General features: G+C 70.5%; 103 protein-coding genes, 2 tRNA genes and 1 riboswitch (1 of these 106 running past the window's edge). Of the genes, 60 read left to right on the top strand and 45 right to left on the bottom strand.

Annotated features, from left to right (window positions below; genetic code table 11):
• The 3 genes from M1L60_RS28140 to M1L60_RS28130 form a co-directional block, all read left to right on the top strand.
• Nucleotides 1–621, top strand: partial view of an ABC transporter permease gene (locus M1L60_RS28140; protein WP_253240547.1) — the 3' portion only. The gene continues 93 nt to the left of window position 1, outside the view; the window shows 621 of its 714 coding nt (coding positions 94–714); its start codon lies off the left edge, out of view; its stop codon occupies nt 619–621.
• A gap of 125 nt (nt 622–746) precedes the next feature.
• Complete coding sequence (locus tag M1L60_RS28135; RefSeq protein ID WP_253240546.1) at nt 747–1,745, top strand: glycine betaine ABC transporter substrate-binding protein; 999 nt, start codon at nt 747–749, stop codon at nt 1,743–1,745.
• 93 nt (nt 1,746–1,838) lie between these two features.
• Complete coding sequence (locus M1L60_RS28130; RefSeq protein WP_253240545.1) at nt 1,839–3,590, top strand: hypothetical protein; 1,752 nt, start codon at nt 1,839–1,841, stop codon at nt 3,588–3,590.
• A 45-nt stretch (nt 3,591–3,635) separates the two neighbouring features.
• Here the strand turns inward: M1L60_RS28130 and M1L60_RS28125 are convergent, their stop codons facing one another.
• Both M1L60_RS28125 and M1L60_RS28120 read right to left on the bottom strand, forming a co-directional pair.
• A complete protein-coding gene (locus tag M1L60_RS28125) occupies nt 3,636–4,760 on the bottom strand; it encodes an NADH-quinone oxidoreductase subunit D (RefSeq protein WP_253240665.1) in 1,125 nt (374 codons plus the stop codon).
• Nucleotides 4,761–4,777: 17 nt separating this feature from the next.
• Nucleotides 4,778–5,746, bottom strand: a complete 969-nt coding sequence (locus tag M1L60_RS28120; protein WP_253240544.1) for an SAM-dependent methyltransferase — start codon at nt 5,744–5,746, stop codon at nt 4,778–4,780.
• A 119-nt stretch (nt 5,747–5,865) separates the two neighbouring features.
• On the opposite strand from M1L60_RS28120, the gene M1L60_RS28115 reads away from it, so the two are divergent.
• From M1L60_RS28115 to M1L60_RS28070, 10 genes are all read left to right on the top strand, one after another.
• Complete coding sequence (locus M1L60_RS28115; RefSeq protein WP_253240543.1) at nt 5,866–6,723, top strand: Rossmann-like and DUF2520 domain-containing protein; 858 nt, start codon at nt 5,866–5,868, stop codon at nt 6,721–6,723.
• On the top strand, nt 6,720–7,544 hold the full coding sequence (panC, locus tag M1L60_RS28110) for a pantoate--beta-alanine ligase (RefSeq protein ID WP_253240542.1): 825 nt from the start codon (nt 6,720–6,722) through the stop codon (nt 7,542–7,544). The genes M1L60_RS28115 and panC overlap by 4 nt, the downstream gene beginning before the upstream one ends.
• Nucleotides 7,544–7,969, top strand: a complete 426-nt coding sequence (panD, locus tag M1L60_RS28105; RefSeq protein ID WP_253240541.1) for an aspartate 1-decarboxylase — start codon at nt 7,544–7,546, stop codon at nt 7,967–7,969. The genes panC and panD overlap by 1 nt, the downstream gene beginning before the upstream one ends.
• 73 nt (nt 7,970–8,042) lie before the next feature.
• Nucleotides 8,043–8,948, top strand: coding sequence for a septum formation family protein (locus M1L60_RS28100; protein ID WP_253240540.1), 906 nt, complete (start codon nt 8,043–8,045; stop codon nt 8,946–8,948).
• A 62-nt stretch (nt 8,949–9,010) separates the two neighbouring features.
• Nucleotides 9,011–10,654, top strand: coding sequence for an L-aspartate oxidase (locus tag M1L60_RS28095; protein ID WP_253240539.1), 1,644 nt, complete (start codon nt 9,011–9,013; stop codon nt 10,652–10,654).
• A 14-nt stretch (nt 10,655–10,668) separates the two neighbouring features.
• Entirely contained in the window at nt 10,669–11,520 is an 852-nt protein-coding gene (gene nadC / locus M1L60_RS28090) for a carboxylating nicotinate-nucleotide diphosphorylase (RefSeq protein ID WP_253240538.1), read from the top strand.
• Nucleotides 11,521–11,533: 13 nt separating this feature from the next.
• A complete protein-coding gene (locus M1L60_RS28085; protein WP_253240537.1) occupies nt 11,534–12,292 on the top strand; it encodes a type III pantothenate kinase in 759 nt (252 codons plus the stop codon).
• A gap of 53 nt (nt 12,293–12,345) precedes the next feature.
• The gene (gene lysS, locus M1L60_RS28080) at nt 12,346–13,854 is read left to right on the top strand and encodes a lysine--tRNA ligase (RefSeq protein ID WP_253240536.1); all 1,509 of its coding nucleotides are present in this window, start codon (nt 12,346–12,348) and stop codon (nt 13,852–13,854) included.
• 178 nt (nt 13,855–14,032) lie between these two features.
• On the top strand, nt 14,033–14,389 hold the full coding sequence (locus M1L60_RS28075; RefSeq protein WP_253240535.1) for a histone-like nucleoid-structuring protein Lsr2: 357 nt from the start codon (nt 14,033–14,035) through the stop codon (nt 14,387–14,389).
• A 362-nt stretch (nt 14,390–14,751) separates the two neighbouring features.
• On the top strand, nt 14,752–17,274 hold the full coding sequence (locus M1L60_RS28070; protein ID WP_253240534.1) for an ATP-dependent Clp protease ATP-binding subunit: 2,523 nt from the start codon (nt 14,752–14,754) through the stop codon (nt 17,272–17,274).
• Nucleotides 17,275–17,819: 545 nt separating this feature from the next.
• On the opposite strand, the gene M1L60_RS28065 is transcribed toward M1L60_RS28070, so the two are convergent.
• The 3 genes from M1L60_RS28065 to M1L60_RS28055 form a co-directional block, all read right to left on the bottom strand.
• Nucleotides 17,820–19,202 (bottom strand): glycoside hydrolase family 43 protein, encoded by a 1,383-nt coding sequence (locus M1L60_RS28065; protein WP_253240533.1) that lies wholly within the window; start codon nt 19,200–19,202, stop codon nt 17,820–17,822.
• The gene (locus M1L60_RS28060) at nt 19,199–21,697 is read right to left on the bottom strand and encodes an alpha-L-arabinofuranosidase family protein (RefSeq protein WP_253240532.1); all 2,499 of its coding nucleotides are present in this window, start codon (nt 21,695–21,697) and stop codon (nt 19,199–19,201) included. The genes M1L60_RS28065 and M1L60_RS28060 overlap by 4 nt, the downstream gene beginning before the upstream one ends.
• 147 nt (nt 21,698–21,844) lie before the next feature.
• Nucleotides 21,845–22,741, bottom strand: a complete 897-nt coding sequence (locus tag M1L60_RS28055; RefSeq protein ID WP_253240531.1) for an HhH-GPD family protein — start codon at nt 22,739–22,741, stop codon at nt 21,845–21,847.
• A 21-nt stretch (nt 22,742–22,762) separates the two neighbouring features.
• Between M1L60_RS28055 and M1L60_RS28050 the strand changes: the two genes are divergently transcribed.
• The 4 genes from M1L60_RS28050 (at nt 22,763) to M1L60_RS28035 (ending at nt 25,184) form a co-directional block, all read left to right on the top strand.
• Nucleotides 22,763–23,266 carry a glycine cleavage system transcriptional repressor gene (locus M1L60_RS28050; protein ID WP_253240530.1) on the top strand — a complete coding sequence of 168 codons (504 nt, stop codon included), beginning with the start codon at nt 22,763–22,765 and terminating at the stop codon, nt 23,264–23,266.
• A complete protein-coding gene (gene def / locus M1L60_RS28045; RefSeq protein WP_253240529.1) occupies nt 23,263–23,799 on the top strand; it encodes a peptide deformylase in 537 nt (178 codons plus the stop codon). The genes M1L60_RS28050 and def overlap by 4 nt, the downstream gene beginning before the upstream one ends.
• Nucleotides 23,800–23,882: 83 nt before the next feature.
• Nucleotides 23,883–24,665, top strand: a complete 783-nt coding sequence (locus M1L60_RS28040) for an adhesin (protein WP_253240528.1) — start codon at nt 23,883–23,885, stop codon at nt 24,663–24,665.
• On the top strand, nt 24,666–25,184 hold the full coding sequence (locus tag M1L60_RS28035; RefSeq protein WP_253240527.1) for a 2'-5' RNA ligase family protein: 519 nt from the start codon (nt 24,666–24,668) through the stop codon (nt 25,182–25,184).
• 9 nt (nt 25,185–25,193) lie between these two features.
• Here the strand turns inward: M1L60_RS28035 and M1L60_RS28030 are convergent, their stop codons facing one another.
• The 7 genes from M1L60_RS28030 to M1L60_RS28000 all read right to left on the bottom strand — a co-directional run bounded on the left by M1L60_RS28030 (nt 25,194) and on the right by M1L60_RS28000 (nt 31,772).
• The gene (locus tag M1L60_RS28030; RefSeq protein ID WP_253240526.1) at nt 25,194–25,784 is read right to left on the bottom strand and encodes a DUF6518 family protein; all 591 of its coding nucleotides are present in this window, start codon (nt 25,782–25,784) and stop codon (nt 25,194–25,196) included.
• Nucleotides 25,785–25,930: 146 nt separating this feature from the next.
• Nucleotides 25,931–26,473 (bottom strand): hypothetical protein, encoded by a 543-nt coding sequence (locus M1L60_RS28025; RefSeq protein WP_253240525.1) that lies wholly within the window; start codon nt 26,471–26,473, stop codon nt 25,931–25,933.
• Between the two features lie 301 nt (nt 26,474–26,774).
• The gene (locus tag M1L60_RS28020) at nt 26,775–27,140 is read right to left on the bottom strand and encodes a hypothetical protein (protein ID WP_253240524.1); all 366 of its coding nucleotides are present in this window, start codon (nt 27,138–27,140) and stop codon (nt 26,775–26,777) included.
• A 263-nt stretch (nt 27,141–27,403) separates the two neighbouring features.
• Nucleotides 27,404–28,594: a DNA integrity scanning diadenylate cyclase DisA gene (gene disA, locus M1L60_RS28015; RefSeq protein ID WP_253240523.1), complete on the bottom strand. Its 1,191-nt coding sequence runs from the start codon at nt 28,592–28,594 to the stop codon at nt 27,404–27,406.
• A 73-nt stretch (nt 28,595–28,667) separates the two neighbouring features.
• A complete protein-coding gene (gene radA, locus M1L60_RS28010; RefSeq protein ID WP_253240522.1) occupies nt 28,668–30,086 on the bottom strand; it encodes a DNA repair protein RadA in 1,419 nt (472 codons plus the stop codon).
• Between the two features lie 31 nt (nt 30,087–30,117).
• Entirely contained in the window at nt 30,118–30,855 is a 738-nt protein-coding gene (locus tag M1L60_RS28005; RefSeq protein WP_253240521.1) for a hypothetical protein, read from the bottom strand.
• An 89-nt stretch (nt 30,856–30,944) separates the two neighbouring features.
• Nucleotides 30,945–31,772, bottom strand: a complete 828-nt coding sequence (locus M1L60_RS28000) for a UbiA family prenyltransferase (RefSeq protein WP_253240520.1) — start codon at nt 31,770–31,772, stop codon at nt 30,945–30,947.
• A 46-nt stretch (nt 31,773–31,818) separates the two neighbouring features.
• Here M1L60_RS28000 and M1L60_RS27995 point away from each other — a divergent pair, with 46 nt between their 5' ends.
• Genes M1L60_RS27995 through M1L60_RS27980 form a run of 4 tightly spaced genes read left to right on the top strand, consistent with a single transcriptional unit; the run spans nt 31,819 to nt 35,262 of the window.
• Nucleotides 31,819–32,547, top strand: a complete 729-nt coding sequence (locus tag M1L60_RS27995; protein ID WP_253240519.1) for a methyltransferase domain-containing protein — start codon at nt 31,819–31,821, stop codon at nt 32,545–32,547.
• Nucleotides 32,544–33,698 carry an acyl-CoA dehydrogenase family protein gene (locus M1L60_RS27990; RefSeq protein WP_253240518.1) on the top strand — a complete coding sequence of 385 codons (1,155 nt, stop codon included), beginning with the start codon at nt 32,544–32,546 and terminating at the stop codon, nt 33,696–33,698. Before M1L60_RS27995 ends, M1L60_RS27990 begins: the two co-directional genes overlap by 4 nt.
• 47 nt (nt 33,699–33,745) lie before the next feature.
• Nucleotides 33,746–34,807 (top strand): type III polyketide synthase, encoded by a 1,062-nt coding sequence (locus tag M1L60_RS27985; RefSeq protein WP_253240517.1) that lies wholly within the window; start codon nt 33,746–33,748, stop codon nt 34,805–34,807.
• Nucleotides 34,804–35,262, top strand: coding sequence for a DUF6023 family protein (locus M1L60_RS27980; RefSeq protein ID WP_253240516.1), 459 nt, complete (start codon nt 34,804–34,806; stop codon nt 35,260–35,262). The genes M1L60_RS27985 and M1L60_RS27980 overlap by 4 nt, the downstream gene beginning before the upstream one ends.
• 120 nt (nt 35,263–35,382) lie before the next feature.
• On the opposite strand, the gene M1L60_RS27975 is transcribed toward M1L60_RS27980, so the two are convergent.
• A complete protein-coding gene (locus tag M1L60_RS27975) occupies nt 35,383–36,153 on the bottom strand; it encodes a hypothetical protein (protein WP_253240515.1) in 771 nt (256 codons plus the stop codon).
• A 335-nt stretch (nt 36,154–36,488) separates the two neighbouring features.
• Between M1L60_RS27975 and M1L60_RS27970 the strand changes: the two genes are divergently transcribed.
• The 4 genes from M1L60_RS27970 (at nt 36,489) to M1L60_RS27955 (ending at nt 39,936) form a co-directional block, all read left to right on the top strand.
• A complete protein-coding gene (locus tag M1L60_RS27970; RefSeq protein ID WP_026206027.1) occupies nt 36,489–36,974 on the top strand; it encodes a CarD family transcriptional regulator in 486 nt (161 codons plus the stop codon).
• Between the two features lie 51 nt (nt 36,975–37,025).
• Nucleotides 37,026–37,718 carry a 2-C-methyl-D-erythritol 4-phosphate cytidylyltransferase gene (ispD, locus tag M1L60_RS27965; protein WP_253240514.1) on the top strand — a complete coding sequence of 231 codons (693 nt, stop codon included), beginning with the start codon at nt 37,026–37,028 and terminating at the stop codon, nt 37,716–37,718.
• A gap of 470 nt (nt 37,719–38,188) precedes the next feature.
• Nucleotides 38,189–38,662 (top strand): 2-C-methyl-D-erythritol 2,4-cyclodiphosphate synthase, encoded by a 474-nt coding sequence (gene ispF / locus M1L60_RS27960; protein WP_253240513.1) that lies wholly within the window; start codon nt 38,189–38,191, stop codon nt 38,660–38,662.
• 98 nt (nt 38,663–38,760) lie between these two features.
• Nucleotides 38,761–39,936: a tetratricopeptide repeat protein gene (locus tag M1L60_RS27955; RefSeq protein WP_253240512.1), complete on the top strand. Its 1,176-nt coding sequence runs from the start codon at nt 38,761–38,763 to the stop codon at nt 39,934–39,936.
• 1 nt (nt 39,937) lies between these two features.
• Here the strand turns inward: M1L60_RS27955 and M1L60_RS27950 are convergent, their stop codons facing one another.
• The 6 genes from M1L60_RS27950 to M1L60_RS27925 form a co-directional block, all read right to left on the bottom strand.
• Nucleotides 39,938–40,933 carry an N-acetylglucosamine kinase gene (locus M1L60_RS27950; protein ID WP_253240511.1) on the bottom strand — a complete coding sequence of 332 codons (996 nt, stop codon included), beginning with the start codon at nt 40,931–40,933 and terminating at the stop codon, nt 39,938–39,940.
• Nucleotides 40,930–42,186, bottom strand: a complete 1,257-nt coding sequence (locus M1L60_RS27945; RefSeq protein ID WP_253240510.1) for a family 4 glycosyl hydrolase — start codon at nt 42,184–42,186, stop codon at nt 40,930–40,932. Before M1L60_RS27945 ends, M1L60_RS27950 begins: the two co-directional genes overlap by 4 nt.
• Nucleotides 42,183–43,067, bottom strand: a complete 885-nt coding sequence (locus tag M1L60_RS27940; protein ID WP_253240509.1) for a carbohydrate ABC transporter permease — start codon at nt 43,065–43,067, stop codon at nt 42,183–42,185. Before M1L60_RS27940 ends, M1L60_RS27945 begins: the two co-directional genes overlap by 4 nt.
• Nucleotides 43,064–44,002, bottom strand: a complete 939-nt coding sequence (locus M1L60_RS27935; RefSeq protein WP_253240508.1) for a carbohydrate ABC transporter permease — start codon at nt 44,000–44,002, stop codon at nt 43,064–43,066. The genes M1L60_RS27940 and M1L60_RS27935 overlap by 4 nt, the downstream gene beginning before the upstream one ends.
• Before the next feature lie 4 nt (nt 44,003–44,006).
• Nucleotides 44,007–45,269, bottom strand: a complete 1,263-nt coding sequence (locus M1L60_RS27930) for an ABC transporter substrate-binding protein (protein WP_253240507.1) — start codon at nt 45,267–45,269, stop codon at nt 44,007–44,009.
• Nucleotides 45,270–45,353: 84 nt separating this feature from the next.
• Complete coding sequence (locus tag M1L60_RS27925; RefSeq protein ID WP_253240506.1) at nt 45,354–46,535, bottom strand: ROK family transcriptional regulator; 1,182 nt, start codon at nt 46,533–46,535, stop codon at nt 45,354–45,356.
• 203 nt (nt 46,536–46,738) lie between these two features.
• Between M1L60_RS27925 and M1L60_RS47610 the strand changes: the two genes are divergently transcribed.
• On the top strand, nt 46,739–47,950 hold the full coding sequence (locus M1L60_RS47610; RefSeq protein ID WP_274622913.1) for a chitosanase: 1,212 nt from the start codon (nt 46,739–46,741) through the stop codon (nt 47,948–47,950).
• Between the two features lie 82 nt (nt 47,951–48,032).
• On the opposite strand, the gene M1L60_RS27910 is transcribed toward M1L60_RS47610, so the two are convergent.
• On the bottom strand, nt 48,033–48,962 hold the full coding sequence (locus M1L60_RS27910; RefSeq protein WP_253240505.1) for an SDR family NAD(P)-dependent oxidoreductase: 930 nt from the start codon (nt 48,960–48,962) through the stop codon (nt 48,033–48,035).
• A gap of 109 nt (nt 48,963–49,071) precedes the next feature.
• On the opposite strand from M1L60_RS27910, the gene M1L60_RS27905 reads away from it, so the two are divergent.
• Together M1L60_RS27905 and M1L60_RS27900 are read left to right on the top strand one after the other, a co-directional pair.
• Complete coding sequence (locus tag M1L60_RS27905) at nt 49,072–49,737, top strand: TetR/AcrR family transcriptional regulator (protein ID WP_253240504.1); 666 nt, start codon at nt 49,072–49,074, stop codon at nt 49,735–49,737.
• Nucleotides 49,738–49,782: 45 nt separating this feature from the next.
• The gene (locus tag M1L60_RS27900) at nt 49,783–50,448 is read left to right on the top strand and encodes a hypothetical protein (protein ID WP_253240503.1); all 666 of its coding nucleotides are present in this window, start codon (nt 49,783–49,785) and stop codon (nt 50,446–50,448) included.
• On the opposite strand, the gene M1L60_RS27895 is transcribed toward M1L60_RS27900, so the two are convergent.
• Nucleotides 50,445–51,602, bottom strand: a complete 1,158-nt coding sequence (locus M1L60_RS27895) for a homogentisate 1,2-dioxygenase (RefSeq protein WP_253240502.1) — start codon at nt 51,600–51,602, stop codon at nt 50,445–50,447. The two genes, M1L60_RS27900 and M1L60_RS27895, sit on opposite strands and share 4 nt — an antisense overlap.
• 75 nt (nt 51,603–51,677) lie before the next feature.
• On the opposite strand from M1L60_RS27895, the gene M1L60_RS27890 reads away from it, so the two are divergent.
• The 4 genes from M1L60_RS27890 to M1L60_RS27875 all read left to right on the top strand — a co-directional run bounded on the left by M1L60_RS27890 (nt 51,678) and on the right by M1L60_RS27875 (nt 55,209).
• On the top strand, nt 51,678–52,523 hold the full coding sequence (locus M1L60_RS27890) for a hypothetical protein (RefSeq protein WP_253240501.1): 846 nt from the start codon (nt 51,678–51,680) through the stop codon (nt 52,521–52,523).
• Nucleotides 52,520–53,620, top strand: coding sequence for a fumarylacetoacetate hydrolase family protein (locus M1L60_RS27885; protein WP_253240500.1), 1,101 nt, complete (start codon nt 52,520–52,522; stop codon nt 53,618–53,620). The genes M1L60_RS27890 and M1L60_RS27885 overlap by 4 nt, the downstream gene beginning before the upstream one ends.
• Before the next feature lie 33 nt (nt 53,621–53,653).
• Nucleotides 53,654–54,112 carry an SRPBCC family protein gene (locus M1L60_RS27880; protein ID WP_253240499.1) on the top strand — a complete coding sequence of 153 codons (459 nt, stop codon included), beginning with the start codon at nt 53,654–53,656 and terminating at the stop codon, nt 54,110–54,112.
• Between the two features lie 176 nt (nt 54,113–54,288).
• Nucleotides 54,289–55,209, top strand: a complete 921-nt coding sequence (locus tag M1L60_RS27875) for a PQQ-binding-like beta-propeller repeat protein (RefSeq protein ID WP_253240498.1) — start codon at nt 54,289–54,291, stop codon at nt 55,207–55,209.
• 60 nt (nt 55,210–55,269) lie between these two features.
• Here M1L60_RS27875 and M1L60_RS27870 read toward each other — a convergent pair whose 3' ends face one another.
• Entirely contained in the window at nt 55,270–56,580 is a 1,311-nt protein-coding gene (locus tag M1L60_RS27870; protein WP_253240497.1) for an aspartate aminotransferase family protein, read from the bottom strand.
• Nucleotides 56,581–56,655: 75 nt separating this feature from the next.
• On the opposite strand from M1L60_RS27870, the gene M1L60_RS27865 reads away from it, so the two are divergent.
• Together M1L60_RS27865 and M1L60_RS27860 are read left to right on the top strand one after the other, a co-directional pair.
• Nucleotides 56,656–57,540 carry a LysR family transcriptional regulator gene (locus M1L60_RS27865; protein ID WP_253240496.1) on the top strand — a complete coding sequence of 295 codons (885 nt, stop codon included), beginning with the start codon at nt 56,656–56,658 and terminating at the stop codon, nt 57,538–57,540.
• Nucleotides 57,541–57,613: 73 nt separating this feature from the next.
• A complete protein-coding gene (locus tag M1L60_RS27860) occupies nt 57,614–58,198 on the top strand; it encodes a dihydrofolate reductase family protein (RefSeq protein ID WP_253240495.1) in 585 nt (194 codons plus the stop codon).
• On the opposite strand, the gene M1L60_RS27855 is transcribed toward M1L60_RS27860, so the two are convergent.
• The 3 genes from M1L60_RS27855 to M1L60_RS27845 all read right to left on the bottom strand — a co-directional run bounded on the left by M1L60_RS27855 (nt 58,180) and on the right by M1L60_RS27845 (nt 59,833).
• Entirely contained in the window at nt 58,180–58,374 is a 195-nt protein-coding gene (locus M1L60_RS27855; RefSeq protein ID WP_253240494.1) for a hypothetical protein, read from the bottom strand. The two genes, M1L60_RS27860 and M1L60_RS27855, sit on opposite strands and share 19 nt — an antisense overlap.
• Nucleotides 58,352–59,758, bottom strand: coding sequence for a hypothetical protein (locus M1L60_RS27850; RefSeq protein ID WP_253240493.1), 1,407 nt, complete (start codon nt 59,756–59,758; stop codon nt 58,352–58,354). The genes M1L60_RS27855 and M1L60_RS27850 overlap by 23 nt, the downstream gene beginning before the upstream one ends.
• A tRNA-His gene (locus M1L60_RS27845) sits at nt 59,758–59,833 on the bottom strand. The genes M1L60_RS27850 and M1L60_RS27845 overlap by 1 nt, the downstream gene beginning before the upstream one ends.
• A 61-nt stretch (nt 59,834–59,894) precedes the next feature.
• On the opposite strand from M1L60_RS27845, the gene M1L60_RS27840 reads away from it, so the two are divergent.
• Nucleotides 59,895–60,401, top strand: a complete 507-nt coding sequence (locus tag M1L60_RS27840; RefSeq protein WP_253240492.1) for a hypothetical protein — start codon at nt 59,895–59,897, stop codon at nt 60,399–60,401.
• Here M1L60_RS27840 and M1L60_RS27835 read toward each other — a convergent pair.
• The 5 genes from M1L60_RS27835 to M1L60_RS27815 form a co-directional block, all read right to left on the bottom strand.
• Entirely contained in the window at nt 60,375–61,037 is a 663-nt protein-coding gene (locus M1L60_RS27835; protein WP_253240491.1) for a hypothetical protein, read from the bottom strand. The two genes, M1L60_RS27840 and M1L60_RS27835, sit on opposite strands and share 27 nt — an antisense overlap.
• Nucleotides 61,038–61,091: 54 nt before the next feature.
• Complete coding sequence (locus M1L60_RS27830) at nt 61,092–61,355, bottom strand: hypothetical protein (protein ID WP_253240490.1); 264 nt, start codon at nt 61,353–61,355, stop codon at nt 61,092–61,094.
• A 103-nt stretch (nt 61,356–61,458) separates the two neighbouring features.
• Nucleotides 61,459–62,127, bottom strand: a complete 669-nt coding sequence (locus M1L60_RS27825) for a hypothetical protein (RefSeq protein WP_253240489.1) — start codon at nt 62,125–62,127, stop codon at nt 61,459–61,461.
• A gap of 317 nt (nt 62,128–62,444) precedes the next feature.
• Nucleotides 62,445–64,112 (bottom strand): fumarate hydratase, encoded by a 1,668-nt coding sequence (locus M1L60_RS27820; protein ID WP_253240488.1) that lies wholly within the window; start codon nt 64,110–64,112, stop codon nt 62,445–62,447.
• A gap of 84 nt (nt 64,113–64,196) precedes the next feature.
• A complete protein-coding gene (locus M1L60_RS27815) occupies nt 64,197–65,528 on the bottom strand; it encodes a PQQ-binding-like beta-propeller repeat protein (protein WP_253240487.1) in 1,332 nt (443 codons plus the stop codon).
• 181 nt (nt 65,529–65,709) lie between these two features.
• On the opposite strand from M1L60_RS27815, the gene hppD reads away from it, so the two are divergent.
• Genes hppD through hisC form a run of 4 tightly spaced genes read left to right on the top strand, consistent with a single transcriptional unit; the run spans nt 65,710 to nt 69,589 of the window.
• A complete protein-coding gene (gene hppD / locus M1L60_RS27810; protein WP_253240486.1) occupies nt 65,710–66,864 on the top strand; it encodes a 4-hydroxyphenylpyruvate dioxygenase in 1,155 nt (384 codons plus the stop codon).
• A gap of 10 nt (nt 66,865–66,874) precedes the next feature.
• Nucleotides 66,875–67,465, top strand: a complete 591-nt coding sequence (locus tag M1L60_RS27805) for an RDD family protein (RefSeq protein WP_253240485.1) — start codon at nt 66,875–66,877, stop codon at nt 67,463–67,465.
• Nucleotides 67,462–68,496 (top strand): RDD family protein, encoded by a 1,035-nt coding sequence (locus M1L60_RS27800; protein ID WP_253240484.1) that lies wholly within the window; start codon nt 67,462–67,464, stop codon nt 68,494–68,496. The genes M1L60_RS27805 and M1L60_RS27800 overlap by 4 nt, the downstream gene beginning before the upstream one ends.
• A 10-nt stretch (nt 68,497–68,506) precedes the next feature.
• Nucleotides 68,507–69,589 carry a histidinol-phosphate transaminase gene (hisC, locus tag M1L60_RS27795; RefSeq protein ID WP_253240483.1) on the top strand — a complete coding sequence of 361 codons (1,083 nt, stop codon included), beginning with the start codon at nt 68,507–68,509 and terminating at the stop codon, nt 69,587–69,589.
• Between the two features lie 160 nt (nt 69,590–69,749).
• On the opposite strand, the gene M1L60_RS27790 is transcribed toward hisC, so the two are convergent.
• A complete protein-coding gene (locus M1L60_RS27790; RefSeq protein WP_253240482.1) occupies nt 69,750–70,967 on the bottom strand; it encodes an MFS transporter in 1,218 nt (405 codons plus the stop codon).
• A gap of 50 nt (nt 70,968–71,017) precedes the next feature.
• On the opposite strand from M1L60_RS27790, the gene M1L60_RS27785 reads away from it, so the two are divergent.
• Nucleotides 71,018–72,127, top strand: a complete 1,110-nt coding sequence (locus M1L60_RS27785; RefSeq protein WP_253240481.1) for an ROK family transcriptional regulator — start codon at nt 71,018–71,020, stop codon at nt 72,125–72,127.
• Here M1L60_RS27785 and M1L60_RS27780 read toward each other — a convergent pair.
• Together M1L60_RS27780 and M1L60_RS27775 are read right to left on the bottom strand one after the other, a co-directional pair.
• Complete coding sequence (locus M1L60_RS27780; RefSeq protein WP_308208553.1) at nt 72,101–73,006, bottom strand: DUF2199 domain-containing protein; 906 nt, start codon at nt 73,004–73,006, stop codon at nt 72,101–72,103. The genes M1L60_RS27785 and M1L60_RS27780 overlap by 27 nt on opposite strands.
• A 4-nt stretch (nt 73,007–73,010) precedes the next feature.
• Nucleotides 73,011–73,454: a GntR family transcriptional regulator gene (locus M1L60_RS27775; protein WP_253240480.1), complete on the bottom strand. Its 444-nt coding sequence runs from the start codon at nt 73,452–73,454 to the stop codon at nt 73,011–73,013.
• A gap of 202 nt (nt 73,455–73,656) precedes the next feature.
• Here M1L60_RS27775 and M1L60_RS27770 point away from each other — a divergent pair, with 202 nt between their 5' ends.
• Nucleotides 73,657–74,487 (top strand): Ltp family lipoprotein, encoded by an 831-nt coding sequence (locus M1L60_RS27770; RefSeq protein WP_253240479.1) that lies wholly within the window; start codon nt 73,657–73,659, stop codon nt 74,485–74,487.
• A gap of 12 nt (nt 74,488–74,499) precedes the next feature.
• On the opposite strand, the gene M1L60_RS27765 is transcribed toward M1L60_RS27770, so the two are convergent.
• On the bottom strand, nt 74,500–75,447 hold the full coding sequence (locus M1L60_RS27765) for an NADP-dependent oxidoreductase (RefSeq protein ID WP_253240478.1): 948 nt from the start codon (nt 75,445–75,447) through the stop codon (nt 74,500–74,502).
• A gap of 83 nt (nt 75,448–75,530) precedes the next feature.
• Between M1L60_RS27765 and M1L60_RS27760 the strand changes: the two genes are divergently transcribed.
• Complete coding sequence (locus tag M1L60_RS27760) at nt 75,531–76,427, top strand: LysR family transcriptional regulator (RefSeq protein WP_253240477.1); 897 nt, start codon at nt 75,531–75,533, stop codon at nt 76,425–76,427.
• On the opposite strand, the gene M1L60_RS27755 is transcribed toward M1L60_RS27760, so the two are convergent.
• Nucleotides 76,412–76,924, bottom strand: coding sequence for a hypothetical protein (locus M1L60_RS27755; protein ID WP_253240476.1), 513 nt, complete (start codon nt 76,922–76,924; stop codon nt 76,412–76,414). The two genes, M1L60_RS27760 and M1L60_RS27755, sit on opposite strands and share 16 nt — an antisense overlap.
• Before the next feature lie 287 nt (nt 76,925–77,211).
• On the opposite strand from M1L60_RS27755, the gene M1L60_RS27750 reads away from it, so the two are divergent.
• The 4 genes from M1L60_RS27750 to rlmB are packed head-to-tail and all read left to right on the top strand — an operon-like array spanning nt 77,212 to nt 84,156.
• Nucleotides 77,212–80,202 carry an AfsR/SARP family transcriptional regulator gene (locus M1L60_RS27750; protein WP_253240475.1) on the top strand — a complete coding sequence of 997 codons (2,991 nt, stop codon included), beginning with the start codon at nt 77,212–77,214 and terminating at the stop codon, nt 80,200–80,202.
• On the top strand, nt 80,199–81,596 hold the full coding sequence (locus M1L60_RS27745) for a class II fumarate hydratase (RefSeq protein WP_308208550.1): 1,398 nt from the start codon (nt 80,199–80,201) through the stop codon (nt 81,594–81,596). The genes M1L60_RS27750 and M1L60_RS27745 overlap by 4 nt, the downstream gene beginning before the upstream one ends.
• Before the next feature lie 29 nt (nt 81,597–81,625).
• A complete protein-coding gene (cysS, locus tag M1L60_RS27740) occupies nt 81,626–83,038 on the top strand; it encodes a cysteine--tRNA ligase (protein WP_253240474.1) in 1,413 nt (470 codons plus the stop codon).
• Complete coding sequence (rlmB, locus tag M1L60_RS27735; protein ID WP_253240473.1) at nt 83,038–84,156, top strand: 23S rRNA (guanosine(2251)-2'-O)-methyltransferase RlmB; 1,119 nt, start codon at nt 83,038–83,040, stop codon at nt 84,154–84,156. The genes cysS and rlmB overlap by 1 nt, the downstream gene beginning before the upstream one ends.
• 414 nt (nt 84,157–84,570) lie before the next feature.
• Here rlmB and M1L60_RS27730 read toward each other — a convergent pair.
• Nucleotides 84,571–84,644, bottom strand: a tRNA-Thr gene (locus tag M1L60_RS27730).
• Nucleotides 84,645–84,816: 172 nt separating this feature from the next.
• Here M1L60_RS27730 and M1L60_RS27725 point away from each other — a divergent pair.
• The gene (locus tag M1L60_RS27725; protein WP_253240472.1) at nt 84,817–85,902 is read left to right on the top strand and encodes an ABC transporter ATP-binding protein; all 1,086 of its coding nucleotides are present in this window, start codon (nt 84,817–84,819) and stop codon (nt 85,900–85,902) included.
• 69 nt (nt 85,903–85,971) lie between these two features.
• Here M1L60_RS27725 and M1L60_RS27720 read toward each other — a convergent pair whose 3' ends face one another.
• On the bottom strand, nt 85,972–88,761 hold the full coding sequence (locus M1L60_RS27720) for an Hsp70 family protein (RefSeq protein ID WP_253240471.1): 2,790 nt from the start codon (nt 88,759–88,761) through the stop codon (nt 85,972–85,974).
• A gap of 29 nt (nt 88,762–88,790) precedes the next feature.
• Between M1L60_RS27720 and M1L60_RS27715 the strand changes: the two genes are divergently transcribed.
• Nucleotides 88,791–89,261: a GNAT family N-acetyltransferase gene (locus M1L60_RS27715; protein ID WP_253240470.1), complete on the top strand. Its 471-nt coding sequence runs from the start codon at nt 88,791–88,793 to the stop codon at nt 89,259–89,261.
• 210 nt (nt 89,262–89,471) lie between these two features.
• Nucleotides 89,472–92,762, top strand: a complete 3,291-nt coding sequence (locus M1L60_RS27710) for a S8 family serine peptidase (RefSeq protein ID WP_253240469.1) — start codon at nt 89,472–89,474, stop codon at nt 92,760–92,762.
• Nucleotides 92,763–92,822: 60 nt separating this feature from the next.
• Here M1L60_RS27710 and M1L60_RS27705 read toward each other — a convergent pair whose 3' ends face one another.
• Entirely contained in the window at nt 92,823–93,743 is a 921-nt protein-coding gene (locus M1L60_RS27705) for a hypothetical protein (protein WP_253240468.1), read from the bottom strand.
• Nucleotides 93,744–93,944: 201 nt separating this feature from the next.
• Between M1L60_RS27705 and M1L60_RS27700 the strand changes: the two genes are divergently transcribed.
• On the top strand, nt 93,945–95,672 hold the full coding sequence (locus M1L60_RS27700) for a potassium channel family protein (protein WP_253240467.1): 1,728 nt from the start codon (nt 93,945–93,947) through the stop codon (nt 95,670–95,672).
• Here the strand turns inward: M1L60_RS27700 and M1L60_RS27695 are convergent.
• A complete protein-coding gene (locus tag M1L60_RS27695; protein WP_253240466.1) occupies nt 95,649–96,869 on the bottom strand; it encodes a DUF4032 domain-containing protein in 1,221 nt (406 codons plus the stop codon). The two genes, M1L60_RS27700 and M1L60_RS27695, sit on opposite strands and share 24 nt — an antisense overlap.
• 119 nt (nt 96,870–96,988) lie before the next feature.
• Between M1L60_RS27695 and M1L60_RS27690 the strand changes: the two genes are divergently transcribed.
• Together M1L60_RS27690 and M1L60_RS27685 are read left to right on the top strand one after the other, a co-directional pair.
• Nucleotides 96,989–98,431, top strand: coding sequence for a trypsin-like serine peptidase (locus M1L60_RS27690; protein WP_253240465.1), 1,443 nt, complete (start codon nt 96,989–96,991; stop codon nt 98,429–98,431).
• An 11-nt stretch (nt 98,432–98,442) separates the two neighbouring features.
• Complete coding sequence (locus M1L60_RS27685) at nt 98,443–99,162, top strand: phosphatase PAP2 family protein (protein WP_253240464.1); 720 nt, start codon at nt 98,443–98,445, stop codon at nt 99,160–99,162.
• Here the strand turns inward: M1L60_RS27685 and nagA are convergent.
• Genes nagA through M1L60_RS27670 form a run of 3 tightly spaced genes read right to left on the bottom strand, consistent with a single transcriptional unit; the run spans nt 99,125 to nt 102,056 of the window.
• Nucleotides 99,125–100,216, bottom strand: a complete 1,092-nt coding sequence (nagA, locus tag M1L60_RS27680; RefSeq protein WP_253240463.1) for an N-acetylglucosamine-6-phosphate deacetylase — start codon at nt 100,214–100,216, stop codon at nt 99,125–99,127. The two genes, M1L60_RS27685 and nagA, sit on opposite strands and share 38 nt — an antisense overlap.
• On the bottom strand, nt 100,213–101,136 hold the full coding sequence (locus tag M1L60_RS27675; protein WP_308208549.1) for an ROK family protein: 924 nt from the start codon (nt 101,134–101,136) through the stop codon (nt 100,213–100,215). The genes nagA and M1L60_RS27675 overlap by 4 nt, the downstream gene beginning before the upstream one ends.
• Nucleotides 101,133–102,056 (bottom strand): SIS domain-containing protein, encoded by a 924-nt coding sequence (locus tag M1L60_RS27670; RefSeq protein WP_253240462.1) that lies wholly within the window; start codon nt 102,054–102,056, stop codon nt 101,133–101,135. Before M1L60_RS27670 ends, M1L60_RS27675 begins: the two co-directional genes overlap by 4 nt.
• Nucleotides 102,057–102,242: 186 nt before the next feature.
• Between M1L60_RS27670 and M1L60_RS27665 the strand changes: the two genes are divergently transcribed.
• From M1L60_RS27665 to M1L60_RS27650, 4 genes are all read left to right on the top strand, one after another.
• Nucleotides 102,243–103,028: a DeoR/GlpR family DNA-binding transcription regulator gene (locus M1L60_RS27665; RefSeq protein ID WP_253240461.1), complete on the top strand. Its 786-nt coding sequence runs from the start codon at nt 102,243–102,245 to the stop codon at nt 103,026–103,028.
• A gap of 51 nt (nt 103,029–103,079) precedes the next feature.
• Nucleotides 103,080–104,072, top strand: coding sequence for an ATP-binding cassette domain-containing protein (locus M1L60_RS27660; protein ID WP_253240460.1), 993 nt, complete (start codon nt 103,080–103,082; stop codon nt 104,070–104,072).
• The gene (locus M1L60_RS27655) at nt 104,069–105,079 is read left to right on the top strand and encodes an ABC transporter permease subunit (protein ID WP_253240459.1); all 1,011 of its coding nucleotides are present in this window, start codon (nt 104,069–104,071) and stop codon (nt 105,077–105,079) included. The genes M1L60_RS27660 and M1L60_RS27655 overlap by 4 nt, the downstream gene beginning before the upstream one ends.
• 98 nt (nt 105,080–105,177) lie before the next feature.
• A complete protein-coding gene (locus M1L60_RS27650; protein WP_253240458.1) occupies nt 105,178–105,483 on the top strand; it encodes a DUF3263 domain-containing protein in 306 nt (101 codons plus the stop codon).
• On the opposite strand, the gene M1L60_RS27645 is transcribed toward M1L60_RS27650, so the two are convergent.
• Nucleotides 105,480–107,744: an AAA family ATPase gene (locus tag M1L60_RS27645; protein WP_253240457.1), complete on the bottom strand. Its 2,265-nt coding sequence runs from the start codon at nt 107,742–107,744 to the stop codon at nt 105,480–105,482. The two genes, M1L60_RS27650 and M1L60_RS27645, sit on opposite strands and share 4 nt — an antisense overlap.
• A 110-nt stretch (nt 107,745–107,854) precedes the next feature.
• Between M1L60_RS27645 and M1L60_RS27640 the strand changes: the two genes are divergently transcribed.
• From M1L60_RS27640 to M1L60_RS27625, 4 genes are all read left to right on the top strand, one after another.
• Nucleotides 107,855–110,632: an alpha/beta fold hydrolase gene (locus tag M1L60_RS27640; protein ID WP_253240456.1), complete on the top strand. Its 2,778-nt coding sequence runs from the start codon at nt 107,855–107,857 to the stop codon at nt 110,630–110,632.
• Nucleotides 110,629–111,492 (top strand): ABC transporter permease, encoded by an 864-nt coding sequence (locus tag M1L60_RS27635; RefSeq protein ID WP_253240455.1) that lies wholly within the window; start codon nt 110,629–110,631, stop codon nt 111,490–111,492. The genes M1L60_RS27640 and M1L60_RS27635 overlap by 4 nt, the downstream gene beginning before the upstream one ends.
• Nucleotides 111,493–111,573: 81 nt before the next feature.
• Nucleotides 111,574–111,707: riboswitch (SAM riboswitch) on the top strand.
• Nucleotides 111,708–111,719: 12 nt separating this feature from the next.
• Nucleotides 111,720–113,000 (top strand): threonine synthase, encoded by a 1,281-nt coding sequence (gene thrC / locus M1L60_RS27630; RefSeq protein WP_253240454.1) that lies wholly within the window; start codon nt 111,720–111,722, stop codon nt 112,998–113,000.
• Nucleotides 113,001–113,258: 258 nt separating this feature from the next.
• A complete protein-coding gene (locus M1L60_RS27625; RefSeq protein WP_253240453.1) occupies nt 113,259–114,236 on the top strand; it encodes a GNAT family N-acetyltransferase in 978 nt (325 codons plus the stop codon).
• On the opposite strand, the gene M1L60_RS27620 is transcribed toward M1L60_RS27625, so the two are convergent.
• Nucleotides 114,175–114,660 (bottom strand): hypothetical protein, encoded by a 486-nt coding sequence (locus M1L60_RS27620; protein WP_253240452.1) that lies wholly within the window; start codon nt 114,658–114,660, stop codon nt 114,175–114,177. The two genes, M1L60_RS27625 and M1L60_RS27620, sit on opposite strands and share 62 nt — an antisense overlap.
• Complete coding sequence (locus M1L60_RS27615; RefSeq protein WP_253240451.1) at nt 114,660–115,169, bottom strand: GNAT family N-acetyltransferase; 510 nt, start codon at nt 115,167–115,169, stop codon at nt 114,660–114,662. Before M1L60_RS27615 ends, M1L60_RS27620 begins: the two co-directional genes overlap by 1 nt.
• Between the last annotated feature and the right edge of the window lie 174 nt (nt 115,170–115,343).

The raw sequence follows: 115,343 nt of genomic DNA, 5'->3' as shown, positions 1-115,343 counted from the left end.
CAGATCAGCTTCTGGGCGGTCCTCCTGGGCTGCCTGATCGGCTGGCCGGTCGGCATCTGGCTCGGTCACCGCGGCCGGGGCGGCTCGGCCGTGATCACCCTGGCCAACCTGACCCTCGCTCTGCCCACGCTGGCCATGCTCACGATCCTGCCGCTGACCCCGCTCGGCTTCGGTAAGCCGCCGGTCGTGGTCGCGCTGGCCGTCTTCGCGGTGCCGCCGCTGCTGTCCAACGCGTACACCGGTCTGCGCTCGGTCGACCCCGAGGTCAAGGACGCGGCCAAGGGGATGGGCCTGTCCGGCTCGCAGGTGCTGTTCCGGGTCGAACTGCCGCTGGCCGTGCCGTATCTGGCCGCCGGCCTGCGCACGGCCGCGGTGCAGGTGGTCGCGACGACCACGCTCGCCACCTTCGTCAACGGGGGTGGGCTGGGCGAGATCATCAGCGCCGGGTTCGGGCTCGGGATCAGCGTCGGGGGCAACCAGATCGTGGCCGGCGGCCTCTTTGTGGTGCTCCTCGCACTCGTCGTCGAAGGGCTCCTCGCGCTCGTGCAACGCCTGGTCACACCCCGTGCGCTACGGGCCGCCAAGCGCCGCCGGCCGACCGCCGCGGCCCCGGCCGGGTAACGGACGCCATATTGCTGGAAAGTTGTCACACCCTGCGGGTAGAGATGGCAGGGCAGGCGGTTCCTCCGCCCGTCGGACACGCGGCGCGACCATCCTGATCGCGCCGGGACACAGAAGGCGGCATTATGCGTCGACACCTGATCTGGATGGCCGCCACCGCGACGGCGGCCGTCGTCTCCCTCGCCGGTTGCGGTGACGCCGGCTCCTCCGGCACCGAAGCGCCGCCCTCCGCGGCGGCCGGGGCCGGCTGTGCCCCCGTGGCCGGCGACAAGCTCGTCGTGCTCGAGGACGACAAGAAGCTTCAGAACACCGACAACGTCCTGCCCGCGGTCAACCAGAAGGCGTCCTCGCCCGAGCTCATCGCCGCGCTCGACAAGGCGTCGGCCACGCTCGACACCACGAAGCTCATCGCGCTCAACAAGGCGGTCGCGGTCGACCGCAAGTCGTCCAAGGCGGCCGCCGAAGAGTTCGCAACTGCGAACAGTTTGACGGCCGGTCTGGCCAAGGGCCCCGGCGGCAACCTGACCATCGGCGCCGCCGACTTCCCCGAGAGCGCCACCCTGGCCCAGCTCTACGGCGTGGTCGCGACGGCGGCCGGTTACACGGTCAAGGTGCAGACGATCGGCAACCGTGAGCTGTACGAACCAGCTCTCGAGAAGGGCGACCTCGACGTCGTCCCCGAGTACGCGGCGACCCTGGCCACGTTCCTCGCGGGCAAGGTCGAGGGCAAGAACGCCAAAGACCCGTCCTCGCCCGAGTTGCAGACCACTATCACCAACCTCACCGCCCTCGGTGAGAAGCGTGGCCTGGTCTTCGGCAAGCCGTCCGCGGCGCAAGACCAGAACGCGTTCGCGGTGACCACAGCGTTCGCCGACAAGAACGGTCTGAAAACACTGTCCGACCTGGCCGCGAAGTGTTCCGGCGCCGAGACCGTCCTGGGTGGCCCGGCCGAGTGCCCGCAGCGCCCGAAGTGCCAGCAGGGTCTGGTCGAGACGTACGACTTCAAGGCCGGCAAGTTCAGCAGCCTGGACGCGGGTGGCCCGCTCACGCTGACCGCTCTCAAGACAGGCACGGTCAGCGTCGGCCTGGTGTTCAGCTCCGACCCCGCGCTGGCCGGCAGCTGAGGGTAATTGTCCGAGATCGCCGGGTTTCAGGCCATCTGAAGCCCGGTGCTCGAACAGTTGCTCGATCGGGGAGTCTGGGTAATATCGGCGGCCATGCCGGAACAGGACTCCGTGGCGGGTAACGCACGACTGCTCCGCGGCCTCAATTGGGCGGGTGTTCTGCTCGCCCCGTTGGCCGCGGCCATCGTGCTGCTCGGCTCGAGCTCCAACACCGTGCGGTTCGCCGTGCTGGTCATCGCCATTGCCGTGGTCGCGGTCGGCGCGTCCGCCCTGGTGCGCAGCGACCCGGTGCTCGGCCGCATGGACGTCGAGGACACTGTGGCCGACCAGGTCGCGCAGCTACGCCGCGAACTGCGAGCCGAGTTCGGCGCGGGCAACGCGGCCGGGGTCATGTCGGCCCCGGGCCCGGTCGGCACCGTCCACGGTGCCGCCCCAGGCAACTTCAACGGTGCCGCCCCAGGCAACTTCAACGGCGGCGCCCCGGCCAGCGGCTTCCAAGGCGGCGCCCCGGCCAGCGGCTTCCAAGGCGGCGCCCCCGTTGGCGGCCTTCACGGCGGCGCTCCGGCTGGGAACCTTCATGGCGGCCCGCCCGCAGGGAATCTGCATGGCGGGGGTACGCAGCGGGCCTCGGGCGTTGTCGCGCCGCCTCCGCCGCCGGGCGACGACGACGAGGCCGGCTTCTTCGCCGACGCCCCGCCGATCAACCCGGAGGACGACCCGTTCGCGAGCCCGGCCGGCTTCCCGGGCCGGGCGAACTTCGCCCACGGCGCCGACTACCAGGGCTCATCCGACTACCCGGACCAGCCCGACTACCAGGGCGACCCCGGCTACCAGGGCGATTCCGACTACCAGGGCGATCCCGGTTACCCGGCTCAGTCCCACTACCAGGACCAGCCCGATTACCAAGGCGATCCCGGCTACCAGGACCAGTCCGGCTACCCCGGCGAGCACGACTTCCAGGGCGAACCTGGTTTCGCGGGCCCGGACGGCGACTTCCCGAGGCAGCCCGCGGGACCGCCGCCCATGCACCCCGCCGGCCGCCCGCCGATGGGCTCTGCCGCTCCGCCGCCGATGGGTTCCGCCGGCCGCCCGCCGATGGGCTCCGCCGCGGCACCGCCCATGGGATCCCCAGCTCCGCCGCCGATGGGTGCGGTCGCTCCACCTGTGGGTCCCGCTGGTCCGCCGCCCATGGGGTCCGCTCGTCCGCCCGTTCCTCAAGGTGGCCGAGCCGGCGTCCCGGCCGCGTCGGCCGCTGTCCGTCCCCCGGCCCGCACCGGCCCCGGCATGACCACCGGCGGTCGCAAGATCGGCCCGCCCGGCCGTGAACCCGGCACCTCGACCGGTGGCCGTCCCGCCGCCGCGGCCGCGGTTCCGCCGCCGCCGCAGGTTCCCCGCCAGCGCGGCGCCGCCTCGGTGCCCCCGCCGGCCCCGCCGCGCGCCTCAGCCGCCGTACGCCCGCCCGCCCCCGGCAATCTCGGCGGCCAGCCGGAATCGCTGGCCGACGACTTCGGCGCCAGCAACGGCTACGCCGGTCAGGCCACCGGGGTCTACGGCGCCCCGCCCGGCGGCAACACGTACGGCGCCGCCAACACGTACGGCACGTCGAACGACGACTTCGACTCCGACGAGTACAACGGCTACGGCGCCCCGCGCTACGGCGCCGACCAGAGCGGCTACGGCGACGCCGAGGGCCATGGCTACGAGCCGGAAGCCGTCACCGGCGACCCGAACTACAAGGCCCGCCGCCACCGCCCGTCGGCCAACGACACGAACGTCGGCTCGCTCAGCGACTTCGCCCAGTACGGCGGCTACACCCCCGACCAGGGCGGCTACGGCCGCCACTAGGCGCGAAAGGATCTCGCCCGCCACGTGCGGCCGAGCCGGCGCGCTCTATTTGTCGATGTCGCCGACCACGAAGAACATCGATCCCAGGATGGCGATCAGGTCGGGCACCAGGCAGCCCGGGATGAGCGTCGCCAGCGCCTGCACATTGGCGTAGGACGCCGTCCGCAGCTTCATCCGCCACGGCGTCTTCTCGCCCCGCGACACCAGGTAGTAGCCGTTGATACCGAGCGGGTTCTCCGTCCAGGCGTACGTGTGCCCCTCGGGCGCCTTGACCACCTTGGGCAGCCGCACGTTGACCGGCCCGGAGAGCTGGTCGACCCGGGCCAGGCATTCCTCGGCCAGGTCGAGCGAGACAAATGTCTGTTCCAGCAGCACCTCGAACCGCGAGTGGCAATCCCCGGCGCTCCGGGTCACCACGGGCACGTCCAGTTCGTCGTACGCCAGATAGGGCTCGTCCCGCCGCAGGTCGAAGTCGAGTCCGCTGGCCCGCGCGACCGGCCCCGACGCCCCGAACGCGGCCGCCTGCTCGGCCGTCAGCACCCCGATCCCGACCGTACGGGCCAGGAAGATCTCGTTGCGCCGGATCAGGTTGTCCAGGTCGGGCAGTCGCGTGCGGACGGTCCGGATCGCCTCGCGGGCCCGTCCCGTCCACCCGGCCGGCACTTCTTCCTTGAGCCCGCCGACCCGGTTGAACATGTAGTGCATGCGGCCGCCGGAGACCTCTTCCATCACGGCCTGCAGGGTCTCGCGCTCGCGGAACGCATAGAACATCGGCGTGATCGCGCCGATCTCGAGCGGATAGGAGCCCAGGAACATCAGGTGGTTGAGCACCCGGTTGAGCTCGGCCAGCACCATCCGCAGCCAGGTCGCGCGCACGGGCACCTCGATGCCCATCAGCCGTTCGACGGCGAGCGCGACCCCGAGCTCGTTGGAGAACGCGGACAGCCAGTCATGCCGGTTGGCCAGCATGAGGATCTGCCGGTAGTCGCGCACCTCGAACAGCTTCTCGGCGCCGCGGTGCATGTAGCCGACGATCGGCTCGCAGCTGACCACCCGTTCGCCGTCGAGTGTGAGCTTGAGTCGCAGCACGCCGTGCGTCGAGGGGTGCTGGGGGCCGATGTTGAGCACCATGTCGGCGGTCTCGAGACCCGCGCCGGTCCCGACCGTCATCTCGCGCAGGGCATCCGTCACGACAGCATGCTCCCACGCTCGCCCAGTCCGATGCTGTGCAGCAGCCACCAGTGACCACCGAGCCCGGCCGGTTCGATCAGTTCGGCCTCGGCGCCGGCCGCGGCCAGCGCACGCACGTATCCGGCGGGGTCGCTGCGGGCCAGATCGAGCGGCGGCCGCCCACCCTCGACACCGAGCGCTCGCAGCGCCTCCCGCTGACGAACCAGCTCGTACGGCGCCCCGGCCGCCCCCGCCACGGCGTCGATCGCGACATGCGCCGTCACGTCACACGACCCGTCCGGCACCGGCGCCACCTGCCGACCGCCTCGGAACCCGGTCAGCGTCCCCAGCGCCGGTCGCTCGTCGCGTCGATGCCCGTAGTCGATCGCCAGCGCGCACCCGCGCCGCACCTGCCCCACGGCATCGGCCCACGCGGCATCGCGCGGCCACCCGATCTCGGCCCGCCCCGCCTCGGGCCACCACCGCTTCAACCAGAACAGGTCGGCCGGATCGACCAGCCCACCCAGCGATTCCACCCCGGTCGACGGCTCGACCAGCACCTTCCGGAGCAGCCCGGCATCATCCAGATCCACCACGTCGAGCGGCACGTTGTCGAGCCACTCGGTGGCGATCAGCAGCCCGACGATCCCGTCCGGCACCTCAGGCCGCCAGTCGATGCCATCCGGCAGCCCGGCCGGGCGGGACGCGACCTCGACCGCGGTGACCCGAACCCGCTCCGGCAGCAGAGGCCGCAGCGTCGCGACCAGCTCGCCCCGCCCCGCACCCACATCGACCAGGTCGAACACCTTGGGCCGCCCGAGGGCCGCATCAACTCGGTCGATCAGCCGCAGCAGCGCCCCGGCGAACAACGGCGAAGCGTGCACGCTGGTCCGAAAGTGATCGCCCGGCCCCTGGTCGGCCCGCACGAAGAAGCCACCCGGCCCATAGAGCCCGGCCTTCATCGCCGCCCGCCACCCAGCTTTCACACCAGCCACCCTAGGCGCTCGGCGGTGATGGTCTTGTTCACACGGTCTTGTCACCGGAGTGTTACGGCGGCGCATACTTGCCCTCGACCGGTACCCCTTCTTGAGGACTGGATCCTGATATGAGCGCATTGACTGTCGGTATCGTCGGTGCGGGCCGTGTAGGCGCCGTTCTCGGCGCTGCCCTCACCGCCGCGGGCCACCGCGTGGTCGCCACCGCCGCCGTTTCCGCGGCCTCGCGCGACCGAGCCGCCCGCCTGCTCCCCGGCGCCGCGATCCTCCCGGCCGACGAGGTCGCCCGCGCCGCCGACGACCTCCTGCTTCTCTCCGTGCCCGACGACGCCCTGGCCGCCGTGGTCTCCGGCCTGGCCACCACCGGCGCGCTGCGTCCGGGCCAGATCGTCGCCCACACCTCCGGCGCCCACGGCCTGGCCGTGCTGGGCGATCTGCCCGGTCTGGCCCTGCACCCCGCGATGACCTTCACCGGCACCGGGACCGACTTGGAACGCCTGCCCGGCATCGCCTGGGGCGTCACCGCGACCGACCGCGCCTTCGCCGCCCGCCTGGTCGCCGACCTCGGCGGCATCCCCGAGTGGGTCGCCGAGGACGCCCGCCCGCTCTACCACGCGGCCCTCGCCCACGGCGCGAATCACCTGGTCACGCTGGTCAACGAGGCCGCCGACGTGCTGCGCGCGGCCGGTATCGCCGAGCCGTCCCGCGTACTCTCGCCGCTGCTGCACGCCGCGCTCGACAATGCGCTGCGGCTGGGCGACGCCGCGCTGACCGGCCCGGTCTCGCGGGGCGACGCCGGCACCGTCGGCAAGCATCTCGACCGCATGCCGGCCGAGGCTGTGCCCGCGTACCTGGCTCTGGCCCGCCGGACGGCCGACCGCGCCATCGCCTCCGGGCGCCTGCGCCCGCAGGACGCCGCCCTGCTGCTCGACGTCCTGTCCCGGGCCGCGGTGGGGAGCCCGTCATGACGTACGTGATCCACACGCGCGCCGAACTGGCCGCGCTCACGCCGAAGCCGATCCGGGCTGTCGTGATGACCATGGGCGCCCTGCACGACGGGCACCGGCAGCTCATGCGCGAGGCCCGCGCCCGGGCCGACGAGGTGGTCGTCACGATCTTCGTGAACCCGCTGCAGTTCGGCCCGGCCGAGGACTTCGACAAATACCCGCGCACGCTGGAGGCCGACCTCGAGGCGTGCCGGGCCGAGGGCGTCGACGTGGTCTTCGCGCCGAGCCGCGACGAGGTCTACCCGGGCGGCGTCCCGTCGATCACGATGAACGCGGGCCCGCTGGGCGAGATCCTCGAGGGCGCGAGCCGCCCCGGCCACTTCGCGGGCATGCTCACGGTCGTCCAGAAGCTGCTCATGCTCACCCGGGCCGACCTGGCCTTCTTCGGCGAGAAGGACTTCCAGCAGCTCGCGTTGATCCGCCGGTTGGCCGCCGATCTCGAGCTCGGCGTCGAGATCGTCGGCGTGCCGACCGTCCGCGAACCGGACGGCCTGGCCCTGTCGAGCCGGAACCGCTACCTGTCGCCGGCCGAGCGGCAGTCCGCCCTGGCGCTGAGCCGGGCGCTGCGCGAGGGCGCGACCCACACCGAGGCCGAGGCCGCGCTGACCGCCGCCCGCAAGATCCTGGCTGACGAGCCCGGGGTGCGGGTCGACTACCTGGCGCTCACCGGCGCCGATCTCGGCGTTCCCCAGCCCGGTCCGGCCCGGCTGCTGGTGGCGGCCCGGGTCGGCGCGACCCGCCTGATCGACAATGTCGCCCTGACCCTGGACGAGGTCGCCTGATGGTCCGCACGATGCTCAAGTCCAAGATCCACCGGGCCACCGTGACCCAGGCCGACCTGCACTACGTCGGGTCGGTGACGATCGACCTCGACCTGCTCGAGGCGGCCGATCTGCTGCCCGGCGAGCAGGTCGCGATCGTCGACGTGACCAACGGGGCCCGCCTCGAGACCTACGTGATTCCCGGGGTGCGGGGCAGCGGCGTGATCGGCATCAACGGCGCCGCCGCCCATCTCGTGCACCCGGGTGACCTGGTCATTCTTATTTCGTACGCCCAATTGGACGACGCCGAGGCCCGTGCCTACCAGCCGCGGATCGTGCATGTCGACGCCACCAACAAGATCATCGAGTTGGGGGCCGACCCGGCCGCGGCCGCCGAGGGCATGCCCGGCGATCTGCTGACCTCTCCCGGGGTGGCGATTCCCTGAACGCCGCCGATCCGGTTTCGATCGCCATATGCTTAGAAACCGGACATAGGCGGCGTAGGGAAGGCGTAGATTCATGCGACACCGGCTCGGGATCGTGGCTGTCCTGGGTTCGGTGCTGCTCGCGGCGGGTTGCGCCAAGCCGGGCGGCGTCGACGGCGACCTGACCAACGGCTGGAGCGCGATGGCCGCCGCGTCCGGTTTCGAGCCGAACACCGGGGCCTGCCACAACGCCAACTTCAGCCCGGTCGGCCCGCGCGGCACCTACGAAGAGGTCGACTGCGCGGCCAAGCACCGGACCGAGACCGTGTACGTCGGCACGTACGAATCGCCCGCGGCCGACGCCGACGTCCCGCCCGCCGACGGGTCGGCCGGGGCCAAGGCCGCGTACTCGGTCTGCGACCAGAAGACGACCACCTTCGCCGGCGGTCCCTGGCGCAACGCCCGGCTGTGGATCGGCGTGACCCGCCCGACCGAGGCCGCCTGGAGCGGGGGCGCCCGCTGGTACCGCTGCGAGGTGCTCGAGCTCAACTCGGTCGAGGACGACGGCGGGCTGGTCCAGCGCGAGGGCAGCCTGCGCAACGTGCTCGCCGGCGGCCCCTCCGACGTGCAGCTCACCTGCTATGCCATTCAACTCGACGGCAACGGAGCGATCGCCACCATGCCCGCCGTGAGCTGCTCGGCCAAGCACAACGGCGAGTTCACCGGGGTCTGGTTCGCCAAGGACCTCAACTACCCGAAGGACGACGCCACCTGGGCCAAGTTCCACGACGGCTGCCGGGCCCTGATCGCGGATTACGTCGGCGTGCCCAAGGACGACGACCTGCAATACCGCACGGGCGTGGTGTCCCTGCCGGGCGGCGCCGACGTGTGGGCCCTGGGCGATCGGGGCGTGCGTTGCTACATGTGGCTCGACGGTGTGGAACTCACGTCGTCGCTCAAGGGCAAGGGCATCAAGAGCCTGCCGGTGCAGTACAAGTAACGGTGACCACGAATGTCCGACCCCGGCGCCGAACTGTCGTACCCGCGGAGTGTACTGAGCGGATGTTTGTCGCCGACCTTCCGGAACTGCCTTGTCGGCTCGCCGCGGCCGACCCGGGCTGGAACGAGACCACCGACGTGCTGGTCGTGGGTTCCGGCGTGGCCGGCCTGACCGCCGCGCTGCACCTGCGCGAGCAGGGTCTGCACGTCACCGTCGTCACCAAGGTCAACATCGACGACGGCTCGACCCGGTGGGCCCAGGGCGGCATCGCCGCGGTGCTCGACCCGCTCGACACCCCGGCCGCCCACGCCAACGACACCGAGATCGCCGGGGTCGGGCTGTGCGATCCGGCGGCGGTACGCGTGCTCGTCGAGGAAGGGCCGGCCCGCGTACGGGAATTGATCCGTCTCGGGGCCTCGTTCGACCGCCACGCCGACGGGTCCCTGATGCTCACCCGCGAGGGCGGCCACCGCGCCGACCGCATCGTGCACGCGGGCGGCGACGCGACCGGGGCCGAGGTGCAGCGCGCTCTGCACGAGGCGGTCCACCGCGACCCGTGGATCCGGCTGGTCGAACACGCGCTCGTGCTCGACCTGCTGCGCGCCCCCGACGGCCGGGCCTGCGGCATCACCCTGCACGTGCTGGGCGAGGGATCGGAAGACGGCGTCGGCGCCATCCTGGCCCGCGCGGTCGTGCTGGCCACCGGGGGCATGGGCCAGATCTACTCCTCCACCACCAACCCCTCGGTCTCCACGGGCGACGGTGTGGCTCTCGCGCTGCGGGCCGGCGCGCTGGTCAGCGACGTCGAGTTCGTGCAGTTCCACCCCACCTCGTTCGTCACCGCGAGCGTCAACTCGGTGCAGCGGCCGTTGATCTCCGAGGCGCTGCGCGGCGAGGGCGCCCACCTGGTCGACGAGTCCGGCACCCGGTTCATGGTCGGTCAGCACGAGCTGGCCGAGCTGGCCCCGCGCGACGTGGTGGCCAAGGGCATCCACCGGGTGCTGCTCGAGACCGGCGCCGATCACGTCTACCTCGACGCCCGCCACCTCGGCCGCGAGTTCCTCGAGCAGCGCTTCCCGACGATCGTCGCGTCCACCCGCGCGGCCGGCGTCGACCCCGCGACCGAGCTTATCCCGGTCGCGCCGGCCGCCCACTACGCCTCCGGCGGCGTGCGGACGGATCTGGCCGGTCGCACCAGCATCCCCGGCCTCTACGCCTGCGGCGAGGTCGCCTGCACCGGTGTCCACGGCGCCAACCGCCTGGCCAGCAACTCCCTGCTCGAGGGGCTGGTCTTCGCCAAGCGGATCGCCGACGACATCGCCCGTGAGCTGCCCGCGCAGGCCGACCCCGCGCCGGCCGAGCCCGGCCCGGGCTGGGTCGTGCCGGCCGCCGTACGCCCCGAACTTCAACGCACGATGACCCGGGGCGCGGGCGTGCTGCGCTCGGCCGACTCGCTGTCGGCCACCGCCAAAGAGCTGGCCCGCCTGGCCGAGCAGCGCGACACCCCGCGCAACGCCGCCTGGGAGGCGACGAATCTGCTGACGGTGGCCACGGTGCTGGTCGCGGCCGCGCGCACCCGCCGCGAGACCCGCGGATGCCACTGGCGTGAGGACTTCCCGGGCGCGGAGGACGAGTGGCGCGGCCACCTGCTGCACACCCTCGACCGCCAGGCCCGCTTGACCCAGTCCTTCGAAGAGATGGCCTGACCACAGGGGGAACGATGAACGAGTTGGACGTCGCCGAGGTCGAACTGATCGTGCGCACCGCGCTGGCCGAAGACCTGGGCTCGCCGCCGCACGACGTGACCAGTGAGGCCACCATTCCCGCCGACCAGGTCGACACGGCCGAGCTGGTGGCCCGGGCCGACGGTGTGGTGGCCGGCCTGCCGGTGGCCGCGGTGGCCTTCAACGACACCTCGGGCGGCGCTGACGTCTTCGAGCAACGGGTGGCCGAGGGCGACCGGGTCACCCGGGGCGACGTGCTGGCCGTCGTCACCGGCCCCACCCGGGCCCTGCTGACGGCCGAGCGCACGGCGCTCAACCTGCTCAGCCGCATGTCCGGGGTGGCCACCCACACCCGGCGCTGGGCCGACGCGCTGGCCGGCACCAAGGCCACCGTCCTCGACACCCGCAAGACCACGCCGGGGCTGCGCTACCTCGAGAAGTACGCGGTCCGGGTCGGCGGCGGCACCAACAAGCGCATGGGCCTCTACGACGTGGCCATGATCAAGGACAACCACAAGCTGGCCGCGGGCAGCATCACCGCCGCCTACCGGCTCGTCCGCGAGAAGTTCCCCGCGGTGCCGGTGCAGGTCGAGGTGACCACGCCGGCCGAGGCCCGCGAGGCGGTCGAGGCCGGCGCGACGTTCCTGCTCTGCGACAACATGAACCCCGACCGGCTGCGCGAGGTGGTGGCCGAGGTCGGCGACCGGGCCGAACTCGAGGCGACCGGCAACCTACGCTTGGAGACGGTCGCCGAGTACGCCGCCACGGGCGTCGACTACCTGTCCGTCGGCGGTCTCACCCACTCGTCGCCCATCCTCGATATCGCCATGGACCTGCGCCCCCGGTAAGGAGCCCCCCACCTTGCTGCTCTGCATCGACATCGGTAACACCAACACCGTGCTCGCCACCTTCGACGGTGACAAGCTCGTCCACAACTGGCGGATCAAGACCGACGCCCGGTCCACCGCCGACGAACTGGGCCTGATGTTCCGGGGCCTGCTGGCCGGCGACGCGGTCGAGATCACCGGCGTCGCCGCCTGCTCGACCGTGCCCGCCGCGCTGCGCAGCCTGCGTACGATGCTGGCCCGCTACTACGGCGAGCTGCCCAATGTGATCGTCGAGCCCGGCGTCAAGACCGGCGTCCAGCTGGCCATCGACAACCCCAAAGAGGTGGGCGCCGACCGCGTGGTCAACACCCTGGCCGCGCACGCCCTCTACGGTGGCCCGTCGATCGTGGTCGACTTCGGCACGACCACCAACTTCGACGTGATCAGCGAGAAGGGCGAGTTCCTGGGCGGCGCCTTCGCCCCGGGCATCGAGATCTCGTTCGACGCTCTGGCCGCCCGGGCCGCCCAGCTGCGCAAGGTCGAGCCGGCCAAGCCACGGTCGGTGATCGGCAAGAACACCGTCGAGTGCCTGCAGTCCGGCATGTACTTCGGCTTCGCGGGCCAGGTCGACGGCATCGTCAGCCGCATGATCGAAGAGATCGGGCCGGTCTCGGCGGTCATCGCCACCGGCGGGCTGGCCTGGCTGGTCAAGGACGAGTGCAAGACGATCACCGCCCACGAGCCGATGATCACGCTGATCGGGCTCCGGATGGTATATGAGCGGAACGTCTGAGAGCGGCTGAGTAGGCTCTTAGGGCCTAATCCACTCTTACAGAGAGTCGTGCCGTGACCGAGCAGAATGTCGCCGTCCCTGATCCCGCCGAGGACCTTCCCGAGCAGATGCGGGTCCGCTGGTCGAAGCGGGACCGGATGCTCGCCGAAGGGGTGTCCCCCTATCCGGTGACCGTCGCGCGGACGACGACGCTGAAGCAGGTGCGTGAGCAGTACGCCGACCTGCCGATCGACGCGGCCACCGGCGACCAGGTGTCGATCACGGGTCGCGTGATCTTCGTGCGCAACGGCGGCAAGCTGTGCTTCGTCACGTTGCGCGACGGCGACGGCACCGAGCTGCAGGCCATGCTCTCGCTGGCCAAGGTCGGCGAGCAGAGCCTGACCGACTGGAAGCAGCTGGCCGACCTGGGCGACCTGATCTCGGTCACCGGCGAGGTGATCACCAGTCGCCGTGGTGAGCTCTCCGTCCTGGCCGACTCGTGGGCGATGAGCGCCAAGGCGCTGCGCCCGCTTCCCGTGGCCCACAAGCCACTTTCGGAAGAGACACGTGTCCGTCAGCGCTATGTCGATCTGATCGTCCGCCCGCAGGCGCGGGACACCGTTCGCACTCGTGCCACGGCGGTCCGCAGCCTTCGCGAGTCGCTGTTCCGCCGCAATTATCTCGAGGTGGAAACGCCAATGTTGCAGTTGCTGCACGGCGGCGCGACGGCTCGGCCCTTTGTGACACACAGCAACGCCCTCGACACTGATCTCTATCTGCGGATCGCGCCGGAACTGTTTTTGAAGCGGGCCGTCGTGGGCGGCATCGATCGCGTCTTCGAGATCAACCGCAACTTCCGTAATGAGGGTATGGACTCGACCCACTCGCCGGAGTTCGCGATGCTCGAGGCCTACCAGGCGTACGCGGACTACAACGACATGCAACGGCAGACGCGCGAGTGGATTCAGGAAGCCGCCATCGCGGTTGCCGGGTCACACATCGTGACGCACTACGACGGCACCGAGTTGGATCTGAGCGGCGAGTGGGCATCGGTAACCCTCTATGGCTCGCTGTCGGCGGCGCTCGGTGAGGAAGTCACCCCGGCCACCGATATCTCACAACTGCTGCGTTATGCCGAAAAGCACGACCTTTCCGTCGACCCGAAGTGGGGCCCGGGCAAGCTCGTCGAGGAACTGTTCGAGCACCTCGTCCAGCACACGCTGCAGGCGCCCACGTTCGTGCGCGACTACCCCGAGGAGACCGCGCCGCTGACCCGGGCGCACCGGGAAACCCCAGGTCTCACCGAGAAGTGGGACCTCTACGTCAGCGGCTTCGAGCTGGCCACGGCCTATTCCGAGCTGGTCGACCCGGTCGTCCAGCGCGAGCGGCTGGTCGCCCAGTCGCTGCTGGCGGCCGGCGGCGACCCCGAGGCGATGCAGCTCGACGAGGATTTCCTGCGGGCCATGGAGTACGGAATGCCGCCCACCGGTGGCATGGGAATGGGAATCGACCGGCTCTTGATGGCGCTCACCGGCCTGGGCATTCGGGAAACGATCCTCTTCCCGCTCGTCCGGCCGGAGTAAGGGCTCGGAGCAATCGCCGGCAGATAGCATGCGGGCATAGCTTCCGGTCAACGTTCGAGGGTGCCGGAACAAGCCCGTACCGGAAATGTTCTGACCGCCATTGACGGGCGATGCCGCCTTAGCGTTATTGTCTGTGCGTTGCATTGGGGAGAACCTGTGTTCGGGAGGATAACGGCGCGTGGCGAAGCAGATCATTCACAAGCTGGTCGATGACATCGACGGTGGCGACGCCGACGAGACGGTGAAGTTCGCCCTCGACGGCATTCAGTACGAGATCGACCTCTCGGAGAAGAACGCCGCCAAATTGCGGGAGCTCTTCGACCCGTACTTGGAGGCCGGCTCCAAGGTCGCCCGGGGCGGAGTGGTCGTCGGGGGCCGGGCCGCCCGCGGCCGGGGCGGCGCGACCGCCGACCGGGAGCAGAACAAGGCCATCCGGGAGTGGGCCAAGAAGGCCGGCAAGGACATCTCCGACCGGGGTCGTATCCCGCAGGAGATCGTGGACGAGTTCCACGCCAAGGGCCCGGGTCGTAACTGACCCCCATCCACCAGCCCCCGGACAGACGCAGCAGGGCCCGTCGCACCTCGTGCGGCGGGCCTGTTGCTTTTCGCTCGATCTTCGGTCCGCCGCCGTAGGGTTATCCACAGGTGGGGACGACGTTGTCCACAGGCTGTGGATGCTCGTTTCCGCGATTTCGCTGTCCGCGTAGCCGTTCCACTGGGGGAACAGCGGGTGAGCGTGCGAAGTTGGCTAAATCAACGTTGCGGAAGGTTTCGAGGGGCCACGAGGGCCCAGCAAGACCACCGGGCGGCGATAGAGTTGTCAGTACGGGTATCACCGATGCCCGTGCGCTGGCCCCGCCAGTCCATTGGCGCACGGCACGTGAGGAGCACGAGGGCATGTTCGAGCGGTTCACCGACCGAGCGCGACGGGTTGTCGTCCTGGCCCAAGAAGAGGCCCGGATGCTCAACCACAACTACATCGGGACCGAGCACATCCTGCTCGGCCTGATCCATGAGGGTGAGGGCGTCGCCGCCAAGGCTCTCGAGAGCCTGGGCATCTCTCTCGAGGGAGTGCGGCAGCAGGTCGAGGAAATCATCGGCCAGGGTCAGCAGGCGCCGAGCGGGCACATCCCGTTCACGCCCCGCGCCAAGAAGGTTCTCGAGCTGTCGCTGCGTGAGGCGCTTCAGCTCGGCCACAACTACATCGGCACCGAGCACATCCTGCTCGGCCTGATCCGCGAGGGCGAGGGCGTCGCCGCCCAGGTCCTCGTGAAGCTGGGGGCCGACCTCAACCGGGTCCGCCAGCAGGTCATCCAGCTGCTCTCCGGCTACCAGGGCAAGGAGCCGGCCGCGGCCGGCGCGGCGGCGGGCGAGGCTGCTCCGTCGACGTCCCTGGTCCTCGACCAGTTCGGACGCAACCTGACCCAGGCCGCCCGCGAGGGCAAGCTCGACCCGGTCATCGGGCGCGAGAAGGAAATCGAGCGGGTCATGCAGGTGCTGTCCCGCCGCACCAAGAACAACCCGGTCCTCATCGGTGAGCCCGGCGTCGGCAAGACCGCGGTCGTCGAGGGTCTGTCCCAGTCGATCGTCAAGGGCGAGGTGCCCGAGACGCTCAAGGACAAGCAGCTCTACACGCTCGACCTCGGTGCGCTGGTCGCCGGTTCCCGCTACCGCGGTGACTTCGAGGAGCGCCTCAAGAAGGTGCTCAAAGAGATCCGCACCCGGGGCGACATCATCCTGTTCATCGACGAGATCCACACCCTGGTGGGTGCGGGTGCCGCCGAGGGCGCGATCGACGCCGCCTCGATCCTGAAGCCCATGCTCGCGCGGGGTGAGCTCCAGACCATCGGCGCCACCACCCTCGACGAGTACCGCAAGCACCTGGAGAAGGACGCCGCTCTCGAGCGCCGCTTCCAGCCCATCCAGGTCGGTGAGCCGTCGCTGGCGCACACCATCGAGATCCTCAAGGGCCTGCGCGACCGCTACGAGGCCCACCACCGGATCAGCATCACCGACGCGGCCCTGGTCGCGGCGGCGACGCTGGCCGACCGGTACATCTCCGACCGCTTCCTGCCCGACAAGGCGATCGACCTGATCGACGAGGCCGGCGCCCGGATGCGTATCCGCCGGATGACCGCGCCGCCAGACCTGCGTGACTTCGACGAGCGCATCGCCCAGGTGCGCCGCGACAAGGAGTCCGCGATCGACGCGCAGGACTTCGAGCGGGCCGCGCAGCTGCGCGACAAGGAAAAGACGCTCCTGGGCCAGAAGGCGCAGCGCGAGAAGGAGTGGAAGGCCGGCGACCTCGACGTCGTGTCCGAGGTCGACGACGAGCAGATCGCCGAGGTCCTGGGCAACTGGACCGGCATCCCGGTCTACAAGCTGACCGAGGAAGAGACGTCCCGTCTGCTCCGCATGGAAGATGAGCTGCACAAGCGGGTCATCGGCCAGGAGGATGCGGTCAAGGCCGTCTCGAAGGCGATCCGGCGTACGCGGGCCGGCCTGAAGGACCCGAAGCGGCCGTCCGGCTCGTTCATCTTCGCCGGGCCGTCCGGTGTGGGTAAGACCGAGCTCTCGAAGGCGCTGGCCGAGTTCCTGTTCGGCTCGGAAGACGCGCTGATCCAGCTCGACATGTCCGAGTTCCACGACCGCTACACAGTGTCGCGGCTCGTCGGTGCCCCTCCCGGCTACGTCGGTTACGACGAGGGTGGCCAGCTGACCGAGAAGGTGCGTCGCAAGCCGTTCTCCGTGGTTCTCTTCGACGAGATCGAGAAGGCCCACCCGGACGTCTTCAACACGCTCCTGCAGATCCTCGAGGACGGTCGCCTGACCGACGGTCAGGGCCGCATCGTGGACTTCAAGAACACGGTCATCATCCTGACCACCAACCTGGGCACCAGGGACGTGGCCAAGGCGGTGTCGCTGGGCTTCCAGGCGTCGGAAGACGTCGAGAGCAACTACGACCGGATGAAGGTCAAGGTCAACGACGAGCTGAAGCAGCACTTCCGCCCGGAGTTCCTCAACCGCATCGACGACACGATCGTCTTCCACCAGCTCCGCCAGGAAGAGATCCTGCAGATCGTCGACATCTTCACGTCGCGTATCGAGGGTCAGCTCAAGAACAAGGACATGGGTCTCGAGCTGACCGACAACGCCAAGAAGTACCTGGCCAAGAAGGGCTTCGACCCGGTCCTGGGCGCGCGGCCGCTGCGCCGCACGATCCAGCGCGACCTGGAAGACACCCTGTCCGAGCAGATCCTCTTCAACGAGCTCCGCCCGGGGCAGATCGTTGTCGTCGACTGCGAGGGGGATCCCGAGAACATCGAGAAGTCGAAGTTGACGTTCAAGGGGGCTGACCGGGGCGTTGCCGTTCCGGACGCTGTTCCTGCTGACCTCGGGGCTGCGACCACCGAGGAGTAAGTCTGCTGTTCTCAACGGCCCGGCGCTTGTTTGCGCCGGGCCGTTTTGCGTTTCCGGACCGGTCTGGCTCTGTCGGGCTGCCGTTCGGTTGCGGTGGGACGGTTCGGGGGCAGGGGATGACCCACTCCGGGCGATCAGGCTTGGTCCCTGCGTGGGTCATCCCCTGCCCCCGAACCTCGTACTCCTTACGGATCGTCGGCGGGACCCAGCGCTTCGCGCGGTACAGCGCGGGCGCGACTGGGCTGCCGGCCGTGATCACGGTGGACTACACCGGGGGCCGGTTCGTCTATCAGGGGTGGGTGGCCTGTTGTGGTTGCGGTGGGGGTGCTGCTTGCGGGTGGTGGGTGGCCTGTTGTGGTTGCGGTGGGGGCGTTGCCTGCGGGTGGTGGAGTGGCCTGATGTGGTTGGGATGAAGGGGATTGCTTGTGTCCGTTTGGGGCAACGGCCCGGCTGCGTGGGCAGCCGGGCCGTTGCTTGGTCCCGGGGCGACTCCGGGACGGGCCCGCGCACGCGTCGGGGGGAACGCGTACGCGGGCGGGGGGCCGTCAGGTCAGTCGTAGGACTGTGCCGGCTGAGCTGACGGAGACGGTGGAGCCGGAGATGCGCAGGTAGCCGCCGGTCTCGACGCGGAGCTTGAGGCCGGTGCGGACGGGCTCGCGGCGGACTTTCAAAGGCGTGGTGCTCAGTTGCAGGTCGGGCCCGATGAACCGGGTGGGGTGGTCTACCGAGCGCAGCGCCTCGGTGCCGTCGGGTTGGGGCTCGAAGCGGAACTGGGTGGCGGCCAGGTCGCGGGGGGCGCGTTGAACGACGATCTTGCCGCCGGCTGTGTGGCGGACGTAATCGTCGGGACGGTCGGTGGGGGAGATGCGGATGATCGGGCCGCCGTTGCCTACGGGGATGCCGAACAGGGGCGTGCCGTCGGGGTGCCAGTAGAGGCGCTGGATGCGGGCGTGGCGGTTGGGGTCGTACAGGGGATCTCCGGTTATGTCTCTGTAGTCGCGGGCGTGGTAGACGAGGACGTCTGTGCGGCCGTCCTCGGCGACGGTGAAGGAGTTGTGGCCGGGGCCGTAGCGGGCGGTCTCGGTGTTGGTCACGAAGATGGGGTCGGGTGTCTTGACCCACGTCTCGCGTTTGAGGAGGTCGGCGTCGGCATCCGCGGTCAGCAGGCCCATGCAGTAGCGGGCGTCGGTGGCGGAGGCTGAGAACGTCATGAAGATGCGGCCGTTGCGGATCAGGACGGCGGGGCCCTCGTTGACGCGGAAGCCCTGGATCTCCCAGTCGCGGGTGGGGGTCGTGATGCGGGTCGGCTTGGACGCCAGGCTCCACGGCGTGCCCATGCGGGCGATGTAGAGGCTGGTGTTGACCGCGATCTCGGGCTCGCTCTGGGCCCACACCAGGTAGCGGCGGCCTCGGTGAGCGAAGGTTGTCGCGTCCAGCGTGAAGCCGTCCCACTCGGTCATCAGCTGGGTCTTGAGCTGCCAGCCGCTGGGGTCCAGCGGATCGGCCAGCGGGGATTCCAGCACGTACGTGCGGATGCGGAAGACGTCGTCGGAGTCGCCGGCGGCGAAGTAGATGTACCACTTGCCGTCGATACGGTGCAGTTCCGGCGCCCAGATGTGGCCGGCCATCTTGCCGGTCGCCGGGCGGCGCCAGATCACCGTCTCGGGCGCGTCGGACAAACCGGCCAGAGTGGACGCGCCGCGCAGGGCGATGCGGTCGTACTCGGGAACTGAGCCGGTGAAGTAGTACTTGCCGTTCGTGCGTGGGGTGATGAACGGGTCGGCTCGCTGAGTGACCAGGGGTTGGACCGTGGGGACGCCGTAGATCTCGGCGTCGGTCCTGGGCACTACGGCTTCGGCCGCTCCGGCGCCGGCCAGGCCCGCGACACTGGCGCCGGCCGCGGTGGCCAGCAGGGTGCGCCTCTTCATCGGGTCTCCAAACGCAGGAACGTCACGGAACTGGCGGGGAACTCACGGGTGAAGGTCGAGCTCAGGCCGCGGACGGTGGTGGTGACGGGCTGGATGGGCTCGGCCGAGCGGGTGTTCTGCTCGCCCGGGTCGCCGGCGAGCACGGTCATGCGTCCGGTCGAAGCGACCTTGATCTTCCCGAGGTTGATCTTGGTGATTGCGGGCGTCGTCGAGGCGTTGACGACCTTGACGATCAACTCACCCTTCCTGGTGTCGCGGGTGACGACCTGGGCGAAGGGCTCGGTGACCTTGTTGTCGTCGAAGCTGCCCCACACCTCGCCGTCGCGGATCAGGGTGACGCGGGTGCCCCGGACCTCGATCCTCAGGTCGTACGTCTGATTGGTGGTGACCGAGTCGGGCCGGGTGAGCAGTTGTTCCTTGGCCGCGGCGGACCCGGTGGCCTTCTCGATCGCGCCCTGCGTGTTGTTCCAGCCGCCGAGGTTCCACCAGTACCAGGAGCCCGAGTCCTTGATCCCGAACGGGATGAGGAAGCCCTCGTCACCCGCGGTCTTGGTCGCCTTGAGGCTGATGTCGTAGTCGGTCGCGGTGATGCCGGTGGCCGCCGCGACCATTGTGTCCTCGGCCGCGACGTCCGTCTGCGTGTAAGCGCCGTCGGTGACTGCCCAGGTTCCCCGCCCGGCGAGAGGGCTCCAGCCGTCGGCGTTGCCGTCGTTGAAGTCGTCGCTGAGCAGCACCGATCCGTCCGGCGTGGTCACCTTGAGATCGTCGTACCGAGCGGCCGTACGCCACGTCGAGAGCCCGACCCGGCCGGTGATCGGCTGCGGCTGCACGACCCGGCCGCCGCTCACCTTGGTCGGCACCACCCGATCGCCGACGTTGGTCATGAACAGCTTCTGCATCTGGTAGCTCGTCGAGCCCCACGACTCGTCGTTGTCGAACCAGATCAGGTCGGGCCGCCACTGCACGTTGTCGATGTTGGCGAACAGCGGCGCGTAGGCGGCCATCTTGACGACGTCGGCGTTGCGCTCGAGCGAGGTCATGTAGGCCGCCTCGGCCAGCGAGTTGAAGAACTTGGCGTCCTGCGACGCGTACTCACCGAGGAAGACCTTGGGCCCGTTCCGGTCGTACGAGTCGTAGCGGTTGTTGTTCTGCAGGAACCAGTTCGGGCTGTTGTAGTAGTGCTCGTCGACCATCTCGGTGCCGGCCGCCTTGTTCTTGGCCCACAGGTTGTCGAAGGTGACGCCCATGTCGTCCGGCCCGGAATTGCTGATCACCGTGATCTTCGGGTACTTCGCCTTGATCGCGTCCCGGAACTTCAGGAAGTTGGCGAAGTACTCGTCGGGCAGGTTCTCCTCGTTGCCGACGCCGACCATGGTCAGGCCGAACGGCTTCGGGTGGCCCATCCGCGCCCGCACCTTGCCCCAGGTCGAGGTGACCGGCCCGTTGGCGAACTCGATCAGGTCGAGCGTGTCCTGGATGTGCCGCTGCAGCAGCGCCGGATCGTCGGTGGCGCGGTTCTGGCCGCAGCCGGTGACCAGCGCCGGCACGACGGGCAGCGGGGCCGCGCCGATGTCCTCACTGAACTGGAAGTACTCGTAGTACCCGAGGCCGTAGCTCTGGTTGTAGCCCCAGAAGTTCGCGTTGGTGGCCCGCGTCTCGACCGGCCCGATCGTGTCCTTCCACTGGTACGAGCGGGCCCGCGGGAAGTTCGAGGCCGCGTCGTACGCGTAGTGGCTGCCCGTGTTGACCAGGCACCCGCCCGGGAACCGCACGAAGCCCGGCCGCAGCGCCGCCACCTTTTCGGCCAGGTCTTTGCGCAGGCCGTGACCCTTGTAGGTCTCGCGCGGGAACAGCGACACCATGTCGAGCCGGTGGGTGCCGGCGCCGCTCGCCGCCACCGACAACCGGCCGGCGTCGCTCGTGGTGGTGGCGCGCAGCGTGCCGGCGTACCGGGACCAGGTGTTGCTCTTGACCGTGATCTTCAGCGGCGCGGCGAGAGCGGAGCCGTCGGCGGTCGCCAGTGAGACCGTCAGCGGCGAGCCGGAGTCGGAGCGAGCCCAGACCGAGAAGTCGTAGAGCTTGCCCTTCTGCACGGCGAGGCCGCTGTTGAAGCCCGCGTTGGTGACGCCGGCCGGGCCGGTCAGCTGCAGATACGTACGGTTGCGGTCGTTCAGCCGGTTGCCGTCGTCCACGGTCGTCGCCGTTCCGGTCGCCGTCCACCCGGTCAGGCCGGAGTACGAGCGGTTGTCGGTGGCGTTGAACTCGAAGGAACGGTTGCGGACCAGTTCGGCGTAGAGACCGCCGTCGGCCGCGTAGTTGATGTCCTCGAAGAAGACGCCGTACATCTCGTCGCCGATCGCCGCGCCGGTGGCCGCGGAGTCGACGGTGATCGTGTAGTCCGGGTCGGCTGCGGCGGCGGCCGGTGGGGCGACCGCCAGGGGCAACGCGGCCAGAGCGGCGATGGCGCCGGCCGTTCGGGATCGGAAGCGGGCCACGCGGGTCCTCCTTGTTCGCGCGAACAAGGAGGCTTCTCAGCGCATGGTCGGTGGCACCATTACCGCACCAAGGCATGTCTGTCCGCGTGATACCGGTCAATGTTAGCGTTCACCATAGACGCAAGCCCGCGGAAAGTCAGGTGCCAATTACAGAGACTGCGGCCGTACGCTCGGAGCGTCCCCGGCGAGCACGAAGACCTCGGCTTCGAGCGGTTCGACCAGCCCGTCCTCGACCAGTCCGGCCAGCGCCCGGGCCCGCTGCACGTCGTCGTTCCACACCAGATCGAGGCGCTGGCGGGGCACCGGGCCGGTGGCGTGCCGCAGCACCTCGAGCAGCAGGCCGCGGACCTGACGGTCGGTCCCCGCGTACCGCTGGGGCTTGCGACTCGGCCCCTCGAGCGCGGGCGAGCCGTTGAGCCGCCACGCGCAGACCGCCTCGAACGGGCACTCGGTGCACCGCGGTGACCGGGCCACACAGACCAGAGCGCCCAGTTCCATGAACGCGATGCTGGCGCGGGCGGCCCGGGCCGGCTCCTCGGGCAACAGGTCGGCCATCGCGACCAGGTCGGCCGCGGTCGTCGACGGGCCCGCGTCGGGTTTGCCCTCGACGGCCCGGGACACCACGCGGCGGACGTTCGTGTCGACCACTGGGTGACGCTGGCCGTACGCGAAGGTCGCCACCGCCCGCCCGGTGTAGGTGCCGACGCCGGGCAGGGCCAGCAGCTGCTCGAGATCGGACGGGACCTCGCCGCCGTGCCGCTCGACCATCGCCACCGCGCACGCGTGCAGCCGCATGGCCCGGCGCGGATAGCCGAGCCGGCCCCACATGCGGATCGCTTCCGACGGCGGATCGGCGGCCAGGTCGGCGGGGGTGGGCCAGCGGGTCATCCAGGAGCGCCAGGCCGGCTCCACCCGGACGACCGGCGTCTGCTGGAGCATCACCTCGCTCACCAGGACCCCCCAGGGGGTGGTGTCGGGTTGCCGCCACGGAAGATCCCGGGCGTTCTGGTCGAACCACGTGATGGCGTCATCGGCAAGAGTCATGGCAGGTCTTACTGTAAGCAGGTGCATGAGCTCGCCATCACCGTCATCGGTCCCGACCGGACCGGCATCGTCGCCGACGTGGCCGAGGCGCTGGCCGGCGTCGGGGCCAACCTGACCGACTCGACCATGACCCGGCTCCGCGGCCACTTCACGATGACCCTGATCTGCACGGGTCCGACCGTCGACGAGGCGACCGACGCCCTCTCCACGCTCGGCGACGTCGTCACCTCGGTGCGGTCGGTCGCTCCCGAGTCCGACAAATCGGATGACGGCGACCCGTATGTGGTGAGTGTGCACGGCGCCGACCGGCTCGGCATCGTGTCGGCGGTGACCCGGGTGGTCGCCGCCGCCGGCGGAAACATCACCGATCTGAGCACCAGGCTCACGGGCACCCTGTACGTCATCATCGCCGAGGTCGACCTGCCGTCCGGCTCGGCCGACGAGCTGGCCGAGCAGCTCGCGGTGGCCGCGGCCGAGCTCGGTGTCGAGGTGACCCTGCGCCGCGCCGAGTCGGAGATCCTGTGACCGCGCCCGTGGCGTGGGACGGTCCGGCGGGCAACGTCCTCCCGGTCGTCACCGCCCCGGCGACAGTTCTGAGTACGGTCGGCGACGAGGTCGACCCGGCCGACCCCGCGATCGTGCAGCTCGCGGCCGACCTGGTCGCCACCATGAAGGTCTCGCCGGGCTGCGTCGGCCTGGCCGCGCCCCAGGTCGGCGTCGGCGCCCAGATCTTCGCCGTAGACGTCACCGGCCACCCCAAGGCGGCCACCGTCCACGGCGCGTTCGTCCTCTGCAACGCCAAGATCATTGAGGCCAGCCGCTGGAAGGCCGGGCGAGAGGGTTGCATGTCCGTCCCCGACCTCACCGGCGACGTGAAACGGGCGGGCCGGATCGTGGTGTCGGCGATGCTGCCCGGTAGCGGCGAAGCGGTCGAAATCACCACCGACGCCTTCGAGGCGCGGGCCCTGCAGCACGAGATCGATCACTGCGCCGGAAAGTTGTTCCTCGATCGTGTCGCCGGCGCGCACGCGATCTACCAGCGCAAGGTCTACCTCTAGGCTTTTTTGCGAGCCGTTGTCGCATCTGCCCCGGCGCGTCGCGACGGCTCTCGCGGGCGCGCGGGTTTACGGTGTTGCGCATCATGAAAGCGACGGTTGGTCCCCTTCCATCCGCCGTCTACTGGCGGCGTCGTGCGGTCGTGCTGGGTGCTGTGCTGCTCGGCATCATCGTGCTGTTCGTTTCGTGCACCGGTGGCGACGACGACTCCAAGAAGGGCCAGAGTCCGACCTCGGCCTCGACCCAGCTGCCCAGCTCCGGTCCGGAATCGCCGGAACCGTCGTTCCTGGACGGTCAGCCCGGCAACAGCGGCCCCTCGCTGCCCGCCCCCGGCGACCTGCAGACCCAGTCGCCTGGAAACGACGGCGGCTCGGAGCCGACGCTGCCCCCCACCGGCGGCACGGGGACCGATCCCGGCACCAACCCCGGCAACGGCACCGGCCAGAACAACAATGTCAACATCCCGGCCGACGGGTCCTGCGCCGACGGCGAACTCACGGTGACCCCGGTTCCGGCCTCCACGAACCTCAAGCGCGGCGCGCCGGTCCAGATAGAGCTCAAGGTCAAGAACATCGGCCAGCGCACGTGCGCCCGCGACGTCGGCGCCGACCCGCAAGAGCTCTACATCGACCAGGGCGCCCACAAGTACTGGTCCTCCGACACGTGCAGCACCGCCAAGGGTGGCGAGGTCCGCCAGCTGCCGGCCGGTCAGGAGCTCACGTACAAGGTCACCTGGAACGGCCGCCAGTCGAGTACCTGCACCGGCGGCTCCCCGGCCGGCCCCAACCCGCCGCCCGGCCAGTTCGAACTGCGCGCCCGCCTCGGCACCCTGGTCAGCAAGCCGGTCGCGCTGACCATCACGCAGTAAGTGGTCGCTGCGCTCGAGCTCTACCTGGACGTCGACGCCACCCGAAGGGTCCGCACGCTGTGGCGGGCCCTCGAGGACGAGGGCATCCCGACGCTGGCGTCGCTGCTGCAAGAGAAGCATCGCCCGCACGTGTCGCTGGCCGCCGCCCGCACCTTGTCGCCGTCGGCGGTGGCTGAGGCGTTGGAAGGACTGCCGGTCGGCCGGGGTCTGACCCTCGACCTGGACTTCGTGGGGCAGTTCGTCGGCCGGGTGCTCTGGTTGGGCGTCACACCGACCTTGGCGCTGCTCGACCACCACCGCGAGGTGCACGAACGCCTGGCCGCAGCCGGCGTCGAGGTGTGGGACCTGTATCAGCCGGGTCGCTGGGTGCCGCATTGCACAGTGTCGATGCGCGTCCCGAACCCGCAGATGGGCCACGCGATCCTTCGCTGCCTCGAAATGCTGCCCCTACGCGCGACGGTCACCGCCGCCGCGATCACCGACCACGCCAACGGCATCAACGAGCCCCTGACCGCGTAGTGGCCTCGGTCAGCGGAAGCCGGTGACGGAGAGCAGGGCGAAGCCGATCGCCGTCAATGGGAGGGCGCAGAGCAGCCCCAGAGCGCGCTGACGCCACGAACGGCCGACCCAGAGGGTGATCAACACCCCCAGGACGACGTCGACGGAGATGACCCCGAGCTGGTCGCCGGTGTCGTACGAGGGATCACCGATCCGCGACACGTCGATCATCGCCTCCGCGAACAGGACGGCCGCCGGCATGCCCACCGCCACCGTCTGCAGGCGCCCCGGCGCGCGGGCGATCACCCCGGCCGCACCGAAGACGATCCCAGCGACGACACCGAAGCCCATCCACAAGATCGCGGTGTTGTTGTAGAGGTTCGACCAGTCGTCGTTCTGGATCAGCGCAGCCGCCAGGTAATAGCTGGGGACGGCCACCACCAGACAGACGATCGCCCCGACGATGCTGACGGGCATCGACCACCGGACACGCCACGTGAGCAGGAACGCCGCCACCGCCCAGACGGCCATCGAGTTCCCCAGATCGGCGAACGGCCACGGCAGATACTTGATCCAGACGAAGTCGAGAAACCCCAGCAGCAGCCCCACCAAGGGTGCCACCACGAGGACGTTCCGGCTGCTCACCATAAGAGCCGATCTTAAAAAGCCCCCGGCGCCCCCACATCGCACCCCGGTCGGAATCCGCCCCCGGGTGATCGACCAAAAGACCGAGCCACGGACCCATCCGGGGAGCCGGCGCCGTTGAATCAGGCTCTCACCGGGTTCGCGGGACGAGCCGTGCGGGCTTCGGTGACCCACCGCAGAAGAGCCGCGGACGCCTGCTCGACGCGGATGTCGCTGGTGTCCAGAATCGGCACCGTCCACCGCTGATCGCCGGCCCGCCAGTCGGACCACCGCTCCCAGCGCATACCGGCCCAGGACCCCTCAGTGATCACAGCCGGCATGTGGCGCGGATCGACGGCGTGTCCACGGTGCCAGCGAGCCCACCCGACAAAGGCATCCCTCGCCTGATCAGACCACTTGCCGGCATCCCGCTGCTCCAATCGCCGCCGCCGCTCGTCGTCGGCCACGTCGAGCACACACGTGGCGATCCCGTCGAGTTCGACCGCTGACGGACTGGCCAGCACCTCCCCGAGCGGCGACTGCCCCAGCAACAGCATGTCGAACCCGTCCCGCTGATATTCGACCGCCCGCCGCACCCACTGCTCCAAGCTGCGCTGGCGCCACCCCTTATCGGCCCCCGACGGCACCCCGACCTCATCGAAGTCGTGCACCACGAGCCCCGCCACCGAGGCACACCCCCGAGCAGCAGTTGTCTTCCCTGAACAACTGGACCCCGCAACCGACAACAACACTCCACCACTGTGTTCCCGCCCCACCCAATACGCGACCGAAATCCCACCGCCCTCGCCGCCCCGCGGCCACCAACTCGACCCAGCCTTGCCGTGACCTGCCGTCCCGCGGCCACCAACTTGACCCAGCAATGCCGTGACCGATCCCGCCGTCCCTGCCGTACCACGGCCACCAACTTGACCCAGCCTGGCCGGGAACGATCACACCGTCACTGCTGCGTCCGGTGAAGGCGTGTGGTCAGGCGGCGGCGGCGAGAGCGCGGAGCGTTCTCGGGAGCGCCGTCACGAGGGCCAGCGCCAGGACGCTGATCACGGCCTGCCCGACGCGGCCGGGTGTCACACCACCGGCCTGGTCGACCACGTAGTTCGCATACCCGTTGGCCAGCGCGTCGGTGACCAGGATGAACGCACCCAGCACCAGGCCCGCCGCCGGACGGCGCAGCAGCAGAACGACCGCCGCCGCATCCAGCACCGTGAGCGACACGAAATAGACCGACAACCACGTCGGCATCGCGGGATAAGGGTCGAGCCCACCGACCACCAACTGCACCACGTGCACGACCGTGCCGTAGGCGAAGACCAGCACCGCCGCGATCAGAACCACCGATGCCGGCCGCGGCCAACTGGGCCGAAACCGACTCACGAAAGGCCATCCGGTCGGCCAAGCCGAGGTGAACCCGCGATCTGTCGACCGGCCCCAAAGAGAACTGCGATGGGGCCGCCCCGGCCAATCACGTTCACTGTGCACACGATGGCCGCCCCGGGCGCACACGCGCAACGAGAATCGGAGCGGTTTCGCGGCACGCGATCCGTCGCCCGAGGACGGGCTGGGGTAACGCGAGCCGGTCGCGGCTCAAGACGCGGCGGTCAGACGTAGCGTTCGAGGATGGAGGCCTCGGCCAGGCGGGACAATCCCTCGCGTACGCCCCGGGCCCGAGCGTCGCCCACGCCGTCGACGGCCTGTAGGTCTTCGACCGTGGCGCCGAGCAGGCGTTGCAGGCTGCCGAAGTGGTCGACCAACCGGTCGACGATCTGGGTGGGCAGGCGCGGCACCTTGGCCAGCAGGCGGAAACCGCGGGGGGAGACCGCCGCGTCCAGCGAGTCGCTGGCGCCGGGGTAGCCGATCGCCTTGGCCACGGCGACCAGGTCGATCATCTCGGTGGCGGTCAGCAGGTCGAGTTCGACCAGGGCCTCGTCGAGCGTGCGAGCCTTGCGCCCGGTCGGCAGGTAGTCGCGGATGACCAGGGTGCGGTCGGAGTCGACGCCGGCCATCAGCTCGTCGAGCTGCAGGGCCAGCAGGCGGCCGTCGGTGCCCAGCTCGACCACGTAGCCGGAGATTTCGTCGGCGATGCGGCGGACCATTTCGAGGCGCTGGACGACCGCGACCGCGTCACGCACCGTGACCAGGTCTTCGATCTCGAGGGCGGACAGCGTGCCCGAGACCTCGTCGAGGCGCAGTTTGTAGCGTTCGAGCGTGGCCAGGGCCTGGTTGGCCCGGGACAGGATGGCCGCCGAGTCGTCGAGGACGTGGCGCTGGCCGTTCACGTAGAGGCCGATGATGTGCATCGACTGGCTGACCGAGATGACCGGGAAGCCGGACTGCTTGGCCACCCGCTCGGCCGTACGGTGCCTCGTGCCGGACTCTTCGGACGGGATCGACGGGTCGGGCATGAGGTGGACCGCGGCCCGCACGATGCGAGTGCCGTCGCTCGACATGACCACCGCGCCGTCCATCTTGCACAGCTCCCGCAGCCTGGTCGCCGAGAACTCGACGTCGAGCGGGAAACCGCCGGTGCAGATGCTCTCGACCACGGCGTCGTGGCCGAGCACGATCAGTGCGCCCGTGCGCCCGCGCAGGATGCGCTCGAGACCGTCGCGCAGCGCGGTGCCCGGCGCCATCAGCGCGAGATTGGCGCGCAACGGATCGGCGCTCACCCCGCCGCCCGTGAGGCCGGGACCGGCGCCGGTGGCCGCCGGACGGTGCGCCGAGCCGTTGACGCCAGGCCGTGGAGTCGGGCTGGCGGCGGCGGGTTTGGAACCATCGCGGTCGAACGGCACCTGGACATTCTACGGACTGTCATCCAGGGCGACGCCGCGTGGTTCGATGAATGCTCCGTAGCGTGATGAAACGTCACCGTCGGTCACCGCCGGCGGCGGCCGACGCGCGGGCCGCGGACTGCAGCGCCGACCGCAGATCGCTCACCTCGATCACCTCGATGCCCTTGGGCGCCTCGGGGGCGCAGCCGGGCGGCACGAGCGCCACCTTGAAGCCGAGCCGGGCCGCCTCGGCCAGCCGTCGCCCGACAGCCCCGACCCGCCGGATCTCGCCGGTCAGCCCGACCTCGCCGATCGCCACCAGGTGGGGCGCCATGGCCAGGTCGAGCCCGCCGGAGGCCACCGCCAGCGCCATCGCCAGGTCGGCCGACGGCTCGATCAGCCGGATGCCGCCGACCGTGGCCGCGAAGACCTCGCGGTTGTAGAGCTTGAGCTGCTTGGTCCGCCTTTCGAGCACCGCGAGCACCATGGCCAGCCGGGCACTGTCGAGGCCCGAGACAGTACGCCGCGGCGAGCCCTGCACCTCGGCCCCGATCAGCGCCTGCACCTCGGTCACCAGCGCCCGGCGACCCTCCATGGCCACTGTCACGCAGGTGCCGGGCACGGGCTCGTTGTAGCGGGTGAGGAACAGCCCGGACGGGTCGGGCAGGCTGGCGATGCCGCTCTCGTTCATCTCGAAGCAGCCCACCTCGTCGGCCGCGCCGTAGCGGTTCTTGACCCCGCGCACCAGGCGCAGCGACGAGTGCTTGTCGCCCTCGAAGTGGAGCACCACGTCGACCAGGTGTTCCAGCACGCGCGGACCGGCGACCTGACCGTCTTTAGTGACGTGGCCCACCAGGACGGTGGCGATGCCCCGTTCCTTGGCCACGCCGACCAGCGCCGCGGTCACGGCCCGGACCTGGGTGACGCCGCCGGACACGCCCTCGGTGCCGGGAGCGGAGATCGTCTGCACCGAGTCGACGATGAGCAGGCCCGGCTTGACCGCGTCGAGGTGGCCCAGCACGGCGCCCAGATCGCTCTCGGAGGCCAGGTAGAGCTGGTCGTGCAGGGCGCCGAGCCGCTCGGCCCGCAGCCGCACCTGGCTCACCGACTCTTCGCCACTGACCACCAGGGACGGTGTGCCCGCGCCGGCCGCCCACTGTTGGGCCACGTCGAGCAGCAGAGTGGACTTGCCCACGCCGGGCTCGCCGGCCAGCAGCACCACCGCGCCGGGGACCAGGCCGCCGCCGAGAACCCGGTCGAGCTCGCCCACGTTGGTCGGCACGGCCTTGGCCGGCGCGGCGCTGATCTGGGCGATGGGACGGGCCGGCTCGGACGGCAGGCGCGAGCTGACCACCCGGCCTGCGCCGAGCGGGGTGCTCACCGTGGACTCGATGACCGAGCCCCACTCGCCGCACTCGGGACAACGGCCCAGCCACTTGGGCGGCTGGTGGCCGCAGGCGTCACAGACGTACGTGGGGCGGGCGGCCTTGGCGGCCGTGCGGGACGATGTCACCCCGCAAAACTAGCGGGGCGGTACGACATCTTTACTCGTGCTCCTCAACTTCCGCGGCCGGGCCACGCGAGGCCGGCGACAGCGGGATGGCGACCGGGGCGAGAAGTTCGAGCGGCTGCGAGTAGCCGCTGATCTCGAAGACCAGGCTGAGCGAGTTGCCCGGCTTGAGGTCGTCGCTCAGACCGGCCGCGACGAGCTTCGCCGTGTCGTCCGGCAGGAACGTCGTGCTGCTCAGGGCCTGGAGGGTGATGCGGGCCGGCTGCAGCGTCGCGGCCGCGGGAGCCGACGCCGGCGCACCGGAAGCGCTCGGCGCGCCCGACGGGTCGGGGATGCTGCCGGCCTGGTCGGGCGGGCCGGGCTGAGCCGACGCGCCGTCGGGGCCGCCCGAGGGCTCGGGGTTCGCGCTCGGCGACGCGGCGGCGGAACCACCGGACAGGCCGATCTGACGGGCCGAGACGACGCCCGCGGTCTCGTTCTGCAGCGGCTTGCTGCTGATCAGGATGGTCACCGGCTCGGTGGTGTGGTTGTACAGCCCCACCTCGATCGAGGCGTCGCCGTTGGCCGGGTAGCCCTCGGGGTCGGTGTAGTCGACCTGGAGGTTGCGGATCTGCACGCGGCCGTCGGGGCTCTGCGTGTTGAGACCGGAGATCGGCGCCTGGAGGAGGGCCGTCTCGGCCACCTGGCCGGCCGAGCAGCCGGCCAGCGCCAGCACGGCGACCGTGGCGGTACCCGCGGCCAGCGCCACGCGACGGGTTCCCAGCGAGCGCATCACGATCCTCCAAGCAAACCTGAAGCTCGACTCCTCGAACAGGCTCAGCCTAGAGGTCGGTGATCGAGCGCGTGCGGCGACCCGTCCAATCACACCACCCGGCCACTGGAGATGAGCAGCAGAACGTCGATGAGGGCGACCAGGATCACGGCCCGGAACATGGCGACCCCGCGTCCCTTCGCACGCGTGGTGGCGTACCACCCGAGGGGAAGGACCACGACGGCGGCCGCGGCGCCGGCCCAGCCCGCCCACGACGGCGGCCCGGGCGGCCCGAACACCAGGGTGAGGGTCGCCGCCAGCAACAGCAGTGCGGCGGCCACGGTCGAGCCGGTCGCGCCGAGGCGGTGCGGCAGGCCCCGTACGCCCGTCGCCGCGTCATCCGCGAGATCGGGCAGCACGTTCGCGAAGTGGGCGCCCGCGCCCAGCAGCGACCCCGCCGCGACCAGCCACACGGGCGGCGCCGGATGGCCCGGCAGCGACACCACCACGAACGCCGGCAGCAGCCCGAACGCCACCACATAAGGCACCACGGACAACACGGTGGACTTCAGCGGCCAGTCGTAGAGCAGCGCGAACACGCCGACCAGCGTGATCAGAACGGTCGGCATCAACCCGAACGGCAGCCCGAGCAGGGGAATGGCCAGCGCGGCGATCAGGCCGGCCCACCCGACCGTACGCCGGGAGACCGCCCCCGAGGCGACCGGCTTGTCCGTACGCCCGGCGACCTGGTCGCGGTCGGCGTCGAGCCAGTCGTTGACCCAGCCCACCGCGAGCTGGGTCGCCCCCACCGCCGCGAAGACACCCAGGACGGACCAGCCCCGATGACCGACCCCGACGGCCAGCAAGGTCATCGCCACCGTGACGGCGCCACCGGGCTCCGGATGAGACGACTTGATCACTGCCAGCGCACGGGACATGCGAGCAGTGTGGCGGGTGTGCCGTAGTCATGCCACGCTCGATCACATGCCGTCGATGCCGCGTAACGATCCGCGTCAGTACGACGACCTGGCCGGCGAGTGGTGGCGTCCCGGCGGTCACTTCGAACTGCTGCACTGGCTGGCCGCGGCCCGGGCCCGGTTGATCCCGCCCGCCCGCTCCGAGGGCGCGGTGCTGGTCGACGCGGGCTGCGGCGGTGGCCTGCTCGCGCCCCATGTCGCGGGCAAGGGCTACCGCCATGTCGGGGTCGACCTGCGCTCGTCCGGGCTGACCCAGGCCGCACAGCGCGGCATGACGGCCGTACGCGGTGATGTGACGACGTTGCCCCTGGCCACTGCCTCGGCCGACGTCGTGGCGGCGGGCGAGATCCTCGAACACGTCACCGATCTGCCGGGCACTGTCGCCGAGCTGTGCCGCGTGCTCAAGCCGGGCGGACTGCTCGTGCTCGACACGGTCAACGACAACCCGCTCAGTCGTTTCGTGACGGTCACGCTGGGCGAGCTGATCGGTCTCGCCCCGGTCGGCCTGCACGATCCGTCACTGTTCGTCGACCCGCGCACGCTCACCGCGGAGTGCGCTTCCCACGGCGTACGCCTGAAGGTGCGCGGCGCCCGCCCCAGTGTCCCCGGGCTGATCCGCTGGCTCGGCCCGCGTACGGAGTCCAACGGCCGCCCGCTGGGCCGCATCGTCCCCACCCGCTCGACGGCCGTGCTCTACCAGGGCGTCGGTCGCAAAGCAGCAGAGGAAGCCGGATGAGTTCAGAGGCCCGGCGGCTCGCGCCCCGGTTCGCGGCCCGCGCCGCCGCCCACGACCGCGACGGCAGTTTCCCGGCCGACGACTTCGCCGACCTGCGCGCCGCGGGCCTGTTCGGGCTGATGGTCCCGGCCCGGCTGGGCGGGGCCGGGGCCGGCTTCGCCGAGTACGCGGCGACCGCGTACGAGCTGGCCCGGGGCAACGGCGCGACCGCGCTGATCTTCAACATGCACGCCTCGGTGACCGGCGCCCTGGCCGGCGTCACCGACGAGCTGGCCGACGCCCTGGGCCTCCCGCCCGAGGCGCTGCGGGCCCGCGACGACGCGCTGCGGGCCGCGGCCGAGGGCAAGTGGTACGCCGTGGCGATGAGCGAGCGGGGCGCCGGCTCCCGGTTGTCGCAGCTCACGACGTCGTACGAGGCCGTGGACGGGGGTTACCGGATCAAGGGCGCCAAGACGTTCTGCTCGGGGGCGGGCCACGCCGACGCCTATCTGGTCGCCGCCCGCAGCACCGCCGACCCGGCCCAGGTCTCCCAGTTCCTGGTGCCCGCGGGCGAGGGCCTGCGGGTGGAGCCGACCTGGGACGCGCTCGGCATGCGGGCCACCGGCTCGCACGACCTGCACGTCGACGTCACCGTGCCGGCCGGCGCGCTGCTGGGCGGGGTCGAGGGCCTGGCTCTGGTCGTGGCCCAGCTGGCCCCGCACTGGATGGTGGCCAGCTACGCGGCCGTCTACGTCGGGGTGGCCCGGGCCGCCGTGGACGCGGCGGTCGAGCACGTCAACGAGCGCAAGCTGGGTCATCTGCCGGCCATCCGGTCGCGGATCGGCCGGGCCGACGCCGCCGTGGCCGCGGCCCACCTGGCCGTCCTGGAGGCCGCCCGCCGGGTCGACGAGCAGCCCGGCGAGGCCGAGACCAACCGCTGGGTGTGGCGGGCCAAGCTGCTCGCCGGCACGACCGCGGCCGAGGTGGCGGCCTCGATGCTCGAGGCCGCCGGCACGTCGGCCATGCGTCGCGGGCATCCGCTGGAGCGGCTCTACCGGGACGCGAGAGCCGGATCACTACAACCGGCGACCAGTGATGTGTGTGCGGACTGGCTGGGGGTAGACGCCCTCGGCGGGGACGCGGATTCGGAGGGTTCGGCGCCGCGCTGGTAACAGCTGTAAGAGGCATGGGCGGCGGGGTTCAGGCCGGGGAGGCACAAGTGAATCGCAACGCAACCATCGCAGGGCTGGGAACAGCGCTGCCGCCGCCTGCCGGGCAGGACGATCTCTGGGACGGCTTCTTCGCGAAGCACTACACCGCCGAGAAGCGGGCGCTCGCGCGGCGCATTTTCACGAACTCCGGCGTACGCACCCGGCAGGCCGCGGTCAGCCCGTTGCTCGAGGACGTGTCCGACTGGTCGACCGAGCAGCGCATGCGGCGCTACCAGGTCGAGGCCGTGCCGCTGGGCAAAGAGGCAGTGGAACGGGCGCTGACCGACGCCGACGTCCGGGCCGACGAGCTCGGGCTGTTCGCGGTCTGCTGCTGCACCGGCTACGCCACGCCCGGGCTCGACATTCTGCTCGCCCGCGACCTGGGCATGTCGCCGTCCGTCCAGCGCCTCTTCGTCGGGCACATGGGCTGCTACGCGGCGCTGCCGGGCCTGGGCACGGCGGCCGACTTCGTGGTCGCCCGCGGCCGGCCGGCCCTGCTGCTCTGCGCCGAGCTGACCAGCCTGCACCTGCAGCCGGCGAGCACCCGCACCGATCTGCAGCAGATCGTCTCGCACGCGCTGTTCGCCGACGCCGCGGCCGCGGTCGTGCTGACCCCGGAGGGTCCCGGCTACACCCTGCGCGACGTCGTCGCGGTCACCGACACCACCACCGCCGACCACATGACATGGGAGGTGACCGACCTGGGCTTCCGGATGGGCCTGTCGCCCCGCGTTCCGGCCGTGCTCGAGATGCACGTCCGCCAACTGGTCGACGACCTGCTCGGCCGGCACGGGCTGGGCATCGGCGACATCGACGGCTGGGCCGTCCACCCCGGCGGCCCCAAGATCCTGGACGTCGTTCAGCAACAACTCGGTCTCGATGACGAGGCGCTGGCCGCATCGAGGGGCGTGCTGTCGGCGTACGGGAACTGCTCGTCGCCCACGGTGTTGCTGGTGCTCGACGCGCTGCGGAGCCGCCCGGCCCCGCCGCGACGGGTGGTGATGCTGGCGTTCGGACCGGGGCTCACGCTCTACGGGACGCTGCTCGAGGCCTCTACAGTCACAGCGTGACGGGTGAGCGGGCGCGGGGCGCCGTCCTCTACGCGGCGGCCGCTGTGCTGGTCGTGGGCGGGGCGTCCTGGTTCTTCGCGTCGGCCCCGCCGGGCCGCGACAACGACCAGATCAACGAATGGCGTACGGCCGTCGAACAGCAACTGCCCGACACCGAGGACCAGGTCGACGCGTCGACCTCCGTGCTGGGCGGCGGCGCCGACCAGTCCTTCGAGACGTCGGTCGAGACGGGCGAGTACCGGGTGTCGATGATCTGCCGCGGTGGTCCCGAGTCCCAGCTTCGGGTGAGCCTGAGCCAGATAGGGCCGGACACCGGCCGCGGCCTGCAGTGTTCGGGCGACCGGCCGGTCTACAGCTTCGAAGTCGGCCTGGGCGACGTGATGCGCCTGAACATCGTGGTCAGCGACAACGGCCCGGTGGTCTTCCGCTACCAGGTCGAACACGTCTTCGACTGACGCCCGTCGCCACGGCTCTTGTCCGGCGGAGCCCGCTGTTGCCCGGTGCTCGCTGTTTGGCCGGGCTCGCTTTTGGCCGGCGCTCACTATTTGGCCGGGCTCGCTTTGGCCGGCGTTCGCTTACAGCCGGGCCAGGTCGGACCGGAAATCGTCGGTCGACAGCGTGCGCGGGACGACGCGGATGATGTTGGTGCCCCGGTCGACGAGCACGGCGGCGGCCGTCGTGTCGGGGTCGGCGAGGCGCAGATGGGTGCGCAGGCTGCCTGCCGGATCGTTCAGCATGCGCACAGTCTTGCCATTCGCCTGGGGCGTGGCGCCGGTCGGCGGCGTGCCGACGGCGGACGCGGACGCGGCCAGCGTGGAGACGGTGATCACAGCGATCTCGGGCCCGACCGCGTCGATCGTGTCGGAAATCAGCGCCGTGCAGGCACAGCCGTCGACCAGCAGGATGACTGCCGGTAGCCGCCCCCGCAACGGCACCATCTGGCCGTCCGAGGCCACCAGCTCGAGTGCCGGCAGGGTCTGGACCCGCTCGGGCGCGGCCGAGGCCGTGCGCTGAACGGCGGGCTGGCGGGGCGGGCCGGGCCACGCCGACGCGAACAGACTGGCCACGGTGACCAGGACGGCCAGCGAGATGATCAGGACCGGGGCGCGCATCGCGGCGGTGCCGATCCGGCGCAGCTTGCGGGCCGCGGGCCGGCGCATCAGGCGTTGCCAGCGGGTGGTCGGACCGGTCAGGCGGAGCTCGGCCCGAACGGCGTCGACCTCGTCGGACAGCGCGGACAGATCGTCGGGGATGACGATCACGCCCCACTCCTCAGGCAGGTCGGGCAGGTCGTCGGGCGAACCGCCATCCGACGACCATCCGCCGTTGTCGCTCGCACCAGCCATGACTCACCCTCCCCCCAAGCCGACCCAGTCGTTCTTCGGTCGGGGACCTTGCGCTCAGCCTCGCATCACGGGGGCCCGACCGCCAGTAGTGCGCGCTTCCGGACCTTAGCGATAAGCTTGACCTCACAAACGCCGTAGGTGCGAAATATCCGACTCCATCGGTAATGCCGTCACCAACCCGTCACGGTGAGTTACTGAGGCAGCTCCGGGCGCTTCTGTCAAGCCGCAGAAACGCCCATCACAGGGCCTCTGAGCTGCACTAACAGTCACCGGCTGGGCGGGACATAGCTGCCTGAGCGTGTTACCCTAGACACAGCGAAAGGGGCTTCGAACCTATGGTTTTCAGTGTCGGCGAGACCGTTGTTTACCCCCACCACGGGGCCGCACTCATCGAGGCAATCGAAACAAGGGTCATCAAGGGCGAACCGAAGCAGTATCTCGTGCTGCGTGTCGCCCAGGGCGATCTGACCGTGCGGGTGCCCGCTGAGAACGCCGAGATCGTCGGCGTGCGCGAAGTGGTTGGCGAGGAAGGCCTGGGCAAGGTCTTCGACGTCCTCCGCGCTCCGCACACCGAGGAGCCGACGAACTGGTCGCGGCGTTACAAGGCCAATCTCGAAAAGCTCGCTTCCGGTAACCCCCTCAAGGTTGCCGAGGTTGTTCGTGACCTCTGGCGTCGTGAGCGTGAGCGTGGCCTCTCGGCCGGCGAGAAGCGCATGCTCGCGAAGGCTCGCGACATCCTCGTCGGTGAGGTTGCCCTGGCGGAAAAGAGCACGAAGGACGAAGCCGAGGTTCTCCTCGACAAGGTCCTCACCGAGGCCTGATCCACCCCCAGCCTCGGCGCGACAAAAAATGTGTTCGCACAGGACCGCGACGTGACCGCGAAGCTCAATGCCCGCGGTGACGTCGCGGTCTTGGTTCCGGCGGCAGGCGCCGGCCTGCGGCTCGGCCCGGGCGGGCCCAAAGCTCTGCGCCTGCTCGCCGGCGAGTCGCTGCTCGTGCATGCCGTACGCCGAGTGGCGGCCTCTCCGTCGGTCCGTCTCATCGTGGTGGCCGCTCCGGCGGCCGAGGTCGAGGCGGTGCGTTCACTGCTGGCATCGGTCGCGCCGGTCACCGTGGTGGCCGGCGGGGCCGAACGCCAGGAATCGGTGGCCCGGGCCCTGGCCGTCGTGCCACCCGAAGTCGGCATCGTGCTCGTGCACGACGCCGCCCGCGCCCTCACCCCACCGGCCGTGATCGAGTCGGTGGCCGCGGCCGTACGCGAGGGCCGTCCCGCGGTGATCCCCGTGCTCCCCGTGGTCGACACCATCAAAGAGGTCACGCCCGACGAGACCGTGCTGGGCACGGTCGACCGCTCGGTGCTGCGCAGCGTCCAGACCCCGCAGGGCTTCCGCCACAGCGTGCTGGCCGACGCCCATGCGGCCGCCGCCGACCCCCTCACCGACGACGCCGGCCTGGTCGAAAAGGCCGGCCTCCCGGTCACCTGCGTCCCCGGCTCCGAGCTGGCCATGAAGATCACCCGCCCCCTCGACCTGATCCTGGCCGAAGCCCTGCTGAAGCTCCCCTGACGGCCCCACGCGGCCAGAGCGACGTGGCCGCGCTCCTGCCGAGCCGCACGAGCACCTGACGCCCCGCAATCCCCGCCGGGGCGACACCTTCCGCGCCCTGACGCCCCGCAGTCCCCGCCGGGCGACACCTTCCGCGCCCTGAAGCCCCGCAATCCCCGCCGGGCGACACCGGCCCTGACGTCCGCAAGAGCGGGCGGGGCGCACCGGTCGAGCTATGACGTCGACCGCGGGCCTACCGTGGACATCCAGCGCTGCAAGCGCGGGCGGGGCGCCATCGGTCGCGCCCTGACGCTCGCGTGCGCACGCGGAACGGCGCCGGTCGCGCCCTGTGGACAACGGGCCCGGGGTGCCTGTGGACAACGACAGCGGGTCCTCCGAATTTTCGCGTAGCGTCCGCCCACGTCCCTTGGGTGGGCGGGGGAGGCGGTGGACCCCCGCATGATCAGGAAGTCGGCCAGTAGCCTGGCCGGGTGATCAATCAGCGGGTCGGGATCGGGACTGATGTGCACGCCTTCGAGGCGGGGCGGGCCTGCTGGGTGGCGGGGTTGCTCTGGCCCGACGAGGTTGGGCTGGCCGGGCACTCGGACGCTGACGTGGCTGCCCACGCTGCCTGCGACGCGTTGTTCGGGGCGTCGGGGCTGGGCGATCTGGGCAGCAACTTCGGCACTTCGCGGCCGGAGTGGGCGGGGGCGTCGGGGGTCGCGCTGCTGACCGAGACCGCGCGGCTGGTGCGGGCGGCGTCGTTCGAGATCGTGAACGTGTCGATTCAGGTGATCGGGAACCATCCCAAGATCGGCAAGCGGCGGGCCGAGGCGCAGGAGGTGCTGTCGGCTGCTGTGGGTGCGCCGGTCACCGTCTCGGGCACCACCACCGACGGGCTCGGGCTGACCGGCCGCGGCGAGGGCCTGGCCGCAACCGCGATCGCCTTGATCGCCGCCGCCTGAGTAAGTAGCGTCCTGATCGCCCGGGTTTGAGGTGGGGCGGTAAGGGGGTTGGTTGGCCCCGGACCGCGGCGTTTCGTGATACCGCCTACGCTCGAAGTGTGGCCGCGCCCCTGGAACCAGAGACCACCCCCGAGGAGTACCGCCAGCGTGCGCTCCTGCTCGCCGATCTTGGGCGGTACGACGAGGCGGCCCAGGAGGTTGCTGCGGGGCTGACCACCGCGCCCGGGGAGTCCAGCCTGCTGGCCACGCTGGCCCGCATCCACCTCGCGGCCGAGCAGCCGGGTGAGGCGTTGCGCGCGGCCGACCAGGCTGTCGCGGCCTCGCCCGAGGCGATCACCAACCTGGTCGTACGGGCCATGGCTCTCACCGACAGCCGGCAGTACGCCGACGCGGCCCGGGTCGCCAACGACATCCTGCGTCAGTGGCCGGCCGACGCCTACGCCCAGCGGACCGGCGCCGCCCTGCTCAGCGAGTCGCGCAACGGGCAAGAGGCGCTGAACGCGGCCTGGAACGCCGTTCGCGTCGCGCCCGACGAGGCCGAGGCCCACCTGGTGCTGGCGGTCGTGGCGGCCCGGCTGCGGCTCTTCGATCTGGCCCAACGGGCGTACGCGCAAGCCTTGGATCTTGATTCGGGGATCGGGGACGCCCAGCACGACATGGGGATCGTGCGGTTCGAGCGGCGGCGCTGGGCCAAGGCCCTCGAGTCGCTGGCCGACGAGGCCGCACTGCCCGCCCAGAGTGAGCCCGAGGCCCGCGAGGAGCAGGTCGGGGACTATCCCGAGCCGTTCCCGCGTAAATATCCGGCGCCCGATCGGCCCGATCCGGTCGAGGAGCCGACGCGGGGTTCGAACAGCTGGACCGAGGAGCCCGCGATCAGCCGGCCGTCGGGGCCGGTGCTCGACCCGTCCGGGCCGTCGGCCGAGGCGGTGCGGCGCGGGGTGCTCTACGGCGCCAACGCGACGCTGATCACCGGGGTCATGGCCGGGTTCATGACGTTGACCAGCGAGGGCATCTCGCGGGTGTGGGCCGGGCTGGTCGGCGTGCTGATCGTGGTGGGTGTGCTGGTCGCGATGAAGCGGATGCTGCCCGAGCCGCTGGGCACCGCCCTGGGCCGGTTGCGGGCGCACAACCGGCCGCTGGCCGGCGCGACCTACATCGGGTTCGTCGCGCCGCTCGTCCTGCTGGTCTATGCCCTGGTGGGCGGTGTCGTCTCGCTGGTCGCAGCCATGGTCCTGGCCGCGATAGCCGAGCTCCTTATCCTGAGTCGCCGCTGAATCAAGCCGCTTCCGCGAGCGGTGGGGCCAGGCCGGCCCGCAGCCTCGCCTCCACGGCGGCGGGCGTCGGCCCCAGCGAGTCCAGGGCCAATAGGGCCGCGCCGGTGATCGGCGGATCGACCGGCACCGAGATCTCCACCCGTGGCGCCTGCCGCCGAGCCCCGGCCACCACCTGATCGTGCAGCTGGGGATGCCGGGCCCGCAGCACGCTTCCGCCCAGCACCAGCGCGTGCGGCCGATCGAGCAGCCCCAGCCGCCCGGCCGCCACCCGGTGCTGCCCCAGTATCTCGTCGGCCTGCCGGGTGATCAGCTCGCCCGCCACCTCGTCACCGCCCGCGGCCACCTCGAACAACAGATACGACAACTCCGGAATTTTGTCCCGGTCGATCTGGCCCGTGTGCAGCGCGATGGACACCGCCTCCACCGTCGGCCGCTCGAAGTACGCGGCCACCGCGGCACTCAGCGTCGTCGGCCGCCCCCGCCCGTCCTCGCCCCGCGCGGCCAGGCGCAGCGTGTGATCGGCCAGGTCGTGCCCGCCACCCCAGTCGCCGGAGATCGGGCCCAGGGCGACGAACCGGGCCGTACGCCCGTCGGCCGTCCGCCCCACGCAGTTGTTCCCGGCCCCGCAGACCACGGTGACCGCGTCCGGCATGGCCGTGCCCGAGCGCAGCAGCGCGAAGCAGTCGTTGTCCACGATGGTGCGCCGCGCCCACGACTGCCCGGACAACGCCGTCTGCAATTCGGCGACCTCGGCCGGCAGATCGGCCCCGGCGAGGTAGGCCGCGACCACGTCGATCGTCGGCTCCGCCGCCAGTCCGGCCTGGATGCGGGCCGCGCTGACGAGTTGGTCGAGGACGCGGACCGTACCGGAAAGGCCGATGTTGTGGGGTGAGGACGTGCCGCCCCGGACCGACGCCAGCACCTCGCCGTCGGCGGTGCCCAGCACCACGTCCGTCTTGGAGTTGCCGCCGTCTATGGCCAGATAGAGCGCTCTCATCGCGCCCACGCGAGGTGGGCCCGGCCGCTGGCGATCAACCGGTCGGCCAGTACGGAAGCCTTCTCGTGCTGCCCGATCAGCGGGTGCGCGAGCAGGGCGTGATACACCCGTTCGCGACCGCCCCGCAGCGCGGCGTCGAGCGCCAGTTCCTCGTACCCCCAGACGTGCGCGACCAGACCGGCCAGGTCGGGTGGCAGGGGGTTGAGCGGCAGCACCTCGGGACCGTTCGGCGTGGCGCGGGCCGACACCTCGATGACCGCGTCGTCCGGCAAGAACGGCAAAGTTCCTTCATTGCGTACGTTGACCGAGTGCACGGCCCGGTCGTCGAACCCGTGCAGCGAGGCGATGAGTCCGACCGCGGCCTCCGAGTAGTAGGCGCCCCCGCGCTCGCCGAGCAGCGCCGGCTTCTCGACCAACGCGACATCGCGGTACATCTCGAGCAGGGTCGCCTCGATCTCGGCCACCCGCTGCCCGCGCGTCGGCCCGTTCAGCAGCTCACGGACGTGCCGGTCGTGGGCATAGAAGTACGACAGGTAGTAGGACGGCACGTTGCCGAGTGTCCGCAGCACCTGTTCGGGCAGGTCGACCTCGGCCGCCAGCTCGGGCAGATGGTTCTCCAGCAGCGACGGCAGCCGGTCGACGCCGTCCACATAGGCCGCCCGCTCCCAGGTCAGGTGGTTGAGCCCGACGTGTTCGAGGGTGACCGCCGACGGCTCGACCCCGAGGTGGGCCGCGAACCGGCGCTGGAAGCCGATCGCCACGTTGCACAGCCCGACCGCGCGGTGGTTGGCGTCGAGCAACGCCCGCGTCACGATGCCGACCGGGTTCGTGAAGTCGACGATCCACGCGCCCGGCTTGGCCCTCTTCCTGATCCGCGCGGCCACGTCGAGCACGACCGGCACCGTACGCAATGCCTTGGCCAGACCGCCCGCGCCCGTCGTCTCCTGACCCACGCAGCCGCAGTCGAGCGGGAACGTCTCGTCGGCGATCCGGGCCTGCTGACCGCCCACCCGCAACTGGATGACCGCCACGTCGGCGTCGGTCACGCCGGCGTCGAGGTCGGTGGTCCACCAGATCTTGGCCAGGTGGCCGTAGTGCTCCAGGATGCGCGCGGAGAACGCGCCTACGACCTCGAGCCGGTCGGCCACCGGGTCGATCAGCACCAGTTCGGTGACCATCGAGCCGAGCCGGGCGAACCCGTCGACCAGTTCCGGCGTGTAAGTGGACCCACCGCCGATGACTGCGATTTTCAACCCTTGAATCCCGTCAATGTGATGCCCTGGACGAAGGCACGCTGAGCGAAGAAGAAAATGACGATGAGCGGGGCCATCGCCAGCACCGTTGCTGCCGTGACCAGATTCCAGTCGACGTGGTGGACACTGTGGAACGAAGCCAGCCCGAGCGAGAGCGTCCACGAACTCTCATTCTCGCTGGTATAGAGCAGTGGACCGTAATAGTCGTTCCAGCAGTAGAAGAATTGGAACAGCCCGGCCGCCGCGATGCCCGGGCGGGCCATAGGCAGCACCACCCGCAGCAGCGTGCGCCATTCGCCGCAACCGTCGACCCGGGCCGCGTCCAGATACTCGCTCGGAATGGTCAGCAGGAACTGGCGCAGCAGGAAGATGCAGAACGCGTCGCCGAACAGGGCCGGGATGATCAGCGGCCACAGCGATCCGGTCAGGCCGGCGTTGGCCCACATCAGATACAGCGGCACGGTGACGACCTGCGGCGGCAGCATCATCACGCAGATCACGAGCAGGAACAGCGCGTTGCTGCCGCGGAACTTCAACTTCGCCAGCGCGTACGCCGCCGGTACGCTCGACAGCAGCACGAGCACCGTCGACGACACCGCATAGACCACCGTGTTGAGCAAATAGTGCGGCAGCGGGGTGACCTGGAAAACGCGGACGTAATTCTCCGGATGCCACGTGTTGGGCCAGTAATCCGCGGTCAGCGCCTGATCGCTGGTCATCAGCGAGAGCAGCACGAGGTAGACGACCGGCGTCACGAACATGATGCCCAGCGCGATCGCGATGCTGTGCTTGCCGATCCAGGCGAGCCGGCGCTGCCGCTGGTACTTCCGATCCGGCGCCGGCGCTGTCAGCACCGACGGCTGGTCGAGGACGGCTGTCACTGTTCCTCCCCCGAGAAGGCCTTGGCCCGGCGCAGCAGGATCAGCGTGACCGCCAGCGCGACCACGAAGAGCCCGATGGCCAGCGCGTTCGCGTAGCCGAGGGCGCTGTACCGGAAACCGACGGTGTAGAGCCAGAGCGGGTACGTGAACGTCGAGCCCTCGGGAAAGCCGAAGTTCGACGAGATCCCGCCGCCGACGGTGGCCTGCCCGCTGGCGATCGAGCCGGCCACCGCCGCCTGGTCGAAGTACTGCAACGTGTAGATCACGCCGGTGACCGCCGCGAACAGCACCACCGGCCGGATCGTCGGCAGCGTGATCGACCGGAACCGCTGCCAGGCGTTGGCGCCGTCCAGCGACGCGGCCTCGTACAGGCTGGCCGGCACGCCCAGCACGGCGGCCAGGAAGATCACCATCAGGTCGCCGATGGCCCACAGGCCGAGCAGCACCAGCGACGGCTTGGCCCAGGTCGGCGAGTTGAACCAGAGCGGGCCCTCGATGCCGATCGTCGACAGGAAGTGGTTGACCGGCCCGGTGCCCGGTTTGAGCAGGTAGACGAACGCGATGGTGGCGGCCACCGGCGGCACCAGGGCGGGCAGATAGAACAGCGTCCGGAAGAACCCGGTGCCCCGGCGCAACTGGGTGAGCAGCATCGACAGCCCGATCGCCCCGATGATCCGGACCGGGACGAAGACCACCACCATCCACAGCGTGTTGCGGATCGACTGCAGCAGGAACGGGTCGTCGGCCATTCGCCGGTAGTTGTCCAGCCCCACCCATTCCGGGACCGAGAGCAGGTCGAACTTCGTGAACGAGAAGTAGACCGCCGAACCCAGGGGGTAGAGGAAGAACACCGCGATGCCGATCAGCGCGGGCGCGAGGAACGACAGTGTCGTCGCACCTTTTCTTACCCGTACGCCCAAGGGTTTGGCTGTCATGCTGTCAGCCGCCCAGCGTCATGACGCTGTTGACCTGCTTGTCGGCGTCGGTCAGACCCTTGTCGAGATCCTTGACCTTGCCGGCCTGGTAGCTGTTGAGGAACTGCCCGAACGTCTCCTGATAGGCCGGCCCCGAAGCGGACGGCGGCGTAGTCGACGAGTTCGGGTTGTTGAAGATGTCTATGAACGTCTTGAAGTCGGCATCCGAGTTCAGCCCCGGATCAGCGATCGACGCCGTCGTGGTCGGGATGTTCTTCAGCAGCCCCGAGAGTTTGATGACCGCCTGGTCGTTGGTGGTCAGGTATTTGATGAGCTCCCAGGCCGCCTCGGGGTTCTTGGCGTTCTTGCTGATGCCCAGAATGTTGCCGGTGACGTAACCGCCGCCGTAGTGGGCCGGGTCGCTGGTCGGGATGGGCGCTACCCCGTACTTCAGATTCGGGGCCTGGTCCTTGACGAAAGCGAGCCGGTACTCGGCGTCGATGTTGATCGCCACCTGACCCTTCTGGAACGCGTTGTCGGCGCTGTATTCGTCGCCCAGACCGGCCCGGAACTTCTGCAAATTGTCGTAGCCGTACCAGTCGACCAGCTGCTTCTGCCAGGTGATCAGCGTCTTCCAGGCCGGGTCGGTGCCGACCGCCGACTTGCCGTCGTCGGTGAGCCACTTCGCGCCCACGGCCGGGGCCAGGTGCGAGGCCGCGTTCTCGTAGAAGTCGTAGAGCGGCAGGAACCCGACGGTCTTCAGCGAGCCGTCGGCATTCTTGACAGTCAATTTCTTGGCGTACGCGGTGAGTTCGTCGAGCGTCTTGGGCGGTCCGCTCAGACCGGCTTTGGCGAACAGGTCCTTGTTGTAGAACATGCCGTACGCGTCGGCCAGGAACGGCATGGCGCAGCGCTTGCCGTCGAACTCGGTGTACGAGCGCGTGGTCGCGTTGAGCTGATTCAGGTCCACTTTGTCGCGGTCGATGTACTGCTTGAGGTCGACCCACGCGCCCGACGAGCAGAACTTGCCGACGATGTCGGTCGAGTACGAGAGCCCGACGTCCGGCCCGTTCCCGGCCCCGATGGCCTGGGTGACCTTGGAGTCGTCCTGCCCCGACTTGATCGTCACCTGGATCTTCGGATGGTCCTTCTCGAAATCCTTGATCACCTGGTCGATGGCGTCGGCCTCGCGCTCGGTGAAGAAGTGCCACAACTCGACCGAGCCGGAGACCTCTGTGCCCGGATCGGCGATCTTCGTTTCCTTGGGAGCGGGAGTGCAGGCTGTCATCAACAAAGTGGCTGTTGCTAGGGCAAAAAGGGCATGGGGTAGCCGCTTGTTCACTGTGGACCTCTCAGATGGGGTTTAAGAGGATTAAGAGGAGCGGATCGAGTCGATGAGGGCTTCGTGGACCGCGGTCAGGCCGGCGTCGAGCGCGCCCAGCAGCACCGCGTCGTCGTCGATGGCGGTCACGGCGATCGAGCTCTCGAGCGGGGCCGCGCGGCGCACCGCGAACGTCACCGCGGAGAGCAGCGGCGCGCCACCGGCCTGGGCGATCGGGCCGGAGAGCACCACCAGGTACGGATCGAGCACAGCGATCACCGCGGCCAGCCCGATCACGATGCGGTCGGCCAGGGCGATCAGGAAGTCCCCGCCGTTGGCCGGGTCGGCGGCCGCGGCCCGGACGACTTCGGCCGGCGTGCGCCCGGGAACCCCGCTGTCGCGGGCCAGCTCCAGGATCGCGGCCCCGCCGAAGAGGTCTTGCAGGTCGAGCTTGCGATGCGAGGAATCGGGGGAGTAGAGCGGCATGTAGCCGATCTCGCCGGCGCCTCCACGCGCGCCGCGCATGAGCGTGCCGGCCATGTCGATGGCCAGACCGAGGCCCTCCTCGCCCAGCCAGAGCAGGGCGAAGCCGTCGGCGTCGCGGCCCACGCCACGCTGCCGCTCGGCGATCGCGGCCAGGTTGACGTCGTTGTCGACGCCCACGTGGGTGCCGAGCGCGGCTGCCAGCTGGGGGACCAGACCCGTACGCCCGAAGCCCGGCACGTCGACGTGCCGGATCGTCTCGGTGTGCGGGTCGTACGAGCCGGCCACGCCGAACTGCACGTGCCGGATGCGCTCGGCCGGGACACCGGCCTCGTCGCTCAGCTTGGCCACGACCTCGACCAGGGCGGTCAGCGGATCGGTGGTGAGGAAGTCGATGGACGACTCGATGCGCCCGCGCACCTCGCCGGTGAGGTCGCACAACGCCGCCACTACTGAAGGCGCGCCGCTCGCCCCGATGTCCCGCACCGAGACGGCCGCCGCGTAGGCCGCGTCCGGGTTCGCGTTGTAGATCTCGGCGTTCGGCCCCGGCCGCCCGCTGTTGTGGCCGACCACGTTGACCAGCCCCGCGTCGGTCAGCCGGCGCAGCACCTCGGAGATCGTCGGCGTCGACAGCGCGGTCAGCTTGCGCAGGTCGGCCCGCGTGAGCATGCCGGGGTCCAGCAGGTGAGCCAGCGCCGCGCTCTCGTTCATGGCGCGCAGCAGTTTGGACGAACCAGCCAGACGGGTCACGGCGGCTCCCGGTGCGAGACGGTGATAGGCAAACTGACTAACAGTTAGCCCGGACGGTAGGCGGACCCGTCTTCCGGTGTCAAGGGTCCGGCCGTCAGCCTAGAGCAGTCCATCGAGAGGTATTGATAAAGCTTTTTAACAGTTGTAGCGTCTCGGTTCATCGCGCGATCCATCCCCACGAATCCCCCTCTTCGAGGAGCGCCATGAACCGCGCAAGAAGAGCTCTCTACGCCTCGATCGCCCTGGCCGTCCCCACCGCAGCCGTGATCTACGGCCTGCTGCCGGCCAGCGCCGCCACCGCCGGTCCGATCAAGGGACTGGGCGGCAAGTGCATCGACGCGGCCAGTGCGAGCTCCGCCAACGGCACCGCCATCCAGCTCTACGACTGCAACGGCACCGGCGCCCAGCAGTGGACCGTCGGCAACACTGACAACAGCATCCGCGCGTTGGGCAAATGCCTGGACGTCACGGCCGCCGCCACCACCAACGGCGCCAAGATCCAGCTGTACGACTGCAACAACACGAACGCCCAGAAGTGGACCGCCTCGGGCAACACCCTGGTCAACACGGGCAGCGGCAAATGCCTCGACGCGACCGGCAGCAGCAGCGCCAACGGCACCCGCCTGCAAATCTGGACGTGCTCAGCCACGGCCAACCAGACGTGGACCCTGCCCGGCGGCACCACCCCCACTACGCCGCCGACCACAGCGCCGTCGGGGGTCAATTTGGACAATCCCGCTAAGAAAGACGTCGCGATGCAACTCGTGTCGGCGGCGGAGAACTCGTCCCTGGACTGGCGGGCCCAGTTCCGCTACATCGAAGACATCAACGACGGCCGTGGCTACACGGCGGGCATCATCGGCTTCTGCTCGGGCACGGGCGACATGCTCGAACTCGTACAGGCCTACACGAATGCCGTGCCCGGTAACGTGCTGGCGAAGTACCTGCCGGCGCTACGCAACGTCAACGGCACAGCTTCACACGCGGGGCTCGACCCGAACTTCACCAACGACTGGCGCACGGCGGCCAACGACAGCCGCTTCCAGGCCGCACAAGAGTCGGAACGAGACCGCGTTTACTTCAACCCGTCGGTGCGCGACGGCAAGAGCGACGGGGTACGAGCCCTGGGCCAGTTCGCGTATTACGACGCAGCGGTCATGCACGGCTACGAGGGCATGCGGGCCATCCGCACGCAGGCACTCAAGCGGGCCAAGCCGCCGTCCCAGGGTGGCGATGAACGGGCCTGGCTCAACGTTTTCCTGGACGAGCGCGTCATCGAAATGAAGAAGGAAGCGGCGCACGAGGACACCACTCGGGTCGACACTGCGCAGCGCAGATTCCTCAACAATGGCAACTTCGACCTGAACACACCGCTGGACTTCGCCGTCTACGGCCAGAACTTCCGCATCGGCTGAGCTTCCGTTCCGGGGATAAGGGCCGGGTCCGCTGTTTCCGGCGGGCCCGGCCTCTTCGGCGGCATCACCCACGTCCGTGGGTTCAGTTCGACGACAATGCGCCGGCCATCGCAGCCACGGGAAACTTCACCCCGGTGAGGTCTTCCGAGACCGCCCACAGTCGCTGCTGGACGGCTACCTCGTACGAATCCGGGCTGGACGTGACCAGCCGCGGATGGCCCTTGATCTCGAAGCGTCCGCCGGGGCCGTAGTACTGGCCGCCGAGTGCGGCCGGGTCGGTGGCGGCGCGCAGGGTCGGCAGTGCGCCCATGGCCGGCGTCTGGGTGATCACCGGCGCCAGCCAGGTGAGCGGGAGCCGCAGGGCCGCGGGGCTGTTGCGGGCCAGTTCGGTGCTGGACAGGCCGGGGTGCGCAGCAACCGCGGCGGTGGTGCCGTGCGTGGCCAGCCGGCGCTGCAGCTCGTAGGTGAACATGAGGTTGGCCAGCTTGGACTGGCCGTAGGCGGCGGCCCGGCTGTACGACCGCTGCCACTGCAGGTCGTCGAAGTGGATCGCGGCCCGGATGCGGTGGCCGGTGCTGCTGATCGTCACCACGCGCGAGCCGGGCACCGGCAGCATCTTGTCCAGCAGCAGCCCGGTGAGAGCGAAGTGGCCGAGGTGGTTGGTGCCGAACTGCATCTCGTAACCGTCGCGGGTGGTCTGCTTCGGCGTGTACATCACGCCGGCGTTGTTGATCAGCAGGTCGATCCGGTCGAGCCGGGACCGCAGCGCCGACGCCGCGGCTCGGATGGAGTCGAGCGACGTGAGGTCAAGCGCCTGCACGCTCACGTCGCCGGTCATGCGGGCCGCGGCCCGCTCACCCTTCTCGACGTTGCGCACGGCGAGCACGACGGACGCCCCGCGCTCGGCGAGTGCCTTGGCCGTTTGGTACCCGAGCCCGGTATTAGCACCGGTCACCACGGCTACCCGGCCCTGCTGGTCGGGGATGTTCGCCGTCGTCCACTGCTCGCTCATGTCAGTCTCCCTGCTTCTTAAAGTACCGAAGGTATCTTGCGGTGACGACGTTAAAGTACTTCCGGTACGTTGTCAACGTACCGGCGGTACGTAAGCTAGGGTGATGGTCATGACGTTTCAGCGGGCGCGGACCGAGGAGCAGCGGGAGATCCGCCGCCGGGCGATCCTCGACGCGGCAACGGCGATGCTGGACGAGATGCCGGTGGCCGCGCTGACCCTCAACGAGCTGAGCCGCCGCGTCGGCCTGGCCAAGCCGAACGTGCTGCGCTACTTCGAGTCGCGCGAGGCGGTGCTACTGGAACTGCTGGACCACTTCTTGCAGGAATGGTTGACGGAACTGGCCGGCGAACTGGCGACCGGCGTCGACGAGAGCCAGCCCATGGCCCGGCGAGCGACGGTGTTGGCCGAGATCCTCAGCCGGTCGCTGTCCGGCCAGGCCGTGTTGTGTGAACTCTTCGGCGCGCAGGGCAGTGTCCTGGAACACAACGTGTCGGTTGAAGTCGTCGCACGCTACAAGCGCGCCTCGCTGGACCGGCTGACGACCATGGCCGCCCTGATGCAGAAGTACCTGCCGGAGCTCGGGAACGATGCGGCCTTTTGCAGCCTGCAGGCCATGCTCACGGCGGGCGCCCTGTCGGCGTACAGGTCGCCACCACCCAGCCTTCAGGCGGCTTACCAGGCCGAACCAGACCTGGCCCGCTTCCACCTGGACCCGAAGGAGTACTTGCAGCAGGCGCTGACTGCGACCCTCCTGGGCGTACTGCCTCGTCGCTGATCTGGAACCTCCGGCCCCATTGCGGGGTGGGCTACCTTATCCGCCATGGTGGATCTTTTGATCGCTGTGGTCGCGGTCGTCGTGCTGATCGCCGTGGCTGTGGTGTTGGTGCGTGCGAAGCACCTGACCCGCACAGCCCTCTCCGCCGCCCTGGCTGTCGCTGTGGTTGCTGCAGGCACTTTTGCCGTCTCGCTCTACCGCAGTCAGACCGCCGACGACGAGCAGAAGCTGCCGAAGGTCATCGGGTCGGCGCCCGCGAAGCAGGGGCTCGGGACCGCCGTTCTCAAGGTCGAGATTCCGATGGGTACGGGCGACAAGTACCCGCAGGGGGCCATGTGGCTCCAGCCTCCGGGCCCCGGAGCTGACGCCTACACCGGTGACATTTCGCTGCTGTGTGCTACCCCGGGCAAGGACGAGAAGGTGCAGAACTGCAGCGGCGGCGACGAGCGGATCTGGAGTGCCGAACCGCTGGAGGGCCGGGCGACCATCGGCGTGGCCGGCGGCGACCCGTTCGCTGACCCGGCGGCGTGCGCCGAGGGTAACGGCGTCAAGTATCAGGACGGTTACCTGCAACTGGCTGCGGGCAAGGCGTACTGCCTGCACAAGACCGGTGACGACGCTGAGGTGTTCGTCTTCCGGATTCCGTCGTTCCCGGCCGAGAAGCCGCTCCCGGCCAGGATCGACGTCGAAGTGTCGGTGGTCGGGCTTTAGCGGTTCCAGGTCCAGGCGTACGCCGTGTCCTCCACGGCCACGGCGGCGTCGCACAGGTCCAGCGGGCGGAAAGTGTCGACCATGACCGCCAGCTCGTCGAAGGCTTCGATGCCGAGGGCCCGTTCGACCGCGCCAGGCTGGGGGCCGTGGGTGAAGCCGGACGGGTGCAACGAGATGGAGCCCTGTTCGATGCCGGAGCCGCGGCGGGCCTCGTAGTTGCCGCCGGTGTAGAAGATCATTTCGTCGGAGTCGACGTTGTGGTGGTTGTACGGCACCGGGATGGCCAGCGGGTGGTAGTCGACCTTGCGCGGCACGAATGAGCAGATGACGAAGTTCGGGCCTTCGAACGTCTGGTGTACGGGCGGCGGCTGGTGCACGCGGCCGGTGATCGGCTCGAAGTCGTGGATCGAGAACGCCCACGGGTAGAGGCAACCGTCCCAGCCGACCACGTCGAACGGGTGTTGTGCGTACACATGCTTGGTCCAGCCCGCACGGTGTTTGACCAGCACTTCGACGTCGGTTTCGTCCACTTGCAACGGCTCTGTGGGCGCGCGTAGGTCGCGTTCGCAGAACGGTGCGTGTTCGAGGAACTGGCCGCGCACCGAGAGGTAGCGCTTCGGAGGGCCGATGTGGCCGTTGGCCTCGATGGTCAGCAAGCGGGCCGGGCCGTCCTGGGGCACGATCCGGTGGACGACCGAGGTCGGGATGATCACGTAGTCGCCGGGGCCGGCCTCGAGCGGGCCGAAGCTGGTCTCGACGATCACCCGGCCGTCCTCGACGTACAGGCACTCGTCGCCGACGGCGTCGCGGTAGAGCGGGGACGGCCGGTCGGCGACCACGTAGCCGATCCGCACGTCGTCGTTGGCCAGCAGCGGGCGGCGGCCGAGCACCGCGTCGGCCGGGCCGGCGTCGAGTTTGTGCGTGCGCAGGTGGCGCGGCTTGAGCGGGTGGTTGGCCGACCTGGTGAGCGCCGGTGATTCGTACACCTCGGCCGACGCGATCGCCGTCGGCGGGTGCCGGTGATAGAGCAGCGACGAGTCGGACGAGAAGCCTTCCTGGCCCATCAGCTCTTCGGAGTAAAGCCCGCCGTCGGGGCGCCGGAACTGCGTGTGCCGCTTGTGGGGCACCTCGCCGACGCTGCGGTAGTAGGGCATCGTTGCCACCCACCTTAATTACGACATTCTGGACGTGGTTGTCCGCTTCTGGAAGCGTCTATTAGGTTCGGATTCGTGTCAACGCTGGTGCCTCCGCTCTTCGCCGGGCTGGTGGACGACGCGTCGCTGCTGCCGCCGAGCCCCACCGGCGTCGCCGAGGCCGTCGCCAAGCACGACGAGCACCGTGCAGGCTGGTTCGCCGGGCTGCTCGGTCCCCTCCTCGTGCCCGCGTCATTGATAGCCGCCGATCTGACCGCCCCGGATGTGCCGCTCGCGCTGGTCGGCGACGTCAGCGTGGGCGCGCTCCCGATCGCGGTCGACAAGCTGCGCGCGTCCGGCGGGCGCGTGCTGCACATCGAGGCCGCCGTGGCCCGCCGCGGCGAGGACCCGCAACCGGGCCTCGCCGGTCTGCGTGCTCTCTGCCAGGGTGACGCAGACCTTCTGGTGTACGCCGAGATTCCGCTGAGCTGGGGTCTGCTGGGCGCTCTGGACGCGCTGACCGAGGCCCGTGCTGCCGGTTTACGCATCGCGCCGAAATTCCGGGTCGGTGGGCTGGCCGCCGAGCTGTTCCCGACCCCGGTCGAGTTGGCCGCGGTGCTCTGCGCCTGCCGCGACCGTGAGCTGCCGTTCCGGCTGGCCGCGGGTCTGCGCCACGCCATCCGGCACACCGACCCCGAGACCGGCTTCACCCATCACGGCTTCCTCAACGTGCTCACCGCGTCGATCAGCGCCCACGACGGCGGCGAGGTCGCCGAGGTGGCCGAGGTGCTGGCCGCGACCCATCCGGTGCCGCTGGTCGAGGCCTGCCGCGCCCGGCGGGGTGAACCGCGGCCGATGTTCGCGGGTTTCGGCGCGGTCGGCGTCGTCGAGCCGCTCACCGAACTGGTGCGGCTGGGTCTGATCAACGGGGGTTACGAGTGAGCGACGGCTTCGGGCTCGACAATTTGCCGTACGGCGTGTTCAGTCGGCCCGGGGGTGGCCGGCATCTCGGCGTACGGCTGGGAACCGATGTTGTTGATCTTTCGAGTCTGGGCGGGCACCTGGCCGCGAGTTCGCTCAACCCGCTGATGGCGGCCGGGCGGGCGGCGTGGCGGGCGGCCCGCGAAGCCGTGATCGCGCACGTCACGGCCGGTCCGCCGGTGATTCCGCTGAGCGCGGTGACGCTGCACCTGCCGTTCGAGGTGGCCGACTACACCGACTTCTACTCGTCCGAGCAGCACGCGCTGACCGTCTCGAAGATCCTGCGGCCCGAGGCGCCCGGGCTGCCGCCGCAGTGGAAGCACCTGCCGATCGGCTATCACGGCCGCTCGGCCACGGTGGTCGTCGGCGGCACCCCGATCCGGCGGCCGTCGGGCCAGCTCGCCGAGGGGGTGTTCGGGCCGACCCGGCGGCTCGACATCGAGGCCGAGGTCGGGTTCGTGGTCGGCGTGCCCGGCCGGCAGCTCACCACCACCGACTTCGCCGAGCACGTCTTTGGGCTCACCCTGGTCAACGACTGGTCGGCCCGCGACCTGCAGGCCTGGGAGTACCGCCCGCTCGGCCCGTTCCTGGCCAAGTCGTTCGCGACCTCGGTCTCGCCGTGGGTGCTGCCGCTGGACGCGCTGGCCACCGTGCCGGCGGTCGCGCAAGATCCGGAACCGCTCGCCTATCTGCGGCCGGCCGGTCCCGCGTACGACCTGCGCCTGCGCGTCGAATGGAACGACACCCCGGTCAGCCGGCCGCCGTTCGCCTCGATGTACTGGACGGCGGCCCAGCAGTTGGCCCACCTGACCAGCAACGGCGCCGCCGTCCGAACCGGCGACCTGTACGCCTCCGGCACCGTCAGCGGCCCGGCCCGCGACGAGGCGGGCTCGTTCCTCGAACTGACGTGGAACGGCGCCGAGCAGGTCAAACTGGCCGATGGCAGCCGGCGCGGCTTCCTCGAGGACGGCGACCACGTGCGCATCGGCGGCACCGCGATCTCGGCTGCCGGCGCAGAGATATCGCTCGGCTCGGTTTCGGGGACCGTCGTGCCCTGAGTTCTGTCGTACGGTGTACCCGGGGGTGACGCTATGTCGACGGTCGTGGTGACCCGCCTGATCGACGCGCCGGTCGCGGCGGTCTGGTCGGTGTTCACCGATCTCAACCGGCGCCGCGAGTGGCTCACCGCCGTCACCCGGGTCGAGGTGCGCAGCCACGGCCCGTTCGGCGCGGGCACGGTGTGGCGCGAGACCCGCGGCATGGCCGACGGCGGCGAGGTCACCGAGGAGTTCCGGGTGCGCGAGTGCGAGGTGCCCGAGAAGTTCGTGGTCACCTCGCCCGGCATCGGGGCCGACTACCGCATGACGTATTCGTTCGTGCCGGTCATGTCGGGCCGTCACCGCGGCGGCACGATGGTGACCGTGAAGCAGGACGGGTCGGCCACGGCTCCGGCGGCCCGCATCCTGGGCCTGATCTTCGGCGGGCTGGCCGCCGAGACAGCCGAGGGCGCCCTGCGACGCGACCTCGACGACCTGGCCGCGGTCGCCTGACATAGGCTCCCCGGGTGTCCCGGGTGCTGCTGCGATCGCTGGCGGCGGTGCTGCTGGTGGCCGCGACCGGACTGATCGGGTGGCGGGTGTTCGGGCCGGCTGAGGTGTTGTCGCCGGCTGTCGGGGGCTATTCGGCTGCGGTCAGTGACGGGCCGGGGGTTACTGGGCGTACGAAAATGGCGCCGCTCATCGTCGACGGGCAATTGCGGGTGTACGCGGGGGAACGCCAGGTTCGGGCCGACTCCCCGGTTGACGCCAAGAGCATGGTGACGCCTCGGTGGTCGTTGCGGCGCTGGCCGGCCCGGGTGTCGGGCGTGGTGGCCTCGGGGTCGACGGTGATCAGCCGGTGGTCGGACGGGCAGTTGATCGCGATCGACGGGCGTTCCGGCCGTGAAATATGGCGGGTCGACACCGGGCTGTCGGTGTCGAAGGCCGGAGGGGATCGCACCGGGGCGTCGATGGTGTGGGCGCCGGCCGGGCTCTATGTCGGTGACGGGGCTGTGCTGGTGGCCGGGGCTGGGCGGTTGGTCGCCTACGAGGTGGCCGGCGGAGTGCAGCGCTGGGCGGTTGAGGACGTCCCATGTGCGGCAGGCTTCACGACCCTGGGTGGGCAGTTCTTCTGCTCCGACCGCGAGCCGGCCCAGCAGCCCTTCGGCGGGTACTCGCTGGCGAACGGGGCGGCTCTCACCCCGTACCTAATTGGGCCTTTTGTTCCTTTGTCATGTGAAGTCGGGTGGTCGGGCTGCGGCGGGCTGCGCGACAAGGACGGGCAGGGTTACCTGGTGGATGGTGCGACGCCTCGGCGGTCGCTTGAGTTGGACAAAACGGACGCTACGGTGATCGGCGGCCGGGTGGTAAGCGTTTCTTCCGGCGTCCACGTGTTGGGGACTTCGCGGGGACGGTCGGTGACGCTCACCGCCGACCGGCATCTGCGGATCGACGGTGAGCTGGATTTTGCGCTGGCTGTTGGGTCCGATGGGCTGGGCTGGAAGCCTGGTCGGTGGCAGGTCGCCGATGACTTCGTGGCAATCGAGCGGCTGTCGGCGGACGGGCACTATTTCTCCGCCGACCCGGTGATCATCGCGTCGATCAAGTGAGCTTGGGGCGCGACATTGCCGATGGCCTGATCCAAGACCTGGCGGCCGAGGCCGCGTTGATCAGGTGAATTGCGGCGCGACGTCGCTGATGGCCTGGTCGAGGATCTGCAGGCCGAGGTCGAGTTCGTCGGTCGAGGACGTCAGCGCGGGGGCGATCCGGAAGACGCCGCCCATGCCGGGCAGCTGCACGACGTTCATGTGCAGGCCGAGTTCGAGGCAGTGCCGGGTGACCGCCGCTCCCAGCTCGTCGGCCGGCTGCTTGGTCTGCTGGTCGAGCACCAGTTCCAGGCCGACCAGCAGGCCGCGGCCACGCACGTCGCCGATCACCGCGTGCCGCGTCTGCAGCTCGCGCAGGCCGTCGGCCAGGTGGTTGCCCAGTTCGGCCGCGCGATGGTCGAGCTTGTCGGCCTCGAGGACGTCCAGGACCGTGTTGCCGACGGCGGCCACCAGCGGGTCCGAGACGTGCGTGGTGAAGAACAGGAAGCCGCGGTCGTGGGCCGTCTGCTCGATCTCGGCGGTCGTCACCACGGCGGCCAGCGGCAGGCCGGCGCCGAGGGTCTTGCTCAGGGTCAGGATGTCCGGGGTGACGGCGTCGCGCTGGAACGCGTACCAGTCGCCCGTCCTGCACAGACCGGTCTGTGCTTCGTCGAGGATGAGCAGTCCGCCGCGCTCGTGGCACTTGTCGCGCAGCGCGGCCAGGTAGCCCGGCGGCAGGTCGAGCACGCCGCCCGAGCTCAGGATCGGCTCGACGATGCAGGCGGCCAGGCTGCCCACCGACTGCGCGTCGAACAGCTCGAACGAGAAGTCCAGCTGCTTGCGCCAGTCGAGTTGGCCGTCGGCGTCGGTGAAGTCGGGCCGGTACGCGTTCGGAGTGGGGATCGCGAAGTTGCCGGGCGCGGCCGGCCCGTACCCCTTGCGCCCGGAGCTGTAGGTGGCGCCGGCCGCGGCCTGGGTCATGCCGTGCCACGAGCGGCCGAACGAGATGATCTCGTGTCGCCCGGTGACCAGCTTGGCCATTCGGATCGCGGCCTCGTTCGATTCGGCCCCGGTGGTCAGCAGCAGCACCTTTTCGAGCGGGTCGGGCAGCGAGTCGGCCAGGCGGCGGGCCAGGTCGACCACCGGGCGGCTGAGCATGCCGCTGAACAGGTGATCGAGCGAGGCGATCTGCCGCTGCACGGTGCCCACTACGGCCGGGTGCGAGTGGCCGAGGATCGCGCTCATCTGGCCCGACGTGAAGTCGAGCAGCCGCCGGCCGTCGGTCGTGAACACGAAGCTGCCCTCGGCGCGTTCGATGATCTCGGGGGTGAACCGCCCCGCGCCGGAGTAGCGGACGAGGTGACGCTCGGCGTCGGACCAGAACGTGTCAGTCATGACTCGACGCTAGGGCGGGCGCTAGCGTCAGGTCCATCCCACATTTCCGCGCTCGCTGTTAAGGAGAGCCGCACAGTGACGCTGAATCCGTGGCGCCTGCGGTTGCTGGTCGACCTGTCCACGTACGGGACGGTCCGCGCGGTCGCCCAGCGCGGCAATCACAGCCCGTCGGCGGTGTCGCAACAGCTGGCCACGCTCGAACGCGAGACCGGCACAGCCCTGCTCGAACGCACCGGCCGCCGGGTCCGGCTCACGGCGGCCGGGGTGCTGCTGGCCGGGCGGGCCCGCGAGATCCTGGCCGCCATGGACGCGGCCGAGGCGTCGCTGCGCGGGCTGACCGACGAGCCGGTGGGCACGGTGACGCTGGGCGTGTTCCAGAGCGCGGTGCCGGCCCTGGCCGAACCGGCGGTGGCTCTGCTGGCCGCGCGGCACCCCGACGTGACGGTGGTGCTGCTCGAGATGGAACCGCACGTCAGCATGCCCGCCCTGCGCCGGGGCGACGTCGACGTCATCATCACGACCACCGACTTCGCCGGGGCCGAACTCGACCCGGCCATCGACCTGGTGCCGCTGGCCGAGGACGAGGTCGTGCTGGTGCTGCCGCCGGACCATCCACTGGCCGCCCTGGACGCGGTGGCCCTGGAAGCCTGCGCCGACCAGCGCTGGACGTTCGACTTGGCCGGGGCGTACATGTCGGAACTGGCCACCCGGCTGTGCCGCGAGGCCGGCTTCGAACCGACGGTGATCTGCCGCTTCAACAACTACATGCTGACGCTGCGGCACGTGGAGGCCGGGCGCTCGATCGCCCTGTTGCCGAGCCTGGCCGTGGACTCGCGCTACGAGGTCGTGACCAGGCCACTGGCGCCCGCGCTGTATCGCCGAATCACGGCGGCGGCGCGCCGGCCGTCGACCTCGCGGCCGGAAGTTACCGCGGTGCTGACCGCCCTGCGCAGCCGATAAAAGTGCTATCGTCCGAAACCGCTTGCACTTTGCAACCGCTTGGAGGTTCGCGATGGTGGACACCACCTGTCACATGTCGATCTCGCTGGACGGTTTCGTTGCCGGGCCGGACCAGAGCCGGGACAACCCCTTGGGCGTACGGGGCCGCGAGCTGCACGGCTGGCACATCGGCGATCCCCGGGCCACCGAGGCCGACAAGGTCGCGAAGTCCTGGCTGATGCGTCCTCGCGGTGCGTACGTGATGGGCCGCAACATGTTCGGCCCGATCCGCGGCGACTGGGACGAGGAATGGACCGGCTGGTGGGGCAACGAGCCGCCGTACCACGCGCCGGTGTTCGTGCTGACCCACCACGCGCACGACCCGATCGCGCTGGACGGCGGAACGACCTTCCACTTCGTCACCGACGGCTTCGACGCGGCGTACGCGGCCGCGCTCGAGGCCGCTGACGGCAAGGGCGTGGACATTGCGGGCGGCGCCTCGACCGTCCGCCAGGCCCTCAACGCCGGCGTGATCGACGAGCTGACCCTCGACATCGCCCCGGTCCTGCTCGGCTCGGGCGAGCGCATGTTCGACGGCGTGGAATCGTTCGGTTTCGAGCCGGTCGAGGTGCTGCACTCACCGCTGACCACGCACATCCGCTACCGCCGCGTCGGTTGACCCCTGGTCCAGCCGAGCAGACGCTGCTCGCCAGTGATCCGGTCACCCTGGGCGACGCGCCGGAGCCCGGCCAGGGCGGGCGCGATCCTCGTGCGTACGCCGGTCGGCGCCTCGGCCAGTTCGGCCTGGAACTGGTCGAGCAGCGGGCCGGGGTCACCGGCGTCCGGGAGCGACAAGAATAAGATCAAGTGCCGCCAGGCGTACGCGACGTCCTTGATCACCGGTAGCGGCCGGGGATGGCCCTCGATCCGCTCGGCCAGCTTGAGCACGGTGGCGAAGCTGCGCCGCGCCGGCCTCCTGGGACAGGCCCGCGAGTTCCCGCACGAGCGGGTTGGGCAGCAGCGTCGCCGGGAACCCGTCCACCGCGAGCTCACCCAGGCGCCGCAACGTCGCCTGCGCGTCGCGGCGGGTCTCGTCACCCTCCTCCCGGTACGGACGCAGGGCCCGCACCCAGGGCAGCTCGGTCAGCCGCACCTGGTGCTGCAGGTTCAGCAGCAGCAGCGAGCGCCGCTCGCGGAAAGCGCGGTACGTCGCGGCCATCAACGTCCGCAGGGCCGGGTCCGGATACGCGGCCGCGTTCGTCTGCGCCGCGAGTTGCGGCACGAGTTCGGCCAGCACCTCGGCCGAGGGCAGCACCCCGGCCGCGATCAGATCGTCCACCACCATGGCGGCCACGACGGATCGCAGCAGACCCAGCTGCCGGGGCGTGAGCTCGCCACCATGGACGACGTCCTGAGCCGCGGCACGCAGGACCGCCAGGTTCTCCTTCGGCTTGCGGTGCTTGCCGCAGAGCGTGTGCGCGGCCGCTAGAGCGTCGTATCGAGCGAGCAGCGCTTCGGCGTGACCGTGCCAATCGCCCGGGAAGACCGTCGCCACCGGGTCGCCGGTCGTCAGCCACAGGGTCAGCAGCTCGTCGGCGAACGGATTCCACACCGTCATGGCCTCCCGCATCGCCTCGACCCGCGAGTTCTCGCGCCGGGCGGCCAGGGCCGTCCGCACCTCACCGGCGTCGGCCCGCCACACCACGGACGGGTCCTGCTCGCCCGCGTCCGCCGGCACCGGGCTGAAACTCAACTGCCCGCCGTACGGGCCGATCTCCTCCAGCAGGCCGAGAGCACGGTCCCGGTCGCCGGAACGCAGCAGCCAGGCCATCGCCAGCAGGGCGGCCTGCTCCGCGAACTCGAGCCGGTAGCGGCCGCTGTCCAGCCGCGAGCACAACTCCGCCTGTCCGGCGTCGGTCAGGTAGTACGCGAACACCGCCGCCCGATCGTCGGCGATCGCTGCCTCGTGCGGGCGCAGAGGTCCGCCCGCGGCTGCTGTGCCGGTCGCGAAGCCACCCCGGACAACCTCCGGCGTCACCCAGGCCGGAAACCCCGCCACCGGCGTACGCGACCCGATCCGCAACGAGCCGGCGGCCATCCCGGTCAGCACCCGCATCCAGCGGGCGACCCGAGTCTCCGCCCGCGACCGGGTCGCCGCGTTCTCGTGGGTCAGCGCGGTGACGAAAGCGGCCGCCAGCTGCCCCTGCGGGTACGCCTCACCTGCCTGCTCACTGTTCATGCCGGGGTGGCAGGTTCCGCCCCTGCGCCCTCCGGGTCCATAGCCCGGTGCTCTGCTGACTGAGCTACACGCCGCCCGCCGACCCTAAGACAGAGCCTCACCCGCTGTCATCGAGTTTGCCCCGTAGGCTCTGGCCGTGATCGCGGACGTCGTGGCATCAGCCCAGGAACTGGTCTCGCAGCAATTCCCCGAGGGAGCCGAGGACACCAGCGACTGGCTCGAAGGTGTGCCGCAGATCGGAGCCCGAGCGGCCTTCGCGCCGATCGCGGTCTTCGAGAGTCTGCACGAGACGCCCGCGGACTACGACGGGACGGCCTGGCGGCTGTGGGAGGAGGCGTTCCACGGCTTCGAGGAGCAGCGGCAAGAGGCCGTCGCCGCGCTGGCCGCGAAATGGGGACCGCCGCAGTCGCATTCGTTCCGGCCCGAGCACGACCGGGTGTGGGCCGGCGACGAGAGTGTCTCCAAGCTCGAGTACGACCTGGCGATGTTCACCGGCGGCGAACCGTTTCCGGCCTGGCGGCACGGGTCTCGGATCATTGCGCTACTGCTGGGCCAGATGGACAAGGAGTTTCCCATCGTGCTGACCCTCGCCGCTTTGACGATGCCCGACCAGGCCTCAGAAGGAGGGGCCGCCGACCGGTAGTCCGTCGGAACCGCGGCCGGTGAAGCGGATCGAGCGGGCCGGTGGGGCATCCGGGTAGTGGATGCCCAGGCGTCGCCAGAAGTCGATGAAGATCCAGATGTCGGCGAGTTCGGTGGTGTCGTCGGGGAAAGGTTTGCGGCGCCGCATCCACCAGCCGAAGACGCCAGACGAGTATGGCGGGATCAGGTACGGGGTTATGTGATTCTCGGGTACGCCGAAGCTCTCCGCGAGAACGTCCGGCCGGCCCGCCCATTCCTGTTTCAGGCGCTTCGCCTCGTGCCGGTCCGCCTCGAAATGGTCGGGCCAGGAACTGAACCGGTCCGCCTCGGCGCCGTCGCGCCACAAGACGTGGTTCCAGAAGTCGCCGTCGTAGACGTCGATGGTGCTGACCAGGGTGGTGAGCTCACCGGACAGCCACTGGGCGACCGCATTGAGCCCGGTGAAATGCGTCGGCCAGATCGTTACGATCCAGCCGTTACGGGGCGCCCACAGGTCAACCGTCGATCTTCCGTCCCCGCTGTCCGGTTCGACGAATTCGGCCGGCGCACCGTGCTTCTCGGCGTATCGGAACACGGCCGCGGCGACTTTCTCCACGTCATCCGCTCGTAAGGCGGCCGCCGCGATGAACTCGCCCACGCCGGTGACGCTACTCGAACATCAGACGGCTGTACTGCGGTCCGCCGAGGACGCCTACCCCTTGGCCCAGGCGGCCGACACCCAACGCGCCGGAAACGTCCCGGACGAACTGGTCCTCATGCCCTGATCCGAGTTCGCAGTCGATGCGGAGACCGGCACGTTGATAGCGATCCTGGCGTTCACCAAGAACGACGAGAGCGCAGCCGCAAGCACGTCAAGCTGGTCATCCTCGACGAAGGCGTAGCCGTTGCCGGCAAAGCAATCCGCGACCTGCTGCGCAATACGGCGCATCGGGTCGGCATTCGCGCTGCTCGGCATGGTGACCTCCCGGAAGACCGTCGACGTTGGACTCGCTCACCTGCCCAGGGACGATGCCATAGGCCCACTTGTCTGCGGTGAGCCACCTCCCATCTTCGAGCGTTCAGATGTTGGTGTGGCTGGCCCAGGCGGCGGCGGGAGTCGCGTCGTTGAAGTAGATGACGATGTTGCGGTCGTCCTGGATGCACAGGAAGGCGTGAGGGCTGCCCGAGGCCTGGGACCAGGCCACAGTTCCTTCCGGTGTCATGACGGTGAAGCGGCCGTTCGGTTCCGCGACGAGGTAGCAGCCGGGGCGTCCCCACGTGCCGGTATCCCAGAACGCCTTGGTTCCGTCGTAGCCGACGAGGTTGCCGTCGGGCTGCATCGCGAGCGTGTAGCGGCCGTTCGCCGAGGTGAGCTTGTCGCCGGGGTTCAGCCGGCGGCCGGCGACGAGGAATTCGCCGGAGTCCTGAGCGCGGCCCTGGGCCCGGGACACCCGGACCGGTTCGGGACGGCCGAGACGGAGAACCCGCCGCAGCTCAGCGTGGGCGCTGGCCTCGACGAAGGGCGGGTTTTCGTCGATCAGCGCCGTAATGGCCGACCGGACCTGCTCGGTGGTCAGCGCGGCCACCATGCCGTCCAGAGCCACGAGGCCGCCGACGTCGTCGATCCGGGCTGCGCGCGGCAGCCTCAGCTGGTCCTCGCTGTACAACCGGGTCACGAGAGCGGCCAGGAATGCGATTCGCGCTTCGCTGGTGTGCATCGCGGCCTGGGCCGCCTCGAGGGTGGTCACCACCTGCTGGGTCTCGGTCGGAGGCGCAGCCGCAAGGGCCGGCCGGACCGGCTTGCGAGGCCGCAAGTTTGAGATCACGGCGGGTAGGGCCCGCCCGGCCTGGCTCACCGCCGCGGTGGCGCCGACGACGAGCAGACCGGCAAGCGCCTTGATCAGTTCCCGTTGCAGGTCGGCCAGCGGTCCGAATCCCCGTAGTTCAGTGGTACGGGAAAGGCCTCGTAGATGCTGTCGTCAGGTGCCATCGGCGTCAGCTTATGGCTCGGAACTACGGCTGTAGTGGGCCGACGGTGCTGGTGTACGGGACCGTTCGGCCGAGATCAGGGGCGGGCGCCGATGCGGAGCAGGGGGTTGGGGCGGGTCACGTCGGCGAAGAAGTCGTTGCCCTTGTCGTCGACGATGATGAAGGCGGGGAAGTCCTCGACCTCGATCTTCCAGACCGCTTCCATGCCCAGTTCCGGGTATTCGAGCACCTCGACGTGGCGGATGCAGTCCTGGGCCAGCCGGGCCGCGGGGCCACCGATCGAACCGAGATAGAACCCGCCGTACGAGTTGCAGGCCTGCGTCACCTGGGCCGAGCGGTTGCCCTTGGCCAGCATGACCAGGCTGCCCCCGGCGGCCTGGAAGCGCTCGACGTACGAGTCCATGCGGCCGGCCGTGGTCGGGCCGAACGACCCCGACGCGTACCCCTCGGGGGTTTTGGCTGGGCCGGCGTAGTAGACCGCGTGATCCTTCATGTATTGCGGCATCGGCTCGCCCGCGTCCAGCCGCTCGGCGATCTTGGCGTGGGCGATGTCGCGCGCCACGACCAGGGGGCCGGTCAGCGACAGGCGGGTCTTGACCGGGTATTTCGAGAGTTCCGCGCGGATCTCGGCCATCGGGCGGTTCAGGTCGACCTTGACCACCGGCTCGTTGCCCAGGTCGACCTCGGGCAGGAAGCGGGCCGGGTCGGTCTCGAGGCGCTCGAGCCACACGCCGGACGGCGTGATCTTGGCCAGGGCCTGGCGGTCGGCCGAGCACGACACGGCGATCGCCACCGGGCAGGACGCGCCGTGCCGGGGGAGGCGGATGACCCGTACGTCATGGCAGAAGTACCGGCCGCCGAACTGGGCGCCGATGCCGAAGTCGCGGGTCAGTTCGAGGACGGCCGCCTCGAGTTCGACGTCGCGGAAGCCGTGGGCCGACATTGTGCCGTGCCGGGGCAGGTTGTCGAGGTACTTGGCGCTGGCCAGCTTGGCTGTCTTGAGCGCGTACTCGGCGCTGGTGCCGCCGATGACCACGGCCAGGTGGTAGGGCGGGCAGGCCGACGTGCCGATCAGCCGCAGCTTCTCGTCGAGGAACTCCATCATGCGGGCCGGGTTGAGCAGCGCCTTGGTCTCTTGATAGAGGTACGACTTGTTGGCCGAGCCGCCGCCCTTGGCCATGAACAGGAATTTGTACGCGTCGGGGGCGCCGCCCGGGTCTTCCGCGTACAGCTCGATCTGGGCCGGCAAATTCGAGCCGGTGTTGCGCTCGTCCCACATGGTGAGCGGGGCCAGCTGCGAATACCGCAAATTCAGCCGGGTGTACGCCTGATAGACGCCTTGGGCGATGGCCTGCTCGTCGGTGCCGTCGGTCAGCACGTGCCGCCCGCGCTTGCCCATCACGATCGCGGTGCCCGTGTCCTGGCACATCGGCAGCACACCGCCGGCCGCGATGTTGGCGTTGCGCAGCAGGTCAATCGCGACAAACCGGTCATTGGGGGACGCCTTGGGATCGTCGATGATCGCGCGCAGCTGGGCCAGGTGGGCCGGGCGCAGGTAGTGCGCGATGTCGTGCATCGCCTCGGCGGTCAGTTGCGTCATCGCGGCCGGCTCGACGGTGAGGAACCGGCGGCCGCCGGGACCGTGCACGACGTCGACACCCTCGTCCGTGACCAGTCGGTATTCGGTCAGGTCGTCGCCGATGGGCAACAGCGGCGAGTACGAGAATGCGGCCCCTTTGCTCATGACCGGCAAGCCTAGACAAGCCGCCCGGGCATCGGCGAACCACTCCGCCGATCAGCGCGTACCAGTTCGGTCAAGTCTGTTCCGTCAAGAGAACGGGATGTAGGCCATCTCACGCCCGGCCACGGCGATCAGGCCGCCCGGTCCGACGGCGAAAACTTCCGCGTCCGTACGAAGGTCGACCAGCACCCGCCCACTGCCGGGCGCCACGGCCACGACCCGCTCCGGCTTCCGGCTCGTGATCACCGCCGCGTACGGGGTGATGGCGGCCGCCCCGCCCTCGCCGACCGGCCGTGACCAGGTCGTCTTCCCCCGGCTGAAGCCGTATCCGCGGAGCGTCCGCTCGTCGGCGCTGCGGATCACGGCGTGGCTGTCGTTGACCGCGAGCACGGTCTCGCCCTTGGCCCCGCGCCACAGCAGCCGCCCGTCGTGGGCCGCCAGCAGCTCCTGGCGGCCGGTCGGGTCGACGCCCAGCACGACGTCCTCGCCGCCCGCCGGGTCGTGTTCCTGCTTGCAATTGGAGCCGTTGTCGGCGGTCCGCAGGTTCAGCCCATCGCGCTGCCAGACCGGCGCCGACGACGGCGGGTCGGTCGCCACCACGCCGTAGTAGCAGGTGCCGTCCTGTGCTGTGCCGGTCACCGTGAGCACCCGCCCGCCCGCGATGGCCACGCGCTGGTCGGGCCCGGGCTCGGCGACCTGCACGACCTTGCCGGTGGCGGTGTCGATCACGCGGATCTTGCCGTCGTCGGGCAGCCCGATCAGGCTGGGCGTCAGCCGGGGCCGGGCCACGTCGTCGTCGACCCGGTCGGCCGTGAGCGGCTTGGTGTCGGGCAGGTCGGGATTGGCCGCGTTGAGCACGAACCCGATGCCGCCGGTGTCGACGGTCCAAAGCGGCTTGGCGCCGCGCGGGGCCCAGGCCGTCAGCCGGCAGTCGCCGCCCCCGGCGCAGTGCAGGTCGAGCAGGGAGTCGCGGTAGGTCCAGACCGCGGTGGCCTCGGTGTCGGCCCGCAGCACGGCGCCGCTGCGCGGGTCGAGCACCTGGTAGCCCTTGGTCAGCAGCCGGCCGGTGGCCACCACCGCGTCGTTGCCGGTGCCGGCGACCGAGGCCCAGTCGGCGTCGTTGTCCCAGAGCTTGACCCCGGCCGTGATCCCGTACGCCTCGATCGATGTCCGGAACTCGACGATGACCGCGTCGCCGACCACCGCGACGCTCTGTGGGCTGCCGCCGATGCGCTGCTGCCACCGGGCCGCGTTGCCGGCGATCGGCTCGCTGGTGTTGACCCACGCCCAGACCTGGGGCCAGGGGTTCCACACGCCGGTGGTGGCCAGCACGATCACGATCACGATCGCGACCAGCGCGTACCCCTTCCAGGGGCTGCCACCCGACGCCATGCGCGACACGCTAGCCAGGTCAATCACCCGGACGAAGGATCTTGATTCGCCCGTGTCGATACGATTTGCCGGATATAACGGACAGGGCGTACGCGCGATTGTGCAAGTTGCACCGGCCGACCGGCCCGGCCCGGGCCCGACCGGGCACCCTGCGCAGTTGCGCGGACACATGTTGAATCAGGCCTGTGACCTGCGACAACCTCTGTCAATGACGCAGACGATGGCACAGGAGACCCGCACCGACGACGTCTTTCCCGTCAAGGGCGTCGACCACCTGAAGTTCCTCGTGGGCAACGCCAAGCAGGCGGCTCACTACTATTCCACCGCTTTCGGCATGACCTGCGTGGCCTACCGCGGACCCGAGCAGGGCTACCGCGACCACGCCGAGTACGTCCTGACCAGCGGGGGCGCTCGGTTCGTGCTGGTCGGCGCCGTGCACGCCGGAGCGCCCGGGGCCGACCACGTGACCAAGCACGGCGACGGGATCCAGGACATCGCGCTCGAGGTGCCCGACGTCGACAAGGCGTACGCCCACGCGGTCGCAGCCGGCGCCCGCGGCGTGACCGAGCCGCACGACCTGACCGACGAGCACGGCACGGTGCGGGTGGCGGCCATCGCGACGTACGGGGACACGGTGCACTCCCTGGTCGACCGGTCCCGATACCAGGGGCCGTTCCTGCCCGGCTTCGTCACCCGCGCGCCGATCGTCGACCGGCAGCCCGCGATCGCCGCCGGCCTGCAGCCCAAGCGCTTCTTCCAGGCCGTCGACCACGTGGTCGGCAACGTCGAGCTGGGCAAGATGGACGAGTGGGTCGAGTTCTACGGCCGGGTCATGGGCTTCACCAACATGGCCGAGTTCATCGGCGACGACATCGCCACCGACTACTCGGCGCTGATGTCCAAGGTCGTGGCCGACGGCACCCGCAAGGTCAAGTTCCCGCTGAACGAGCCGGCCGTCTCCGAGCGCAAGTCGCAGATCGACGAGTACCTCGACTTCTACGACGGCCCGGGCGCCCAGCACATCGCCGTCGCCACCAACGACATCATCGCCAGCGTGGACGCCATGCGCGCGGCCGGCGTCCAGTTCCTCGACACCCCCGACTCGTACTACGACGACCCCGAGCTGCGGGCCCGGATCGGCAACGTGCGGGTGCCGATCGAGGAGCTCAAGGCCCGCAAGATCCTGGTCGACCGGGACGAGGACGGCTACCTGCTGCAGATCTTCACCTCGCCCGTCCAGGACCGGCCGACGGTGTTCTTCGAGCTGATCGAGCGACACGGGTCGCTCGGTTTCGGCAAGGGCAACTTCAAGGCGCTGTTCGAGGCCATCGAGCGGGAGCAGGAACTGCGCGGAAATCTGTGACACTGTTCGCGTGAATCAGCCACCACCTGGGTACGGGCCGCCGCCGGGCTATTCGGCGGGGCCCGGCCTCCGGCCGCCGCCCCCGCCGCCGTTGAGCCCGGCCGGCGTGCCGCTCGCCGAGTTCAGCCAGCGCCTGCTGGCTTACATGATCGACATGGCGCTGCTGTCGGTCGTGCAGTTCGTCGTGATCATTCCGGTGGTGATCGTGATGCTGACGCGCCTGCCTGAGGCCGACGAGCCGGATGGGGTGGTGACCTTCGCCGATTTCACCGGCGAATACGTCGTACCGATGCTTCTGCTGGGATTGGGGATCTTTGTCTTCTTGATGCTCGTTTATTACGTGTACGCGGTGGAACTCGCATACCGCACCGGGCAGACCCTGGGCAAGAAGGCCATGAAGATCCGGATCGTGCCGATCGACCCGTCCCGGCGGCTCACCCGCGGCATGGCGGCCAAGCGCTACGCGGTCGAATTCCTCGTCGGCTCCGTGGTGCCGGCCTTCAGCTGGATCGACTCATTGTGGCTGCTGTGGGACAAGCCGTACCTGCAGACCCTGCACGACAAAGCCGCTCAGACAGTGGTCGTTAAGGTTTCTGCATGAGCTCGCTGCCCGCCGGTTGGTACAAAGACCCCGCCGAGCCCGATACCCAGCGTTACTGGGACGGGGAGGGATGGCTGGGGAAGGCCATCCCGGCCGACGCGGTGCCACCCGACGGCCCGCCGCCGGTCGAGGAGGAACCACCCCCGGCGCCCGAGCCCACGGCGACGCCGGCCGGCCCGGCCGCCACTCCGGCGCCGCAGTCTCCGCAGTCCCCGCCGCCCGGTTGGGGGCCGCAGCCTCCACCGCCGCCGGGCTGGCAGCCGCCCCCGGGCTGGCACCAGCCGCCCGCCGGTCAGCAGCCCCCGCCTGGGTGGCAGCCGCCCGCCGGTCAGCAGCCCCCGCCCGGGTGGCAGCCGCCGGCCGGTCAGCAGCCCCCGCCCGGGTGGCAGCCGCCTCCGGGATGGCAGCCGCCGCCCGGCATGTTCCCGCCGATGCAGGCCCGTCCGCACGGGTTCGCGCTGGCCGGGCTCGGTCCGCGTCTGGTCGCCCGGCTCATCGACATCGGCGCCGTGCTGCTGCTCAACGTGGTGATCAACGGCTGGTTCGCGTACCAGTGGGCGCGCGAGTTCGTGCCGATGTACCGCGCCACGCTCGACGAGATGGCCAACGGCGGCAGCGCCTGGGACGTGCAGGCCTCGGGCCGCATGGACGGGCTGCTCTGGGCCATGCTGATCATCGCCACCCTGCTCTGGCTCGCCTATGAGGCGCCCTCGATCGGCAGCAGCGGTCAGACGCTGGGCAAACGCATCATGCGGATCAAGGTCGTGGCCGTCGAGGACACCAAGCCGCTGGGCTTCGGCCGCGCGTTCGGGCGGTGGGCCCGCCTCGGGCTGTGGACCCCGGCCTGGGGCTGCGCCGGCATCGGCTTCGTGCTGCAGCTCATCGACTGCGTGTCGCCGATCTTCGACCAGCAGCTGCGCCAGGCTTTCCACGACAAGACGGCGCGCACGGTCGTGATCGCGCTGCCGCCCGACGACCGCCAGCCCGTCGACGCCACCACCGGCGGAAACGGTTCAACCGGACAAAACTGAAGGACGGAAGATGACCCGCCTCACCCGCGCCGACCTGGACGGTCTGCCCGCCTACGTTCCCGGCCGCAACCTGGCCGACCTCACCCGTGAGCTGGGCATCGCCGAGGCGATCAAGCTGGCCAGCAACGAGGTGCCGTACGGCCCGCTGCCCGGCGTGGTCGAGGCGGTCACCGACGCCATGCTGCACTCGCACCGGTACCCCGACATGGGCTCAACCGCTCTGCGGGACGCGCTGGCCGAGCGCTTCGGGGTGGCCGCCGAGCGGATCGTGACCGGCTGCGGGTCGGTGGCACTGGCCGAGATCCTGGTCAAGGCGACCTGCCTGCCGGGCGACGAGATCGTCTATTCGTGGCGCTCGTTCGAGGCGTACCCGATCATCTCGGCCGGGGTCGGCGCGACCAGCGTGCGGGTGCCGAACACGGACGGGCACGGGCACAACCTCGACGAGATGGCCGCCGCCATCACCGACCGGACCCGGCTCGTGATCGTCTGCAACCCCAACAACCCCACGGGTACGGCCGTCCGGCGGGCCGAGCTCGACCGGTTCATCGCCTCGGTGCCCTCGGACGTGCTCATCGTGCTCGACGAGGCGTACCGGGAACTGGTGACCGACCCCGACGTGCCGGACGGGCTCGAGACGTACGGCGACCGGCCCAACGTGCTGGTGCTGCGCACGATGAGCAAGGCGTGGGGCCTGGCCGGTCTGCGGATGGGCTATCTGGTGGCCCAGCCCGAGGTGGCCGCGGCCATCCGCAAGGTGCTCACCCCGTTCTCGACCAGCCTGGTCGCCCAGGCCGCGGCGATGGCCGCCCTGGCCCAGGAGGCGGAGGTCCGCCGCCGGTGCGCGCTGGTGGTGGCCGAGCGCGACCGGGTCACCGAGGCGCTGCGGGCGATGGGCGCCAGCGTGCCGACCAGCCAGGCCAACTTCGTCTGGCTGCCGCTGGGCGACGGCGCGGTGGCGTTCGGCCAGGTCTGCGAGTCGCGCGGGGTGATCGTCCGGCCGTTCCAGGGCGACGGCGTCCGCGTCACGATCGGCACGCCGGACGAGAACGACGCCTTCCTGGCCGCGGCGGAAGTGGCCCTCAAGAACTAAGGCGTGTTTCGTAACTGGACCCGACCTGCGCCGGGCCCAGATTCCGGCTGCGCACGTCCCGCGAAAGGCCGGTTACAACACCGGTAGCCTGCCTTCCGCGGGCCGCACGCAGCCGAAGTCTGGACCTCGCCGCCGGCCGACCCCAGTTATGAAACACGCCTTAGCTCACAAGCTGCGCTTCGGCTCGGTGGTGGTCTTCCTCGCTCAGGCGGGCGGGGAAGGCGCGCCGGCCGACGGTGACGATGACGATGATCGCGAGGACGGCGAAGCCCGCCGTGACCAGCGGCAGCACGCCCAGGTGATCGGCGCGCATCATCCGCTCGCCGAGGAAGGCGCCGCCGCCGATCCCGATCTGGAAGGCGACCACGTACAGGGCCGAGGCCGCGTCCCGGGCCCGCGGCGCTATCCGCAGCGGGGCCGCGGCCAGCAGCACCGGGATGGCCGTGAAGGCGCCGCCCCAGAGCAGGGTCACGATCACGGTCGGCACCAGGCCCAGCACCGGCGCCAGCAGCGCGACCGACACCGCCAGCACGGCGAGCAGGCCGACGAGCATGGTGCCCGGCCGCCGGTCGACGAAGCGGCCCACGGCGTAGTTGGTGATCAGGCCGACAAATCCGTACCCGAGAAGAAGCACACTCAGCCCGGCGCCCTCGAGCCCGGCGTCGCGCCGCACCAGCGGGGCGATGTAGGTGTACGCCGAGAAATGGCCGATCACCAGCAAGGCCGTGATCACGCAGAGCAGCAGCACCTGGCGGTCCCGCCCGAGGGCGATCGCGGCCCGCAACTGGGCGACCGGGCGCACGTTCAGGTCGTGCGGCCGCGGCGGCAACTTCGGCAGCACCTTCATCAGCCCGATCACACAGATCGCCCCGCCGACGACCATCGCGCCCAACGCCGTACGCCAGCCCAGCCACTGCCCAAGCGCGGTGCCGAGCGGCACACCGAGCACGATCGCCAGCGAGTTGCCGACGAACACCAGCGCCGTGGCCCGCCCAGCCTGCCCCGGCGGCGCCAGGCGGGCGGTGACCGGCCCGATCACCGACCAGAAGACGCCGTGAGCCAGCGCGCAGATCAGCCGGGCCAGCACCAGCACCAGGAAGGTCGGCGCGAAGGTGGCCGCGGCCTGCGACACCACGAAGATCGCCATCGTGATCGCCAGCAGCAGATGCCGCGGCACCCGCATGGTCAGCGCGGTGAGCGGGATCGTGCTCACCGCGGCCACCACGGCATAGCTGGTGAGCAGCAGCCCGACATCGGACTCGGCCACGTCGAGCCCCACCGCGATCTCAGGCAGCAGCCCGACCGGGATAGTTTCGGCGGTCACGTAGAAAAACGAGGAGGCCCCCAGAACGGCCAGGGCCGGGCGGTTCAGTGTCACGCTCGCAGAATAAGCTCTGAGTCAGAGCAAAAGAAGGGATCGGACCGACTGTGACGCGCACGACCGAGCTGCTCCGGGTGGTCCACGCCCACCCCGGCGTCACCCGGGCCGACGCCGCCCGCCACCTCGGCATCGGCACCGGCGCCACCACCGAGCTGGTCGCCCGCCTCACCCAGGCGTCTCTGCTGGCCGAGGCCCCGGCGGCCCGCAGCGGCACCCGCGGTCGCCCGACCACCGCCCTGGTCGCCCACCCCGCGGGCCCGCTGGTGTTGGCCGCCCAGATCACCCACCGCGCCTGGCGCCTCGACGTGGTCGAACTGGGCGGTCACGCGGTAGCGACAGTCTCGGCCGGCCACGCGGGCACGTCCTGGCCCGACGTGGTCACCGGCGTGACGGTGGGCATCAATCAGATGCGCCAGACGTACAGCGAGCGGGTGCGCGCCCTGGGCGTCGCGGCCCCCGGCCCGGTCACGTCCGACCTGCGGCTGGACGCCACCACGTCGGGCTGGCACGACGTCGACCTGCACGACCTGTGGCCCGGCGCGCCGCTGCTGGTCGCCGGCAACGACGCCAGCCTGGCCGCCACCGCCGAATCAGCCCGGGGCGCCGCCGCCGGCGCCTCGGTCGCCCTGCACCTGCTGATCGAATACGGCCTGGGCGGCGCGGTGGTCGACCAGGGCCACCTGGTGATCGGCGCCCACGGCGCGTCCGGCGAATTCGGCCACATGCCCTTCGGCGACCCCGCCGTGATCTGCCCCTGCGGCGCCCGCGGCTGCTGGGGCACAGCGGTCGACGGAACAGCCCTGGCCCGTCACCTCGGCCAGCCGCCACCGGCCGACCCCGTCGCGTACGCCCGGAAGGTTCTGGCCTCGGACGCCCCCGCCGAACGCGCCGCCGTCACCATGGCCGCCGCCGCCCTCGGCCGCGGAATCGCCGGCCTGGTCAACGGCCTGGACGCTGACCTGGTCACCCTGGGCAGCATCGCCGCCGACCTGCTGGCCGCCGCCCCCACCGAACTCCACTCGGCCTACCACTCAGGCCTGATGGCCATCCGCCGCAAGTCCCCACCCCCGCTGGTCGCCGCCGCCCTGGGCCCCACCGGCCCGATAGCCGGCGCCGCCGAGGCCGCCTGGTCACAACTGCTGACTCAACTCGCCTGAGGTGGTGGACGTAGGGCGGGCCGATCGCCAGACGGCCAGGGCCCATTCGAGATCGTCGGCGCTGTCGTACATGCAGGTGATGTAAGCCCCGCCCGCAGGCGCAGCCGCGTGGCCGTAGAGCTCGTACTGTGTGCGGCCGTTCGGCGTCGCCTTCAGCCAGAAGGCGTGGCGCAGCAGGTCACCATCCTGTTCGGACAGTTCGCCGTCCCGCGGCTGGGGCGTCCCCTCCGTCATCTTGGTCAGGACGACCTCGGGCGTCATTCCGTCCGGCAGGCCGAACGCCTCGAAGTGGACAGTCCGGCCGGGGCCGACAAACCTCATGATGTCGCCGTGCACCCGCGGCGCGAGACCGGCCGTCCGCTCGATCGACCACGACGCTGTCACCTGCTGCTGCACGGCGACCGGGAGGGCGTGCCCGATGCGGCTGAGAACGTCATCCCGGTCCCAGACCTGCGTCAGCACCTGAGACAACACACCCTCGCCGACGGGGCTCAGATACGGCAGCGTGCCGACATCTCGGGTCCGTGCCTCGGCGGCCCCTCCCAGCAGGTCGGGCCACGGCCTGATGGCGTTGGCCACTTCGCCGCGAAGAGTCAGATCGACGTACTCGTCGGTCGTCCACACCTGGTTGGCGTGGCGCAGTTGATCGTCATCGACCTTCAGCCACACTGAATACGTCACGCTCCCGCCGCCGGTCAGCCGGACCGGCATCAGGCACCGCACGAAACCGCCGACGCCTTCGAGCCGCTGCAAATTCCGATCACCCCAGGCCGCCGCGAGTCGCTCCGCCGGCAGTCCCGGCATCGCGTCCGGCAACTCCGACCGAACGTCAAGATCCACCCCGTCCAACGGGGCGCCGCAACAGGAACAGCCAGGCACATGATCAGGCACGGCGGCACTCTACGGACGTGGCCGGGAGGGACCACCGGTGGGCGGCCCGTCCTCCTGGCACCTCAACGCTGGGGTCAGGTTGCGGGCGGTTCACGTAGGTTCCGCGTTGAGGTGCGGTTGTCACCATGTCCCGCTCTCGGAGCAGGCGGACGGCGGAGCGAACCGTGCCGCGGGCCAGTCCGTACTCCTGCTGTAGGTACGACTCGCTCGGGAGCGGGTCGCCCTCTTTGAGTTCGCCCCGCTCGATCATGCCCGCCAGCAGGTCGGCGAGCTGCACGTACAGTAAGCCGCCGACGCGGCGATAGCGGATGCGTGTGGTCAGCGGTGAGTGCAGCATCTTGACTGGCTTGTAGCCGAAGTATTCCACGCCGTCGAACTTGCGCTCGCCCGGGTTGAGCAGGACCGGGGTGAAGTCGAGGCTCAGTTCGTCGGTCACGCCGCCGTTCAAGGCTGCCCGCGCCGGGTCCGACTGGCCTGATCGGCAGCACCAACGGCGTTGATGAATCGGTCGTTGGGCTGATGCCCGCGTACGTCTGGTGGATTGCCCGGCTACATATGGCATTTAGCCTGGGGATGGCCTAATTCAAACTCTTCGGCCAATCGGCGTGATTTCCATTCAGCCTGCGTGAGGAAATAATATGTCTCCGTCCGAATATGGTTCTGCTCCGAAGAAAATGGGCCGGGGTAAGAAGATCGGTCTGGTCGGCGGTGGTGTCCTCGCTGGACTGCTCGTCATCGGGATGGCTGCGGGCGGAGGCGACGAGGCGCCCGCTGAGGTGCCCGTGGCGGAAGTTAACGCCACTGTGGACGTGACCACCGCGCCCACGAACTCGCCGAACCAGGAGGCGATCGACAAGCTCCAGCTGTGTATCGACATGACTGCCGGCACCCGTGCTTACGACCCGGAGCTCTGGGACGTGACGTTGTGCGGCGACTACAAGGGCAGCCTCGTCGCCGGAGTTCAGCCGACTACAGAGCCCGTTGCTGAATCCACCGCCGAGGCCGTCGCCGAACCAGCCGTTGAGCCCACCAAGGAGTTGACCGTCGCGCAAGAGAACGCCGTCGACAAGGCGGGCGACTATCTTGCGAGCTCCTCTTTCTCCCGGTCCGGGCTGATCAAGCAGCTCAAGTTCGAAGGCTTCTCGACCAAGGACGCCACCTTTGGGGTGGACGCTCAGAAGGCCAATTGGAACCAGCAGGCCGCGGGGAAGGCAGCTGATTACCTGGATTCCAGCGCGTTCTCCCGGTCAGGGCTGGTCAAGCAGCTCAAGTTCGAAGGCTTCTCGACGAAGCAGGCCAATTACGGCGTTGCTGCTCAGAAGGCTGACTGGAACGAGCAAGCCGCCAAGAAAGCGGCCGACTATCTGGATTCCGGCTCGTTCTCCCGCTCTGGCTTGGTCAGTCAGCTCAAGTTCGAGGGCTTCACCACCAAGCAAGCCAACTACGGCGTCAAGAAGGTTGGGCTGTAGTTCTTGGGGGCGTCAGGGGATGAGGATCAGTTTGCCGGGGGTGTGGCCGGACTGGCCGGCGCGGTGGGCTTCGGCGGCCTGGGTCAAGGGGTAGGTCGCCGCGATGAGGACGCGTAGGTTTCCGGCGCCGGCCATGGTGGCCAGGTCGGTTCGGGCTGCGGCTCGGAGTTCTGCGCCCGCGTCTTCGCCGGGGCCGTAACCGAGGAGCTTGATGCCCTCCTTGGCCCGGCGCGGGCCGCCGGTGATGGAGGCGATGCGGGTTCGGTCGGCGACCAGGGCCAGTGAGGTGTCCAGGGCTTCGTCGGTGCCGATGAGGTCCAGGGCGGCCGTGATGCCGTCGGGTGCGGTGGCCTGGACGCGGTCGAGGAGTCCGGGGCCGTAGGCAACCGGGGTTGCTCCCAGGCTGCGCAGCAGCTCGAAGTTGTGCTCGGAGGCGGTGGCGATCACCTTCGCGCCGCGGTGGGTGGCCAGTTGGATGGCCATCAGGCCGACTCCGCCGCTGCCGTTGTGGATCAGGACTGTGTCGCCTTCGTGCACTCCGGCCGCGTGTAGGGCGTGCGCGGCCGTCGTGCCCGTCAGCATCAAGCCGGCGGCTTCGGCCCAGCTCAGCGTGGCGGGCTTGGCGATCAGGGAGTCGGCCGGGGCTACCACGTAGTCGGCGTAGGCGGCGGTGACCGGATAGACGATGACCTCGTTGCCGTCGACCACGCCGGCGCATTCCAGGCCGATGCGGGGGAGGGCGTCGATGTCGACTCCGGCCTGGTCGTGGTGGTCGTCGTCGACGTCGTGGAACGCGCCGCTGTAGATCTTCCAGTCGATCGGGTTGACGCCGGCCGCCTTGACCCGGACGAGGACTTCGCCGGGGCCGAGGCCGGAGCCGGGCTCGGGGACGGGAACTTCGGCCACGTCGAGGACGTCGGGGCTGCCGTAGGCGGTGGGGCGGACCAGTCGCATGTTCATGCAATCAGTGAACGGCCAGGTCTGGCATAACGTCTACTGCAAAGATGGCAAGCTGTGTTTGCGTTTAGTGCAAGTAGGGGGACATGGACCTGAATCTGCTGCGGGTGTTCGACGCGCTGTTGGAGACGGGCAGTGTCTCGGCCGCGGCCGGGCGGTTGCACCTGTCCGTGCCGGCCACCAGCCGGGCGCTGGGCCGGCTGCGTCAGGCGATGAACGACCCGATCATGGTGCGGGCCGGGCGCGGGCTGGTGCCGACGCCGTTCGCGCAACGGTCGAGGGCTCAGGTGCGGGCCCTGCTGGACGCGGCGGCCGCGCTGCGGGCCGCTCCGGATGACAGTCCGGCCACGTGGCGTCGTACGTTCTCGATCCGGATCAACGACGGCCTCGCGCCGGTGCTCAGTTCACGGTTGACCGGTCGGATCGCGGCCGAGGCGCCGGGGGTGACCGTCCGATTCGTCGCGCAGCAGTCCAAGGATCCGGAGCCGTTGCGGGACGGCACTCTCGACCTCGACATCGGCGTGGCCGACCCGCCGCCGCCCGATGTGCGCAGCCGCACCCTGTTCAGCGATCACGTCGTCGCGCTGGTCGCCGCCGACTCCCGGCTCGGGCGGGCCGGCGAGATCACGCTCGATGATCTCGTGCGCTATCCGCACATCTCGGCGTCGCGCCGAGGGCTCACCCGGGGGCCGATCGACGACCAGTTGGCCCAGCACGGGCTCAGCCGGCGGGTCACCGCGGTCGTGCCCAACTATGCGGTGGCGGCCCTGCTGGCCCTCGAGCCGGACGTCATCAGCCTGGCCCCGCGCGTGCTGGCCGAGCACCTCACCGCACGGGGCATGCCGTTGCGCTGGCACGAGTTCCCGCTGACACTGCCCGAGGTTGACGTCAACCTGCGCTGGCATCAGCGGCTCGACGAGGACGTGCCGTCCCGGTGGCTGCGCGACCAGGTGCGGGCGGCCTCGGCTCAGGCCGCGCAGTAGCCGGCGACCGGGCTCAGCCACTCCTTGAACTGGCCCTCGATGGTCGAGTTGAGGACCTTGAGGGTGGTCGCCTTCTTGATGTACGCCTTGTTGACCGCGCTCGCGTCGACCTTCGCGGCCGAGGTCAGGCCGGCCGCCTTGAACTCCGGGTTCTGGGCGGCCGACGTCTCCTTGCGGATCTTCGCGGCCACCTGCTTGAGCTCGGTCACCGCGGTGGTCTCGGCCTTGGTCGCCTCGGCCTTCTGCTTGGCCTCGCGATAGGTGACCAGTTTGCCCATCGCGGCGCCGAAGTCGCGCATCTCGACGGAGTACAGGCTCTGCAGCTTGCCGCACACGGTGCGGGTGTTCGCCGTGTAGTCCGGCGGCGGGGGGCTGCTCGGAGCGGTGCTCGCGGGGGTGGCCTCGGGGGCCGCCTCGGTGCTCTTGGCGTCGCTGTCGCAGGCGGCGCCGGTGAGCAGGACGCTGCCGGCCAGTACGGCCAGGAGGGCGCGTCGCATGAGGTGATCCTGTTCGGTCGGGGACGGGGGCACGCTCCAGCGACGGTACGTTCCGGCCGCCACATCGTCCAACCGACAGTGATCAGCGAGATACGGGCGACCCGTCCACAGGGACGGGTCGCACGCCCCCGTTCGACCACGAACCGCCGCATCGTGCTGGGGCGATGACAGAACATCCACGATGCGGCGGCGCGACCCTCAGCCTTGCCGATCGCGCTGTTGTTTCGCTGTCGTTCCGCTCTCACCCGGTCGAGTAGGCTCGATGCGTCTCAACGGGTAGGGGCGGCATGCGTTATCGCATCCTCGGGCCACTGTCCGTCACCGTCGACGGACGCGACGTCGCCATCACGGCCGGTCGTGATCGCATCGTCCTGGTCATGCTTCTTTTGCACGCGGGACGCGTCCTCGGCATCGGCACTCTGGCCGACGCCGTCTGGGGCGCCGGCCCGCCGACGACGGCTCGGGGTCAATTGCAGACGTGCGTGTCCCGTTTGCGGCGGTCGCTGCCGGTTGACGCGATCCGTTCCGATCCGGCCGGATACAGCCTCGATCCGGGTGCCGGCGAGCTCGACGCCACCGAGTTCACCCGGCTGGTGGCCGAGGCCCGCGAGAGTCAGGATCCGGCGCTCTACCGGCGGGCGCTCGACCTGTGGCGCGGGGACGCGGCCGCGGGCGTTGACGCCCACGGCGTACGCCTGGCCGCCGCGGTCCTCGACCAGCAGCACGTAGCCGCCCTGGAGGCCTGGGCCGAGCTCGAGATCGCCGCCGGACGCGAACGGGAGCTGGTCGGCGAGCTTTCCGCCGCGGTCGACCGGTTCCCGCTGCGCGAGGGGCTGAGCGGCCGGCTCATGCAGGCACTGCACCGATCGGGCCGGCCGGCCGACGCGCTCGCCGAATATCGGCGCCTCCGCACGGCGTTGCGGGACGAGCTGGGTCTCGACCCGGGCCGCGAGCTGCAGGACCTGCACGCGGCCATGCTGACCGGGACGATCACGGCCGCTCCGCCGCGGCCGGCGCCTCCGTCCCGGGTGCGCTGCCTGCCCCGAACGGTCCAGGACTTCACCGGCCGGGTCGAGGTGATGCGCCGGTTGGCCGCCGCGGTCGACGAGGCCGACACCGGGTCGTCGCGGGTCGTGGTGATCGACGGGATGGCCGGCAGCGGCAAGACCACTCTTGCCCTGCACGCGGCGGCGCTGCTCGGCGACCGTTACCCCGACGCGCACCTGTTCGTCGACCTGCACGGGCACGACGCCGAACAACCGCTCGAGCCCGCCGCCGCTCTGCTCGTGCTGCTGGGCCAGCTCGGCGTCGAGGCCGAGCGCATCCCGCCCGGCCTGGTCGAACGGGTCGGGCTGTGGCGCACCGAGCTGGCCCGCCGGCGCGCGCTGGTGCTCTTCGACAACGCGGCCTCGAGCGCCCAACTGGCCGACCTGCTGCCGGCCACGCCCGGCAGCCTGGCGGTGGTCACCGGCCGCCGCCGGCTGCTCGGGCTGGACGGCGTGCACCCGGAATCGCTGTCGGTGCTCAACGCCGACGAGGGCCTGACGCTGCTGGCTCGCATGGCCGGAGCGCGGGTCTGGGCCGAACCCGAGGCCGCGGCCGAGGTGGTGCGCCGGTGCGGGGGCCTGCCCCTGGCCCTCCGGCTGGCCGGCGCGCGGCTGGCCCACCGGCCGGGCTGGCGGGTCGCCGACCTCGTACGCCGGCTCGGCGAGTCCGTCCTACCCGAGCTCGCGGCCGAGCAGCGGTCGGTAGCGAGCGCCTTCGCGGTCTCCTATCGGCAACTACCGGAGCCCACGAGCGACGTCTTCCGGCTGCTCGGCTTGATACCGGGCAGCGATTTCGACCTGCTCGCCGTGGCGGCGCTGACCGACCGGTCGCTCGACGAGGTGCGCGACGCACTCGACGATCTGGTCGACGTGCACCTGATCGACGAGCCGGAGTCGGGTGTCTACCGCTTCCACGACTTGCTGCGCGAATATGCGGCCGCGCTGGCCGCCGAGATGGCGCCGGAGGCGCGGACCGAGGCCCTCGGGCGGTTGTTCGACTTCCAGCTCCATGCCGCGGTGGCCGCCAACCTCGAGGCGTACCGCGGAGCGGTGATCCGGGACGTCGGACTCGGCGCCCCCGCGCGGCCGGATCTGCTCGCCGCGGTGACCGACCCGTTCGCGCGGCTGGAACGGGAGCGGGCCGCCATGGCGGCCTACGTCGATGCCGCCGCGGCCGTGCCAGAGCTGTCGCGTTACGCCTGGCAGCTGCCCCGGGCCGCCTGGCGTCACCTGTTCAACCGGGTCTACATCGATGACGTGCAGGACCTGCACGAGCGCGCGCTCAGGGTGCTCGAACGCGATGGGGACCTCGCCGCCACCGCGACCATGCTCAACTACCTGGCCTCGGCGCACTATCGGCGGGGCGCGATGGACGAGGCGGTCCGGCTGCAGGAGCAGTGCATCGCGATCCGCCGCAAGGTGGGCACCCCGGAGGACATCAGTCGCGCCATGATCAACCTGGGCGTGATCTATCACGAGATGGGGCAGTGGGCGCGCAGCAACGAGCTCGCGTTCGAGGTCCGGCGCCTCTCGGTGGCGCGGCACGGCCGCGACGAGTTCAACACCCTGGCCCACAACTTCCAGCGCCTGGGCAAGTACCGGGAGGCTCTGCGCTACCACCGGCTGCGCCTCATCGGCCAGCTGGATGTCGGTGACCCCACCCGGCTGGGCGACACCCTGATGAACATCGCCGTGGTCAAGTACCGTCTTGGCGCCATCGGTCTGGCCGCCGCCCAGCGGCAGGTGCGGGTGGCGCTGGCGGTGACCCGGAGGGCCGGCTTGCCGCACTGGGAAGCCAACGTCCGTAATCAGCTCGCCCTGCTGCTGGCGGCGGGCGGGCAACTCGAGCAGGCGATCGACGAGCATCGCCAGGCCGTCCTGATGGCCGAACAGCTGCACAGCCGCGAGCAGATCTCGCGGCTCTGCCACGGCTTCGGAACCACCCTGTTGCGGGCCGGAAACGTGCTGGCCGCGCGAGCCATGTTCGAGCGGGCCCTGGCGCAGGCCGAGCGGGCCCGGTTGCGCTGGCAGATCGCGCTGGCCCAGGCCGGGCTGGGCGAATGCCTGATCGCCGAGGACCCTGACGAGGCTCGCCGGCTGCTGACCCGGGCCCGGGCGACGCTGGCCGACCTCGACTCACCGAATCGGCACGACGTCGACCGGACGCTCGCTCTGCTGGGTGGTACGGATCATCTGCGTTCGAGCGCGGTCGGAGAGACGATGGAGCAGTGACTACAGACGAGAGCGCGTACCGGATCGAGAAGGACACGATGGGCGAGGTCCGGGTGCCGGCCGACGCCCTGTGGCGCGCCCAGACCCAGCGGGCGGTCGAGAACTTCCCCCTTTCGGGGCGCGGGCTCGAACCCGCCCACATCAAGGCGCTGGCCCAGATCAAAGGCGCGGCCGCGCAGGTCAACGCGGCCCTCGGCGTACTGGAAGAGGATCTGGCCGAGGCCATCGCCACGGCCGCCGCGCACGTGGCCGAGGGCGGCTACGACGACCAGTTCCCGATCGACGTGTTCCAGACCGGCTCGGGCACGTCGTCCAACATGAACGCCAACGAGGTCATCGCCACGCTGGCCGCCCGCGAGCTGGGCCGCCCGGTGCACCCGAACGACCACGTCAACGCGTCCCAGTCGAGCAACGACGTCTTCCCGTCCTCGATCCACCTGGCCGCGACCGAGGCGATCACCAGCGAGCTCGTCCCGGCCCTGGAACACCTCGGGTCGGCGCTGCTCGAGAAGTCCGAGGCCTGGTCCGAGGTGGTCAAGAGCGGGCGCACCCACCTCATGGACGCGACCCCGGTCACGCTGGGGCAGGAATTCTCCGGGTACGCGCGTCAGGTCGCCAACGGCATCGAACGGCTCACCGCCACGCTGCCGCGCCTCGGCGAACTGCCGCTGGGCGGCACCGCGGTCGGCACCGGCGTCAACACCCCACCCGGGTTCGCCCCGGCCGTGATCGAGCGGCTGCGGCAGAGCACCGGCCTGCCGGTCACCGAGGCCCGCGACCACTTCGAGGCCCAGGGCGCCCGCGACGCGCTGGTCGAGGCGTCGGGCCAGCTCAAGGTCATCGCGGTCGGGCTCTACAAGATCGTGAACGACATCCGCTGGATGGGCTCGGGCCCGCGGGCCGGCCTGCGCGAACTGCGCCTGCCCGACCTGCAGCCGGGCTCGTCGATCATGCCCGGCAAGGTGAACCCGGTCGTGCCCGAGGCGGTGCGCCAGGTCTGCGCCCAGGTGATCGGCAACGACGCCACGGTGTCCTTCGCCGGCTCGCAGGGTGACTTCGAGCTCAACGTGATGCTGCCGGTGATGGCCCGCAACCTGCTCGAGTCGATCCGGCTGCTGGCCAACTCCGCGCGGCTGCTGGCCGACAAGTGCATCGCAGGCCTCGAACCGAACGTCGAGGTCGCCCTGGCGTACGCGGAAGGCTCGCCCTCGATCGTCACCCCGCTCAACCGGTACCTGGGGTACGACGAGGCCGCGGCCATCGCCAAGGCCGCGCTGGCCTCGAACCGGACGATCCGGGAAGTCGTCGTCGAACGCGGTCATCTCGAGAGCGGCAAGCTGACCGAACAGCAGCTCGACGAGGCTCTCGACGTCCTGCGGATGACGCGTCCTTGACGATTTTCCACAGCCGGTAGTCTTGTACGGTGAGTTTGCGCTTGTACGACACCGCGACCCGATCGGTCCGGGACTTCGTCCCGATGACGCCCGGCCAGGTTGGTGTGTACCTGTGTGGGCTCACCGTGCAGTCCACGCCGCACATCGGTCACCTGCGCTCCGCGGTGAACTACGACGTGCTGCGCCGCTGGCTGCTGCACACCAACTACGAGGTCACGTTCGTCCGCAACGTCACCGACGTCGACGACAAGATCCTCGAGAAGTCGCACTCGTCGGGCCGGCCGTTCTGGGCCATCGCGTACGAGAACAGGCTGGCCCTCGACGCCGACTACCGCGCCCTCAACGTGCTGCCACCGACGTACGAGCCGCTGGCCACCGGTCACATCCCCGAGATGCACGAGCTGATCGAGGAACTGATCCGCACCGACCACGCCTACCCGGCCGCCGGGGGCACCGGCGACGTGTACTTCGACGTGCGGTCGTACCCGCAGTACGGCGCCCTGTCGGGCCAGAACCCCGACGACATGCGCCCGCCGAGCGACGGCGGCGAACCCGACAAGCGCGACTACCGCGACTTCGCCCTGTGGAAGGGCGTCAAGGCCGACGAACCGGCCGACGCGTCCTGGACGTCGCCGTGGGGCCAGGGCCGTCCGGGCTGGCACATCGAATGCTCGGCGATGGCGCGGCGCTACCTGGGTGACGAGTTCGACATCCACGGCGGCGGGCTCGACCTCACGTTCCCCCACCACGAGAACGAGATCGCCCAGTCCCGCTCGGCCGGCCTGCCGTTCGCGCGCCACTGGGTGCACCACGCGCTGCTCAACCTCGGCGAGGCCAAGATGAGCAAGTCGCTGGGCAACGTCATCGACCTGCCGTACGTGCGGGAACACGGCATCCGCCCGGTCGAGCTGCGCTACTACCTGGGCACCCCGCACTACCGCTCGCGCATCGACTACTCCGACGAGTCGCTGGCCGAGGCGGCAGTGGCCTACCGGCGGATCGAGGGCTTCGTGCAGCGCGCCCTCGAGATCGTCGGCCCCGGCCGCCCCAAGGACGTGCCGCCCGCGTTCGCCGCGGCCATGAACGACGACCTCAACACGTCGGCCGCGCTGGCGGTCGTGCACGACTGCATCCGCGAGGGCAACACGGCGCTGGCCGCCGGCGACGAGGCGGGCATCCGCGGGGCGCTGACCGCCGTACGGGCCATGCTGGGTGTGCTCGGCCTCGACCCGCTCGACCAGGTGTGGAGCGGCGGGGCGACCCCGAACGACCTCAAGCCGGTCGTCGACTCGCTGGTCAAGCTCGCGCTCGAGCAGCGTACGCAGGCGCGGGCACGCAAGGACTGGGCGGCGGCCGACTCGGTCCGCGACCAGCTCAAGAACGCGGGAATTCAGGTGGAGGACACTCCGGCCGGGCCGCGCTGGACGGTAGGAGAGCACTGATGCCAGGCAATTCGCGCAACGCGAGCAAACGAGTCACGACCAAGAAGGGCGCCGCCATGGGCTCGGGCGGCAAGAACCGCTCGGGCCTCAAAGGCCGGGGCAAAACCCTGCCGGCCGACGAGCGCCCCTGGCACAAGGGCTACTCGGGCACCGAGAAGCTGCCCGACAAAACCGCCCGCAAGCAGGACAAAGAGCGCCGCGCGGCGGCCGCCGAGGGCCGGGCGCCCAAGGTCGGCGTCCCCGGCAGCAAAGACACCACGTGGGGCCGCGGCGGCGGCCGGGCGTACGGCAAGCAGGCGCCGCAGCGGGGCAAGGTCCCCGGGCGGGGCGGGCCGCGGGTCGCGCCGGGACGGCGCTCCAACCCGACCCGGGAAGGTCCCGAGCTGCTGCTCGGGCGTAATCCGGTGGTCGAGGCGCTGCGGGCGGCGGTGCCGGCTACTGCGCTGTACGTGGCCCAGGGGATCGACATCGACGACCGGATCAACGAGATCGTCCGTACGGCGGGGGACCGGGGGATTCCGATCCTCGAGATCGGGCGGAACGAGCTCGACCGGATGACCGGCGGTGTTCTTCATCAGGGCATCGGGCTGCAGGTTCCGCCCTTCGCGTACGAGGACTACGACGACCTGGTGGCAGCTGCGCTCGAGCAGACGGCGCCGTTGCTGGTGGCGCTCGACGGGGTGACTGACCCGCGCAACGTGGGTGCGGTCATCCGGTCTGTCGCCGCTTTTGGTGGCCACGGCGTCTTCATGACCGAACGCCGCGCCGCGGGGATCACGGCCACGGCCTGGCGCACCAGCGCGGGGGCCGCCGCGCGCGTCCCGGTGTCGCAGGTGGTCAACCTGACGCGGGCCATCAAGACGGCGCAGCAGGCGGGGTTCACCGCGATCGGGCTGGATGCCGATGGTGAGACCGACCTCTACAACCTGGAGGCGGCGGTCGGGCCGCTGCTGGTCGTGGTGGGGTCGGAGGGGCGCGGCCTTTCCCGCCTGGTCGGCGAGACCTGCGACCTGCGCGTCAGCATCCCAATGGCCACCGACGTGGAGTCGCTGAACGCCAGCGTCGCCGCTGCGGTGACGCTGGCCGAGGTGGCCCGGCGCCGCACGTACGGTCAGTAACTGGGCGTGGAGCCACTCGCCCGCGACCGCGGGTGGGTGGCTGGCTCGTCGCGTTCATTCACCCGATCGTGGCTCCGTCGCGGATGCGGGCGTTGCCTTCGCTGCGCTGGCCGACGGCGTCAAGTAAGCGACTGCGGCCGCAGGCGCCGGGAGCAACACCAGCACGACGACCGCCGCGTACAACTTGATCTTCATGCCGAGACCAACGAGCGTTCGGGCTTCCGGATGCATCGTTTGCCCAGGTAGTGCTGCACCTGAAGACCTTGGGGCGCTGCCCCGAACCCCGGCCGGCGCGAGGAGATCACCCAAGCCGAGGGCTGTGGGGCTGGGCCCGAAGGGCCTTCCAGGCCAACCACCACGTGCGGCGGGCACCGTAACGTGAGGTCTGGGGCTCGGGCCCCAGGCGAGTATGAGAGCCGCCTGCCGGATTCGAACCGGCGACCTTCGCATTACAAGGGCGCTGCGCTACCGGACTGCGCCAAGGCGGCTTGATGTTCAGTTGTTGGACGCCGGGCTTGTGGCGTCGGTGGCTAAGCATACTGGCTGTGAACTTGCTGGCTGTCTTGGCATGTCGTGAAAAAGGCTTTACGTTTACAGGGCTGTTCCTCCACTCGGATCGTCCGGCACGTTCCTGCCGGTGGAAAGGAAGTCTGTTTCAGCATGGCTACCGTTACGTATGACAAGGCGTCCCGGATCTACCCGGGCTCCGAGCGCCCCGCGGTCAACGAGTTGAACCTCGAGATCGGCGACGGAGAGTTCCTCGTTCTGGTCGGCCCCTCCGGTTGTGGCAAGTCCACCAGCCTGCGCATGCTCGCGGGGCTGGAGGATGTCGACCGTGGGCGCATCCTGATCGAGGGCAAGGACGTCACGAACCTGCCCCCGAAGTCGCGGGACATCGCGATGGTGTTCCAGAACTACGCTCTGTACCCGCACATGTCGGTGTACGAGAACATGGCGTTCGCCCTGAAGCTGCGGAAGACCTCGAAGGCCGAGATCGACCGTCGCGTCAAGGAAGCCGCTGCTCTGCTGCAGCTCGACGAGTACCTGTCGCGCAAGCCGAAGGCGCTCTCCGGTGGTCAGCGTCAGCGTGTCGCCATGGGTCGCGCGATCGTGCGTGAGCCGCAGGTGTTCCTCATGGACGAGCCGCTGTCGAACCTCGACGCGAAGCTCCGGGTGCAGACCCGTTCGCAGATCGCCTCGCTGCAGGCCAAGCTGGGCGTCACCACCGTCTACGTGACCCACGACCAGGTCGAGGCCATGACGATGGGTCACCGCGTGGCCGTCATGCTCGACGGTGTGCTGCAGCAGGTGGACACCCCGCGGGCCCTGTACGACACCCCCGGCAACGTCTTCGTGGCCGGCTTCATGGGCTCGCCGGCCATGAACATCAAGACGGTTCCGCTGACCGAGTCGGGCGCCAAGTTCGGCTCGTGGAACGTGCCGCTGACCCGTGAGCAGGTCGCGGCCGCGCAGAGCGGCGCCGGCAAGGTCACCATCGGGTTCCGGCCCGAGGCGGCCGAGCTGACGACCGAGGCCGCGGGCGCGCTGCCGATCGTCGTCGACCTGGTCGAGGACCTGGGCTCGGACGCCAACGTCTACGGGCACGCCGACCTCGACGGCTCCTCGGAGCGGTTCGTGGTTCGCACCGACCGTAAGAACATGCCGAACATGGGCGAGACGGTTTACATCAAGCCGCAGACCACCGGCATCCACGCGTTCAACGCGGAGTCCGGCGTTCGCATCTGAACGTCCTAGCGCCAACAGGGCCGGGCGGTTCCCTTCGGGGAGCCGCCCGGCTCTTTGTGTGAAGAACAGCTATTTGGCGTACTGGATGACGATGAAGTCTTTCTGCGTCGCGCAGGCCAGGTGGCTGGTGTTCCACGAGCACGTGTCGGTCTCGACGTCGGCCAGCGGACCGAGCTGCACGGGGTCGTCGCCGAGGTGGCGACCGGCCAGGGCCGGGTCGTCGGCGTACCCGGCGAGGGGTTTGCTGAATTCGAGGACGTTGGTGGCGTCGAGCCGGGCGGCGGCGGCGGGCCGGTTCCAGACCTCCTTGCCGTCGGCGTCGATCAGCCGGGTCGTGGTCGAGTAGCTGACCAGGACGGCCTCGCCGACGGGGATGACCCGGTCGGCGCCGGGGGCGGACGCGGCCCACACCCGTTTGCGGTCGGCGACGTCGACGGAGATGACCTTGGCCAGGTCGTCGCCGTAGCCGAGGCCCTCGATCATGCAGATGCGGTTGTCGCCGCAGGGGGCGAGCGCGCTCAGCCGGGCCTTGGACGAGCCGGCGGTGTAGGCGATGGTGTCGCCGTCCAGGTTGTCCAGGCCGTAGGCGACGATGCGGTGGATGTCCTCGGAGCCGCGCACGATGAGGCGGCCGTTGTGGGCGATCACCTCGTCGTCGGGGCGGGCGACGTTGGGCCGGGACGCGAGGACTTCGCCGGTGTCGGCGTTGATGACCCGGGCCGAACGGTCGGCGGCGATCTGGACGAGGCGGGGGTCGTCGCCGAAGTCGGGGGCGAGGGCGCGGCCCTGGGCGCTGGCCGGCCCGGAGAGGTCGGCCGGTGTGGTGACGGCGACGAGGGTGGGCGCGGGCGTGCCTTCGGGGTCGGGCTGGGCCCAGCGTTCCTTGCCGGTGGCCAGTTCGAGGCCGATCAGGCGTTTGCCGGCCCGGTCGGCGACGACGGCGGAGTTGCCGGCGAAGTGGACGACATCGTTCTCGCCGAGGGTGCGTTCCCAGCGTTTCTCGCCGTTGTCGGCGCCGAGCACGATGAGCTGGCTGCTGTCGGTGTCGTAGTCGGTCTCGCTGAACAGGGCGACGCCGTCGGGGAGGGCGACCATGGATTCCCAGCTTTTGGCGGTGCCGGCAGTGGGGTTGGTCCAGACGGGTTTGTTGTCGCCGGTGTTTATGGCTACGACGCCGACCCGGCCGGTGCTGTAGTCGGCGCTGCCCAGGTAGGCGCGGTCGCCGCGGATGACGGCATCCTTCCAGGCCGAGCCCAGGGGCACGGCGGGGGTGACGCGGACGGGTTCGCCGAGGTTCTGGTAGCCGAGGGCCGGGAAGCGCGGCCAGAACGCCCAGGTCAGGGTAGCGCCGGCCGCCACGACGACGGCGGCCGCGGCCGCGCCCGCGATGATCCAGCGGCGGCGGTTGCGGCGTGGCCTCGCGGGCGACGATGGTTGCGGGGTGTCGGAGGCGAGCCAGGGTTCGGCGCTGGGCGGCCCGAAGGCGGACGACGGGCCGGCCGAGGAGGACGAGCCGGAGTAGGACGGCGAGCCGGGCAGGGCGTGCCCACCGGCGGCGATGGCAGCGGCCTCACCGGTGGCCCACGGGTCGACGGGGTCGACGTAGTGCCGGTCGTCGGCGGGCCGAGCTGGTGCGGGAACCGGAGCAACAGGCGGCGCCGGAAGCGGAGTCGGTGGCTCAGCAGCGGCAGTGGCTGTGGGAGGCCCAGCAGCAGCGGTGGCTGTGGGAGGCCCAGCAGCGGCAGTAGGAGGGCCGGAAACAGGGGAAGCAGAGGGCGCGGCGGCGAAGGGGAGGGTTGCGCCCTCGGCGACCGGCAGCTCGGGTTGTTCGAGCACGGTCGGCGCGATCCCCAGCTGAGCGTGCAGCAGCCGGGCCACCAGCGGCACCCGTGACGACCCGCCGACGAGGAACAGCCCACCCAGTTCGTCCGGTCGCAGCCCCGCGGCCGCGATCACGGCCCCCGCCTCGGCCACTCCCCGCCGTACCAAAGGATCGGCGACAGCCTCGAGCTCATCGCGCGTCAGATGCACCGCGTGCTCCACCCCCGGCACCGCCACCGGGGCGAAGGAACTGCGCGACAACATCTCTTTGGCCCCGCGCACGTCCTCCCAGAACTGCCGGCGGGCCCGCCACTGCGCGAGCGTCACCGGCTCGGTCAGCGCCCGCCACGCCTCGGGCTCGGACCCGGCCAGCGCCTTGCCCAGATGGTCGACCAGGGCCGCGTCGAGGTCGAGCCCGCCCAGGTCGTCGGCCCCGCCCGAGGCGGTCACCGAGAACGCCGCGCCCGGCCCGTCGTGGCGCACCACGGCGATGTCGAGCGTGCCCCCGCCGAAGTCGAACACCCCGAGCGAGGATCCGACCGGCAGCGGCCGCCGCAGCACCTCGGCGAAGTAGCGGGCGGCGGCCACAGGTTCGGGCAGCAGCGCCGTCTCGCGGGGCCAGCCGGCCCGGTCGAGCGCCTCGATCAGCACGGCCCGGCGGGGCGCGCCCCACGCGGCCGGGTGGGTGACCGTGGCCTCGGGCAGGAAGCCGGCCGTGGCCACGGCCTCGCGGGCGACCGCTTCGAGCAGGGCGGCCAGCAGGTCGGCCACGGGTACGGTGGCGCCGTCGCCGAGCATGACGGATTCTTCGTCGATGTGACGTTTGGGGTGGGGTTCGAGCCGGCCCGGGTCGGCGTGGCCGAGGCGGATGGCGTCGGCGCCGACGTGCAGCCGGCCCGACGGGTCGAGGTGGACGGCGGACGGCAGCAGCGGCCGGCCGTCGAACAGCAGCGGCCTGGTTCGCCCGTCGGGTCGTCGCAGCATGGCCACCGTGTGTGAGGTGCCCAGGTCGACGCCGAGCTCGAAGCCTTCGGTCACTCGCGTCATGCTACGACCCGGGGACGACGATGGAACGAACCAAGGGGTGGTCGATGCGGATCGAGCGGATCGTGGACGCCGCGGCGGTGCATGCGGCGGCGGAGCTTTTCGACGGGCCGCCGCTGGCCGAGGCGACCGAACGTTTCCTGGCCGCGCCCGGTCATCACCTGGTGCTCGCCTACGACGACCAGGGCCGGGCGGTCGGGATGATCACGGGCGTCGAGATGATCCACCCGGACAAGGGCACGGAGATGTTCGTGTACGAGCTCTCCGTCGTACCGGAAGCTCGCCGGCAAGGAATCGGGAGCGCGCTGGCGGCCGAGCTCGCCGCGATCGCCCGCCGCAACGGCTGTTACGGCATGTGGGTGGGGACCGAACCGGACAACGAGGCGGCGCTGGCGACCTACCGCAAAGCGGGCGCCGACGAGGAGGCGCCGTTCACGTTGCTGAACTGGGATCTGATCCGACCCGAGATTGTGCCCGAACGGCCATCTAGCTGAGAGTGCTCGCTCGATCCGGACAATTGCTTTCGCATCCGTCGATACGAAATGACCTGCGGTGACTCGCCGGAATTGATGCGCATAATCGAATGTCACGGGGATGTCACAACGTCATCGACCGTAGTGACTTCTATGCCGATCGATCGGAAGATCCGGGGATCGCGCCCAGTGAACCCCCGCTGGGGCGCCTTCCTTCCGGAGGACCCGTACGTGAGACAACAATCCACATGGGGCCGGCGAACGTTCACCTCGGTGCTGGCTGTCGGCGTGGCCGCCGGCGTCACGCTGAGCGGTGCGCTTCCGGCCGCGGCGGCGCCCGACCAGGGCGCCGTTCTCGCCGCGCTGCAGAAGGCGGCCGAGAACCCCGCCACCCCCAAGGAGTCGCCCGCCGACACCCTCGGCGCGCACGACGCCGAGCTGCTGGCCAAGGCCGAAGCGGCCAACAAGAAGTTCGTGACGGCCATCGTCGCCGCCGAAGAGGGCAAGTCGGCCGAGGTCGCGTCGAAGATCGAGGCGCTCGGTGGCATCGTGACCCGGCGCTTCGACCAGATCGGCTACGTGCTGGCGTCCGTGCCGATCGCCAAGGTGGTGGCCGCGGCCGAGCTGTCCGGCGTCGCCGCGGTCGACCTCGAAGAGACGATCAAGCTGCCCGAGACGGGCGGCCGGCCCGACAAGCCGGGTAAGCCCGCGCAGCAGCTGGCCGCGCCCGGGCCGTCGACGCCCGCCGCCAACCCGTACCTGCCGGTCGACGAGACCGGCTCGGTGGACTTCAAGAAGAAGAACCCGAAGTACGACGGCCGCGGCATCACGATCGGCATCATGGACTCCGGTGTGGACATCGACCACCCGGCGCTGGCCAAGACCACGACCGGCGAGCGCAAGATCGTCGACTGGGTGACCGCGACCGACCCGCTGCTCGAGGGCGACGGGTCGTGGCGCGCGATGCTCACCGAGGTGGCCGGCCCGGCCTTCACGTTCGCGGGCGCCTCGTGGAAGGCCCCGGCCGGCACGTGGCGGATCAACCGCTTCAGCGAGTCGATCACCGCCAACTCCGACGCTCTGGGCGACGTCAACCGGGACGGCGACACCACCGACACGTGGGGTGTGCTGTACGACCCGGTCAGCCACGACATCCGGGTCGACACCAACCAGAACCTCGACTTCACCGACGACGCCGTCATGCGGCCGTACAAGGAGAAGTTCGACATCGGCCACTTCGGCACGGACAACCCGGCCACCGCGGTGACCGAGCGCATGCCGTTCGTCGTCGAGTACCGCGAGGACGTCAAGCTCGACCCGGCCGGCCTGCCCGGTCAGGTCGCCGACTTCGTCAACATCGGCATCCCGGAGAGCCTGCACGCCTCGCACGTGGCCGGCATCGCCGCGGGCAACGACCTGCTCGGCAACGCCAAGTTCGACGGCCAGGCGCCCGGCGCCAAGATCGTCTCGTCGCGGGCCTGCTCGTGGGGTGGCGGCTGCACCAACGTCGCGCTCACCACCGGCATGTCCGACCTGGTCATCAACCGCGGCGTCGATGTGGTCAACATGTCGATCGGCGGTCTGCCGGCGCTCAACGACGGCAGCAACGCCCAGGCCAAGCTGTACAACGACCTGATCACCAAGTACGGCGTGCAGCTGTTCATCTCGGCCGGCAACAGCGGCCCGGGTGTCAACACGCACGGCGAGCCCTCGGGCGCCACCAGCGTGGTCAGCGTCGCGGCCAGCATCTCGGACGACACGTGGAAGGCCAACTACGGCGCGGACACCCGCAAGCCGCTGCAGCTGATCCCGTTCTCGTCGCGGGGCCCGCGTGAGGACGGCGGTTTCAAGCCGAACATCGCGGCGCCGGGCTCGGCCGTCTCGCTGTCGCCGACCTGGGAGGTCGTCCCCGGTCTGACCACTGTGCCCTACACCCTGCCGCCGGGCTACTCGATGCAGAACGGCACCTCGATGGCGGCCCCGCAGGCCGCCGGTGGTGCGGCGCTGCTGCTGTCGGCGGCCAAGGCCAACGGCATCAAGGTGTCCCCGCTGTCGCTGCGCCGGGCGATCTACTCGACGGCCGACTCGATCCCGGGTGAGCAGGTCAACGAGCAGGGCTACGGCCAGCTCAACGTCCCCGACGCGTGGAAGCTGCTTGCCAAGAAGTCGGCCACCCGCACGTACACGGCGTCGGCCCCGGTCTGCACCCCGCTGTCCGGCCTGCTGGCCACGCCCAACCAGGGCGAGGGCCTCTACAACCGGTGCGCCGCGGCCGCCGGTGGCTTCAAGCCGGGCCAGGTCAAGGTCCAGACCATCAAGCTGACCCGTACGTCTGGCCCGAGCTACCCGGTGCTGCACAAGCTCTCGTGGCAGGGCGACCGCGACGCGTTCGTCTCCTCCCCGCTGGTGCTGCTGCCGCTGAACAAGACGGTCAGCGTGCCGGTCGTGGTGCGGGCCAAGAACGGTGTGGCCAGCGCGCTCCTGAAGGTCGACGACCCGTCGACCCCGGCCGTCGACTTCGAGGTGCTCAGCACGGTCGTCACCGGCGTCGACACCAAGAAGCCGTCGTACGCGACCGCCTTCTCGGGGAAGGTCGACCGCAGCTCGACCACGTCGTTCTACGTCACGGTGCCCGAGGGCGCGAAGGCGCTGCAGGTGGACCTGTCCGGTATCGCCACCGGTTCGCAGACCCGCTTCATCGCGATCAACCCGTGGGGCGTCCCGGCCGACGACACGGCCAGCGCGAACTGCTACACGAACTACTCCGACGCGAACGTCTGCAAGCCGTCCGAGCGCTCCTACGAGAACCCGATCCCGGGTGTCTGGGAGCTCGAGGTCGAGGCGCGGCGCACCACGGCGGTGCTGAGCAACCCGTTCAAGCTGGACGCCAAGATCCAGGGTGTGCAGCTGACGCCGGCCTCGGTCACGCTGCCCAGCGTGACGGTCAACCAGCCGGCGCCGGTGACCTTCACCGCCAAGAACCTGTTCGGCCCGGTCACGGTGACCGCGCAGGGTGGTCCGCTCGGCAGTGCGAGCCGCCAGCGTCCGTCCATCGCGGAGGGCGCGAGCCAGGAGTACGAGATCGTGGTGCCGGCCGGTGCGAGCCGGCTCGACGTGACGATCGGCAACCCGGCCGACGCCACCGCCGACCTCGACCTGTCGCTGTACCGGGGTGACACCCTGGTCGGCCAGGACGCCGACGGTGACTCGGACGAGTCGATCTCGCTGGCCAACCCGGTCGCGGGCACGTACACCGCGGTGGTCGACGGTTACGCGGTGCCCGCGGGCACCACGGCCTACGACTACCTCGACGTCTACTTCAGCCCGGCGCTCGGCTCGGTCAGCACGACGGCCACGCCGACGACGCTGGCCAACGGCGCGTCGACCACGGTCAACGCCTCGGTCACCGCGCTCGCGGTGCCGCCGGCCGGTCGTGCGCTGTCGGGCGAGGTCGCGATCGTGACCAGTGAGGGCGCGGTCGTCGGCCGCGGCCCGATCGCCATCACAGCCGTCACCGGCTAGTAGGCACAAGCAGAAGGCCCGTCCGACAGTACGCCGGGCGGGCCTTTCTGTCGGGCTGGGTCAGCGGTACTGCTCGTCGACGCCGGCCACCGGGCGGCCGTCGGCCGAGAACGGGCGGCGCTCCGGCTCGTCGACGGCGACGTCGGTGTCGTCGGCGTCGTCGATCTCGACCGGCTCCTCGAACAGACGCGGGTCGTCGGGCGTGGCCGTCGGCTTCGGTTTCGGCTGCGGCTTGTCCTTCTTCTGCGGCTTGACGGCCGGCTTGGCGGGCTTCGCGGGCTGCTGCGCCGAGGAAGGGGTGGCGGACGACGGAGCCGCGGGCATGATCGCCACTCCACCGGCCGGCATGCCGGAGAGGTCGGGTTCGTCGGTGGCCGGCAGCGTGCGCGGCGAGTCGTCGACGGCCGGGGGCGTACGCGGTGACTCGTTGGCCGGCAGCAGGCCGCCCAGCCCGCCCAGCAGCGGAACCCCGCCGTCGAACATCTCGGCCTGGCGCCGGCTCGGCGGCTCGTTGAAGTCGCGGATCTGCCCGCTCGGCAGCAACCCGCTGAGCAGGGGCAGACCGCCCGAACCGAAGAGGGGCAGTTCCTGGATCGGCAACGCCGAGGTGGGCCCGCTGACGACGTCGGCGTCGGGCTCCTCGTCGGCCGGCACCTCCCGGGTCGACTCGTCCGGGGTCAGGCCCCGCCGCGGGCCGCCGTCGCCCTCGCCGGGCAGCAGCGGGTCGAGGTCGGGTTTGTTCTGTCCGGCCTTGAACTGCGTCACCGGGGTCCGGCCGGCGGGGCTGTCCTTCAGCGTGCTGTGTCGCAGCGGGTTGTCCACATTGACCCCGTTGCTCTGCCCCAGCAGGTCGGCGAGCCGCTCGTCGGCCTGCTGGGCCGCGGCGTCCACGCCGGGCAGCAGGTCGGCCTGTGCAGGGGAGCCCGCGAACAGGACGAGCCCACCGGTGAGAGCTGCTCCGGCGTACCACAACTTGCGCACTGTTCTCCTCCTGGAAGAGAGCCGAGGGAAAGCGATCCGACCAGGGCGTCGGACTAGCCCTGGGAGGGAAAGCCTCGAATTCGGACTAAAGCATCGGATGGGGCAACGAGCGGCCCCGGGCGCGGGTTCCGGCTGGTTACGATCGCGAATGTGGCTTCGGATACCGCGAGAGACGGCGTACGGCGGTCTCTGGTCGCCCGCTTGAGAGATCGAACTGCCGATCCGCGGCCCCACTTCGTGGTGTGCGGTTCCGACGCGCTCGTCTACACGCTGGCCGACGAGCTGGCCAGCTCGGGCCGCATCCGGCTCACCGTGATCACGCCGCCCGACCTGCGCCCGGCCGTGCCCGACCTGAACGGTTTGCGGACCCGTGGGGTGCGGGTGATCACGGCCGCCCGGCTCGACGAGCGCACGTTCCGCGACGCCGGCCTGGCCGGTGCCGACGCGCTGGCCCTGGTGATGCCGGACGACATGGTCAACCTGCACGCGGCATTGTGCGCGCGGGCCGTCGAGGGCGAACTTCGGCTCGTGATCCGCATGTTCACCACCGGCCTGGCGTACGGGGTCCGGCGGTTGTTCGCCGACTGCGCGGTGCTCTCGGACGCGGCCATGGCCGCTCCCGCTTTCGTGGCGGCCGCGCTGGGTGAGGTCGCCCCGACCCATTTCCGGTACGCGGCCCGCACGCTGCATGTGGCCAAGCGCGACGATGTGCCGGACAGGGCGGCCCTGCTCACCCTGGCCACGACCGACGACAGCGGGCGCCTGACCGTGCTGCCGTCCGAGCCGTCGCCCGGCGCGCAGCAGCCGACCGACGTGGTGCTGGCCGAGGCCACCGGCCGCCCGGCGGCGCAGGCGGTGACCGCGCGCCGTCTGGCCCGAGCCGGTCGCCGCCGGCGCCCGTGGCTGTCGATCGGGCGGGCCCTGCGGATCGGGCTCACCCGCAAGCTGGGCATCGCCGTGCTGGTCGCGCTCGCGCTGACCGCGGTCTCGGGCGCCCTGCTGACCCACTTCACCGGGGTCAGCGGGTTCTGGAAGTCGATCTACATCACGCTGCTGACCATGGTCGGCTCGTCCGATGTGGAGCCCGACAACACCCCGGCCGCCCAGGGCGCCCAGCTCGTGCTGACGGTGGCCGGGGTGGCGCTGCTGCCGCTGATCACCGCGGCCGTGGTCGACGGCGTGGTCAAGACCCGGCTGGCCCTCGACCGGGGCGAGGTGCTCAAGGTCCACACCGGGCACATCGTGCTGGTCGGCCTGGGCACGGTCGGCACCCGCGTCCTGCGGCAGCTGGTCGATCTGGGTCTCGACGTGGTGGCCATCGACCGCAACCCGGCCGCGCGCGGCGTCAAGGTGGCCGCGTCGCTGGGCATCCCGGTCATCGAGGGCGACGCCGCGCAGGAGGAGACGCTGCGCGCGGCCTCGATCGACCACTGCCAGGCGCTGGTCGTCGTGTCGACCGACGACGCGGTCAACCTGCAGGCGGCGCTGCACGCCCGGGCCGCCCGCGAGGACATCCGGGTGGTGCTGCGGCTGTTCGACGACGACTTCGCCCGCCGGGTCGAGGCGGCCTTCACCATCAACATCTCGCGCAGCGTCTCGCGGCTGTGCGCGCCCGCCTTCGCCGCGGCCATGCTGGAGCGCGACGTGCTGACCACGATCCCGGTCGAGCGGCACGCGCTGCTGGTGGCCGCGATCCGCGTGCAGCCCGGCTCGCTGCTGGACGGCGCCCCGCTGAGCAGCGCGGACCGGGTCGAGAGCACCCGCGTGGTCGGCATGACGGCGGCCGGCTCGGAGTGGGTCGACTGGCAGCCCGACCCGCGCCGGGTGCTGGCCGCGGGCGACGAGATCGTGGTCGTCGCCCGCCGCGCCGGCCTGCGCGTGCTGCGCGAGCAGGCCGGACCGGCGTTAGAGCCCGCCGCCGGCCAGTGAGCCCACCTCGACGCCGAGCACGGCCTGCTCGTCGGGCTTCTTGGCCAGGACGTCGGTGAGGTAGGACTGCACGGCGGCGGCCATGCCGACGTCGCGCTTGGCCCGTTCCGAGAGCAGCCACTTGTGCTGGATGACCTGGGTGAAGATCTCTTGCGGCTCGAGCTTGCGCCGCAGTGAGGCCGGCACGGCCCGGACGACCGGCTCGAAGACCTCGGTCAGCCAGCGGTGAGCGGCCTGCTGCTCGTCGGTCAGCAGGCTCTCGGCCCGGTAGGTGTCGAGGTCGTTGAGCAGCTGGCGGGCCTGGTTCTCCTCGGCGTCGAGGCCGGTCAGGCGGAGCAGGCGGCGGGTGTGGTAGCCGGCGTCGACGACCTTGGGCCGGATGCGGTAGCCCTTGTCGACAGTGGACATGTCGACCTCGGCCACGTCGAAGCCGAGCTCGTTGAGCCGCCGGATGCGCCGCTCGATGTCGTGCCGGGCGTCGCGGGGCACCTCTTGCTCGTACGTGACCTCGTGCCACAGCCGCTCGTAGCGGGCCACGATGTCGTCGACCACGGCCTCGGGGTCGATCGACTCGTGCAGCAGCTCGGCCGCCTCGAGGTCGAGCAGCTCGCCGAAGATGTTGAGCCGCAGGATCTCGATGTCCTCGCTGCGCTGGCCCTCGGAGAGCCGTGGGTAGAGGTTGCCGGTCTCGGCGTCGACCAGGTAGGCCGCGAAGGCGCCGGCGTCCCGGCGGAACAGCGTGTTGGACAGCGAGCAGTCACCCCACGAGAAACCGGTGAGGTGCATGCGCACGATCAACGCGGCCAGCGCGTCGAGCAGGCGGTTGAGCGTGTCGGGCCGCAACGTGTGCGAGAAGAGCGCGCGGTAGGGCAGCGAGAACTGCAGGTGCCGGGTGATCAGCACGGTCTCGAGCGGCTCGCCCGCCTTGTCCAGCCGGTCGTTGACCATGCCGACGGCCTCGACGGCCGGGAAGTCGATGCGCTCCAGCGCGCGCAGCAGGTCGTACTCCTTTTCGGCGATCCGCTCGCGGGTCTCTTTCAGGGCATAGACCACGTCGTTGAGTTTCACGAACCGCACGATGTGGCGGGAGATGCCCTGGGGCAGGGCGACCAGGTGTTCGGCCGGCCACTCCTCGAGCGGAATGTCCCACGGCAGATCCAGCAGTGCTGGGTCGACGACAGCGGAAGTGATGCGCACGGAACCAGTGTGCACGTTCGGTTCGGCGCGTCGCTGCCGCACGTGGCTCGTTACACAGGTACAAGAACGCCGGATTAGAACATATGTCCTTGATCTTACGTGAATGGCGGTTTGTCACAGTGCCCCTCAAGACCGGTCGACGTAAGGCAGGCCTGGCGATCGCGGCGTGTGCCGCCCTGGCGCTGGCCGGCGCGGCCGGGACGACCGCCTGGCACGCCGCCGGCAACGGGAAACCGGTGGGTTCCTGGCAGGAGGCGCCGGCGGCCGCGGCACCGACCCCGGTGTCGGCCGAGCAGCGGGCGGGGGATCGTTCCCGGCCGGCGGCGTCCGGAAGCCCCTCGGCCGAGCCGGCGCCGTCGACGACGCGACTCGCGCCGGAGAAGGCGACTGTCCAGCCCAGCACCGCCGCCCCCGAGGCTGGTAGCGCGGAACGGCCGGTCGAGTCGGGCGCGGCCAAGGCGGATGCGAACGGCCGCCAGCGCGTCGGCGAGCTGGAGAGCGTGACCAAGCTGCTGGGCTACCTCGGCGGCAAGTCCCGGAAGGAGACGTTCCGCTACCCCGGCGCGTCCTATGTGAAGTTGCACTTCTCGCGCATGGCGCTGAGGCCGGATGACTATGTGACCGTCTCGAACGCCGACGGCACCGAGAGCTACCGGTACGAGGCCCCGGCCGACCGCACCGAGCGGGGCGGACGCTGGGCGATGTCGGTCACCGGCGACACGGCCGTGCTCGAGGTGCACCGCGGCGGCGGATCCGGCCTGCTCGGGGCGGATGACGCGGTCGGCTCGCTCGGCGTCGACGTCGACCGGGTGGCGCGCGGATTCAGCCGTACGGAACAGGACCGCCAGCCCGAGAAGCAGCTGACCGCCCCGGGCCGCACCGGCCGCGAGGAGTCGGTCTGCGGCGCGGACACGTCGGCCGATGCCGCGTGCTACCGGTCGAAGGACCCGGTGGCGTACACGAAGTCGAAGGCCATCGCCCGCCTGCTGATCAACGGCACCGAGCTGTGCACCGCCTGGCGGGTCGGCGCCCAGAACCGCATGCTCACCAACAACCACTGCTTCACCACCACGGCCCAGGCCTACAACACCGAGGTCTGGTTCAACTACCAGTGCGCGAGTTGTGGTGGCTACGACGTCTACCAGCCCACGAAGGTCTGGGGCTCGAAGGTCGTAGCGACCGACCGCACGTACGACTTCACCCTGTTCTCGGTCGACAAGTTCGCCTCGGTGCAGAAGTTCGGCTACCTCAGCCTGGACACCAAGCGGCCGGCCAAGAACCAGCAGCTCTACGTGCCGCAGCACCCGGCCGGGGAGCCGGCCCGGATCGCCGGGTCGCTGGGCGAGACGGCCGGGAACTGCGCGGTGGCCGACCCCGCCTACGACGGGTACGCGCCCGGTTCGGACGTGGCCTACTACTGCGACACCGAGGGCGGCTCGTCCGGCTCGCCGGTGATCTCGCGCGCGACCAACAAGGTGGTGGCGCTGCACCACTTCGGCGGATGTCCCAATTCGGGCGTACGCGGTGACCTGCTCGCGGCCAAGCTGGGCAAGCTGCTCTAATCTCGGAGGGCGTGAGACCCAAGAGCTGGTGGCTGGACGTCGTCCTGGTGGCGGCGTTCGTCGCGATCACCGTGGCGCTCATGCGGGGCCATCTGCTGCGCCTCGACGAGCGGGTGGCCGACTGGTCGCTGAATAACCAGCCGGCGGTGCCGTACTGGACCGCTCGGGTGCTCAACTATCTGGGCCAGGGCGGCCAGATCCTGATGCCGCTGTCGTTGCTGCTCAGCGGGGTGCTGGCCTGGCGTACGCGCTCGGTGCGGGCGATCCTGCCGTTCGTGGCGGCGTTCGTGCTGACCTACGTGGCGATCGGCCCGCTGAAGATCTGGGCCGACCGGGCCGCGCCGCGGTTCGACGGCCCGGATCGTGTGATCATGCACAACCCGTACGCCGAAGGTGTCTACGCGATGAGCTACCCCTCGGGCCACCTGGGCAACTCGCTCGCCTGGTACGCCGTGCTGGCCATTCTGGCCGTCGCGCTGCTGCGCCGGCCGTTGCTGCGCTGGGAGTGGTGGGCCCTGCGGGTGGCGCCGGTGGTGATCGTCTTCTGCACCACGGTCTACACCGGCTTCCACTGGCTGACCGACTCGGTCGCCGGGCTGCTGCTCGGGCTGGTGCTGGCTCGGTTGATCGAGCGCATCCCGTTCGACCGGGTGCCGCTGCCCGCCCTGAAGGGGTGGGAGAAGCCCGTCGGATTCACTCCACCCAGTGACCGGAGCGCATCACCCGTTTGACGTGCAGGTCGGGCGTGAGCACCACGAGGTCGGCCCGCAGCCCGGCCTCGAGCGCGCCGATCTCGTCGGCCCGGCCGAGCACGCGGGCCGGTGTGGTCGAGGCCATCGCCACCGCCTCGGCCAGCCCGATCCCGGCCGCGACGGTGTTGCGCAGCGCCTCGTCCATGGTCAGCGTGCTGCCCGCGATCGAACCGTCGCGGGCCAGCCGGGCCACCCGGTCGGCCACCACGACCTGCTGACCGCCGAGGTCGTACGTGCCGTCGGCCATGCCGGTGGCGTCGATGGCGTCGGTGATCAGCGCGGCCTTGTCGGGCCCGGCCGTGCGCGCGGCGAAGCCGAGCATGCCCGGGTGCAGGTGGATGTTGTCGGCGATCAGCTCGCACACCACCGGCGACGAGAGCAGGCCGACGACCGGCCCGGGCTCGCGGTGGTGGGGCGGGCGCATGCCGTTGAACAGGTGGGTGCCGACGGTCGCGCCGGCCGCCACCCCGGCCAGCGTCTGCTCGTACGTGGCGTCGGTGTGCCCGACCGCGGCCGCGACACCCCGTTCGACCAGGAAGGCGATGGCCTCTAGGGCGCCCGGCAGCTCGGGGGCGATCGTGACCAGGCGGACCGGGCCCAGGTCGATCAGCTCGGTCAGCTCCTTGACCGACGGCTCGCGCAGGAACTTCGGGTTCTGCGCGCCGCAGCGGACGCCCGAGAGGTAGGGCCCCTCGTAGTGCACGCCGCCGATGATCCCGGTCTCGACCAGCGGGCGGTAGGCCTCGGTGGCCTCGCGCATCAGCTCGAACGGGGAGCTGACCAGGCTGGCCAGCAGCGTCGTGGTGCCGTGGCCGAGGTGGAAGGCGGCCGCCCCGCGGGCCGAATCGGCGTCACCGGTGGTGAACGTGTGACCGCCCCCGCCATGGCAGTGCAGATCGACGAAGCCCGGTACGACGATGTCGTCGCCCGCGCCCCCGGCCGCCTCGACCGACAGGATCGCCGGCCCGTCGACCTCGACGTAGCCCTCGACGACGGCGCCGGGCCGGACGATCTTGCCGCCGATGCGGGTCATGCGAGCTTCTCCAGGTGGTCGAGGGCGAGCAGGGCGGCGCCGACGCAGCCGGCCTCGTCGCCCAGGCCGGCCCGGACGAACGCGGGCGGCCGGTGGAAGGTGATCCGCTCGCGGAACGCCGCCTCCAGCGGGGGCAGCAGCGCGTCGCCGGCCTCGGCCAGCCCGCCCCCGACGACCAGGACGTCCACGTCGTAGAGGGCCTGCGCGATGACCAGGCCGTCGGCCAGCGCCTCGATCGCCTCGCGCCAGACCGTGGCCGCCAGGTCGTCACCCTGACCGGCCCGGGTGACCACGTCGAGCGCGGTGGCGCCGGGTGCGCCGGCCAGTTGGGCGTAGCGCAGCCCGACCGCCCGGGCCGAGCCGTAGGCCTCCATGCAGCCGCGCTGCCCGCACGGGCAGGGCTCGCCGCCCGGGCGGACGACGATGTGGCCGACCTCGCCGGCCGCGCCGTGCGCCCCGGAGTAGCCGGCCCCGCCGACGACCAGAGCGGCCGCGATACCGGTGCCGATGGCGACGAAGAGCACGTGCCGGTGGCCGCGGCCGCCGCCCAGCCGGGCCTCGGCGATGCCACCGACCCGGACGTCGTGGCCGAGCGCGGCCGGCAGGCCCAGCCGTTCCTCGAGGCGGGCGCGCACCGGCACGTCCCGGAACCCGATGTTGGACGACCAGGCGGCCAGGCCGTTCTCCTCGTCGACGACACCGGGTACGGCCACCCCGGCCGCCACCGGTTCGAGGCCGTCGGCCCGGGCCTTGGCGGCCAGCCCTTCGGCGACGTCGAGGATCGTGCCCAGCACGGCCTCCGGACCTCGTTCGGCCCGGGTGGCGTGCCGCTCGGTGTGGTGGACCGTCCCGTCCGGCCGGACCAGCGCACACTTCATGCCCGTCCCGCCCACGTCCAGGGCGACCACCACCCGGCTCACTGCAGAACGACCGAGCGGGTCAGGTTGCGGGGGTGGTCGGGGTCGAGGCCCTGGCTGGTGGCGAGCAGCACGGCGACGCGCTGGGCCACGATCAGGTCGGCCATCGGGTCGAGCGGCGCCCGGCCGCCGCACCAGCTGCCCAGGGCGGCGTACCCGCCGTGGTGGCGGCTGTGCACGAACAGGGCGCCGGTCGCCTCGACCTCGTCGGCCAGACCGGTCGGGACGTCGCCGAAGGCCCACACCGCGCGGCGCGGGGCGGCGATGGCGATCGGGCCGTGCCGGTAGTCCATGGCCTGGTGGGCCTCGGCCCAGTAGCCGGCGGCCTCGCGGCACTTGAGCGCGGCCTCCTCGGCCAGGCCGACGGTCCAGCCCCGGCCCAGGAAGGTGATCTGCTCGGCCAGCGCCGGGTGCACGGGCAGGGGCAGCCGCACGGCCACCTCGGCGTCGGTGGCGGCTGATTCCATGTCCTCGCCCAGGTGGGCCCGCAGCAGCGCGAGGGTGCTGGTGGCGAACCGGGTCTGCACCACCGACTGCTCGTCGGCGAAGTCGAGCAGCACGGTCTGGTCGGCGATCCGGGCCGCGGGCTGGGCCTCGTCGGCCGTCAGGACCGTGGTCGAGGTGCCGCCCGCGAGGTCGTTGAGCAGGTCGAGGACCTCGGTCGTGGTGCCGGAACGGGTGATCGCGAGGACCCGGTCGTAGCGGCGGCGACGGGGGAACTCGGACGCCTGGAACGCGTCGGTCTCGCCCTGGCCGGCCTGCTCGCGCAGGGCCGCGTACGCCTTGGCCATGAACCACGAGGTGCCGCAGCCGACGACGGCGACCCGCTCGCCGCGCTCCGGCAGGCCGGGGGCGTCGGCCAGCTTCGCGGCCTGGCGCCAGCACTCCGGCTGGCTGGCGATCTCCGCCTTGACGTACGTCATGGGCCACCCTTCACACCGCGTGCGCATAAGCGCTCGGTACCCGGCACTTTCGAGCGTCATTCTGCGTGGAAGCCCGGCGCGGACGCAACCGTCGCCGCCGCACCGCGCAGAGCTGAGCTTTGCTTCCCGTGCTTTCGCGCACTAATGTGCACACTCTTATCACGAAACGTGCAGCTGGGAGTCTGGGTGGACCGGTACGCGCGGTGGAATGCCCTGCTCGAGTTACTCGCCGAGAGCGGACGGGTCAGCGTCGAGGACGCGGCCGGCCGGCTCGACGTCTCGCAGGCCACCATCCGCCGCGACTTCGACCAGCTGGCCCAGCAGCAGATGATCACCCGGACCCGGGGCGGCGCGGTCGCCAACGGCGTCTCCTACGACCTGCCGCTGCGCTACAAGAGCGCCAAGCACTCGGCCGAGAAGCAGCGCATCGGCGAGGCGGCGGCCGGCCTGGTCACCCCGGGCACGGTCGTCGGGCTGAACGGCGGCACCACGGTCACCGAGGTCGCGCGCGCTCTGGCCGTACGCCCGGACCTGAACGCCGGCAGCGAGGGTTCCCAGCTCACCGTGGTCACCAACGCGCTCAACATCGCCAACGAGCTGCTGGTCCGCTCGCGCATGAAGATCGTCGTGGCCGGCGGCGTGGTCCGCCCGCAGTCGTTCGAGGTGGTCGGGCCGCTCGGCGGGGCCCTGCTCAAGGAGGTCACGCTCGACATCGTGCTGCTCGGCGTGGACGCGGTCGACGTCGAGCTCGGCGCCGCTTCCCACCACGAGGGCGAGGCCGCGATGAACAGCCTGATGGTGGCCCGGGCCAAGCGGGTCGTGGTGATCGCCGACTCGTCGAAGCTGGGCGGGCACGCGTTCGCCCGGATCTGCCCGATCACCAAGATCGAGACTCTGGTGACCGACTCCGGCGCCCCGGCCGATGTCGTGGCCCGCTTCCGGGAGGCTGGAGTTCACGTCGTCACGGCGTGAACGGCGGCGATCCAGCAGCGCATATTGACGGGTCTGTCTAGAGTCTCGCCCGTGACTGCCGTATTGGAGATATCCGGGCTGCAGAAGACGTATCGCAGCCGCAAAGGGGTGCGAAGAGCGCTCGACGGCTTCGACATGACCGTCGAGGCGGGCCAGGTGCACGGCTTCCTCGGGCCCAACGGGTCGGGCAAGACGACCACGTTGCGGACGCTGCTCGGGCTGATCAAGCCCAACGGCGGCCGCATGGCGATCCTCGGGCGCGAGGTCCCCGAGAGCCTGCCCGAGGTCGCGGGTCAGGTCGGCGCGATCGTGGAGAGCCCGCAGTTCTTCGGCAACTTCACCGCGCAGGACACCCTCTCGCTGCTGGCCGACGCCGGTGGCGTGCACAAGGACAGGGTCGTCGCCGTCCTCGAGCTGGTCGGCCTGCGGGACCGCGCCAAGGACCGGGTCAAGACCTACTCGCTCGGCATGAAGCAGCGCCTGGCCGTGGCGTCGGCGCTGCTCAAGGAGCCGAAGCTGCTGATTCTGGACGAGCCGGCCAACGGCCTCGACCCGGGCGGCATCCGCGAGATGCGCACGCTGATGCGCAACCTGGCCGAGTCCGGCATGACCGTCGTGCTGTCCAGCCACATCCTCGGCGAGATCCAGCTCATCTGCGACTCCGTCACGATCATCTCGGGCGGGCGGCGGGTGGCCGCGGGTTCGGTGGCCGACGTGCTCAAGAGCAACACCTCGTCGTCGGTGAAGGTGGCCCTGGAGCCGGGCGTCGACATGCGCAACGCGATCGAGCTGCTGCGGGCCAACGGGGCCCAGGTGACCGTCGAGCACGACCACTTCACCGTCGGCAACGCCGGCAACCCGGCCCAGATCACCCGGATCCTGGCCGAGCGCGAGATCTACGTGAGCGAGCTGACCCCGGTCTCGGCCGACCTGGAGAGCGTCTTCCTGCAGCTCACCGGCACCGCGCCGGTCGAGGGGCAGAACCGCCAGGTGGATCAGACGGCGGCCGCGCCGGCGCCCGCGAACGGAGGGTGGGGTCAGTGAGCCTCTACAGTGCCGAGACCCGGCGGCTGACCAAGCGCCGCTTCACCAAGCTGTTCCTGCTCGGCGTGACGCTGATCCTGCTCGCTGTCGCGGCCGGCATGTTCTTCACCAACGAGAAGGTCGGCCCGGAACAGATCGCCTCGGCCCAGGCCCAGGCCCAGCAGGAATTCCAGCGCTCGCAGGAGCAGTTCCAGCGGGACATGACTCAGTGTCAGGCCGACCAGGGCACGGCTCAAGCCAGCAACTGGCCGCCGGGCTGCGAGGGCATGGTCGAGCCGACCGCCGACGACTTCCAGGCGCAGTGGTTCATGCCGCCGACCTTCGACTTCCGTGAGAGCTTCCCGGACATGGTGACCACCCTGGCCGCGCTGCTGGCCCTGGTGGCGTTCATCGTGGGGGCGTCGTTCGTGGGGGCCGAGTGGAGCAGCGGCGGCATGATGAACCTGCTGCTCTGGCGGCCGCAGCGGCTCAAGGTGCTGGGCACCAAACTGGCCGCGCTGCTGGTCTTCTTCACCGCGCTGACCGTGGTCTTCTCGGCCGTGTGGACCGGGCTGTTCTATCTGATCGCCCAGGCCCGGGGCACGAGCGAGAGCATGACTTCGGGCGCCTGGCAGTCGATCGGCCTGATGGAGCTGCGCGGCCTGGCCCTGGTGATCGTGGCCGGCGCGGTCGGCTTCGGCCTGGCCTCGCTGGGCCGGCACACCGCGATGGCGCTCGGCGTGACCATCGGCGCCGTGATCGTCTTCCAGTTCGGACTGGGCACCGTGCTCTCGCTGGCCAGCGTGAAGTTCGCCGAGGCCTACCTGATCCCGATCTGGATGATCGCGTGGATGGACAAGGAGGTGAAGATCGAGGACTACAACTCCTGCGACTTCTCCTCGGCCAACGGCTGCGTGCCCGACTCGCTGACCCTGACCTGGCCGATGGCCGGCGGCATCCTGGCCGCCGTTTTTGTGCTCATTGTGGGGGCTGCGATGTGGACTATGCGTAGCCGTGACGTGACGTGAGGTAACGTCAGCCGCGAAATGCGAGGCGGGGGCCGTCGGACTTATGCTGACGGTCCCCGCCTCGTACATCTGTGCTTGTCATTCTTCTTTGGAGCGTCATGCAGCCCGCCGCGGACCCGTCCGAAGAGCAACAACACATCCCGGCCCCACGCTCGGAAGAGGCGGCCTCCACGCCTGCCCTGGGCGAGCGTGAGCAGCAGATCCTCGCCTTCGAGGCCCGCTGGTGGAAGCACGCCGGCTCCAAGGAACAGGCCATCCGCGACACCTTCGGTCTGGGCTCGACCCGCTACTACCAGCTGCTCAACGCCCTGCTGGACGACCCGGCCGCCCTGGCCCACGACCCGGTGCTGGTCGGCCGCCTGCGCCGCCTGCGCTCGACCCGGGCCCGCACCCGCCGCCGTTAGGCCTGGTGGGTCTCGGCGTACGCGGCGAGCCAGGCCACCTGCCCGGGGTCGAGTGAGGCCCGTACGCGCCGGCGGGCCGTGGCCACGTTGGCCGCGGTGACCGTCGTGGCGTCGAGCGACTCGCGCATCGCCGACAGCGCCGACTCCCGGATCAGGGCCGCGCAGTCCGCCGCCGAGAAGCCCTCGAGCTCGGCCCCCAGCTCGACCAGGTCGACCTCGCCGTCCAGCGGCACGGACTTGGCCGACGCCTTGAGGATCGCGGCCCGCGCCTCGGCGTCCGGCGGCGGCACATAGACCAGCCGCTCCAACCGGCCCGGCCGCAGCAGGGCCGGGTCGATCAGGTCGGGCCGGTTGGTCGCCCCGATCACCACCACGTTGCGCAGGTCTTCCACGCCGTCGAGCTCGGTCAGCAGGGCGGCCACGACCCGGTCGGTGGTGCCGCCGTCGGTGGCCTGCCCGCGGGTCGGGGCCAGCGCGTCGACCTCGTCCAGGAAGACCAGCGTGGGCGCGGCCTCGCGGGCCCGGCGGAACAGCTCGCGGACGGCCCGCTCGCTGTCGCCGACCCATTTGCTCAGCAGCTCGGCCCCCTTGACCGAGAGCACGTTGGCCTTGCCGGTGCCGGCGATGGCCTTGACCAGGAAGGTCTTGCCGCAGCCGGGCGGGCCGTAGAGCAGCACCCCGCGCGGCGGCGAGACGCCGAGCCGGGCGAACGTGTCGGGGTAGGTCAGCGGCCACAGCACCGACTCGGTCAGCATCTGCTTGGTCTCGACCATGTCGCCGACGTCCTCGAGGGTCACCGCGGCCACCTCGAGGGTGGAGTCGGCCATCGAGGTCGGCCGCACGACGTCGAGCGCGCCCTCGAAGTCGGCCATGGTGACCTTCGGAGCATCCGTATCGGTCTCGGCCTCCGGGCCCGCACCCGGCTTCTCGGTCGCCTGGCCCGGCTCCGCCTTCGGCTTCTCGGTCTGGCGGAGCGCGGCCCGGACGCCGGCTTCGCGGGCGAGCGCGCCCAGGTCGGCGGCGACAAAGCCCGGGGTGCGCCCGGCGATGTCGTCCAGGCGCACGTCCTCGGCCAGCGGCATGCCGCGGGTCAGCACCCGCAGCTGCTCCAGCCGCATGGCCGTGTCCGGTAGCGGCACGGCGAGCTGCAGGGCCAGCAGTTCGGGCGAGCGTAGCGAGGTGTCGACCGACTCGGGCCGGCTGGTCGTGGCGACCACCGCCACCCCGGCCCGCAGCGTTTCCTCGAGCACCTGGCGGAAGACGATGGAGATCGGTCCCGGTTCGTCGCGGGGCGCGATGGAATCCACGTCGGAGAAGAGCAGCACGGTGGCGCCGCCCTCGCGGGCCTCGCGGGCCAGCTCGTGCAGACGGCCGGCGGCCGCGGTGTTGGTCAGCGCGGCCAGGCCAGGCGCCCAGACCTGCACCACACGCGCCTTGACCTGAGCGGCGACCGCCCGCACGAGCGCCGACTTGCCCGAACCGGCCGGGCCTGAGATCAGCACTCCGAGCGAGATCTTGGTGCCCAGCTTGGCCAGCACCTCGCCGTGGTTGAAGCCCAGATCGAGCAGCTCCTCCAGCTCTTTGGCCTGAGACCGCATGCCGGGGAGGTCGTCGATGCTGAGCGGCGGCACCTCGGGGTCGGTGGTCGCCGGGGCTTGCGGCTCGGCGGCCGGGCCGGGCACCGGGGTCGAGACCGGACCGTCCTGCCAGCCGACCACGGTGTCCATGGTGATGACAGCCGCCTCCGCGTCGGCGACCTCCACGACGCTGAGCAGGGCGACGTTCCACTGGTAGCCGAGCCGGTTGCGCAGCCGGCGGCCGACATCGGGTACCTGGGGGCGATCGCCGCGCGGCAATACGTCCTGCGGGCGCAGCGAGACCCGGTCGCCCGTGCTCACCACCTTGCCCAGCAGGGCCAGCCGCAGAATCTCGGGCGACACCAGCGCGACCACGTCGGCCTCGCCGGCCAGCGTCACCCGCCGGGCCGCCTTTGCGGGCTGCCGGGCGATCGTCACTTGCCCACCGTCGCGTAGACCGAGGTTGCCGAGGGTGAGGTCGTCGGCGTAGAGAAACTCGCGGCTCGCGCCCGGCTCGGCCTTGGCCGCCAGCGCGGCCGTCGTGGTGACCCCACTGAGGCGTACGGGATCACCCGCGTTGATCTCAAGGGCGGTCATCACCTCGGGGTGCAGCCGCACGATCCCGCGACGGTCGTCGAGCCCGGCCGCCCGCAGGGTAGCGGTCAGCTTCAGTTCCTCATCCACGCGCACGGGCCCCTGTCGCTAGATCGTTCCTTCCAGGGTCCACGCTATCGTCCACTGGTAGCTGAGAGGTTTCACAGCATCGCTCAGACGGCTCGGGCTAGCTTTCATGCATGTCTTGGACGAGCCGGCTGCGCCGTGCCCTGCCCCGGCCGAGTCGCCGGCGGATCGTCGCCGGCTCGGCCGCTCTCGTGCTCGTCGCCGGTCTGGTCGGCTGGGTGGTGTGGCCCGAGCGCGACGCGTGGACCACCCAGGACGAGATGATCACCGTCGTCACCGGGCCCGAGCGCAACGAGAACGTGGCCCTCGACGCCCGGCTCTACCTGCCCCGCGACCGCGATGGCAAGGTGCCCGCGGTGCTGCTCGCGCACGGCTTCGGGGGCACCAAGGAGTCGGTCAGCAGCGACGCCGAGTCGCTGGCCGAGCGCGGCTACGCGGTGCTGACCTACACCGCCCAGGGCTTCGGGCGCAGCGGCGGCCAGATCCACCTGAACAGCCCCGACTACGAGATCCGCGACGCCCAGGGCCTGCTCGACTGGCTGGCGGCCCGGCCCGAGATCCAGACCGACGCGGCCGGCGACCCCCGGGTGGGCGTGGTCGGTGGCTCGTACGGCGGGGCCCTGGCCCTGATGCTGGCCGGGCAGGACCCGCGGGTCGACGCGATCGTCCCCTCGATCACCTGGAACGACCTGACCAACGTGTTCTTGCCGCAGTCGGCCGACACGTCGGCCACCGGCGTCTTCAAGAAGGGCTGGGCCGGGGTCTTCTTCGGCAACGGGGGCGCGGTGCCCACGGGCGACGACGCGGCCGACCTGGCGGCGGGCCCGCCGGTCGGGATGACCGTCGACCCGGCGTGCGGGCGGTTCGCGGCCGACGTCTGCAAGGCGTATCTCGACGTGGCCACCACCGGCGACCCCGACCGGTCGACGCTCGACCTGCTGCGGCGGTCGAGCCCGGCCGCCACGGTCGGGCAGATCAAGGCGCCCACGCTGCTCGTCCAGGGCGCGGTCGACACGCTCTTCCCGCTCAGTGAGGCCGACGCCAACGCGCGCTCGATCGCGGCCGCGGGCACTCCGGTGCGGGTGGCCTGGTTCACCGGCGGGCACGACGGTGGGGCCGGGCCCCAGAGCGACCAGGACAGGGTGAAGTTCCTGACCGTGCAGTGGCTCGACCACTACGTGAAGGGCGAGGGCGAGGCGCCGTCCGACAACTTCACCTACTCGCGGGTGGCCGGCTTCAGCGCGCTCGACCGGGGGCTCGTGACCAACGGGTACTCGGCCGACGCGTACCCGGGGCTGGCCGGCACCGGTCGCACCCGGCTCGAGCTGCAGGGCCCGGCGCAGCCGATCGCCAACCCGCCCAACGGCAACCCGGGCGCGATCTCGTCGCTGCCCGGCACCGGGGGACGGCTCAGCCAGCTGCTGTCCGGGGTCGCGGCCGACATCCCGGGGCAGTTCGCGCGGTTCGAGACGCCGCCGGTGGGCTCGGCCATCGACGTGGTCGGGTCGCCCACCGTACGGCTGCGGGCCGCCTCACCGACCGGCGAGGCCACCCTCTTCGTCAAGCTCTACGACGTCGACGAGTCGGGCGCCCCGACGCTGAGCGCGGGCCTGGTCGCCCCGGTCCGGCTGACTGACCTGCCGGCTTCGGTCGACGAAGCCGAGGAGCGGACGATCCAGCTGCCCGCGATCGTGCGGCGGATCGAGGCCGGGCACACCGTACGGGTCGTGGTGGCCACGACCGACCAGGCCTTCCTCTCCCCGGTGGCGCCGGCCACGTACACGGTGCAGGTCGCCTCGGCCCTGGAACTGCCGACCGCGGTCGGCACGCCGATCGCCAACCCGCAGACCGTCTGGCGCTACGTGCTGGCCGGTCTGCTCGTGGCGATCGCGATCGGGCTGGTCGTCGTGCTTCTCGTACGGCGGCGGCGGTTGCGGCGCGGCCAGACCCCGACGGTGCCCGAGCACGCGGAGACGCCGCTGGTCGTGAGTGGCCTGCGCAAGGCGTACGGGGACGGGTTCGTCGCGGTGGAAGAGATCAGCTTCACCGTGCAGCGGGGCCAGGTGGTCGGTCTGCTCGGACCCAACGGCGCCGGCAAGACCACGACGCTGCGGGTGCTCATGGGCCTGACCATGCCGACCGCGGGCGAGGCGCTGGTGTTCGGCCACAAGCTGGTGCCCGGCTCGCCGGTGCTGTCGCGGGTCGGCGCGCTGGTCGAGGGGCCCGGCTTCCTGCCCCACCTGACCGGGCTCGAGAACCTGCAGGCCTACTGGAAGGCGACCGGGCGGCCGTGGGCCGACGCCCGCTTCGACGAGGCGCTCGAGATCGCCGGGCTGGGCGATTCGGTCCACCGGCGCACCAAGAAGTACAGCCACGGCATGCGGCAGCGGCTGGCCATCGCCCAGGCCATGCTGGGCCTGCCCGAGCTGCTGGTGCTCGACGAGCCGACCGACGGGCTCGACCCGCCGCAGATCGCCGAGATGCGCCGGGTGCTCAAGCGCTACGCCACCGACGGCCGGGCCGTGCTGGTCTCGAGCCACCTGCTGGCCGAGGTGGAACAGACCTGCACCCACGCGGTCGTGGTCAACAAGGGCCGGATCGTCGCCTCGGGCCCGGTCGAGGACATCGTCGGTGACTCGCCGTCGGTGCAGCTCGAGGTGTCCGACGTGCCCGCGGCCGAGCGGGTGCTGGACGAGCTGGGCGTGCGCTCGGTGCTGCCCGACGGCCCGTCCGGGCTGATCGTCGACATGAACGGCACGCCGCGCTCCGAGGTGGTGGCCTCGCTGGTGCGGGCCGGGGTCGCGGTCGACCGGGTGGTGCCGCGGCGACGGCTCGAGGACGCCTTCCTCGCGCTGGTGGGGGAGAACTCGCGGGGGAGCGGAGACCGATGAGCGTCACGACGAGCGCAGGCGCCACGGGCTACCGGCCGTCGCGCACCCTGCCCATCTGGGCCGAGGTGCGGCGGCAAGCCTCCCGGCGGCGTACGCAATTGGCCCTGGGTTTCATGGCTCTGCTGCCGCTGATCGTGCTGATCGCGTTCGAGTTCGGCACCGGCGAGGACGACGAGAGCGGCGGGGCCTTCGACAGCCTGGTCCAGCTGGCCACCTCGGGCGGGCTCAACTTCGCGCTGTTCTGCCTGGCCGTCTCGACCGGCTTCCTGCTGATCGTGGTGGTCGCGCTGTTCTGCGGCGACACGGTGGCCAGCGAGGCCAGCTGGGGCAGCCTGCGCTACCTGCTGGCCGTGCCGGTGCCGCGGGCCCGGCTGCTCGCGGTCAAGCTGATCGTCGCGCTCGGCTACTCGGCCCTGGCCCTGCTGACGTTGGTGGTGACCGCGCTGATCGCCGGGACGCTGCGCTACGGCTGGCATCCGCTGGGGAGCACGGTGGCGGCCGAGATCGCCCCCGGGCCTGGTCTGCTGCGGTTGTTCGCGATCGTCGGCTACCTGGCCGTCTCGATGCTGGTCGTGGCCGGGCTGGCCTTCCTGCTCGGGGTGCTGACCGACGCGCCGCTGGGGGCGGTCGGCGGCGCGGTGATGATCTGGATCCTGTCCAGCATCCTCGACCAGATCACCGCCTTGGGGACCATCCGGTACCTGCTGCCGACCCACTTCAGCGACGCCTGGCAGGGGCTGCTCTCCACCCCGGCCCAGTCGGACGACCTGGTCAAGGGGGCGATCAGCGCGGTCGCCTACGCCACCCTGTGCTGGGGCCTGGCGTTCTGGCGGTTCACCCGCAAGGACGTCACCTCGTAGCCCGGGGTCTTGCTCACACCTCGGGATCCCTCGCGCTGTTTCGAGGGATCCCGTCGTAAGGTGTTGGAAACACAACTGAATACCTCATCCAGAGGGGCAGAGGGAACGGCCCGTTGAAGCCCCGGCAACCACCGCGATTCTCATTGAAGAGACCGCACGCGGCAGGTGCTAATTCCGTCCCCGGTCCGGCAGGTCGCCGCGGGGAAAGATGAGAGGGAAGGCCTCTAATGACGTCTGCCGTCAGCGCACCCACCGCTACCTCTTCGCCGGCCACGGGCCTGGTCTGCCGCGCGTGCGGCGCCGAGTACCCGCTGATCGCCCAGCACGCCTGTTACGAGTGTTTCGGCCCGCTCGAGGTGGCCTACGACCAGGCCGCCCTCGCGCGGGTCACCCGTGAGCAGATCGAGGCCGGGCCGCAGAACATCTGGCGCTACGCCGGCCTGCTGCCGGCCGGACAGGACCCGGCCACCCGCGTCACCCTCGACCCCGGCCTGACCCCGCTGGTCAGCGCGCCCGCCCTGGCCGCCGCGGTCGGGCTGCGGGCGCCGCTGTGGGTCAAGGACGACTCGGCCAACCCGACCCACTCTTTCAAGGACAGGGTGGTCTCGGTGGCGCTGACCGCGGCCCGCGGCCTCGGCTTCACCCGCTTCGCCTGCGCCTCCACCGGCAACCTGGCCAACTCGGTGGCCGCCCACGCGGCCCGGGCCGGCGCCCCCAGCATCGTCTTCATCCCGTCCGACCTCGAGCAGGGCAAGGTCATCACGACCGCGGTGTACGGCGGCGACCTGGTGGCCATCGAGGGCTCGTACGACGACGTGAACCGGCTCTGCGGCGAACTGGTCGAGACCGACGAGTTCGAGGACACCGCGTTCGTCAACGTGAACGTGCGGCCGTTCTACGCCGAGGGCTCCAAGACCCTGGGCTACGAGGTGGCCGAGCAGCTCGGCTGGCGCATCCCGGCCCAGGTGGTCATCCCGATGGCCTCGGGCGAGCTGCTGACCAAGGTCGACAAGGCGTTCTCCGAGCTGGTCGAGGCGGGCCTGGTCGAGGCGCCCGAGGGCGGCTGGAAGGTGTTCGGCGCGCAGTCGGCCGGGTGCAACCCGATCGCCACCGCGCTGCAGGCCGGCACCGACGAGATCACCCCGGTCAAGCCGACCGGCATCGCCAAGTCGCTCAACATCGGCGACCCGGCCGCGGGGGCGTACGCGATCGAGGCCGTCAAGCGCACCGGCGGCTGGATGGACTACGCCGACGACGACGAGATCCGGGCCGGCATCCGGCTGCTGGCCGAGACCACCGGCGTCTTCGCCGAGACCGCGGGCGGCACGACCGTGGCCGTGCTCAAGAAGCTGGTCGCCAGTGGCAAGCTCGACCCCGAGCTCGAGACGGTCGTCTACAACACCGGCGAGGGCCTCAAGACCATCGACGCCGTGGCCGAGCAGGTCGGGCCGACCTATCGGATCAAGCCGTCGCTGAAGGGCGCGCGCGAGGCGGGCCTGCTCGGATGACTCTGAGTAGTCAGCATTCCGCCAGGAAGTGAGAATTCCATCGCCGGAGGACTTGCGCCGCGTTCCCAGGGTCGGCAAGATGCTCTCTGCGGGAGGGCGTGACGCCGTACGAGGCCCCTCACCTTCGAGCTTGGCGACAATCTCTCGAGGTGCCCAACGACCCAGTGCCGGAGGCGCTGTGCGTCCGCCATCCCGACCAACTTGAGAGAGCGAAATATTCGCTCGCGTTCATGGCCGTCACCGAGCAGGGTGGCGGCCATGCGCATTTCTACGGGTCCCCTCGCCTCGCCCGAGATCGCCTACGAGATCGCCCGGGCCACGGCCATCCACGACTGTCCCGACATCCCGTACCAGTCGCAAAAGAACTTTCTTGCGCTCTTCGACAATCCACCACCCGGGTACACGTACGAGCGGTATCTGGGCTACATCGACGACCAGCCCGTCGGCTACCTCGAGCTGACGTTCCCCCAGCTCGACAATCTGAGCAATGTCGAGGTCGACCTGCTTGTGCTGCCGGGGCATCGCCGGCACGGGGTGGGCCGCGCGCTGCATGCCCTGGCCGTCGAGCGGGCTCGGGCCAACGATCGCCGGCATCTGCAGGCGGCCACGGTCGACCGGCACCCCGACGGCGCCGCCTTCGCCGAGGCCATGGGGGCCAAAGCCGGTCTGGCCGAGACCCGCAGCCGGCTCGACCTCACCACCCTCGACGAGGCGAAGCTGGCCGAGTTGCGGGCCGAGGCCGACAAGCGTTCCGAGGGCTACCGCCTGCGGCGCTGGATCGGGGTGGCGCCCGACGACATCATCGACGACCTGGCCTACCTCGAGGCCCGGCTCAACGTCGACGCGCCCACCGGCGACATCAACTGGGAGCCGGAAAAGCTCGACGCCGACCGCATGCGCAAGGGCGAAGAGGCGCGCGAGAAACGAGGTCGTCGCAGCTATCAGTCGGGCGCGTTGATCGGCGACAAGATGGTGGCCTTCACCTGGTTGGTCGTCGACCTCGACCGGCCGAGCCACGTCTGGCAGAACACGACGCTGGTCGACCCCGACCACCGCGGCCACCGCCTCGGCCTGCTGGTCAAGCTGGACAACCTCGATCACATCCGGGAGCAGCGGCCGGCGGCCGAGGCGATCGACACGTTCAACGCGACCGAGAACGCGTTCATGCTCGACATCAATCTGGCGATGGGCTTTCGTCCGGTCGACGCCTGGATCGAATGGCAGCAAGACCTCTGACGGCCCACGGACGCAGCGGAAGGTCGGTGGGATAACCGCCGGCCTTCAGCCCCGCGTTCTTCTCGAGGAAGTTGCGGACGCCCCACGAGCCGGTCGTGGCGTACGACCAGCCGCACGCGGCCCAGTAGGCGGGCCAGAACAGCGGGCCCAGCACGGCGTACTGCTCGGCGTGGCGGTGCTCGTGGCCGAACAGCGCGGCCCGCTGCTCGTCGAGCAGCCACTCGGCGCTGCGCCGGGTCACGATCACCGAGCCGACCGTGAAGCACGAGGCCGGCGGGATCGGCAGGCGGTAGCCCTCGGCGATCAGCACACCGTGGCGGCCGCGACGCAGCCGGCTGCGGGTGAGCACAGCGATCAGCAGGCCCGCGCCGGTGGTGCCGTTGAGCGCGGTGAGCACGCCCCGGGTCACGTGCCGCGCGGCCATCAGAGGGCCCGGCGCATCCGCAGCTCGGTCAGCGTGGGGATCACCGGGTGGGGCACCCGCTCGCCGGTGTCGGTGAAACCCAGCTTCTCGTACGCCCGGACGGCCCGGTCGTTGCCCACGACCACCTCGAGCAGGGCCCGCCGGCGGCCCGCGGCCCGGCCCCAGTCGTTGATCGCCTCGATCAGGTCGGCCAGCACCTTGCCGCCGCGGTGGGCCGGCGTGACGTAGACCGCGAAGATCACCGTCTCGCCGGGGAACTCGGGCATCACCGTGCCGCCCGCGTGCCCGATCAGCCGCCCGCCGTTGCCCGGGTCGGCCACGAACATGGCCAGGCTGTTGCCGGTCGAGGCCTCGACGATGCGCCGCCGGTAGCCCTCGTGGGAGCGGGCCGCGGCGTCGGCGAGCGTCTCGAGGAACGCCAGCGGGGTGTCGGCCAGCATCTCGAGCCGTAGCGCCCGCATGCGCGCCGCGTCGTCGCCTGTCACCCGGTGCACAGTCCAGCTCCCCATGTCGTCCTGACTACCTCGATCGTGGTCCCCGCAGCAACCGGATTGGCACGAACAGCGCCTGTGGACAACGCGCGGCACGTTTTCGCCGCGTGCCCTAAGCTTCGCGTTTAACGTCGGTTGGGTGATCAGTCGCCCTGTTGAGGGACTGGCAGCAAGCGGCCACCTGCTCACTCT

It is taken from the genome of Paractinoplanes aksuensis, from assembly GCF_024137025.1.
GTDB lineage: Bacteria > Actinomycetota > Actinomycetes > Mycobacteriales > Micromonosporaceae > Actinoplanes > Actinoplanes aksuensis.
The sequence above is the reverse complement of the archived record's forward strand: the minus strand, read 5'-3'. Positions and strand labels throughout refer to the sequence as shown.

Bases quoted from the DNA above. Each gene is read 5' to 3' on its own strand.
- M1L60_RS28115 (WP_253240543.1), top strand. From the start codon at position 5,866: ATGAGCGCATTGACTGTCGGTATCGTCGGTGCGGGCCGTGTAGGCGCC.
- M1L60_RS28000 (WP_253240520.1), bottom strand. From the start codon at position 31,772: ATGTCCCGTGCGCTGGCAGTGATCAAGTCGTCTCATCCGGAGCCCGGT.
- M1L60_RS27760 (WP_253240477.1), top strand. From the start codon at position 75,531: ATGGACCTGAATCTGCTGCGGGTGTTCGACGCGCTGTTGGAGACGGGC.
- panC (WP_253240542.1), top strand. From the start codon at position 6,720: ATGACGTACGTGATCCACACGCGCGCCGAACTGGCCGCGCTCACGCCG.
- M1L60_RS28065 (WP_253240533.1), bottom strand. From the start codon at position 19,202: ATGAAGAGGCGCACCCTGCTGGCCACCGCGGCCGGCGCCAGTGTCGCG.
- hisC (WP_253240483.1), top strand. From the start codon at position 68,507: ATGACCCGCCTCACCCGCGCCGACCTGGACGGTCTGCCCGCCTACGTT.
- M1L60_RS28135 (WP_253240546.1), top strand. From the start codon at position 747: ATGCGTCGACACCTGATCTGGATGGCCGCCACCGCGACGGCGGCCGTC.
- M1L60_RS27870 (WP_253240497.1), bottom strand. From the start codon at position 56,580: ATGACTGACACGTTCTGGTCCGACGCCGAGCGTCACCTCGTCCGCTAC.
- panD (WP_253240541.1), top strand. From the start codon at position 7,544: ATGGTCCGCACGATGCTCAAGTCCAAGATCCACCGGGCCACCGTGACC.
- M1L60_RS27935 (WP_253240508.1), bottom strand. From the start codon at position 44,002: ATGACAGCCAAACCCTTGGGCGTACGGGTAAGAAAAGGTGCGACGACA.
- nadC (WP_253240538.1), top strand. From the start codon at position 10,669: ATGAACGAGTTGGACGTCGCCGAGGTCGAACTGATCGTGCGCACCGCG.
- M1L60_RS27650 (WP_253240458.1), top strand. From the start codon at position 105,178: ATGCAGCCCGCCGCGGACCCGTCCGAAGAGCAACAACACATCCCGGCC.
- M1L60_RS27715 (WP_253240470.1), top strand. From the start codon at position 88,791: ATGGAACGAACCAAGGGGTGGTCGATGCGGATCGAGCGGATCGTGGAC.
- M1L60_RS27970 (WP_026206027.1), top strand. From the start codon at position 36,489: ATGGTTTTCAGTGTCGGCGAGACCGTTGTTTACCCCCACCACGGGGCC.
- hppD (WP_253240486.1), top strand. From the start codon at position 65,710: ATGACGCAGACGATGGCACAGGAGACCCGCACCGACGACGTCTTTCCC.
- M1L60_RS27620 (WP_253240452.1), bottom strand. From the start codon at position 114,660: ATGGCCGCGCGGCACGTGACCCGGGGCGTGCTCACCGCGCTCAACGGC.
- M1L60_RS27820 (WP_253240488.1), bottom strand. From the start codon at position 64,112: ATGAGCAAAGGGGCCGCATTCTCGTACTCGCCGCTGTTGCCCATCGGC.
- M1L60_RS27750 (WP_253240475.1), top strand. From the start codon at position 77,212: ATGCGTTATCGCATCCTCGGGCCACTGTCCGTCACCGTCGACGGACGC.
- M1L60_RS27770 (WP_253240479.1), top strand. From the start codon at position 73,657: ATGTCTCCGTCCGAATATGGTTCTGCTCCGAAGAAAATGGGCCGGGGT.
- M1L60_RS27995 (WP_253240519.1), top strand. From the start codon at position 31,819: ATGCCGTCGATGCCGCGTAACGATCCGCGTCAGTACGACGACCTGGCC.
- M1L60_RS27755 (WP_253240476.1), bottom strand. From the start codon at position 76,924: ATGCGACGCGCCCTCCTGGCCGTACTGGCCGGCAGCGTCCTGCTCACC.
- M1L60_RS27975 (WP_253240515.1), bottom strand. From the start codon at position 36,153: ATGGCTGGTGCGAGCGACAACGGCGGATGGTCGTCGGATGGCGGTTCG.
- M1L60_RS28055 (WP_253240531.1), bottom strand. From the start codon at position 22,741: ATGACTCTTGCCGATGACGCCATCACGTGGTTCGACCAGAACGCCCGG.
- M1L60_RS28040 (WP_253240528.1), top strand. From the start codon at position 23,883: ATGAAAGCGACGGTTGGTCCCCTTCCATCCGCCGTCTACTGGCGGCGT.
- M1L60_RS27625 (WP_253240453.1), top strand. From the start codon at position 113,259: ATGCGCATTTCTACGGGTCCCCTCGCCTCGCCCGAGATCGCCTACGAG.
- M1L60_RS27640 (WP_253240456.1), top strand. From the start codon at position 107,855: ATGTCTTGGACGAGCCGGCTGCGCCGTGCCCTGCCCCGGCCGAGTCGC.
- rlmB (WP_253240473.1), top strand. From the start codon at position 83,038: ATGCCAGGCAATTCGCGCAACGCGAGCAAACGAGTCACGACCAAGAAG.
- M1L60_RS28100 (WP_253240540.1), top strand. From the start codon at position 8,043: ATGCGACACCGGCTCGGGATCGTGGCTGTCCTGGGTTCGGTGCTGCTC.
- thrC (WP_253240454.1), top strand. From the start codon at position 111,720: ATGACGTCTGCCGTCAGCGCACCCACCGCTACCTCTTCGCCGGCCACG.
- M1L60_RS27895 (WP_253240502.1), bottom strand. From the start codon at position 51,602: ATGCCCTACTACCGCAGCGTCGGCGAGGTGCCCCACAAGCGGCACACG.
- M1L60_RS27670 (WP_253240462.1), bottom strand. From the start codon at position 102,056: ATGACGTACGTCAAGGCGGAGATCGCCAGCCAGCCGGAGTGCTGGCGC.
- M1L60_RS27905 (WP_253240504.1), top strand. From the start codon at position 49,072: ATGACGTTTCAGCGGGCGCGGACCGAGGAGCAGCGGGAGATCCGCCGC.
- M1L60_RS27725 (WP_253240472.1), top strand. From the start codon at position 84,817: ATGGCTACCGTTACGTATGACAAGGCGTCCCGGATCTACCCGGGCTCC.
- M1L60_RS27800 (WP_253240484.1), top strand. From the start codon at position 67,462: ATGAGCTCGCTGCCCGCCGGTTGGTACAAAGACCCCGCCGAGCCCGAT.
- M1L60_RS28125 (WP_253240665.1), bottom strand. From the start codon at position 4,760: ATGACGGTCGGGACCGGCGCGGGTCTCGAGACCGCCGACATGGTGCTC.
- M1L60_RS27765 (WP_253240478.1), bottom strand. From the start codon at position 75,447: ATGAACATGCGACTGGTCCGCCCCACCGCCTACGGCAGCCCCGACGTC.
- M1L60_RS28095 (WP_253240539.1), top strand. From the start codon at position 9,011: ATGTTTGTCGCCGACCTTCCGGAACTGCCTTGTCGGCTCGCCGCGGCC.
- M1L60_RS27950 (WP_253240511.1), bottom strand. From the start codon at position 40,933: ATGAGAGCGCTCTATCTGGCCATAGACGGCGGCAACTCCAAGACGGAC.
- M1L60_RS27635 (WP_253240455.1), top strand. From the start codon at position 110,629: ATGAGCGTCACGACGAGCGCAGGCGCCACGGGCTACCGGCCGTCGCGC.
- M1L60_RS27880 (WP_253240499.1), top strand. From the start codon at position 53,654: ATGTCGACGGTCGTGGTGACCCGCCTGATCGACGCGCCGGTCGCGGCG.
- M1L60_RS27990 (WP_253240518.1), top strand. From the start codon at position 32,544: ATGAGTTCAGAGGCCCGGCGGCTCGCGCCCCGGTTCGCGGCCCGCGCC.
- M1L60_RS28070 (WP_253240534.1), top strand. From the start codon at position 14,752: ATGTTCGAGCGGTTCACCGACCGAGCGCGACGGGTTGTCGTCCTGGCC.
- M1L60_RS27930 (WP_253240507.1), bottom strand. From the start codon at position 45,269: ATGACAGCCTGCACTCCCGCTCCCAAGGAAACGAAGATCGCCGATCCG.
- M1L60_RS27615 (WP_253240451.1), bottom strand. From the start codon at position 115,169: ATGGGGAGCTGGACTGTGCACCGGGTGACAGGCGACGACGCGGCGCGC.
- M1L60_RS27850 (WP_253240493.1), bottom strand. From the start codon at position 59,758: ATGAACAGTGAGCAGGCAGGTGAGGCGTACCCGCAGGGGCAGCTGGCG.
- M1L60_RS27830 (WP_253240490.1), bottom strand. From the start codon at position 61,355: ATGCCGAGCAGCGCGAATGCCGACCCGATGCGCCGTATTGCGCAGCAG.
- M1L60_RS28005 (WP_253240521.1), bottom strand. From the start codon at position 30,855: ATGCGCTCGCTGGGAACCCGTCGCGTGGCGCTGGCCGCGGGTACCGCC.
- M1L60_RS27875 (WP_253240498.1), top strand. From the start codon at position 54,289: ATGGCGCCGCTCATCGTCGACGGGCAATTGCGGGTGTACGCGGGGGAA.
- M1L60_RS27910 (WP_253240505.1), bottom strand. From the start codon at position 48,962: ATGAGCGAGCAGTGGACGACGGCGAACATCCCCGACCAGCAGGGCCGG.
- M1L60_RS47610 (WP_274622913.1), top strand. From the start codon at position 46,739: ATGAACCGCGCAAGAAGAGCTCTCTACGCCTCGATCGCCCTGGCCGTC.
- M1L60_RS27900 (WP_253240503.1), top strand. From the start codon at position 49,783: ATGGTGGATCTTTTGATCGCTGTGGTCGCGGTCGTCGTGCTGATCGCC.
- M1L60_RS28130 (WP_253240545.1), top strand. From the start codon at position 1,839: ATGCCGGAACAGGACTCCGTGGCGGGTAACGCACGACTGCTCCGCGGC.
- nagA (WP_253240463.1), bottom strand. From the start codon at position 100,216: ATGACCCGCATCGGCGGCAAGATCGTCCGGCCCGGCGCCGTCGTCGAG.
- M1L60_RS27860 (WP_253240495.1), top strand. From the start codon at position 57,614: ATGTCGATCTCGCTGGACGGTTTCGTTGCCGGGCCGGACCAGAGCCGG.